The organism is Clostridium sp. YIM B02555, from assembly GCF_022320955.1.
In the GTDB taxonomy this organism is placed as follows: Bacteria; Bacillota; Clostridia; order Clostridiales; family Clostridiaceae; genus Clostridium; species Clostridium saccharoperbutylacetonicum.
In genome coordinates this window covers 346,028-444,258 of record NZ_JAKJJY010000003.1, presented here as the reverse complement: position 1 = coordinate 444,258, position 98,231 = coordinate 346,028, and the positions used below count along the sequence as shown (strand labels likewise).

Sequence of the window (98,231 nt, the reverse complement as noted above, 5' to 3'; positions counted from 1 at the left end):
GAAATGGGTGCAACCTTCCACTTAGAACCTTCCAGCGAAAATTTCACTAGTCCTGTGGAAGATAAATGTATCTTATCTCGGTAATTGTTCCATAAGTCTAATTCTTGCATTGTATATCTATATTAACAATACAACAAATTTTGATGTTTAGTCAAAAAACCACTAATCAAATTTAAACTGATTAGTGGTTATAATCTCTTTTACATTACTTATTATTCACTTAAATCTTCACCATTAGTAGAAATAACTTTCTTGTACCAATAGAAAGAATCTTTACGATAACGATCTAAAGTCTTCATATCAAATTCATCTCTATCTACATAGATAAATCCATAACGCTTAACAACACCTTCATGAGTTGAAACTAAATCAATTGCAGACCAAGGACAATATCCCATCATATCTACTCCATCTGTAATTGATAAACGAAGTTGTTCAATATGCTTTCTTAAATATTCAATACGATATGGATCATGAATTGAACCATCTTCTTCTAATTTATCATAAGCTCCTAAACCATTTTCAGTTACTATTAAAGGTAATCTATATCTTGAATAAATTTCTCTTGCAGTAGCTCTAAAACCTTCAGGATCAATTTCCCATCCAAATTGTGTTGTTTGTAAGTTAGGATTTTTGAAGCTCTTACATACACCTGGTTCATCCATACCTCTTTGTTGATCTTTTTTACCTGCTGCATCTTTTTCCATATTATAACCTTCAACCGTAGCTGTACTGTAATAATTGAATCCAATAAAATCTGGTTTTCCAGACGCAAGAATTTCCATATCACCTTCTTGAATTTCTGGAACAGCATCAATTTCTTCTAAGAATGACCAAACCAAATTATTGTACTTACCATATACAGCCATATCTAAGTATAACCAGTTACGAATTGCATTTAAATTTTGAGCTGCTAAATTATCTTCTGGCTTGCAACTTGCTGGATAAACTAATGCTATATTAGGAGCTGGACCAATTTTAGCATCTGGAATCATTTCGTGACATAAAGCCATAGCCTTTGCTTGAGCAACTAGCATATGGTGATTTTGTTGATATAATTCTTTTCTTATATTTGTACATCCTTCTGGTATCATTGTTGTACCAATAACATCTCCCATTAAAGTCAATACATTTTGCTCATTAATAGTTAGCCAATATTTAACTCTATCTCCAAAGTTTTCATACATTACTTTTGCAAAATTTACAAACCAATCAATTGATTCTCTTTTAGACCAACCTCCACGTTTATCTAAAGCAGCTGGCATATCAAAATGGAACATTGTAACTAATGGAATAATATTGTGTTTTAAACATTCATCTATTAAATTATTATAATATTCTATTCCTTTTGGATTAACTGCTCCAGTTCCTTCTGGAATTAATCTAGACCAAGAGATAGAAAAACGATATACCTTAAAGCCCATTTCTGCCATTAAAGCAACGTCTTCTTTATAACGATGGTATTGATCTGCACAAACATCTAATTCTGAAGTTCCTTCAGGTACCTTTTTTATATCTTGACAAGATGGTCCTTTACCATCAATTAAGTTAGCTCCTTCAACTTGATAAGCTGATGTTGAAGCTCCCCATAAAAAATCCTTTGGAAAATTTTTTAAATTCTTATGTAACATATTAAAAACCTCCATTTATATTTGTTCTTAATTAAAGTAAATTAAGTCATTATTTTTTGATTCTAATTTCGTTTCTCACCCTTAATATACCATAATCGACTTTCTATTTGTGGTCTTTTGAGTATTTTGTGACAGAAGCTTAGTATTTAAAATTTGTTTTTTTATAAAACATCTTGTTTTTTCATTCTATAATTTAAAAATAACTTATTGTGAAATTATAATTACTAATAGTTGTTTTATTAGCTAGAATAAGATATTTTATTAATAAACCTACAATTTAAGTTAAATTAAAAGAATATGAGTTAACCTAGGAGGTATATTTTATGTTATGTGATTATCATCTTCATACTAACTATAGTGATGATTCTTCCTATATTATGGAAGATTTAGTTAACGATTCTATAGACATTGGTTTAAATGAAATATGTATTACTGACCATGTAGATTATGGGGTCAAATCAGACTGGGATAAACCCGAAAAAATTCAATACGATGGAGAACGCCCTATTGCCAATGTTGATTATCCAAAGTTCTATAAAGAAATAAAGTCTCTTCAAGAAAAATATAAAAACCAAATTAATATTAAAATAGGAATGGAGTTTGGTATGCAAAAGCATACAATTGGTAACTTCCAAAAATTGTTTAATCAATATAACTTTGACTTTATAATACTTTCTTGCCATCAAGTTGATGATAAAGAATTCTGGAACCAAGCTTTTCAAAGTGAGAAATCCCAAAAAGAATACAATGAACTTTATTATCAAGAAATATTACGTCTGGTTAAACATTATAAAAATTACAGCGTCTTAGGTCATTTAGATATGATTAAGAGATATGATGAAATCAGTGAATATCCTTTTGAAAAAGTTAAAACTATCATTACAGATATTCTTAAAATTGTCATTTCTGACGGAAAAGGTATTGAAATCAATACTTCATCACACCGTTATGATTTAAATGATCTAACACCATCAAAAGATATTTTAAGATTGTATAAAAACCTTGGTGGAAAAATCTTAACCATTGGTTCTGATACACATAAAAAAGAGCATTTAGGGGCTTATATTGAAGCTACAAAAAGTGAATTAAAAAAATTAGGTTTTAATTCTTATTGCACTTATGAAAATATGATACCAATTTACCACTCATTAGATGATTAGCATATATTGATGAAATTTAATGATTCTAATCATTAGATATTTATATTACATATATCACTAACTGCCAACAAGGATTTATATTTTCAACGTTGGCAGTTATTATATGTATATATGTATATATTTATTCTTTTCTTAAAATATCTAATGTATGTGCACTTGCTCCAATTAAGTCTGGTCTTTCACAAGTAGACAAATGGTAATCCATAAACAGTTTAAATGTTTCTTCATCCATTGAATTTAAAACAGGTCTCATATAATTTGCTGGACCATCTGCTGCAATTAATTTGATCCTATTTAATTTTACTTCTTCATTTAACTTATTTATATCTTCAATTCTCACATATTCATATAAATCTTCTGGTTCAGATATCACATGAAAGTCCTTACTAAGCTTTCCATTATCAATACTTGCGCGAATATTATTTTCTTTAAAGCCATAAGTAATTACGCTATATTCATTCATGCAATAAGCCACTAAAATAATTCCACCAGCCTTAGTTACTCTTTTTGCTTCTTCTAGTGCTTTTACTTTATCTTCGAATTTATATAAATGATACATCGGTCCAAATACCAGAGTCATATCAAAAGAATTATCCGAAAATCTTGATAAATCCAAAGCAGTTCCTTGCATTGCTTTAACTGAACTTCCTTTCGACTTTAAAATACCCAAATTGTGTTTAACAAGTTCAATTGCTGTAACATCATAGCCTTCATTTGCTAATTGAATAGAATATCTACCTGTTCCTGCACCAACATCTAAAATTTTAGCACCAGCATTATTTCCTAAAAATTCATGAATATACTTCATGGATGTTAAAAACTCAACTTGTGCATACTTTCTCGTTAATCTTTTATCCTCACAAAACTTATTGTAATATTTTTCTAATTCATTTGCCATTTCTTCTGTTCCTTATCTATTATAAATTTTAATTTAAAACATATAAAAATATTATTCATATAATTTTCTATTATTGCCTAGCAATTATTATACTATATTATAGTTAAAATTTATACCACTTATCCAATTTCATCACATTCCTAAATACAAAAAAATACGTTGATTCAAGAACCTCAATTCTATCAATCAACGTGTTAATATTTTATACTAAAATTTATGCATATCTTTTCATAGATTCAACTATATAATTTTCAACTTCTTCTTTAGATATATCAAGTGAAATTGAAAGTTCTCCTAACAAGTACTCCTCTGCTACTTTTAAATATTTATTATCAATAGTAGTATTTCTACTTTTTTCCACAGAACTTTTCTTTTTCTTTGAATACAAGGTTTTAACTATCTTAATTAATTCTTTACATTTATATGTATGTATTATCTCTTTGTATTTTTGTTCACGAACCTTATCGTCAGCAAAAGATAAATCTTCTATTAAATTAATATTATTTATTAAATCCTTAGCTTTTTCTTTTGATATTAGTTCCCTCATTATAATCTTATCACTATTAACTGGAATATATACGATACTCTTATTATCATATACCGGCTGCAATTTATAGTATTCACTTGAGTTATTATCTCTTTTTATATCCGGAACTACTATATCAATAACTCTACATACACCATTTCTAGCACACATTATGTATTCATCAACTTTAAACATAATTTTCACTCCTCAACTTATATAATTGGTAGCATTACAATTTATCTTTATTCTTTACAATTAGATACACTTTTTATTCAATTTTCTTGTACTTACTTATCATAACTAAAACTAATATTATAGACTTTATCTACTTATACCATACACATATCATTAATGTTGCAATCTCTAATAAATCATTTCAGTGCGCATTATTAAATATATTTTAACCTCAAATTTTACTATCTCAGCAAATATTTTTCATTTTATATCCATATATGTATATAAATGTATATAATTTTTGAACAAAAATAATTATAGATAAAACATACCTATAAATGTTACCACATACACCTTTTACATATTATTACTTCTGAATCTCAATTTAAGAAATCGCAAAAAATATTATCATTAATTAATAATGAGAACATTGATAATTAGAACATATATAACTTTAAATTTCATAAAAAAAATTAGTAATTCTAAATATTCGTGGAAAAGATGAGTTACGTATGATACTAGACACTATCTTGAAAATTGTTATTTCGAAAAATCTTTCTCGAATAAAATTATCATGATAAGTAACAATTAAGAATAAACAGATATATTTACGATCAATAATAGTTTCTTATGCAACTATTATTGTAGACTACTTCTACATATTTGTCAAGAAACAAGAATTATTTGCTGGTATTTATGGTATTTTCATTGACATTTATAGTTTTTTTTTATAAAATCAATGTTGCATTTGAAACTTTATTAAAGGGAGCTTTTTTATGAATAATTTATCAAAATTTATATCTGTAGCCCATCGTCGTACTCAGATATTTTATAAGGAGAATCTTGAAAAACTTGAATTAAAAAGCGGTCAATTCATATATATAGTTTGTATCTGCGAAACTCCAGGACAGACACAAGATGAATTGTCCAATAAATTAATTATAGATAAAAGTACAGTTACAAAATTTTTAGGCCAACTAGAAGCAGAAGGATATATAACAAAAAAAATAAATTCATTCGACAGGCGTGCATTTAATGTTTTTCCTACAGAAAAAGCTATAAAAATCTATCCTAAGATTATAGAAATCCAAGATAAGTGGCATAATTTTCTGCTCGAAGGCTTTAGTAAAATAGAAAGTGATGTTTTTGAAAAGTTAATGGAACTTGTTATGGAAAACAGTATTACAAACAGTAAATAATATAAATCATCCAACTCTTTAAAAGTTAAAATAGAACGTAAAATTAACTGCTTAATGCCAAGCTAGCATTAAGCAGTCCAAACGTAGTTGGTTTAATTCTAAATAAAATAAACTTTATTATATTGTTGGGAATTTCAAATCTTTATATTTAATAAATTTTTCTTTAACAGTGGCTAAATTTTCTTCTGTATAGAAACCACCTTGTGTATGCATAATTTCTTTTACATGTTCTTGTCTACCTTTAGTATCTGTACGATCACGACTCAATCCATCTTTTTGAATTACAAACTTCCACTTACCTTCTTCTGTCTTTTCTAAATTACCGCCTGCACCACATACTTGGCATTCAACTGGGAACAATAATCCATCCCATTGTGGTTCTCCTAAAATCAACGCATTTGAATGACAATGTGGACACCATCCCATACCTTCATCACCAAGCCATTTTCTTTCTGCTACTGGTGTATTTAATGATTTCATTATATTTTCACCCATCTTATGAGCACGTTCAAGCATATCATCATGTAGTAAACATTGTTTTGGAGCTGGTACTCTTGTTGCTAAATACATATCTACAACATTAAAGTCATTTGTGAAACAAGTAGCTTGCATACTTTCTAAGGCCATTGACTGCCATGAACGAGTAGAACCCCCTACAGCAATTAAGCCAGCGACTCTATCCTTATGTTCTATAGCTCCAATAGATTCTAAAAAGGCTGATTCATATGCTAAATTTCTATGCATAAATTTAGAAAATGTTGCTGTTGGCATTAAATCATATGTTGGTGCTGATGCAATTATTGCATCTACATTTAACATAACCTCCATAATAGCTTCTTTGTCATCTTTTTTACTTAAAGTACATCCAACATTCTTTCCATTAGTCATACCATGTGTACATGCTGTACAACCTGAACATTCTATAATATTATAATCCCTTAAGTTTATCATCTTAACTTCTGCACCTTGTTCCTGACATGCAAGTAACGCTTCTTTAAGTAAAATTTCAGAATTTGAATCCTTTCTTCCTGCAGTAATTCCTAATACAGTAAACGCCATAATTAAATCTCCTTTTGTAACATTAATTTTTTATATTATTTTTCTACAATATTTAATTTATAAATTATTTTTGACTTACAAAACTAATTCATTTGTTATAATATTAACATGATTGAAAATTGACTACATCAGAAAAAAGTCTGAAAAAAGCACTTTAAATTGTATATAGCTTAGACATTTTTCTAATATGATTATAATTTAGGAGATACTTATGAATGAAAAAAATGACTTAACTAAGAAAAAGTTAGATTTATATGATACTTTATTTTCACAAGACACCATAGATGAAATTCTAAATCAAGCCGAAAGCTTTTTGCAAAATCCTATTTTTCTTTTAGATACAAGTTATAGAATTATTACCCGTTCTAAATATGCTGAAGCTGAAAATTCAAGCATTGAAACTCACAATGGAGAAAATTATCTTATATTTGATACAATTAATCTTATGCAAAAATCTAAGTGCATCGATACAATTTATAATACAAGTAACTCTTTCTTTCATTATTCTGAACAAAATTTAATTTTTTGCTCTGTCAAAATCAATAATATAACTATTGGTTATATTGGTGTTTTAGAAAGCATTCGGAAATTGAAAGAGAGTGATTTAGAATATACGGACATACTCTCCAAGGTTCTATCCATACAAATTCAAAAAGAAAATTTATTTATAAGCAACTCTGGCTTAGCGGAAGAATATTATTTAGTAGATTTATTAGAAAATAAAATTGATAACCTTGAATATTTCAAAAAGCGATTGCAATTTAGTAAATTTAATTTAGAAGAAAATTTATTAATGATCTCTATACCTTTCAAACAAAAATATAACGATTTTAGACATAATTTTGGATTACAGCAATTAATTAATCAATTAAAAAATATATTAGGAAATTCTATAGCTGCATATTACAAAGACATGATCATAATTCTAGTAAGTAATTCTAATGAATATGTGATCACTGCTGAAGATAGTCTCCTAGAATTTTTAAAATTAAATAACTTAAACTGTGGAATCAGTTTTGTTTTTAAAAATTTAAAGTTCATTAAAGACTTCTTTTATCAAGCTATATATACTTTGGAATTATCTTCATCCATGAAAAGCAACAAACATATATATTACTTTGATGATTACGTTGAATACTATATGTTTTACATGGCAAGCAATTCTAATAATGGTTTGTATAAGATAAGCTTAGAAAATTTAATCCATCCTTTTCTTCGAAAGCTTATAGATTTTGATAAAGAGAATAAATCAGACTTATATGAAACTCTTAAGACTTATATAGAAAATAATAGAAATGCAAATGAGACTTCTCACAAACTAAATATACATAGAAGTACCTTCTTTTACCGCTTAAATAAAATTCAAAATTTATTTGATATATCTTTTGATAGTACCAATAAATTACTAAAATTAGAACTTTCTTTTAAACTCTTAACATATAATCAATTAATTAATCAACTAATTAATTAATTAAAATTTATTTACAAGTTTTTTATAATTAAAAATCCATACTCATTTTAAATCTATATCTAAGAATGAGTATGGATTAAATTATTGTATCACTAAATTTTTCCTTACTAACGAATAAAATTAGTAAATGTTTTAGCTTCTCTTTCTGGAATCTCAATTCCAGCTTCCTTACCAGCATTAATACATTTTAATAGCCAGGCCATATTTTTTCCTAAAGTTCTCATTGTCTGCATTCCTTCTAAATCTTGTTTAACTTCTTCAGGAGTATTTCCATGAACCATATTCCAATATTGAGATGATACTATAGGCATATTTGAAATGGTAAAATATTTATTTAATTGCTCAAATGCAGCTGTAGAACCACCACGGCGACAGCTTACAATTGCTGCGCCAGGCTTATTTGCAAGAAATTTACCATAAGAATAGAAAAATCTATCTAATACTGAGGTTATTGCTCCAGAGGCAGCAGCATAATGTACAGGTGAACCAAAGATAAATCCATCACATTCTTTGGCTTTTTCTATAATCTCATTTACACAATCATCATTAAATACACACTTATTACTTTCTCTGCATCCACCACAACCTATACAGCCTCTTATTGGTTTATTTCCTACATTAAAAATCTCAGTTTCTATATTTTCCTCTTCTAATTCTTTTACAATTTCACTTAAAGCTGTATAAGTACAACCTTTATCCTTAGGGCTTCCATTAATAAGCAATACTTTCATTAAAAACACCTCTTCTTATTATATATAATTACATAATACCAAAATACCGCAAATTCAATTGAACATGCGGTATCAAGGCCCTTTTATCATCAAATTATGCCATACAATTTTATGTATTTGATTTTAAGTTCTCCATACATTCTTCACAGATAAATACACCTTTATATTGGGTAATGCTTTTCATATTACCGCAAAAAGTACATCCAGGAGCATATTTTCTTAATATTACTGTATTTTCATCTTTAAAAATTTCTAACGAATCTCCTACAGCAATAGAAAGTAATTCTCTTGTTTCTTTTGGAATTACAACTCTTCCAAGTTCATCAACTTTTCTTACAATTCCTGTTGATTTCATATCGTCTTCCCTCCTAATTATATTATATTATTACTATAATATATAAATTAGTATATTAAAAGTATTATTTTTTCAATTTTTGGTAAAACATTCCTTTTTTCAATAAAACTTAATAATTTATTAATAATATTCATCTTAAATTAATTATATTAATTTTAAAAGAATTTTTATTAAGTTCTATAAATAAAACCATACATATAAAATACTTTATAAGTATGGCTTAAACTTTTATAGTGATTTCTATAGTTATTTATCTCTAAATTGTATAGTCTCTAGATTGTTCTAATTTTTCTCCATTAGTACTATGAAATGCAATTCTTCTGTAAATTTCAAACTTAGTCCATTTTCTCAAAAAAGTTCCTGGAGAATTTTCATTACTATTTTTGTATTCTTCTAAGAAACTTGCTACTTCCTCAGTAGAATACGCGTTTACTCCAAAGCCTCTTCCATTAATTATTGGAATTTCCTGATACTCATAAGTATCGATTGATTTAATATCAGTAATTCTTTTATTTCTAACCTCAATTGCAATCCAATCACGAAGAATTAATATATCAAAATTCTCAGGATATTCATAACTATCACCTTTTATAGGAAGTTCATCACCAACAGTATAAATTTTTTCTTCTGCTTTATATTTAAATATAGACGAAGTTTCCGCTTCATAATAAAATTCCTCAAAAAGCTCTCCTCTTGCTTTTAGTTCTTTATATCCAAAAGTAAACTTTTCATTTTTAATCTCATTATTATTAATACCTTCTATAACACCACACGCTGATGTCATATTAGTAATACGATCTATTAAAATAAGCTCTCCTAAAGTTTTATGTGCATCAAATTTATCTACTACAATCTTTTCAGAAAGTAAAATATCACATGCTGCTATTTCGTTTTTAGTTAAAACATTAGTAGGCAAGTGTTCTCCTGTGTTAACATCTATTTTACATTTAACCTCTGTAACAACACCAGTTAACATCTTTGTTCCAACTTTGACAAAATACTCTTTCCCTGCTGTTAATTCTGAATCATCCATCCAAAGAATTTTTGTACTAAAGGATTTACTAGTTCCAATACTTGAGTCTTTTGTAAGCACACATCCTCTAGATACATCTACTTCCTTATTAAGTTGTATTGTAACAGCCTGTCCTTTTCCTGCACTTTGAGAGTCTTTGTTTGTAATATGAATGCTTTTTACTAAGGCCCTCTCATTACTAGGAAGAGTTACAATTTCATCTCCTACAGAAATACTACCAGCTTCAATTTCCCCTTGGAAGCCTCTAAAAGTATGATTAGGTCTACATACTCTTTGGACTGGCATATAGAATCCTTCTTCTGACTTTGTATTGATATCTACATTTTCTAAATATGGTAAAAGGGCATCTCCATCATACCATGGTGTATTTTTTGATTTCTTTGTAACATTATCACCTTCAGTAGCTGATACTGGTATTATATAAACATTCTCTAAAGAAAGTTCTTCTGCTAAACCTTTAATTTGTGCTTCAATTTCTAAGAATCTTTCCTCGCTATATCCTACTAAATCCATTTTGTTTACTGCAAACACAAAGTTTTTTACACCCATTAAAGAACATATTCTTGCATGTCTTCTTGTTTGTACTAATACTCCTTGCTTTGCATCTAACAATATTATAGAAAGTTCTGCAAAAGATGCTCCAACAGCCATGTTTCTAGTATATTCTTCATGTCCTGGAGTATCTGCTACAATAAAGCTTCTATTATCAGTTGTAAAGTAACGATATGCAACATCAATTGTAATTCCCTGCTCACGTTCTGCCATTAAACCATCTAATAATAGAGAATAATCTATTGCTCCACCTCTGCTACCAACCTTACTATCTAATTCTAAAGCTTTTTCCTGATCTGCATATAAAAGCTTTGAATCATATAAAATATGTCCTATAAGAGTAGATTTACCATCATCTACGCTACCACATGTTATAAACTTTAATAAACTCTTCATCTTAGAAATACCCCTCTCTCTTTCTTCTTTCCATACTGCCTGCTGCTTCATTATCGATAACTCTAGTCGTTCTTTCAGATGATACAGCACTAAGGGTTTCTTCAATTATTGCATCTAAAGTAACTGCATCTGATTCAAAACCACCTGTTAATGGATAACAACCAAGGGTTCTAAATCTTATCTTTTTGTGTTCTACCTTTTCGCCTGGTAATAACTTTAATCTATCATCATCAACCATAATGATATTTCCATCACGTTCAATACATGGTCTTTCTTTTGCATAATACAAAGGAACTATATCAATATTTTCACGCTTTATATATTGCCAAATATCGCTTTCAGTCCAGTTTGAAATTGGAAATACTCTCATACTTTCACCTTTATTAATTTTAGTATTATAAAGTTTCCACATTTCTGGTCTCTGATTTTTAGGATCCCAGGCTTGTGCTTCATTTCTAAAAGAGAAAATTCTTTCCTTCGCACGAGATTTTTCTTCATCACGACGGCCACCACCAAAGGCTGCTGTAAAGCCATATTTACTTAAACCTTGTTTTAAAGCCTGTGTTTTCATGATATCAGTATAAGCTGATCCATGGTCAAAAGGATTAATTCCTTGCTTTATACCATCGTCATTTGAATGAACAATCATCTCAATTCCTAATTTTTCTGCTGTCTTATCACGAAATTCAATCATTTCTTTAAACTTCCATGTAGTATCAATATGCATAAAAGGAAATGGTGGCTTTTCAGGATAAAATGCTTTCATTGCAAGGTGTAGCATAACAGAACTATCTTTACCAATAGAATATAACATTACTGGCTTTTCACATTCTGCTGCTACCTCTCTAATAATATAAATTGCTTCTGCTTCTAATTTGTCAAGATGTGATAATTCACTCATTAGTAATCCCCCTGTTTTATTAAAATTTATTATGCTTAATGCTTTAACCTGCATTTTAGGTAAAAAACTCCTAATTGTGCTGCGTACTTTTTTATATATAATATTTCCAATCTCTTTTCCAAAAAGCCCTAGGCTTTTCAACCATACCTATAAACTGCTTCCTAGTATTCGTTGGAGTTTTTCTTATTAACCTCTATTATTTTTTTCTCTCCATGACTCTTTTCAATTATCCAAGACATAATATCCTTATCTTCTTTTACATAAAGCAGACTTCCTTTTCCACCCATGTCAGCACCTAAATAGTACTTTATAGCAAGAGCTTTACATTCTTTTATACAAGATGCACAGCCCCAACAATCTTTAGGGTATTTGATGATTGCTTTATTATCTTCATCCATAGTTATTAAATTTCCTGGACAAACATTTTTGCATTTTGTACAACCTACGCAGAGATTTTTATCAATTTTAATGCTCATATTTATCACCACCATTTATTAAATCTCTAAAGATTATTTTTACTTTTCCATCTTCAAATTTAGAATTAACATACTTTAACCATTTGTCATCATCTTTTTCTGGATAATCTAGGTTTTCTCCAAAGCTATGCCATCTAGTTTCTTTTCTTGCTCTTAAGTGAGCTATAACAGTTTTACAAACTGTTAGTCTCTCTTTTAATTCAAAGACTTTCATCAACTCATACATATCTTCAGCTTTTAAATTTTCACTTAAAGATTCAAGGTTTTCTATTTTTTCTTCAGCTAAGTTTAATTGCGTCTCATTATATTGATAATGACTTCCTATTCCACCAGCATAAGTATCCATTACTTTTTGCATAGCTTCTTCTAAGTCATCAATACCAAATAAATCTTTTTCATTATTTAAGAACTTATTAATATAATTAACTTTATCTTTTATAACTTCTTCTTTAATCTCTTTATTTTCTTTTCCATCTATATAATTTAAAGCTGCTAACGCTGCTATTTCACCTTCAACTAAAGCTCCAGTTACATATTTTTGTGGACATCCTCCTGCTACATCTCCTGCTGCATAAAGACCTTTAATTGTTGTGCTTCTATCAGTATCAACCCAATATCCACTTGCTGTATGACCTCCAACAATATATGGTTCAGTACCTTCTATCTCAACATTATCTTCACTTGGTCCCTTGCCATTTTCAATCCATTTTAAAGTTTGGCTTGGAGACATGTTAAGATATGCCTTCATTAAATCTTCATCTTGTTTCTTTGTTATTCCTTCAGTTTTTAAATAACAAGGCCCTCTTCCTTCTAAAGTCTCTTTAACTGTTCCATATACTCTTTGAGCTGTAGTATTTCCGTATTTATATTGATATTCTTCGCCTAAAGCATTTACCTGTTCTGCTCCAACTCCTTGAGCTAAAGTTCCAGTAGGCGATATAGTATCCTTACACCTTAAAGCTATAAATCTCATTTCAAAAGTTGTCATTTCTGCTCCAGCTTTTATTCCCATAGCAAAACCTGCACCTGTATTAAATGGACTATACCACATTTTATGTCTTGAGAAACCAGGATTATTGGGTTTGTATAATCCAGCTGCTCCTCCTGTTGCACAAATTACTGCCTTTGCTTCTATTACATAAAATATATCTTCATGGACTGATGCAGCATAAGCACCTACTATTTCATTGTCTTCTACTATATACTCAATTGCATTTACTCCATTTAAAACATTAATATTTGAATGTTTTGTAACTTCATTTGCTAATAATGGTTTTATATTCTCACCATTAATTTTTATATTTCTGTTCCCTCTAGCTACATATTCGCCATTTTCATCTTTTAATATTACGAGTCCAAAGTCTTCAAGTCTTTTAGTAACCTTATTTAGATTTTCTGACATTGTTAAAAGCAAGTCTTCTCTAACTATTTCTTCTGCATCTTGTTTTGCATAATCAACATAATCCTGTGGATTTCTTCCCTTTACAATGTACGCATTAAGTGCATTAACACCAGCTGCTAAGCAGCCACTTCGCTTTATGTTAGCCTTGTCCAAAACTATAACGCTCTTATTAGAATTTTCAGCTATGGTAATTGCTCCATAACATCCTGCTGTCCCACCACCAATGATTAAGACATCAGTTTGAAGTTTTTCTATTTTCATGCTTTATCCTCCTTAGGAATTTTAAATAAATACTGACATCTCTTGTGTCTTTATTTTATTTTCAATTACTTTTGCATTTTTATCATTGAAAGCATATACCCTATGAATTAAAACCAAAACTTCTTCTCCAATTTTTAATGGTTCTTCTTCTAAGCTTCTGTATCCGCTTAATAACTGCTCTCCAATTTGAACATCTACTTCAATATTACTTCCTCTAAAGGCTGTTCCTTTTACAATTCCTTTTTCAGCTGCAAGAGGAGTTAATATTTCAGAATCATTTTTAGCCAATTGTATAAACTCAGGTCTAACTATAGCTTTTGTTTCTCTAACATCATCTTCAAAACCTTTTAATTTGGTGTAATCTTCTATAAGATTAGATTCTCCTATAAATTGTGCTACAAATGGTGTTTTAGGATTTTTATAGATTTCAACTGGAGTTCCTTTTTGCTCTATTTTCCCTTTGTTTGTTATTATTATTTCATCTGCTACTTCTACAGCTTCATCTTGATCATGGGTTACAAAGATACTTGTAATTCCAAGCTTGGATATGGTTTCTCTAAGCCAGCTTCGAAGTTCTTTTCTAACCTTTGCATCTATGGCAGCAAAAGGTTCATCTAATAATAATAATTTTGGATTTGGTGCAAGGGCTCGTGCAAAAGCTACACGCTGTCTCTGTCCTCCAGATAATTGGCCAGGATATCTTTTTTCAAGCCCTTTAAGTCCAATAAGTTCTATAAGCTCCATAACTCTTTTCTGTATTTCATCCTTTTTAGCTTTTTGTATTACAAGTCCAAATGCTACATTATCATATACTGTCATATGTCTAAATAAAGCATAACTTTGAAACACAAACCCAATGCCTCTTTTTCCTGGTTCAACATCATTAACTTTTTCCCCATTTATAATAATGTCACCGCTATCTGGAGTTTCAAGGCCAGCAATCATCCTAAGTATTGTAGTTTTTCCACTTCCACTTGGACCTAAAAGCCCTATTAATTTGCCTTGCTCTATTTTAAAGTTAACATTATCAGACGCTTTAAAATCTGCAAATGTTTTATTTACATTTTTCAGCTCAACATACATCCATTAGCCCTCCTTTTTACTTTTCCACTCGACAAAATTTCTTAATATAAGAATAATCACTGCAATAATTACTAAGATAGAAGCTACTGCAAATGCAGCTGCATATTGATAATCATTATATAGAACCTCTACATGCAGTGGCAAAGTATTTGTCCTTCCTGCTATATGCCCTGATACTACTGATACCGCTCCAAATTCTCCCATAGCTCTTGCTGTACAAAGAATTATTCCGTATATAAGTCCCCATTTTATATTAGGTAGAGTTATTTTTCTAAAAATATAAAATCCACTTGCACCCATCATTGCTGCTGCTTCTTCTTCATCAGTTCCTTGAGTATTCATTAGTGGTATTATTTCTCTTGTTACAAATGGAAATGTTACAAACATCGTAGCCAGAACAATTCCATAAGTTGTAAAAATTATTCTTATATCATAATTTTTCAAAAAATCCCCTAATATACTTCCTCTTCCGAAGGTTAATACAAGTAATAATCCAACTACTACTGGAGAAATTGCGAAAGGCAAATCTATAAAGGTTCCAAGTAAATTTTTCCCTTTAAATTTAAACTTAGTCATTACCCATGCTGCACATAAACCAAATAGAGTGTTAAATGCTACAGAAACTATTGTAGCTACAAAAGTAAGCTTTATAGCTTTCAAAGTATAATTATCTGATACTGCTTTAATATAAACCCTCACACCTTCAGACATAGCACCTGAAATTATAGTTATTAGTGGTATTATTAACATTAGGATTAAAAATAAAATACTTATAGTTATCAGCGTGTATTTAATAATATTATTTTCTTTTTGATTTAACCTGCTTTCCATATCATCTCACCCCTTATATCAGCTTAACCTTATTTAATCTCCATTGAATTACGTTAATTGAAAATAATATTAAGAATGATATAAGCAACATTCCTAATGCTATTGCAGTCGCTCCATTATAATCATACTGTTCAAGCTTAGACATAATTAAAAGTGGGGCTATTTCTGTTTTCATAGGCATATTCCCTGCAATAAAAACCACACTTCCATATTCACCAACACCTCTTGCAAAGGCAAGTCCAAATCCAGCTAGCAGCGGTGGAAGAATTTCTGGAAATATTACTTTAAAAAATATGCTTATTTTGCTTGCTCCAAGCATTAGTGCTGCTTCTTCATATTGATTATCCAAATCTTCTAATACAGGCTGAATAGTTCGTACAACAAAAGGAATTCCTGCAAAAATAAGTGCAATTGTAATTCCAAATAATGAAAATGCTGACTTTATTCCTAATGAGTATAAATACTGTCCTATTAGTCCATTTTCAGAATATAAACTTGTAAGAGCTATACCAGCAACTGCCGTCGGTAATGCAAAGGGTAAATCAATTAAACCATCAACAAACCTTTTTAATGGGAAATCATATCTTACTAGAATCCAAGCAAGAATTATTCCAAATACACTATTTGATACTCCCGCAATCAGCGCACACATGAAACTTACCCAATATCCATGCAAAACTCTTTCTTGAAATATAATGTTAAAAAAACTCCCTATTCCAATTCCTGCTCCCTTCATAACTAGTATAGATAAAGGAATTAATACGATAAGCCCCAAATACAAAAGACTAAAACCCATAGTAATTCCAAAGCCAGGAATCACCCTTTTGCTCCTCCCCATTTCAAACACTCCAATCCTAAAAATAATTTCTATTTATTCCTTTTTACTTATTGCACGTTTCTAAGAAAAGTCCGAAGATTTTTCTTCCTAAACTGTGAACTGTAAATTGTAAACTGCCATCAACTCACAACTCATAACTCCTAACTGATTTAAGGTTTGTATATTTGATCAAAAGTCCCCCCATCAGCAAAATGTGTTGTCTGAGCTTTAGCCCATCCTCCAAACTCCTTATCCACTGTAACTAGGTTAATATCTTGAAAGTTACCTTTGTATTCTTCAGCCACTTCCTTATCTCTAGGTCTATAATAATTTTGAGCTGCGATTTCTTGACCTTCTTTACTATACAAGTAATCTAAATAAGCTTTAGCTACCTCACGCGTACCTTTCCTATCAACTACCTCATCAACAATAGCAACTGGTGGTTCAGCTAAAATGCTAAGTGAAGGTGTTATTATTTCAAACTCGTCTTTTCCAAGTTTATTAAGCGCTAAATATGCTTCATTTTCCCAAGCTATAAGTACATCCCCCATTTTTCTCTGCACAAAAGTTGTTGTTGCTGCTCTAGCACCTGAATCCAATACTTTAACATTACTGTATAATTTTGAAACAAAATCCTTTGCTGCTTCTTGATCCCCATTATTTTTGTGAGCTGCATAGGCCCATGCAGCCAAGTAATTCCATCTAGCTCCACCTGAAGTCTTTGGATTTGGTGTGATGACAGAAACATCATTTTTTATTAAATCATCCCAATCTCTTATATTCTTTGGATTTCCCTTTCTTACAAGAAAAACAATTGTAGATGTATATGGCGCACTATTTTCATTAAATTGATTTTGCCAATCTTTCTTTATAAGACCCGTTTTACTAATCTGATCAATATCATTTCCAAGTGCCAGTGTAACAATATCAGCATCTAAACCTTGACTAACTGATCTTGCCTGCGCTCCTGACCCACCATGTGATTGATCTACAGACACATCCTGCCCAGTTTTTTGTTTCCAATATTGTGAAAAACTCGCATTGAATTCAGAATAAAATTCTCTTGTAGGATCATAAGATACATTTAAAAGTTCAACCTTTGATTTCCTGTCAGCTGCATTACTTTTTGTCGATTTGTTTAAACTAACAAAAATACCAACAAATAAAATAATACAAATTACTAATATAGCCCCCTTATTTTTTTTCACAATTCCCTCTCCTTTCAATTGCTATAATTATTCTTATATGTTTAATAGGTTTTGACCGTAAAAAATATAACAGAAAAACTTAATATATAGCTTTTTCTATCAATATTGCACTGACTTCCAAATATAATTTAACTATTTAACTTATAACTATTTTAAAGTTTCTTATTGAAGCATAGATGCTCCTTTTATAGGGGCATAACTACTTTAAGTTCCGTATTGCAGCATAACTGCTCTCTTTATATATGCATAACTGAATTAAATTCCTAGTATTTTTATAAACATTATATGAAAATAACTATAATGTATATCTATGCAATTGTCAATAAATTTGTTCAAAATATATATTCAACTTATCAAATACCAACTAGTTACTTAAATTACAAATAGAAACCTCATGTTTCCATAAAATTAAGCGCATATAATATTTTCAAACTTAAACTATACTTTATATATTCATATTTGCCATTTTTTAAATATTGTTTTAAAATAAATCATGAAAATAATAACAAGGAGCATATTTAAATGATTGATTTACATATTCATACCACTTCATCAGATGGTTCTGATGAACCTAAGAAAATTCTAATTGAAGCACAAAAAGCAGGTTTAAAATATATTTCCATTACCGATCATGATTCAATTGGTGCTTATAGAAAACTTAACGATATTAACATACATGATTATTTCGATGGCGAAATTATACCTGGGTGTGAATTTTCAGTTGTACATAATGGTACACCAATTGAGGTATTGGGATATGGTATAAATTTGGAGAAAATAAATTCTCTTGGCATAGTTTCTGGAAAGAGAAAATACTTATCTTAGAAAAATCATGGAAGTATGCAGGAACCTTGGAATTAAATATAGTGAAAGTTTATCAATTAATGGAAAATATTTCGCAACACAAACAATGCATGCAGATATAAAAAAATATCCTGAAAATGAAAAATTCTTTTCTAAAGAAATATGGGATAAACTTAATGCCTTTTATAGAACTTGTGTAAATAATCCTGATAGCCCATTCTTTCTTGATCAAACTAAAAGTTATCTTACAGTTCCAGATGTGGCTGCTTTAATACATAAGGCTGGAGGTAAAGCTTTCCTTGCTCATTTATATGGATATTACACCAATAACCATGAAGAATTTCTAAATTCAATAGTTTCTTTAAATGCTCTCGATGGAATAGAATGTTACCACTCTCTCCACTCACTTGAAAAAACTAAATTTTTACTTGATTACTGTAGTTCAAATAACCTTTACTCTTCAGGAGGAAGTGATTACCATGGCAAATTAAAGCCTAATGTAAAACTAGGAGAAAGCATTTCTGGAATTAAAATTCCGAGTGATATAATTTCCAGTTGGCTTCCTAACAATTTCTTCAAACTGAGAGCTTAATTTTTTAAAACTTACCATGACAAACTAAATTTCATTATTTTATAATACTTTCATAAATAATTGTCAAAAAATTACGACCACTTATATTAAGATATTAGTATCTACATATAAGTGGTCGTAATCAATTTTCACTTTAGCTTACAGACTTTGATTTATTATTATTTTTCTAATAATTCCTCAATTAATTCTTTAACATTTTCAACACAGCCACCACAGCCAGTGCCAACATTAGTAACTTCTTGTACTTCCTCAAAAGATTTTGCCCCATTTTTTATGGCATCTTTTAAATCTTGTACCGAAACATTCATACATGAACATATTATCTCATGGTTATCCATTTTATTCTCTCCTTAAACTTTGAAATTTTTTAAGAATTTGCAATGTCATAACTGAGACTTTTATAAACCTTGATTTTCAGGCATAAATGTAGCACAATCTGTTTCTTGAGTATCATGTGCATTTTTTGGCTGTACCTCTATTTGTTGTGCAGTACAATGATCTCCTGACATATAATAGTGACATGTGTTAACAACACATTTGATTCCTGTATTAGGTGAACTCATTTTTTCTGGTTTCATAATTTTTTCCTCCTAAAATTATAATTTATTTAACAATAATAGTATTGTTAAAATAGCTTTTATTATACTGGTAACTTTAGGAGTAATTAATTACTTAATTATATTTTTCTTCAAGTGATTCTAATAATTTAATATACTTGTCTTGAACTCCGTTTTTTGACATATCTTCTTCAAAAGCTTCACATTCCATATTAACTTTATTTAAGGTATCACTGCAAAGTTCTCTCTTTGCAAAAGGATATGCAACATTATCTTCTTTATCTATATGTCTATTTAGCAGATTAGCATATCCTATAGCTGAAGCTATTACATCAAGTTTTGCATCAGCATCACCTAGCTTAACCTTTGTAAGTGCCTCTTCAAGCTCTTTGATATGGAATCTACCCAAATCATGTTCTACAAGCATTCCGAATTTTACTAACTTTTCAGCTGGTCCACCAATTTCTTCAACCATTCTATTAAACAGGAGTTTTTCTTCCTTACCATGATGGTGATTATCAGCATAATTTCTTACAAAATCTATTATTCTTTCAAAATCAGCATAATCAATTTCTTTTCCATTCATAATACCAAGACACGCTTTTCTAATTACTAGCAACATTCTCTTTATATTTTTATGCTCTTCAATCATTAAGTTAATTCCATCCATTAAAATCACTCCTATTTACTTATTTTATTTATCCCGCCTTCTGCTCTAGTATATTTATATCCTGTAGCACTTGCACTTAAAAATCCATTAATCCAAGCCTCTCTGAAATCATGATAATTATTTATATCTCCTCCTACTGCATCCCAAAAACGCTTGTGAAGATCCATTGTTGTTTCCCATGTAATTGCTGTTTCGCTATTTTCAATGATATCATTCACCCTATCACAAGGCATCCCTTCAAGCATAAAATCAAATATTAAATTAAATAGTTCTTGAGGAGTAGCTTCATTAATTCCTATTTCTTTCATTGCAGCGATTCCATTCTGAGAGAATATATAAGTAATCTCTTCCTTTGTAACTATATTTTCTTTTAATAACTCAGTTACAACGTATGCCAATCTGCTTTCTACACTTGTAATTCTTTCTTGAAGCCAACCATGAATATTAGTATGCTCAATTTCATCTTCTAATGAACCTGTTATTGGTGCTCCGTATTTTGCATAACTATCATTTATTAATGCTACACTATTATAACCATTCTTATTTGCTAATTCAGCTATATTAACTACTAATGCCTCATGTAATTTTATTTTATCATATAACCAATAATGTATTTTTCCTAAAAATGCGCTCATATTTTTTTCCTCCTAAATCTAAATGGCTTAATGTATTGTAATTAAGTCATTATTCTTTTTTTATTAATTTCTTTAATGTGCAAAACACTATAAATTTATTCATTTGTTTTTGACGATTTTTTGACGAATTCATTTTTTCTCATATATATAATTAGTATTATGCTTCCTGTATGATGTAATAATACTATAATTATCATTTATTTTATGTATCATATGTTACAATCATTAATTTTTACAATATTCTAATATTTTCTCTTCTTCACCTTTAAATATTTCCGCTAACTATAATATTACTTCTTGTTCACCTTCTGGAAGATCTCTTATTGTATTTTTGATTTTATCTATAGTCATATTCTTCATAAAATAAAATTACCACCTTAGTGTTATTGTGGAATATTATATTATATAAAACTAAAATAATCCATAGTATAAATATTGGGAATTTACTAATACTATAATTGCTAATCTTTTATAGCTTGGCAGGTTGCCAAAAGACAGCGAATTAATTAATAATTTACTGTCTTTTGTTCTTTTTTCTAGAATACCTATATAATACTAGTAACCAAACATTATTAGTTCATGTATATACTTAAAGGACTCATATTTTATGTATGATTCCTATTTTTTTATTAATTCATAATTTCAATAACTCTATATACCGAGAACTCTTCTTCTCTACAATATATTTATTAACATAAACGACATTTTCTCCATGTTATTTTAATCCTCTATGTGCATTAACAAAAAAGTTCATGTTACATTTCGTTTTTATGATATATGTCCATTAAAATAAAAGCAACAAGGATTTCAAATACTTGCTGCTTTTATTTTTTCATTCATTGGTATTAAGGAATGTTATTTAATTTTAATGCCATACTAAATATGAAAGGTGGCTTTGAAATGAAAATATTCAAAACTCTATTCTTATTTCTCATTATAATTATAGTGACTATCATGTCACTATCTTATACTAAGATACATGCTAATTCACAGGTTATTCCAAAAAAACAAATTAAAACTGCTGTATTATTATTTACTTTTGATGATCCTTATATTTCTTTAGTTCGTAAAGGACTAGAAGAAATTCAAAATAAAAACACTAGTAGTGTCAATTTTACATTTTATGATGGTAAAAGAAATCAAGAGATACAAAATACTCTTTTAGATTCTGTTCTTCAAAGTGATTATGATCTATTGTTATTAAACTTAGTCAGTTTAGATCAAGGTACAATTGAATCAGTTATCTACAAAGCAAAGCAAAAAAATATTCCAATAATCTTATTTAATACAGTACCATTTGAAATAAGTCCTATTAAATCTTATAATAAAGCTCTAGTCATATCGACTGATGCTATTCAATCAGGTATTTTACAAGGTAATCTTGTTATAAATAAATGGAATTCAAGCAAAAATGATATTGATAGGAATGGAGATAATATATTGCAATATATTATGCTAACTGGTCCAGAGAATATTACAGTGACAATTGCAAGAAGTTTATATTCTATTTCAACCATTAATCAATCTGGAATAAAAACTCAAGAAATTCTATCCAAGACTTGTAATTGGGATGAAAAATGTGCAGAAGATTCCATTAAACTGCTATTTTTAAGCTATGGAAAAAATATAGAAGCGATAATTTCAAATAATGATGCTATGGCCATAGGTGCTATTAATGCATTACAATCATATGGCTACAATAAAGGAGATAACTCAACATATATTCCTGTTTTCGGGATTGACGGAATACCAGAAGCTATAGATTTAATTGATAGAGGAATTATGTCAGGTACTGTATCACAAGATCCAAATCAAACAGCTGAAGCTCTTTATGTTGTAGGAATGAATTTAGCTAATAATTTAAACCCGCTTCAAGGTACAAATTATAAATTTGATGAAACTGGGGTTACAATTAATATGCCTTATCATGAATATATACCACGTAAACAGTAATCAAATATTATATCAATAATAGAGTTATGGCTGACACTTTTATTCAAAATACTTAAAACTAAGTTAATACCACCCGTAACCGGTGGTATTCTAAATACAACAAAAGGCACCACACTTCAATTGATATGTGATGCCTATGTTACTAAAATTACGTATTAAAAAATGCAAATTCATTTTCTTAAATAATCAAGGAGAGACTTTTCAATCCCTCCCCTTTTTCTACTTGTCTACTTTGTTAAGTAAATTATTATACTCATTCAAAGCTTTATCAAGTTCCTGACTTGCTGTGACAACTTCTTGATCTATCAGAGTTGGTTTTTCGTTGATTAAATCTAACAAAGCTTGTCTCATTTCACAAATCTTTTGATTGATTACTTTCACTTTCTCCATTATATCCCTCCTTTCGCTACTTCATCATAGCAAAAAAAGAAATACAGTTTATATTGTAATTATTAACAATTTATTGCATAAAAAAGACACCCATATTTCTATAAATGTCTTAAATATTTTATAAAAGGGTTTGAGAATTTATTAGATGTTACAGTTTTTCTTCTTTTCCCAATTACTATTCTATCTCATTTTAACAATGTGCAAAATCCATTATGTGATACTTTGCATTCCTCCTCTGATTCTCTATTCCATTCATTATTACAGTTATGCATTCACTTATTAATTTATTGCAAAAACATTTATGATCTTCTCCATTATACTCGGCAATACATTCCAATACAAGAACTTCTGTTCGTTTTTTCTTATATTGTTAGTTTAACTTCAAACTTAGTATAGAATTCATATAATGTTATGTACCGCAACGAATAAATTCTATGAATTATAGAAAGTCTATAACTATACCTTTTAATAAAGTTAAAGCTTATGGAGGACTAAAATGAAAATATTTAAAGAAATTTCACTATTTATTGTAACTTTTATATTACTATTGCATAGTATTGAAAATAGTTCATATGCAAGCCCAAACATTCCTACTCAAAAAACAATTAAGGTCGGAGTCTTCTTAGTTGATCTTAGTAATGTATTTAATTCTGATTTAAAAAAGAGCTTAGGAGAACTTCAAAAAGAAAGTGGAGATAAGATCCAATTCACTATTTTTGATGGAAAAGCAAATCAATCTGTTCAAAATGCAGATATTTCTAAAGAACTTAACTCAGGTTTTGATGTTTTTGTGGTAGCTCCTATCAGTTCCAATGAATACGAAGTCAGAGATGCTCTTAATAAAATAATTACAACGAAACACCCATTAATTTTATTTTTCCCTACTACATCTTCATTAACAAACATTGTTAAATCTTATCCTGCATCTGTTATTATAGTTGGTGACACTGAACAAGGTGGAAATTTAGAAGGTGAACTCCTAGCTGATGAATGGAAGTCTCATAAGAACACTTTAGATAAAAATAAAGATAATACAATTCAATATATCATGTTAAAAGGTCCATCCAACAATCTCTTAACACTTGACAGAAGTAAATATCCTATTAGTGCACTTAATAATGCTGGAATAAAAACTGAGGAGCTTTTCTCAACTTTTTGTAATTGGCAAAGAGATTGTGCAAAGACAGCAATTGAGTCAGAGTTCTTGACTTTTAATGGTAAAATCGAGGCAATAATTTCTAATAATGATAATATGGCCATAGGTGCAATTGAAGCACTTCAAAAGTATGGATTCAACAAAGGTGCCAGTTCAAAATATATTCCTGTTGTTGGGCTTGGTGGTGCACCTGAAGCCAAGAAATTAATTGATCAAGGTTTTATGACAGGTACTGTTGTTCAAGACTCTAAACTTCATGCAAAGGCAATTTATGATGTAGCAATAAATCTAGCATCTGGAAGAAGTCCTATTGATGACACTGATTATAAATTCGACGAAACAGGCATTACAATTAAAATACCTTATTATAATTATGCTAAATAATTGTAATATTTAAAAATATTATTTTTCATAAGTTCATACTTTAATGAACTTATTTTTTATTTTATTCTACGCACAATTCACATAAAGTGTACTTTGTATATATTTCTTTATTTTCAAATAATAAAAATATGTTTTTGTTATATTTTAAAATCTTAGATGTTGAAAGGCGAATAATGAAATACTAAAGAAAGCTACTGAAAAAATAAAAGTTCTATTATTTTAGAATATTATTAAAAATTTTTTATATGAAAATTAACCTTTATATTCATGATATGGTAATCTAACTGCTACATCAGTATCATCAAATGAATATGGTATCCCATCAAGTGGTTTTTTCTCCAAAACAAGATTCATTCCCATTTTATATATTACTTCAGCCATAATATGCGGATCCTGAATAACAGAACCTGTCATGATTTTTTCCTGAATTAACTTTCTGGCTTCTGGCGTAGCATCAACTCCTACTACTGGAATAGTAATCGTTTTATCGCCTTTATTATATCCATTTTTCTGTAAGGTTTCGATAGCACCTATTGCCATTTCATCATTATTTGAAATTACTGCTTCTATTCTATTTCCAAATAGTAAATATATTTCTTCCATGGCCCTTCTTGCATTTTCTCTATTCCAATCACATACCTTAATAGCAAGTTCCTGAATTTCGATTCCAGCACTTTTAATTGTAGAAACAGAATATCTTGTTCTTTCAATTGCCTCAATATTACCTTCTTCCCCCATCAACATTACATATTGAAGCACATTATCACCATTTCTATCCATATTCTTATTTGAATTCCATTCATCTATTATAATTTTTCCTTGCATTTTCCCAGCTTCAGCTGCATTTGTTCCTACAAAATACGCTTTGCTATATGATTTAATTGCATTTATATCGACTGGCTCTCTATTAAATAAAATAACAGGTAAATTCTTAGCCTTAATTTTATTAATAGCCTCCATTGTTGTATTAGTATCTACTAAATTTAAAAATATGAGATCAGCATTTCCCCCTTTAAGTACTATGTCAAGTTCATCATCCTGTTCTTTCTGATTATTTTTTCCATCATAAAATGAAAACTCAACTTGTCCTTGATTATTTTTTTGTATTTCTTCAAAATTTTCACGAACTAAAGAAATATATGTGTCCTTGAAATTATATAAAAATACCGCTATTTTAACTGGTTTTTCTCTAAATAAAACTCCTTCTGCCTTTACTTTAATATTAATAAATCCTACTATCATGGAAATAATGAAAAATACAATTGTAAAGATTGATAATAATCTTTTTGATATCTTCAATAAAAATCCCTACTTTCATATAACATAATAGTAGTATTATCATAAGATAATAGAAATATTTATTTGATTTGATATAAAAATTTTTTTAATTTCTCTTTAATTTTAAAATCAGCAAAACTTGCTTTGATAGCATTTAAATAAATATGTTTATAATCTTCACTGCTAATATTAAATTCCTTTGATATTATCTCAAATTCTTTTTTCATGTTAGTATTAGAAACGCTTCTGTTATCTGTGTTTACTGTTACCTTAATTCCATCTTTATGGAAATTATATATTGGATGCTCACTAAAGTTTTTAACTGCTTTGGTTTGTACATTACTTGTTGGACACATTTCTAATACAATATTTTTATCCTTTACTATTTTATAAGCTTCCATATGATCTTTTATAAAGACGCCGTGTCCTATTCTTTCTGCTCCCAATAGTTCTACTGCATCTAATACATTTTTACCTATTCCAGTTTCACCTGCATGGATTGTAACTTTATATCCGTACTTTCGTGCTAAACTTATAGGCTCAATAAATTTTTCACAAAAACCCTCTTCTTCATTTGCACATAGATCTACAGCTACTACACCTTTGCCTAAAAACTTTTTTCCCTTTTCAATTACTTCCCTTGCAATATCGTCTGACATATTTCTCATACAAGACAATATTAAGTTTCCATTTATCTCATATTTTTCTTCTGCCTCATGAATTCCTTCTAAAACACTTTGAATTATCTCTTCAATTTCCAACCCATTCACTGTATGAAGAACTGGTGCAAACCTAACTTCCATGTATTTTACATTTTCCTTTGCTGCATCTTCAAAAAGTTCAAAAGTCACCCTTCTTAAACTTTCCTTTGATTGCATTACCATATTAGGAATCATAAAAGCCTTCAAATATTCATTAAGAGATGGACATTCAAGAGGAACAATTACTAGCTTCTTAATTTCATTTATATAAAAAGATGGAATATCAATGTTTTCTTCCTTCGCTATAGCTATTATTGTTTCTGGTCTAAGACTACCATCTAGATGACAATGTAAATCAATTTTTGGTAAATCAAAAAATTTCATAGTATTCTCCTTTTTGTATATTTATTTATAAAAAAAATTCCTAATCACAAAGAAGACATACCATAATAGATATATCTTCTTCGTAATTAGGAATTATTGGTTCCTAGTAGAGACCTCCAAACCATATTATTGGAGTTATACGAAGCTACAATTAATTTTAATTATTAATTTATAAAATTGTACTAAACTTTTCTTTTAAAGTCAATGTAAATATTTATGGCAATTTGTTACCTGCTGAAAGATAAATTTCATACCATTCTTTCCTAGATAAGGTGACATTAGTAGCTGTACAAATATCTTTTAATCTACTTTTATTTGTAGACCCAATTATTGGTTGAATTTTAGCTGGGTGCCTTAGAATCCATGCAATTGCTAGAGCAGAATTTGATATATTCTTTTCTTTAGCAATTCTATCAAGTACCTTATTTAATTCTGGAAATTTATCATTATTTAAAAAGGTACCTTGAAAAAAGCCATATTGGAATGGCGACCAAGCTTGAATAGTTATATCTTTTAAGCGACAATATTCTAAAATACTACCATCTCTATCAATTGCTCTCTCACCTTGAGTATTTACATTTAGTCCAGAATCAATCATTCCAGTATTAGTAATACTAAGCTGCATTTGATTAGCTATAATCTTATGACTAGTATATTTCTGTAATAATTCTATTTGCATTGGATTATGATTACTTACACCAAAATTTTTAACCTTTCCACTACTATGTAATTTATTGAAAGCATAAGCAACTTCTTCAGGTTCCATAAGGGTATCTGGTCTGTGAAGCAGCAACATATCAACATAATCTGTATTTAAACGTTTTAAACTATCATCAACAGAAGTAAGAATATGTTCTGCTGAATAATCATAATATCCTTTTCTTATACTGCATTTTGTTTGAATTTTAATTTTATCCCTTAACTCAGGAGTCATTATTTTTCCAAAGAGTTCTTCACTTCTTCCACCGCCATAAATATCTGCATGATCAAATAAGTCAATTCCACTTTCAATTGCAGTTTCTACTAATTCTTTAACTTCATCTATTGATAGATTAGCAATTCTCATACACCCTAAAACTAATTCAGATGTCCTTAACCCACTTTTTCCTAAATCGAGTTGTTTCATATTTCTTCCTCCAATGTTTTATTTGCTTTTATTCTAACATGTTTTAATTAAAAATTATATATTTAACTTTTAGGTAAAAATATTGTTATTCTAGTTCCAATACCTTTCCTGCTTAATACAGAAAAATATCCTTTATGCCCATCTATGATCCATTTAGCTATAGACAAGCCTAATCCAGTTCCACCATTCTTTCTAACTCTTGCAGTATCTGCTCTAAAAAATCTCTCAAATATATGTGGAATATCTTCTTCACCCATTCCTATACCATTATCCTGAACAGAAATGAAAGGCTCTCTTTTATCATTTTTTCCAATTTTTAATGTTATAACTTCATTTTCTTCAGTATACTTAGCTGCATTTTCAATTAATATTCTTACTGCCTGCTTAAGTAAACCAACGTCTCCATATACTATAATTTTCTCTGAATTATCACATTTATATATATGCTTTTCATCTATCATTTTCGATTCTTCTAATACTTCATTAATCATATCATTTAGTAAAAATTCTTTATAGTCGATCTGCGTAGTACCATTAATACCTCTAGCTAAAAATAGTAGCTGTTCAACTAAATTCTTCATATTTTCAGCTTCACTTTTTATAGCAGCAATAGATTCATTTAATACACTTTCATCATTTTTTCCCCAACGATCCAACATATTCGCATAACCTTGAATTACTGAAATTGGCGTCCTAAGTTCATGAGATGCATCAGAAACAAACCTTGCCTGCTGTCTATAAGAATCTCTCATTCTTTCTAAAAGATTATTTATTGCCTCTTCCAACCCATTAAGCTCACTATCTCCAGTATAAATTCTTTCATTTGAAGTTACTGAACTAATTTTAGAAATAGCTTCTTCAAGATTTTGAAACTTCTCTTCATCAAAATTCATATTACTAAGTCTACTTGCAGTTTTAGCCATTTCATCAAGAGGCTTTAGAGTCTTTCTTATTTTTATTGTTCCAAATACAATTTCTTTTAATACAAATAGTCCTTCAATAATCCCTATAGCAGCAATTACTCTTTGAACCATATATAAAAAACTACCTGCATCTTTAACCATAACTTTGCCATTATCCCAAATCACAGTATAATTTGAATTTTCTAAAGGAAAAAAGTTAAATATTCTTCGAGCATTCATTATAAAGTTTCCATAATAATTAATTTCGTTATCTATGCACCAATAAACGATAAGAAATACTATTAAAAGTATATCTATCCATAAAAATTTAGCAAATAATTTTCTTACAAAAATAGAATTAAGTTTTATTGCAATAGATGTTACATTTTTTGTTTTATTTTCCTTATTCATCTTTTATAACATATCCTACTCCACGTATTGTTGAAATTATCTTTATTTTAAAGATGTCATCTATTTTAGTCCTTAAATATCTTATATAAACATCTATTACATTTGTTTCTCCAATAAAATCATAGCCACAGACTTTTTCCATTAGTATATCTCTACTTAGTACTATATTCTTATTTTCCAATAAAATTTTTAATAACATAAATTCTCTGTTTGTTAATTCTATTTCCGTATTATCATACATAACCTTATGCCTTATCTTATCAAGAGATAATAATCCACAGCTTATTATCTCTGAATCTCTTTTTTCACTTCCCCTTCGCCTCTTTAAGGCTGATCTTATTCTAGCCAATAACTCTTCTATTGCAAAAGGTTTTGTTACATAATCATCTGCACCTGCATCAAGTCCTGAAACCTTATCCATAACAGCATCTCTAGCCGTTAACATTATTACAGGCAAATCTGAAACTTTTCTTATTCTACGTAATACTTCCAAACCATTTATTTCTGGAATCATTATATCTAAAAGCATTAAATCGACTTGCCCATTTTCTGCAATTTCAAGACCAGTTCTTCCATTATCTGCTTTTAATATTTCATAGCCTTCATGTACTAGCTCTAATTCTACAAATCTTGCCAGCTTTTCATCATCTTCAACAATTAAAATCTTAACCATCTTAATATCCTTTCTTAAATTTATCTTTTACCCTTTTCACATTTAATGATATAGTTTTAAGAACTCGATTAATTTTATTGATTTCTATTCTTTGTCCTGAAAGTGAAAAATCTATATCAAAGAAAAGACCTAATATATATAAAGGAATAAAAATCCAAAAAGCAAATATTACTAATACAAGAATTACTGTAATAGGAATTCTAAGAAAAGTTTTATTCTCTTTTCCTATTTCAAGAAAAATATTATTGCAAATATCAATTAACTTGCATACTTTTAGAAAAAAGCCTTCAAAATTATGTTCCCTATTTTCCCGATTTTGTTTGTTTTCTTGCTGCTGTATATTAATTATTTCGTTACTATTATAATTTCTATTATTTTCATTGGTATAAAATATATTACTAGAAGGTCTTTGAATCTTACCCTTCTCTTCTAAATATATAACTGCATCCAAAATATCCCAATCAGATCTTTCGAGGGCAATTTTTGCATCTTCATAACTTATATTAGCTTCTTTCATTAATCTTTCTATAAGCTTATGCTCTTCCATATGTCTTCCTCCATATCTATCTTATAAATTATACCATCTTTCTCAAGCTTTTAATATAAATAAGAGGTTTCGAATAATCTCAAAACCTCTATTGGTTGAACACTTAATTCTATCCCTTATAACTTTCTTTAAAATCACTTTTTACATTATCAGCTGATTCAGACGCTTTGTATAAAACTTCATTAACTTTATCACTACAAATGTCTGAACCTGTTAAAGAATATTTATATCCTGTAAATAAACCAATTACTAATAATATTGCAACTGGCCAAAATGCAACTATCAATAATAGTGCCGATATAGTTAAAGATATCTTTATAGGTTTTTTATTTTCTTTTTTGATTTCAAAGTAGTTGTCATTACCTTTACTTATTACTTTACCTATAAACTTAAAGATTCTGCCAAAGATTTCACCAATACCTCCACTTTTCATCTTTTCCTTTTCCTCACTTTCTTTTTTATTTTCATTTTCTACTGTTATTATAGTATTTGTAGCATCATTTTCAATTTTGCCGTTTCTTTCTAAATAAATTATAGAATCTAGAAGATCCCAATCACATTGTATTAAAACTTTTTCTGCCTCTTCATAACTTATTTTAGCCTTTTCCATCAAAATTTTAATCATTTCATTTCTTTCCATATTAATCAACCTCCATATTTTTTGTTTATCTTGCTTATATAATACTTAGTAAAAATTAATCTAAAATATAAGAAAGATTAAAATTAGATTAAAATCTTATTATTTTATAATGCGTATTTTTTAAGAAATTTTTTATTTAACAAAACAAAAATCCTAATCACAATTAGTAATTAGGATTTTGCTATCATATTTTTTCTACTTTTTCTTAACTGGTATCCAAATTTCACTTTTATAATCAAACGAATTTGAGTTCCCTTTGGAATACCACTCAATATTCATTCCAGCTGCAATTTCATAATCAGGATTACCCGGAAGCCATTCTTTAAAGATTTGAGTATTTACAGATTGTAGTGCTCCTGGCATAGGGCCAGCACATTTGAACTTTGCCCATTCAAGTGTAGGAATTTCATATACTTTCATTTCTTCAGGTACATTAATTCCATTGTACTTTCCTGCAATCATATAATGAAATCCATTTTGCTTATCATCATCTTCAATGCAGATTCCAAACTCCCCAATAGAACATTCTTCAATTGCTTTTTGTTTATCTTCACTATCTTTTCCGTTTATACAACTATCACAAAACTCACTCCAAAACTTTGGAATTTCTTGATAGGCTGCCTCATATGAGAAGTCCCTCTCATATCCTATCACTTTCATTTTATTCATCTTTTCCACTACATAATCCATATCATTTCCTCCTTTAATTGATACATTAATTTTAAGAGGTAAAAATGTCCGTATTTTTTTTGCATCTCCTTTTATTTGTTTTGGAGATACCCCATGGAACCTGGAGAATGCTTTTGTAAAACTTTCTGGAGTGTCGTAACCATACTTATATGCAAGTTCTATAATTTTTTCTTTATCTGCTAGAACATCTAATGCTGCCATATAAAGTCTTCGACATCTAATATACTCACCTATTGAGTATCCTGTCATAATCTTAAACCCTTTCTGTAAATAAAATGGCGACATATATACAGAATCAGCTACTTCATCTGCATTAATATTTTCCAACAAATGTTTTTCCATATACTTAATTGCAACTTTTAGTGCTCCAATCCATTCCATTAATTTCACCTCTCAATAATATTCTATATCTATGAAATTATTTAATCCTGTCATTTTCAGTTTTTTATTGTCTGTGTTAATTTCATAGTAATTATAAAATACTATAAAGAAATATAATTATTTAAGACCACTATTTCCAGCGCTCAAGAGTCGGAAATAAAGTTGTCATTTCTTTTCTTGCTTTCTCTTCCCCAATTTCCCTGCCTAAAATAGGAATAAGTAACTCGATCATTTCTTCCATCGATATATTACGATGGATAAACTCCCCATTTCTATAACAATTTGTACAATAGATACTTTTAGTTCCATCTTGTTCTATTCCTATAAAATGTTTATGCTCTTCATTAAACGGTAATCCACAACTTTGACACATTGTTACTTCGTGCATTTTTATCATTCCTTTCATTCGCTTAGAATGCTTAATATATAACAACTTATTTATTCTTAATCTTACTTAATTATAACATAATCATAAATATCACAAGTTCCTATTTTAAAATCAATCTAATTGAATCTATTATTTAAAAATTTTCTTAATAAGATTTAATTGCCTCTCAGTAAAAGCTGGATACTGAACCGAATTACTTATACCAGAAGGCTTTTTTAATATTCCTTTTCTGTGTGAAAATGTTAGGAAACTATCCTTCCCATGATAAGAACCAATTCCTGAGTTACCAACACCCCCAAATGGAAGATATGGGTTTGCAACATGAGAGATTGTATCATTTATAGATACATTTCCAGCACTTATCTCTCTTATAACTTTACTTTCATCTACTTTATTTTTAGTAAACAAATAAAGTGCCAAGGGTTTAGGCAACTTTCTAATTTCCTTTATAACTAAATCTAAATCTCTAAATGTCATAATTGGTAGCACAGGCCCAAATATTTCTTCCTCCATAGTCGCTGCTTGCCATGAAAATATTTCTATTAATGTTGGTTCGATGTACTTTTGTTCTTCTAGACAATTTCCTCCAAATACGATTCCCTCTTTATCTCTCTCAATCATTGCTTTAATCCGTTTAAAATGTTTTTCATTAATAATTCTTCCAAAGGATTCGCTCTTTTCAATATTCTCTCCAAAATATTTATTAAGAGCCTTCTTCATTTCTTTAATAAGTTCATCTTTTACCTTTTCATGTACTAATACATAATCTGGTGCCACACAGGTTTGGCCTGCATTAATTGTCTTTCCCCAGATAATTCTTTTTGCAGCCTGTTCTATATTTGCACTTTCAGTTACAATAACTGGGCTTTTCCCTCCTAGTTCTAAAGTAACTGGGATTAAACTTTTCGCGGCTGCCTCCATAACTATTTTTCCCACAGCAGTGCTTCCTGTAAAAAAGATGTAATCAAATTTTCCATTTATTAATGATATATTTGTTTCTATTGCTCCTTCCACACATACTATATAATTTTTGCAGAATGTCTCATCAAAAAGTTTTTTGACAACCATTGAAACATTAGGTGCCATTTCAGACGCTTTTATAATTGCTGTATTACCAGCAGCTATTGCACCTACTAATGGTTCAATAAGTAATTGAAACGGATAATTATATGGTCCTATTATAAGTACTATTCCATATGGCTCATTGACAATATAGCTCTTTGCAGGCATTAAGTAAATTGGAGTCTTTCTTTTTTCTGGCTTAGACCATTTCTTCAAATTTTTTATTGCAAATTCTATACTGTGATAACAAAATCCAATTTCAGTCATATAGGCTTCATTTTTATGCTTACCGAGATCTTTATAAAGTGCTTTTGAAATTTCAGCTTCATATTTTTTTATTCCAGCTTTTAAAAGCTTTAATTGCTCAATTCTGAATTTAATATCCTTTGTAATATGTGTATCAAAATATTTCTTTTGTATTTCAATAAGCATTTCCACATCTTTTTGACTTATTTCCCTGCTACTCATAAGATTTCTCCTTTCATCTCTTTATAATTTATTAATTATAATTAATTAATAAACATACTCTAAATTATAAAACTATTACCTATAATTTATTCACTAATTAATTCTATTTTTGAAAATAATATCATATTAATAAAAATTATGTAACCACATAAGACAATTTGTATTACGATTATGTTTGAAAACAATTACATATATATATTACAATATATTTACAGATAAAGTAAAAATGAATAGGAAGAGGTGTTATTATGACTAATTATAATTTATTTAGACTAAGAAATAAAATCTCATTAAGAAAGTTCTTGCTAAATCTTTTGTTATTTAGCTTATGCCCAACCAATAAATTTATAGTTTCTTTATCTCAAAATTTGGACAAGTATATTGTTGCTTATCAAAATGAATTGCTTTTATACTATTATTCAACAGTAATTAATGAAGTACCACCTAATCATATTTCACTTATAAATTATTAGCTAGAATTTTTGCAATTAAAAATAGGCATTTGGATTTATTTTCTTAATAATCCATAATACCTATTTCTATTACAATATTAAGCTATTTTTTCAAGAAATCCTTAATTATATAATTCTTCCACTCACTTGTTCTACACTAAAACTTTTATCACTTAAAAACTTCAAATATTTTTCCATTTCTCCAGGTACTGCTCTTTTCATTCTATGCATACTTTCATAAGCATCATATATAAATAGAATATTTAAATTTATATTTTTTATGTATTCATTAATTTTATTATTTAAATCAAAATAGTTTTTCTGTGTTGTGGAATTTCTTATATATAAAGGATCAACTATCCAACTGATCCCATTATATTTCTTATCATCATGGTAAAAAAAATCTCTTACTTCTTTTTCTAGGTTAACATACTTTAAATCTTGATTTTCTAATGTTACCTCTTGTAATGATTTAAATTTCACATTATCAATGTCAACCCTATTAATTAATAATACTTCTATTAATCTCTCATATACATTTTGTTCAGTACATATGTATATAATCTTTTTATTTCTTATTCCATCCATTATATACAAATATAAATTAATAAACAAATGATTATTCCCATAATAATATAAATTTTCATTTGAAACTATTCCCTTAAAATAAGGCTTGTCTTCTTCACAATATACACAATTATAAACCAAATCATCAAGAAATTCGCTTAATGAAATAACCTCATCATTTAATAAGTTATAATTTTTTTTGACCATTATACTATCTAATCGTTCCTTACATTCATCTAAATGGCAATTTAAACCACATCTTTTACATAAAACTCTCATATACTTCCCCCATCTATATTTACAATTCCCTATAAATACATCATTAAATAACATTCCCTTTCCTTAAATTCCCTAATTTATTTTTACTATTCCCATCTATTTCTCAACAAATAACTATTCAAAAAGATAACTTATAAATATTATAATAAGTTATCTTTTCATGAAAGAATAACTATCTAGAGAATTATGACAACCCTCTTTTGAATACATTTACAATTTTAAAATTATATTATACACTCATTAGATATTTTCCCAAATCCATATCTAATTCTTTAATATGCTTTTTCCACCAACCACACATGCTTTGTTGTAAATTAATAGCAAGCATAGCAGATACCCCTTGTTCTTCTAACTTCATTCTTAAATCCTTTAGTGCCATTTTAAATTCTTCATGTTCTTTATGTTGAATTTCAAATTTCGGATAATTATTTTTCCTTTGAAGTTCTTCTTCATCTGAAAAATGTCTATTAACATATTCTTCTAAAAAATTCAACGTCCCCATAACCTCATTTTTCCCTTTACCTTCTTTCATTGCATCCATTAGGCTGTTGATCCTGTTGAATAATTCCTTGTGTTGATTATCAATTTTATCGACACCAACTGCTAATTTACTGTCCCATAACATTTGCATAAAATCACACCTCTCATAGTATTTTTTACCCACCTTAATTTTACTATTTTTTATCATAATTCTCACTTATTTTCATTTTACTCATTACTGCTTTTTTTTCTCCATTCCAATATTTTATTATTATTTTCAACATTTTACGATATCGATTGTTGAGTTTTTTTGTAAAGTTTAGTAATAATATAAATTATGAAATGTTTTGCCAAAATATTTGTTGTATTTTATAATTAATTTAACCCTAATTTTTAATTCTGTAATTTTTTTAATGACTTATTCCCCCGAGTAAGTCATTCTTTTTGTCTAAAAAACAATATTTTTCTCTACAATCTTTTTATATTGATAAAAATAATTATTTAGAACATATCAACTTTGGCTGAAATCCACTGATTAATGCTTAGTTATAATCATAATAAAATTATATACAAAATAGTCTCCCATATTTAAATAATATCTATAGAAAGTCGAATTCACTAAAAGCTTTTATAAATTCCTTAATTCCATAATTTTCAAACTCCACTTCTATCATCATTTCATCTTCTTTTAAAACTTTTCCTGTTCCATATTTTTTGTGAGTCACCTGTTTAGATGACGCATCTCTTACTATTTCATTAACCACAGATTCATTTTTATCAACTTTAGTATCTAAAAATTTCCCTTCACTACCTTCATCATTTAAAGATACCTCTTTATATACTTCAACATCCATTAATAGATCTTCATTTTCCGAAATAAGTATATTTTCTTTTTGCTGGTTTTCACTAAATACTGTTTCTATCTTTTGTTCTTTTAAAATTGTTGCTTCTTCTTTATTTTCTTTACTCACTTTACTTTTCTCAATTATAGTATCATCAATCTTCTTTGTATTTCGTGCCTCTTGAATCTGTTTCTTAAGTTCTTGTAAATTTACACTTTCATTTTTAATTTCATCATTTTCTATAAGCTTTTCTGGAATCATACGAATATATCTACTTTCTCCAGGTGCTACTTTTTTGTAATCTGGATTTGTATAATAAGAAAGTTCTAGATAATCTTTTGCTCTTGTAATCCCAACAAAAAACAATCTCATTTCCTCTTCTTCCTCAAAATCTCTAGTCTGTAGTGGAATTAGTCCATAATTTACCCCTGTAATAAACACATAAGAAAATTCTAACCCCTTCGAAGCATGTAGCGTCATTAATTTAACCGAATCTGCTTCATTATTTATATCCTTTTTTAAGATATTCACGCCATATAATGCAGAAGAATTTATAAAATCTTTAAGACCAGATATAAATGGCATATGTTTTTCCTTAACATACTCTATAATAATATTTATAAGTGTGCAAATTGATTCTTTATCTTCAGTATAAGTAGATGATGTTGGTTTTATATATTTATCAAATTCAAAATAATTATAAAGCTGTTCTGAATCTTTAGGTTCAGAACAGGTATTAATGAATTCATGCATTTTAAAAAGTAACTCTGACCTTATTGTATTCTGTTCTTTAACTATTATCTTAGCAGTTTTTTCTGTCATTCTTTCACCATACTCTTTATCACTAAGAACATAAACTCCTGATGTAAAATCATTATTATTTACACAAAATCTAAATAATTTAATCACCCAATTTAAGACTGGAATATCTCGTATAGTTTTCTTTAAAGATACTTCATATGGAATATCATTTTTAAAAAATACATCTTCGAAAGCTTGCGATTGTTCCTGTAATCTATAAAAAACTGCTATTTCCTTATATGAAACACCTGATTTATGTATCTCCTTGATTTTATCCGCAAGATAACAGGCTTCATTAAAGGAATTGTATTGCTTTTTCACTTTTATCTTATTTCCAGCTTCTCTGGCTCCTATTAATTCATTTCCACTTTGCTGAAAATATCTTGCTGCACTTAAAATAAAACTGTTGGAGCGATAATTTATTGGAAGTGATAACTCTTTTGCATTATATTTATGCTTTAAAGTGTAAACCACATTTAAGGAGCTCCCTCTCCAAGTATAAATAACTTGATTTGGATCACCTACTGCAAATAATTTTGTATTTTCACCTTTTAGTTTATCTATAAAATCAAGCTGGATTTTATCACTATCTTGCACTTCATCTATTATAATCCACTTTGATGAAAGCTTATTATCTTCTAATAAAGTAGTGGCATTTTTCAATATATCTAAAAAGGACATCTTGTTTTGTTTTATCTTTTCTTCTTTTAATAAGTTGGCCAACTTAAATATATCATCATCATCATAAGGCGAAATCTTTTCTTCTTCCTCTTCAATAGACATAGCCTTTTCTAATCGCTTTTTTAATCTATTTTTATATTTAATTTTAAGCTTTTCTTCCTGTATTATCTGCAGAGCAATATCTAACTCTTCCTCAGGCTCTATTACTAGAAAATCCTTTGTATATCCCATTTCTTCAATTGAAAATTTATTTTTAAGCAAATTAAGAGCAACACTATGAAAAGTTCCAAATCCCTCTAACTCTTCAGGCTTTATAGTACTATCAGAAACCAGTAACCTTTCTCTAATTTCATTTGCTGCTTTATTAGTAAAAGTTAGCACTATCATATCTTTGTAACTAATATTTTTTGCATAGTGAAGGTATATAATCTTTGAAATTAAGACTGTTGTTTTTCCACTTCCAACATTAGCATTTACAACACATGCATCACTTTCATCAAGGACTGCTTCTCTTTGGTATTCATTTAATCTTTCTAAATCTTTTTCATAATGCATGATGCCCTCCTATTCCACAAGATCTTTATATCTTCTTTGTAATTTATTTTTCACATTGTTTCTGTCTTCTTCTATTTTTTCAATTCTTACTCGCAGCTCAATTCCTACTGGAGCATAGGTATTAAAGGAAATAATGTTTATTATGCTCTTTTTATTACTTTCTTCCATTACCCATTCTTTATAAAAAGTATTATTCAAAACTAGGATTAAAGTACGATTTTCTATTTCAACCTCTGGAATTGTGCTCAAGAATTTTCCAAAGCTATCTCCATTTTCTTTAATATATTCACAGAATTCTTTCCATTTTTCTTGTAACTCTACAAATTTAAATGGCTTTCTAATGAAAGTTGATGGTGCATATTCTATTAACTTAATATCTTTAGGTGCTTCTATTTCTTCTAATAAATTCTTTAATCCCCATAGAACCATAGCCTTATTTAACTGATAATCCCCAATACAAGCAGCGCAGCCATTATCACATTTGCAGCCACTGACCATTTTAATTGCTTCTTTAATAATATCTGCAATTAAGTCGAATACTTTTTCTGCATATCCAAGACCACCTACATATTTATCATAAACAAACATGTATACTTCTCCATCATAATTTTCACGTATTTCTACTGCATTATTAGACATTGTAACTCCAATATCCTCTTGCTCTGTCATAGTAGCCATCATTGCTGCATTTTTTATAGCAAAACACACACCTTCAAAATGATTATTTCTTATAATCATTCCATTTTGACTTTCTTGAAGCAATCTTCTATATACATTGACAACATTGTCAGGAATTTTTATCCAGGTGCTTTCTGTATCAAAATCCTTTGATAAAGGTTTATCTAACTGCTCAAAACCTAAATTTTGATGATTATGAAATTGAAGCTTTTTATACATATAAACTATATCATCAACATTTACATCTCCAAAGGTAACTTTAGTTCTCTCATAATCTACATCCTTGCTGCCTTGAATTATTCTGATATTTGTAATACCTCCTGGCATAGTATAATAATTGCCATTAAAAGGAATTGCAAAAGCAGTTCTACTTTCTAAATCAAGTTTTACCACCTGATATTGAACACTATCATGCATGTAGATTGCGCCATTATGAACTTCGCGGAAGGCCTGCATTTCATCCATTTCAGTAATTTCTTTATTATTTTCTTTATTGATAAGTTTATATCTTTTTTTATCTATATTCCTTAAACTAAAATCTCCTGCTGGAAATGAGTTTCCACACCACGCAAACTTCCCACTTTGATTAGCTAATTCACTTGCTCTAATTAAAACAGGAATCGTCTCCCCAAGGTCAGGAAAGACAGATATATCATCTAAGGTCAGTGGTATTTCAGCAGCTGCAGCACGTATATGAGCAAGCTCTATTAATAAGTTATTCTTATCAATAACTGCATTTTCACTTCCACCTTCAAAGATCCAGTCAGGATTTATTGCTATATATTGATCAAAAGGGAGATTATCAAAAATCATATAATTTGTACTTTCCATTCCACTTCTACCAGCTCTTCCGCTTTGCTGCCAAAAGGATGCCCTAGTTCCTGGATATCCAACAATAACTGTAGTGTCAATCTTTCCTATATCTATTCCAAGCTCTAAGGCATTTGTTGATACAAGGCCTCTTAAAACTCCTGTAATCATTTTATTTTCAATTTCTTTACGTTCTAGTGGAGTATAGCCTCCCCTATATCCAGATATTTTATCTTTTAAAGATCCACCAAAAAATACTTCTGTTTCTAGCTTATCTCTTGCTTCCTTTAAGATTACTTCCACATTCCTTCTTGATTTAGCAAAGGCAATAAAACTATTATCATTTTCTACTAAATCAGGTATTAACTCAGCAGCAACTGAAGTTGATTGCAACTGACCATAATATTTTTTATCATTGCCCATAATCTTAGGTGGTTGGACAAGTTTGAAATTTTTCTTTGGAGCTGGAGAGCCATCTTTATGAATCTCAATAAATTTCTGTCCACAGATTTCTTCTGCAAGTTCAACTGGATTTGCTATTGTTGCCGAACTACATAAATACTTCGGTACTGAATTATAATACCTGCATACTCTTCCAAGTCTTCTAAATACATTAGCAAGATGTGATCCAAAGGCTCCTCTATACGTGTGCAGTTCATCAATCACTACATATTTTAAGTTAGAAAATATAAAATCAAAACCAAATTTACTATGATTCGGTAAAAATGCAGCATTAATCATTTCTGGATTAGTTAAAATTATATTTGCATTTTTTCTAATTCTGCTTCGTTCATTTACAGGCGTATCTCCATCGTAGACTCCTGCCGAAATTCTATTAGCTCCGAAATATTCTAAGTATGGCAGTATTGCACGGTATTGATCACTTGCAAGTGCTTTTGTAGGATATATAAAAATTGCTCTTGCTAGAGGATTTGATAAAATTTCTTGAATAACTGGCAGCAAAAAACTTAGAGTCTTTCCACTAGCTGTAGATGTAGTTATTACAATATTATTCCCCTCGTCTGCTTTTTCAAACATTTCAGCTTGGTGACAATATAACTTTTCAATGCCTTTTTGAGAAAGGTAAGTGCATAATTCTTGTGATAAGTTACTTGGGTAATTCACATAAATTGCTTCTCTTTTAGGAATTGTTTTATTGTATATTATTAACTCATTTATATTCATAAGTATGGCTCCTATTCTACTAAATTACTTAATATTATATAATAAAGTATAACTAATTACAGCTTAGTTTGATATGTAAACTAAGCTGTGCAAAAACTATTTCAATTTTTTTCCAATAAAATCTACTGCAATAGCTACAGCTTTATCCATATTATGCGAAAAGCTATGATCTTCTCCTTCAAGCAAATGTAATTCACTATCTGAATATACTTCGTGGTATTTTTTAGATGCATTACAACTAACCACACCATCTTCTGTTCCATGGATAAGACTTACAGGCCCATCATACTGCGATGATACTTCATATATTGGAAGATGTTGTGCTATTCTAAAGTATAGACTTCCTAAGCGTTTATTATCAAATTCAACATATTCTGGGATATGCTTAGTATTATATTCTACACCCATTAGCGTTCCTTTTATTGCATCATCCTTTAAAGTTGCAGCTGGTGCCATTTGCACAAGACAAATAATATCATTTGGATAATACCCTGCTGTCATACCAGCTACTACACCTCCCTGAGAATGTCCAAGTATACTAATACTTTCTGCAAAATCAAGCTTCTTTGCATAGCGTAAAATTTCCCTAGCATCCTCAACTTCACTCATAACTGTCATATCCTCAAATAATCCATCGCTTTCCCCATGTCCATTGAAATCAAATCTTAAAGATGCAATACCATTTTTAAGTAATTCATCTGATATCTTAACAAGAAGAGGACACTGATAATCCGATGTAAAACCATGCATAATAATAACTAGTGGACATTTTTCTCCATCTTTAAGTTCTGGTTTTTCGATTATTCCTGCTAGATTTAATCCAGCTCTTTTAACTTTAATATACTCTGTCATACAATCACTCCTAAAAAAATCTACTCCATAGTACTCTTTATTATTAAAATAATTATTAACTTTATACAATAGATAAATATTTTTTTAACTTTATAATCAATTTATCTATATTTTACTCTAAACTTTATAGTATGACAAAATTACTAAATTATAAATAAATGTCTAACTTAAAAATATTAACCTAAAAAATATATGACTTATAACTAACTATATTTTTCAGTATATAACTAGAAACTCGAATCAAAATATAAATATTTAATAATATTTTAATACAAATGTATTGAAAATAGTTTGATATAGTACTATAATAATCGAAATATAGTACTATATCAAACTATTTTTTGAAATATGGAGGTAAAAATGAATATTATAAAAGGAGCTTCTGTTTTATTATCCGCATCAATAGATGCATCACTGGATAGGATTTTATCAAAAAAACATCGTGAATCAAATGTTGATACTTTAACCGCTGCACAATCACGACTCTTGTTTTTACTTTGGCAAAAAGATCAAATATCTATAAAAGATATTACAAGAATTACTCATCTTCAAAAATCAACTTTAACAAGTACACTTTCTAAACTTGAAAAAGCTGGTCATATTAAATTAATTCCATGTGAAACTGATAAACGTAAAACTATTGTTAAGGTTGTAAATCGAGATGAATTCCTTGTAAATTTAAACAAGAGTATTATAGATGAAGCTGGTGAAATATTTTATAATGGCTTTACTGATGATGAAGTAGTCTTGTATGAAAGTTTCCTAAAAAGAACTTTAGATAACTTGATCAAATTTCAATCTGAAGAAAAATAAGTTATAACAATATTGTTTAAAGTATCAAAACCATGACTATTTATAAATATTAGGAGGAAAAATATGAATAAAAAAATTAAAATTATATCACTTACACTTTTACTAACAGCAACTTTTGCACTACCTTTATCTGGTTGCGCACAAAAAACAACTGCTGCAACGACTGCAACATCTTCATCTACAGATCAAACAAGCATGGCACCTACATATAAAGACGTTGTTTTTGCTTCTGTTAATAATGATAATGGAGATAAAAAAGATTTAAAAATGAACATCTTTAAACCACAAGGTAAAACTGAAGCAACTCCTGTACTTGTATACATTCATGGCGGTGGTTGGGCTATGGGTGATTATCAAGGTGATGATGCACCTAAAGATTCAAATGTTCCAAAAGCCCCTGCACAAAATCAAGCAGGTCAACCTACTAGCCAAATGTCTGGTGATAATACATCTTCATACAAAATTTTTAAAAGTATATTAAATAATGGAATTGCTTTTGTGTCTATAGATTATCGTTTAAATTCAGAAGCCGCTTTTCCAGCACAAATCTATGATGTTAAAGGTGCTATAAGATATATACGTGCACATGCAAAAGAATATGGTCTTGATCCAGATAAAATTGCAATATGCGGTACTTCTGCTGGTGCACATTTAGCTGCTGAGCTTGCTACTACTGGTGATATAAAAGAACTTGAAGGAGATGAGGGTGGTAACCTTGATTATTCAAGTAAAGTAATGGCTTGTGTTGATTTTTATGGTCCAACTGATTTATTAACAATGTCAACTGAAATGGATCCATCACTTCAATCTCATGTAGATGCTGTAGCAACACATGATTCTACAGATGCAAACGAATCTAAACTACTTGGATTTACTCAAAAAGGACAAGGTGTAGGTGTTCTTAGAGAAATCAGAGATAAAAATGAAACTAATTCTCCTTATTGGGATAAAGTTAAGTTAGCTGAACTTGCTAGTCCTGTAAATAATGTAACTTCAGATGACCCACCAATGTTCATAGCACATGGAGGACATGATACTTTAGTACCAATTCAACAAAGTTTAAGACTTAGAGATGCGCTTATTAAAGCTGTTATTGAAAATATTTTTATGTCTAACTCTAAAGCTCCACATGGATATCAAGGCGAAGATGTAAACAAAGCTGCTTTAACTTGGGTAACAAATAAATTACTTGTTAAATAATACTTACTAATTATATTTAATATAAATGGAAATAAGTGATATGTTAAATAATATCCACATACATTTGTTTAAAATGATATTTACATAAATAACTTATAATATTTTTATTAAATTCCTAAAATAAAAACTGGCTACAAATGCTATTCTAAAATATCTGTAGCTAGTTCTCTTATTTACTTAATTGAGGATTTTAAATAATAATTTGAATCAATAACATTAATCTTCAATATATAGTGTAGTTAATCAAATTATATCTGCTGTATATTGATAAAAATTAGTAAGTAACTTAATTATGAAATTTTCTCAATTAAGTAAGCAAATATTAATATAGAACATTTAAGTAACTTTTCTTTTTTGTATTTTTAATTGTAATCCAACATTAAAAACTAAAGCAACAATTAACAAAACTAGTGCGACTAACATTATATTATGTAATCCACCATACATAATCTGTTTCATAAGTGGTAATAAATTTTTTGGTAAATCCCCTGAGGTTTGTGAATCACTTAATTTATTCAGCATTTCAATAGTAACTTCTCCATGAGTTTCGGCAACACCTTTATTTAAAGCATTATTTAATATTACTCCATATATTGAAGACATAAATGTTTGACTCAAAATACGCAATAAATATGCAAAAGATGTTGCAATTGGAATATCTCGTTTTTCTGCATCCTGCTGTACACTTATTTGTAAAATGTTAAAGCTCAAACCTAAACCAAAGCCTTCAAAGGCTCCTGCTATTAATAACCCCCACATCGGTATTGTTATTCCAGCCAATACCATGATGCCAAATGAAATTATAAAAGCTAATGTTCCTAAAGCAACAGTGCGATATTTTCCTAATGCTGGCTGTATAGCTGGTCCAATTACTGACCCTCCAAAATTCGTAATAGAACCTGGAATCTGAGTCACTCCTCCAATCAAAGCACTTACTCCTAGTAATCCTTGTGCCCACATTGGTATGTATATATTAAAAGCAACAAAAGCTCCCCATAAAAGAGCAAACAACATGAAATCAACTACTAATGGACCATTTTTAAAAAGTCTATTAGGAATTATAGGATCAGCTGCCTTTTCTTCAACTTTAAATAATATTATTAATAAAATTAGACCTACAATAAGTATGATACTAACAAAACTTATGGATGCTGTCTCTATCATTTGAATTCCTGTTAAAAGTGTAACTAAACTTATTACCATAATTCCAGCACCTAAATAATCAATTTTTTCACCTTTAGAAATTCTTTTACTCTCTTTAAAGAAAAACTGAACACTCACTATAGAGATTAATGCAATTGGTACATTAATATAAAATACCCAATGCCAGCTGAAAGTATCAACTATCCACCCACCAATTAACGGACCAATAATAGCAGCTGCACTAAAACTTGCTGTAGCATATCCAATAACCTTTGCCCTCTTTCTTAAGTCTGTATATAAATCTGCATAAATGATAAATGGAATGGTATTCATTCCACCTGCTCCTATTCCCATTATAGTTCTTGCAATCAGGAAAAAGATAATATCACTTGATAATGCTTGAAATATTGAACCAATTGCAAACAATAAGGTGGCTATTTGATAAGTTTTTCTATTTCCAATCCTTTCTCCTAATTTACTCCAAAGAGGAGTTACTACGGCCATTCCCAATAAAAAGACCGCTACTATCCATCCCATGTATTGAATTCCATGTAAATCACTTATAATTGCAGGTAATGCCGTGTTTACAATTGTTCCATCTAAGCCAGCCATAGCATTTGATAGCAATAATGCTAGTGTTACAATGAAAATTCCCTTCTTATTCATATTTTAAAATTTCCTCCTAAACTATACTTTAATTATTAATAAATCTACATATCTATCCTATCACTTTGAGTTAACTGCAAATTAATACAATTTTCTTCTTTAGCTGTAAAAATATAAACCTCCAACACTTTTTGCATACAAACAAAGTGTACAGAGGTTTTAATTTATAACTTAGCTATGCATGATATTAATAATCTAATTTTCTGGTTTCATTAGTATACTGTCTTTAGCAACTTCACCATTTTCATATCTCTCTATTTTATAATCTAAACGCTCTAAGGTTTTTTTCATATCTTCAATCTTTTGTACTAATTGAGCACGTTGATCTTTTAATATTTCTTTTCTTGCATCAATTGTTTCATTTCCTTGTTGAAATAAAGTAACATATTCAATCAAAACTTCAATTGGGAGGCCAGCATTCCTCATACATTTTATAAATTCTACCCATCTCAAATCTTCCTCATTATAGTCTCTAATTCCACTTTTATTACGATTAACTTCTGGAATTAACCCTATACGTTCATAATAACGAAGGGTATCTTGAGTAAGTTCAAATTTTCTACTTACTTCAGCTATTGTCATGGAAATCACCTCCTTTTTTGATATTATAACATCTATAGTTCACTCCAAGTCAATAGTCAAAGTCTACTTAGTCTACTTATTTGTAATAATAATGTTTCTATATTATCAAAAGTCCACTCTCCATTTCCTCCCATTATTTTAGCTAATAACTCACTAATTCCCATAAAATCTTGATGAATAATTTCACTTTGAACCTCGTTACCATTTACATTTCCAAAAGCGATTCCAGCATAATTACTTGCTAAAAGAAATTCATCTAGTAAAGTATTAGTAGTATTTTCTCCATCAGCTATAATCTTTTTATATCCATTCAATATTATTTCAATAGCTGTCCTTGAAAACATCTTAGTGTATGTTGTAGCTTTATGTGATAAATGAGCATCTATAGCATTAGTAAGGGCTTTTTTCGAACTAGCAATAAAGGCTTCAAAAGGAAGGCTTTTCAACACTTCTGGAATTATAATAACACTATCTGCATATAATTCATCTGATTTTAAAACTGCTTTAAGATTTTGCGCCTTCAATTCTAAGCTCGAAACATTAGTAGCTTCACTTCCGCTGCCACAGGTTGTTGGAACTAATATGAGTTCTTTTTCCTTTATAATTTCTAATTTACGAAAATATAAATCCTGTACTGGTGAAATGTGCTTTAAAGCAAATAACTTCCCGATATCTAAAATGGATCCACCTCCAATAGCTATCACTCGTTCATAAGCTATTCGCTTTATATGTTCATACATTCCTTCAACAATTTCATCCGATGCATTTCCATTCCCATAATTTTCTTTAAGCAAAACCGCTGCTTCCTTTATATTTGATTTTAAATAAATATCATAAATCCTCTTATGTGTAATTACTAAATCACCTTTTCCAATTCGAAATTCTCTACAAAAGCTTTCACAATTCTCATATTTATATATTACAGGAAATAATATAAATTGTTTCATATACATAACTCCTTCACATGGAAGAAAAGATGCTATATAAAAAATATATAACATCTCTCACCTAAAATTTATTCATATAAAAGAAAGAAATAACTCACTGAAAAGGGGAATTTTCAATTTGATGACTTATAACTTTCAAATAATATGCTTTATAAGTTAAATTCCTTTTTAGTATCTTCTAAAGCAGCATCCATTCTTTCTATAACCTTGTCCATATCTTCCTTTGTTATTACAGCCGCAGGCTCAAAGCGAATGCATTTTGCATTTACTAAAGTTCCAGCTGTCATAACGCCTCTCTTAAACATACCTTTTGCAACGTCATATCCAACTTCACTTTCACAAAATTCTACTGCTAGCATTAATCCCGTTCCTCTAACTTCATTAATTACTTCAGGATATTTCTTCCATAATCTTTCTAACCCTGCTTTTAAATATGCTCCTTTTTCTTTACATTGTCCTGGAACATCATTTTCCAACATATATTTTATAGTTGCAAGAGCAGCAGAACAGCATACAGGATTTCCTCCAAAGGTTGGAGAACCTAGCAGCCATGGATTATCAATTAATTCTTGTGTCCACATTTTTGGCCTGCAGATAATTCCTGTGATTGGCATAATCCCACCACCAAAAGCTTTACCAAAGGTCATAATATCAGGTACTACTCCTTCTGCTTCACATCTCCACATTGTCCCTGTTCTACCCATACCAGTTTGAATTTCATCAAAGATTAATGCTACCCCGTATTCATCACATATTTTTCTAACTTCTTTTAAATAGCCTTCAGGAGGAATAATTATTCCTGCCTCGCCTTGTATAGGCTCAACTATTACTGCCGCAACTTTTTCTCCTACTGCTACAAGATTTCTTATTACCTTTCTCATATCTTCAGCATTACCATATTCAACGTGTTGAACTTGTTGTACCATTGGTGTATAAGGGACTCTATAAGTACTCTTTCCCCCCATAGAAACAGCTCCCATAGATTTTCCATGAAAGGCTCCTACAGTTGAAACATACCATCTTCCACCAGTTGCAATTCTTGAAAGCTTTAACGCCATCTCTACTGCTTCTGCACCTCCATTTGTAAAGAAACAGTATTCTAAATCTCCAGGTGTAATATCTGCAACAGCTTTTGCAAGATACCCTCTTAAAGGATCTAATAATTCTTGTGAATGTAATGCTTGGTGATCAAGTTGAGCCTTTACTACGTCAAGAATTTCATCATTTCTATGTCCGCAGGTGTAAATTCCAAATCCACCAAGACAATCTATAAACTCTTCTCCATATAATCCCGTACAATACGCTCCTTTATCAGTCCACTCAACAACTGCTGCATTTGTTGATACAGATTTTCTATATTTCAGCCAGCCCGGACTTACATAATTATCAAAATAATTAACCGTGTCCTTTGTTATTTTTTCTTTTTCCTCATTTGTTAGTTCATCACTCTTAATATATCCTATTACCTTCTTTAAATCTTCAATAATTTGAGCTTTTTGTTCCATAATAAGTACTTCCTTTCTAAAATTAAAATGGCGTATTATGTTAGTGTTAAAACATTAATACGCCTTTGTATTTCCTATATTTCTCTTATTGATATTATTATAAAATAAGGTTACTACTTATTACAATTATACTAAGGTATTGTTGTTGAATTATTTTAAGAGTACTTATACTCCTTTATAAGTAGATTTTTTCTTAGTTAGTATATGCTGCTCTCAATATTTAAGCATTTTTACTAATATGTACAATAAATACCTAGTGTGATAAACTATTTTTAATAATTTCATAATTACAGTGAGGTATTACTATGCAAAATAACGAATTTCTCTTAGTAAATAATATAATATATCAAATATATAGTATCCCAGATTTTGATACTATGAAGATTACATTTTTAAATTTACTTAAGATGCTAATTCCAAATACTGCTTCAAGTATTTTAATGGCTGATCATACCGATTCAAAAAATCTGCTTTGTGAGCCAATTTGTGTACCTGAAGTTTATTCAGAAACTGAAAAACATTATCTTTTAAATGAAGATGAAGACTATACTCGCTGGGTAATGCTAAGTGGACAATGCTTACTTATTCGTGAAAGTGATTTAATGCCAGATGAAGAAAGAATAAAAACTGCACTCTATAAAAAATGTTATGAACCTTTTGGACTTCACTATTCAATACAACTTAATTTAGTCTATAATGATTTGTTTTTAGGCGTACTAACAATTTATCGTTCAAAGGAAGAAGGAGATTTTACTTCTGACGAAATGTTTCTTGTTAAAGCTTTTAGTGATCATTTAAATCTTCGCTTTTATGAGTTCTACACAAAAGATGATAAAAACTCTTCTAGTACCTCATATTCAATAACTCATCTTGCTTCAAAATATAATTTAACAAATCGTGAAGAGGAAGTTTTGCAGCTTATCTTTGAAGATATGGACAGTGATCAAATTGCAGACAAACTTTTTATTAGCAGCTACACCTTAAAGAAACACCTTCAGAATTTATATAAGAAATTCAATGTGTCTAGTAAGAGAAATTTACTTGAATTCAGAAATAAGCAATAGTATATATTTCCCAAGTATCAATTAGCCTCTGGTTTTATTAAAAGTTTTAATTGGTTCTGTACAAGTAATTTAATTCATTAAAAAGTTTTCACTTCAACTTGTTTTGGATGTTGTAAATATTAGAAATATCTTTAACTAAAAATAACACTGTTTATTTACCATCACTTTCAATCAACTTTTTGATTTTTTTATCATATATTGAAAGATAAACCTTGATGGGGGTACAATATGGCATTAATTTTATCTGCATTATTATATAGTCTATCATCAAATTTGGATAATTTAGTTATAGGTATCGCATATGGAATTAAAAAAATAAATATAGGCATAATTGCAAATCTTGTAATCGCTACTATAACATCTATGGGAACTTTTTTGTCTATGTCACTTGGAATTTATATATCAAGTTTTTTCCCAATATCAATAACTAATTCTTTTGGTGCAATAATTATTATCCTATTAGGTATGTACTTTTTGTTCCAAAGCATTTTAAATATTATAAATAATAACAAAGCAAATGATATTGCATTAAAAAATGCTAAAGATATGGCTGAGTATGCTATAAAATCTGATTTAGATAATTCTGGTGATTTGAATATAAAAGAAGCATCCTTTGTAGGACTTGGATTAATGTTTAATAACTTAGGTACTGGCTTAGCCGCCAGTATAACAGGGGTAAACATTAATATAACAGTAATTTCTACATTCATATTTAGTATTCTTATAATTATACTTGGAAAATCCATAGGAAATAATATATTAGGAACATTTTGTGGCAGATACGCTCCATTATTTTCAGGAATATTGCTTATAATTCTTGGTATAATTGAATTTTTTAATTAAAAATTATATTATTATCTTCTAAAAAATGCAGCCAAATTTATGGCTGCATCTTAAATTTTTATAATTCAATATTTTTTTTTACGTTAATATTACTTCACAAAATATATTTGACCTAATTTTAATAATCAAAAAAAATTTATACAAAAATAAATGCCAATATCCAGTTTGTTTATTTTAATTTAAACACTTGCTTAATTACTTTGCTGAATTTAATGCATTTTCAATAGCTTTTAAAATCACCTTACTGCTATTCGTTGCTCCTGAGACTGTATCTACCTGCAAACTCTGAGCCTTCACAACATTTTGCAAAATAACCTCTGCAGGTTTACCTCTTTCATTCTTATGATTTAATAAAGTTATATTAGTAATTTTTTTGTCTTTAACTACAACTGAAACTTCCGCCCCAACATACTCAGTATTAAAAGAACCTGTGTACTTTCCATCATGAATATTTGATAAATCTATAGTGTCAATCTTTAAATTACTAATAATTTTTTGATATTGTTGTATAGATATTAAATACTTTAATCCCCAAATACCTAAAACTACAATAACAGCACAAATAACAATCACTACTATCTTCTTTATACTTATCAAGTATAGTCACCTCCACATTATAGAAATTTAACCATATGAAAGAATTAACAAAGAACTTTTATTTTGTTATTTTCTTTCATATGATTTACAGTATAATTAGCCCAAATCGTAATAATTACCTATCTTATGTCTTTAGCCAAATTAATACTAATCAGTTTTCTTTCAACCTCAGTAAGTACATTAATTTTTTCAAGCTTTAATAAACCTTTTTTACTTAATGTTGTTGATGACTTTAATTCTTTAAAATCTGGCTCTTTTAAAACAGAAACCTTATATTCTTCATTTTCAAAAGGATAAGTAGATAATTTAACTTTCTTCTCGTTACTAGCAAAGAACTTATTAGGATTAAACCTTACACCAAGAATATATAGCTTAGCAAATGCTTTTATAACACCTTCAATCGGATTACTATCAAAAGCCATTTCAACTAAATTAAATAATTTATCATCATAAATTTCCTTAGTCTTAATCTTGTGAAGGCTATCTGGATATATAACAACTTGATTCTTATTTACAAATCCCTTTAAGCTTTGAATATTTGCTTCAATATTTTTGAAAATATCCTCTTCACTTTCTATAATCCCTGCTGGTGTTAATATAGGGCAATTGACATATACTTCACTTTGACTAACTTTATAACTGTTATCACTTTCTATTATTGTTGTATCAAGAACATTTGCTATACCTTGTTTTAGACTTATCATACCTGCTAACACAGCTGCTGCTATAATTCCTGTTCCTTCTGCAATTATTCCATATAGCTTCACTTCAAACTTACTCAGCATAACACCTAGTGCATATTGCACTACAAATATTTCCACACGTTCGATTTCTTCACTGCTTAAATCCTTAAGTTGTTTACAGCTATCCATACATTCATTGTATGCATCAGCAAATATTACAATATGTGAGAATAAATCCTCTTTATAATTTTTAATATTCTTGATGCTATCATCTAAAACAAGATACGCTTCTGTTTGACGATTTGGATTAGATCTACCTTTGTAAATATCCTCAGTGTCAATATCCTTTTCTATGTTAGCAAGTACCTCTAATAAATGTTTCTTAGATTTTATCACTACTGCATTTTTAGTACTTAGCTCTTTTTGATTGTTATTCATAGTATAGCAAATCGATGAAACAGTTAAGTTTTCTTGCTTTTCAATATCTTTCTTTAAATTAGCAGCTATTTTTCGTACAACATTTTGATTTCTACCAGTTAACTGTAATAAGTATGGGAATTTTTCTTCATCCCTTTCACGATTACTTACTTTTGGAGCTTCTTCTAAAATCACATGAACATTGGTTCCACCAAAGCCAAAACCATTTACTCCTGCCCTTAATGGATCTTTTCCATTACTTCTCCATTCCTTAGGCTTTTCACTAGCAACATAAAATGGTGAATTTGGAAAATCAATATTTGCATTAGTTGTTGATTTGTCATAATTTATAGTGTGTGGTATTTTATTATTTTTAAATGCTAAAAGAACTTTAATCAAACTTGTTACTCCTGAGGCTGACAACATATGTCCTATTGAAGACTTAACTGATCCAATAGCACAAAACTCTTTTTTTGCTGTAAAGGAGCGGAAGGCTTGGCTCATACCTTCTACTTCAATTGGATCTCCAAGTGGCGTTCCAGTACCATGAGTTTCAACATAAGATATAGTTTCAGGATTAACCTTTGCTTTTAAATAAGCTTTTCTTATTGCTTCTGCCTGTCCTTGAGGTCTTGGCGCTGTTATACCTTGAGAATGTCCATCATTGTTAATAGCAGAGCCTTTAATTACAGCCATTATATTATCTCCATCACTAATAGCCTCCTCAAGAGGTTTTAATAATATTGCGCTTGCACCTTCTGAAAGTACCATACCATCTGCCCTGTTATCAAATGGATAACAAGTTCCTGTTTTAGAAAGCGCTTGAACTCTGCTTAAGCCTACAAAATTTGTTGGAGTAATATTCAAATTTACACCTCCAACTATTGCCATCTTACTTTCTCCTGTTCTAATGCTTTCACAAGCAAAATGTAATGCAGAAAGTGACGATGAACATGCAGAATTAAAGGTCAAGCTCGGTCCAGTGAGATTTAAGCAATGACTTACCCTTGCTGCAACTTCATTTAAGCTATTCCCAGCAACTGCATCAGATACCATCTTTGCTGGCTGCAATACATTAAAGATATTATTCATTATTTCACGTTTTTGCTCTTCACTCATATTATTAAACACCTGATTTTGCAATAGACTGTTTTTTAATTCCATGTAAGTTCTGTAATTCGCAAAATGCTCTGCATAATTATTTTGTTCACAACCAACAAATACACCTATATTATTCGAGTTGTATCTTCCTCCATAACCTGCCTGCTGTAGTGCTTCCCATGCAATCTCTAAGAAAATTCTCTGTTGAGGGTCAGTTACAGAGGCTTCACTAGGAGACATTCCAAAGAATAATGGATCAAAATTATATGGATTTTCTATAAAGCCTCCATATTTACAATACGAAGTATGATCAGCGTTTTGATCTGTACTAAAGCTGTTCTTTCCACCCCATCTTTCTTCTGGAATTTCTTTTATTACACATTTACCTTGCTCTAAGATTTTCCAATATTCATCTAATGAATTTGCTCCAGGTATTCTAAGACTTGCTCCAATTATTGCAATATCTTTAACTTTTTTATCCTTAGCATTATCTTCATTGATGGTTTCTAGTTTATCTGCTGCCGCTTCATCAAAATCTTGAGTATAAACTTTCTCAATATATTCTGCCAAGGTTTCTGGTGTTTGGTATTCAAATATCAAGGTAGGATATAATTCCATTCCAAGTTTGTTTCCTAACGTCTCCATAACTTTTATAGCACCAAGAGAATCTAAACCTAATTCAAGGAAATTTTGACCAATATCCAAATGATCCTTTTCAATGTGTAATTGCTCAGCAATAACACTATACACAACCTCCTTAACATTATTTACTTTTTTAAAATTAAATTTCACAGCCTTTGTTTTAGAAGCTTCTTTTTGATTAGAATTTTCAATCTTATCTATTATATGAACCACGCTTTGATTTCCATCTGACAAAACTCTCATAAAGGCTTCAACAGCTTTTTTGGGTGCAAGAGGATTTAATCCTTGTGCTTTTAAAGCTAAATCAGCACCTTCTCCTAAGTCAGCTCCCATTCCAATGCTTGCCCACAATGAATAGTTTATTGCAATGGATTTTCCTGGTGCATCCTGACCTGCTCTATAAAAACTATAAGCAGATAGGAAGGAATTTGCCGCAGAATAATCTCCAAGCCCTGCTGACCAAATCTTTCTTGAGCAAGATACTGATGAAATCATAACAAAAAATTTTAAAGGTTCTTTCCTTGTAACTAAATCAGTTATTACAGCCCCTTGAAGCTTAGGTTCAATAACGTCGTTCACTACTTGAATTTCTTTATTTAGAAGCTTATAACTAGATGAATCAACTGTTCCTGCTGCATGAATCACTCCATGAATAGAACCATATCTATTATTTATTCTAATCATTAAAGCTTTCATATCATCCATTTTAGTTACATCTACAACTTCATAAGAAACACTTGCTCCAAATTCTTCAAGTTCCAAAATCAACTCAATCTTTTTAGAAATTTTAGTATTATTAGCAATTTCCTTATTCCATTCTTCTCGTAACGGCAATTCCTTGCGTCCTGTTAAAACTAGGTTTACTTTAGCTTTCTTTACAATTGCTTTAGCTATCGCACCCCCTACTGCGCTTAACCCTCCTGTAATCAGGTATGTTTCACCGTCTTTAAATTTAATTTCCGAAGTCTCATTTAATTCTATAACATTTATTAAATCTCTAATATATCTTACTCCATCTCTGATGACAACAATACCTTCGCTATTTGTTTCACTCATTATTTCATTAAACAAAACTTTAGCTATTTCTCTATTAGATTCAAACTCATTTTTATCTAGATCAACACAATGTGCATTTATAAAACTATTTTCTTGATCTAAAGCAAGAGTCAAGGTTATAGCAATAGATTGGTGCGGAGCTGAAATTTTATGCTTTTCATCTATAGGAACACCTAAATTTGTTGCTAATAATAACTTAATACCTTCTACATTTAATTTCGACAAAGCTTTTCCTATATATAAAACACTATAAAGATTTCCATTTATTACGCTTTCATTGAATACAGCTTCCAAGTTAGAAATCTCCTGTTTTAAGTTCCAAAGATGTATTACTGTAGCTATTGACCCTGGAATAGCATTAAAAACTTCAACATACTCGCTTTCTATTAATGGATTAACTACAAATTTTCTATCGCCATCATATGAATATGTTTCACCTGCTCTAATAGAATAAACTTTGTTTTTATCTGGATCAAGGAGTTTTTCAACTTCTTCATTAATACCGCTTCCATCATCAAATATCACTACATTCCCTGCTTGCAATGAACTAAATGCTTCTTGAAATCCAGGCGCCCACTTCCAATTATAGAACCATTCATTTGGAACTTTTATACTTTCTCTTCCGAAATCAGGTTTATATGTCTTTCTTTCAAATGGATATATAGGTAATTTAACTCTCTCATAGTAGATACCACTTTCAAAATTTTCAAAACTTATATCAATTCCTAAATTAAAAAGTGAAGATATTGTTTTTAAAATTATCTCTAAAGAATCTCCTTTACGATCTGATGATGATAAAATTGTTTTATTACCAACATTTTGTATCCCTCCTGCCATTCTTGCCAGCACCTTATCAGGCCCACACTCAATAAAAATATCCACTGAATTGCCTGCTAAACACTTAATACTTTGCTCAAATTTTACAGATGAAAGGATATGTTCTACCCAATATTCTGTATCAAAAGGTTTATCCATTATTTGTCCAGTTACATTTGATGCTATGGGGATATTAGGAGTCTTAAAGTTCACCTTGTTAAGAACTTCTCTAAATGCATCCAGCATTGGATTCATAAGCGGTGAATGGAAAGCTTGAGAAACCTTAAGTTTTTTCGTCCCTACTCCTTCTTTTAATAATATTGTACAAAATCTATCCACATCTTTTGTTTCTCCAGATACAACCTGATGAGTTACATTATATGCAGCTATCCATACATTTCCATCGAAATTTTTAAGTAATTGCTCAAGTTTATCTCCTGATGTAAATACTGCACACATACTGCCTTCAGATTGTAATTCACCCATAAGCTTTCCTCTGACAGTTATTATTTCAGCAGCTTCTCGTAAATTTATTACACCCGAAAGACAAGCTGCTGCCCATTCTCCAACGCTATGTCCAAGCATATAAGCAGGGTTAATGCCTAAATCTAAAAGAAGTTTTCCAAATGCATAATCCATAGTAAATACTACAGGTTGAGTTATATTAGTCTGTTCAAGAATTTTTTCATCTGCGTCAGCGCCATAAATTAAATCGGTTATTTTTTGGTTCAGATGAGGATAAAATGCTTCTGTACATTCATCAACATATTCTCTAAAAATAGGTAGCTTTTCATATAACTTTCTTCCCATACCAACATATTGAGAACCTTGTCCAGTAAACATAAATGCGATTTTGTGCTGACCATCACAATTTATATTATCTATTTGAAGATTTTCTAGTTTGTTTATTAAATCCTCAATTGACTCTGCTATAATACTTGAGCGGTATTTAAACAGTGTTTTGCATGTGTTTTCTGTATAGCATATATCACCTAGATTCATTTCCTTGTTTGCTTTTAAATATTCTACAAAATTGTTAATCTTCAATTGAAGAGATCTTTTCGAATTTGCCGATAATGCTAGAATATGCTTATCACGCTCATACTCTCTTGCAGTTTCCTCCTTACCAATTTCTTGAGCTTCTTCAATAACCATATGACAATTAGTACCACCGAAACCAAAGGAATTTACTGCTGCTCTTCTTACTTCTCCTTCTTGAACCTTCCAATCTTTAGCTTCAAGCATAGTATAGAATGGAGTTTTGTCAAATTTAATTGAAGGATTAAGCTCGCTTAAGTTTACATTAGGAGGCATTATTTTATTATTCATAGCTAAAACTACTTTAATAAAACTAGCTATTCCAGCACCATTTAAAAGATGACCAATATTTGCTTTAATTGATCCTATAGCTATAGAATTGTTTTTAGGCTTCCATCTATTAAAGGCACTTGTTAAAGCTCTTACTTCACTCGGATCTCCAATTTTTGTACCAGTACCATGAGCTTCTACATATTGTATTTCATTTGGATCAATATCATTATTTAAATACAAGGCTTCAATTACTTCACGCTGACCATTTGGATTAGGTGCCATAACCCCTATTGAATGTCCATCATTATTTATAGAGCTAGCTTTTATTACAGCTAAGACTTTGTCCTTATCCTTTAAAGCTTTTTTAAGAGGTTTTAATAAAACTAAGCCTGCACCTTCTCCTGGAACAAGTCCATCAGCCTTTGCATCAAAAACTCTTGATTCCCCACTTGTAGATAGTGCTCCAGCATTACTAAGATAAATATATGGAGTTGGTGTAAGTAATAAATTTACTCCTCCTGCTATAGCTAATTCACATTCACCTTTTTTAAGTGCTTCACAAGCTAAATGTATAGTTACTAAGGAAGAAGAACATGCTGTATCTACTGTTATACTAGGCCCCTTTAAATCAAACTCTTGAGAAGCTCTTGCAGCAATCATGTTTATAATATTGTCTACAAGTAGATTAGGATGAAATTCAGTTACTCCTAATTTATTTTTCCATTCATTAAGTATTGATCCTTGTTCTTCTTCTGTAAGTGAACTGAAGCTTTCAAAATTCTTAAGATTTGTCATATTCAAAGTATTTAAATGATACTCTTGATATGTATTGGTACCAGCACCAATATACAATGCTAAACGCTTTCCACTTACAGTTTTTCTAGAATATCCTGCTCTTTCTAATATCTCATATACTAATTCTAATATAATTCTTTGCTGAGGATCCATAACTGCTGCTTCCTCATCAGAAATATTAAACAATTTGGCATCAAAATCAAAGGCGTCATTTATAAAGGCACCTGTTCTACAATTTGTCTTTGTAAAATCATTAGTTTTGCTATAATATTGATTTATGTCCCATCTATCTTCTGGCACTTCATCAATACTGCATTTACCAGCTACAATATTATTCCAAAATTCTTCTGGATTTGATGCTTCTGGAAAACGGCAAGACATTTCTATTACTGCTATATCGTCTTCTTCATTAATTCCATTAGAAGTTTTTTTGATAATATTAACTCCTGATATATCACCTTTCGATAATCTTATCAGATATTCATCCATTTCTTTTATTGTCTTACAATTAATAAGTATATCGTGACCTAACTCTAAATTGAATTCATCTTCAAGCATACCTAAAATCTGAACTGCTTTTATAGAAGTTCCACCTAAGGTTAAGAAGGATTGATTATATCCAATACTCTCAGCTGGCATTTCTAATACTGTTGCCCATATTTCTCTTATTTTATCTGCATTGTTATTTAATATTAAAGATTCTATCACAGTACTTACTTCTGATTTTGCTTCTACTTTATTTTCTTCTATATCTATTAATAATTCATTTGCTGTAAAGGTTGTATCTTCATATTCCTTATCAAGTAAAGCTTGTATCATCATGAAACGCCTTACTTTACCACTAGTAGTTTTAGGAATAGCTTTGACTAGAACCACACAATCAACCATTATACCAAAGGCTTCATTTACTTTTCTTAACATATTTCCATAAAATTCTTTAATATTCTCTTGTTTTACGCGTAGAGCTGAAAAAATAGCTGTTTTTTCTCTTCCTTCTTTTTCATCATGCCAACCGCCTATTACAACTTTTCCCGGCTCTACTCCATCCATTTCTTCTAATTTAAACTCTATATCATATGCAAATAAATTTTGTCCATTCACAAAAATTATATCTTTAATACGTCCTGTTACACATAGCTTTCCATCAATCATAAAACCAGTGTCTCCAGTTTTAAGCCATCCATCTTGAAAGGATTTTTCAGTTGCTTCAGGATTATTAATGTATCCAGAAGTAACATTATCACCTTTTATTTGTATTTCTCCTAACAGCTTTTCTGGAACTACCTCTCCATCATCATTTACGATACGAATCTGCATACCAGAAATAGCATATCCCTCATCAGCAACCTGCAATGCATCTTTATTATCTTCAGTAACTTCTTCTGCTAAAGACTTGCTTATAAGGCTATTTCTACTAATAAAACGACTTTCTGGTTTAGTCCCTACCCTTGGGAATGCAACTGCTAAACATGCTTCTGCCATACCATACACCATATACATGCTTGTTTCTGGCAGCTTGCATACAGATAGCTTTTCCATGAATTCTCTAACTAATGGTACTGAAATAGGTTCTGCTCCATTAAAAATCAATCTTAAACTGCTTAAATCCCAACTTTCAAGATGTTTATCGGTAATTTTTTTGAGCAGCAACCTATATCCAAAGTTAGGACTAGATGTTAGATTGATTTTGTATTTTGAAACTAAATCCATCCAAAGTGTTGGTCTTTTTACAAATTTCATTGGGCTCATATTTACCTGTAACATACCTAGTGTAACCATCGTCAAATGAAATCCTATCAATCCCATATCATGATAATACGGCATCCATGAAAGAACTTTATCCTCAGAAGTCAGCTGAGCACTTTCGATTATTCCCGTTATATTAGTTAAAAGGTTTTTATGTGTTAAAACTACTCCCTTGGGTGTATTTGTACTTCCTGAACTGAATTGTATAAAGGCAGGCTTATCAGTTGAAGTCAAATTAATGTGACCTTTTTCTGTACTTTGTCTTAAAACTGATATATCAAACATATCAATTTGTTGACACTCAGGATAAATATCATTATTTTTCATATTAGTTATCATTGAAGCATCGCAAAGCATTATAGGCTTTTCTAGTGTATTCCATACATTTATAAGCTTTTCCAATGAAGCATTTTTGCCTTTAAATGCTGAAGGTGGAGAGATCGGAACTGGTACAAAACCACCTAGTACACATGCCCAAAAAGCTACGACAAAATCAATATTATCTTGGAATGACATCATTACAAAATCATCTTGTTTTAAATTATCTTTTTGAAGTGACCCTAAGCAATACATAGCTTTTTCAAGAATTTCTTCATAAGTTAATAAAATTTCTGAATTGTCATTTTGAATAAATATTATACCTTTATCTCTTGAATTTTTAGCTGAATCTATTAATAAGTTAGCTATATTCTGTTTACTTGTATATTTATCTGATATATCTTTTCCACAAGAAATCGACATTTTCACATTATTTATATCGCTCATCTTTACATCTCCCATACTATAAAAATAATCTGCTATTTTAAGAAAAGCCCACGGCTTTCCCTCCTAAACTCATAACTAATTTAACTCAAAATCTCTGTCTTATCTTTAATTCTTTTAATAAATGTTATAAAAATAAAAATACTAAAAAGAAGTAAGCAAACAGTAAAAATATGATCATCTCCTAATAAGCTCATAGCTATTGAAGATATAAGTGGTCCAATAGTTGATCCCACACCATAAAAAGAAGTGAATAACGAGGTTCCAAGAGCTATTTCTTCCTTATTAAGCTTTTGTATTGAAACTGCTAAAGCCACTGGATATAATGGTCCAATAATAAAACCTGATAGAAATGAGAATATTAATCTTAATGTAAAATTACTAAAGATTGAAATTCCTAAAATTGTAAATATAGATGTAAAAATGCTAAGCAATAAAACTCTTTCGCGTCCAAGTTTATCCGAAAGATATGTTATAGGTATAGTTCCTAGAATACTCCCTACAACAAATACTCCCAAGGCATATCCAGTATCTTGTAAACCATAACCTTGATATATAAGAAAAACAGGATAAAGAGTTGTAAGAGTGGTTTCTGTAACTCCATACAAAAATGCCCCTTGAAGTCCTACAGATATTTTTCTATGCATATTACCTTTCAGCATCACTGGAAATAACAATTTTTCTTTAAAGCTAAAATTAACAACCATTGGGCATAATAAAAGTGCAACCATTGCAATCATAAATGGAATCCAAGGTTTAGTTTCATAAAGCACAGGACCTGCTACAGAACTAAATACAAAACCTATAGCAAAGTTAAGTGAATAAACTCCACTTATTACTCCCCTTATTTCTTCTTTTATTAACTCCTGAAGTATAGTTTGAATTCCAACCATATTTAATCCTATTCCAAACCCTATAATCAGCATCAATAAAAGTAAAATAAATAAATTAGACTCCAGTGGAAAAATGATAGTTGCTACAGCTGCAATTATTCCACCTATAAATATAGTCTCCTTAATACCTTTGTTTCTTAACTTCCTATTAATAAACATTGATCCCATTGACATAGCCAAGAAAAAAGAAGACGAAATTATACCTATCCATAAGCTTCCCACATTATTTTCCTTTAAATGGGTGGAGGCAAGGGGATTAATAATCCCCATTGCAACACCAATAAGTAAACCTATCATATAAATAATCCATTTATTATCTAAAAACACTAACTGTATTTTGTCTTTAAAATGCATTTTTGCAAAATCTCCTTTATTTTCTATTAACTATTGCTCTGATAGCCTGCATCTGCTTAGCTCCAAACCAATACATGTCTTGCTTACCATATATTTTAATTGCTTCACCAGTTATATAATCAGATTTATCCGAAGCTAAGAATATAGCTAAATCAGCTACCTTTTCTGTTGGCATAGCACTATTTCTTAAACCACCTGGAGTCATATCTGTCTCTACAAAAGATGGACAAATTGCGTTTACCTGAATATTGTTTAGCTTTAACTCTTCTGCTAAGGATTTTGTAAGTCCTAGTACGGCATGTTTTGAAGCTGAATATGCACTCATTAAAGGATATCCAATAAAGGAAGAATCAGAACCTAAATTAATAATTTTTCCTGACTTTTGCTTAGATAAATAAGGAACTATTAATTTGCACATATTATAAGTACCAAACAAATTCACCTCAACTATCTTTTTCCATTCCTCCATATTAGTATCAGTAAAACCTTCTAGTTTTGTTATTCCTGCATTATTTACAAGAACATCTATTTTACCAAATTCTGAAATAACTTTATTTACAGCTTTCTCAACTGAATTATAATCACTTATATCAGCTGCTATAGAAATAGCCCTTCCTCCAAATTTTTCAATTTCTGATTGAGTTTCCTTAAGCTGGCTGATTGTTCTAGATATAATAACAACTTGAGCATCTTCTTTTGCCATCTCAATTGCTATAGTTCTTCCAATACCTCTTCCTCCTCCAGTTATTATTACCACCTTTCCTGAAAGAGTACCTTGTTTTTTACTTTTTGATCTAAAGGAAATAGGCTTTAACGTTTTTTCTTCCATTGAATTTTTTTCATCTTGTATATAATTAATCATTTCCTTAACAGTGTTAATATACGCTTCTCCAAGCTGTCTTATAGTTGACTCTTCATACATATTTTTAGAGTATTCTATTTCTAAAAGTAATTCCCCATTTACAATAGAGAAGAAGAGTTCAATTGATGAAATTCTCTTTTGCTTAGGATGTGAATACCTTCTGTCACTTCCCTCTTTTGAAAACTCAAATACATCATAATTTGTAATATCTCTATTTCCTAAATAGTTAGCTCTTATAGATGTTAAGTTCAAATCTGGATACATATATGAAGGTAATTCATCTGAAACCAAATCATAACTTATTCCCTTTAGCGGAACCTGATTCATTCCATTTTCAATCTTTTTAACTGTTTCTGACCATTCTTCGTTATATTCCACCTTGATTCCAACTGGATAATTTATGGCAAAATTCCCTACTGTTTCAAAGAAAGTTTCATTTCCTAACTCCCTACCATTCATCCTGTGACTTACAACAACCCATGATTTGTTATATTTTTTCTGTAACATTTTATAAAGTGGAGCAAGTAATATGTTATATAAACTTGTTCTAAAAAACTTTTTCGCTGTGGTTTGTAACTTTATGGTCTCAGCTTTGTCTAAAGTAAATATTTCTGACTTAGCTGATACTTCAGTGTTTTCACCTAAATTAAAATCTTCCGAAATCTTGAAAGCTGACAATTCTGAAGGAAATTGCTCTTTGTAATATCTTACAAATTCTACTGCTTTATTCTCTTTTTCTTTATTTACCTTTACAACAAAGTCCTTATATGATTTCTGCTCTTCTAGTTTGACCTCATTAGCTCCAGAAATAAGCTGTCCATAAACTGCCCATATTCTCTTAAACAATAATTGATTTCCTATAAGATCAGACATAAGATGATGACCTATTACAGAAATATCATAAGCCGAATCACTTAACTTAATTATTACAACCTTCCAAAGCGGCCACTTATCAACTTCTAATTCTCCAATAATCTCATTAATTAAATTATTAACAGCTTCATCTCTTTCCTTATCATCCATATGAGAACCATCATAATAATCTGCTTCTACTTCTTGATTTTCTAGTAAAAATCTCTGCATCCACTTGCCAGCTTCTTTTACCAACACACATCTTAATGCATCATAATTATTAGTTACAATGGTTAAAGCTTTATTAAACATTTCAAAGTCTAATGGCTGCTTATATAAAAATCTTGTATATCCAGTCCATTGATATGGATAATCAAAATAATTTATCAAAAACTTTTGTGCAGGTGATAAAGGAACTTCATTCATCACTACTTCTTGTGTTTCAGGTTCTTTGGCTTCCAATTCTATACTACTAGCTCCAGTAGTGCTTTTATCATACATTTGATTTAATGCTTTTCTATCTAATTTTCCATTTGGTGTCTTAGGTAAAATTGCTAGCCATTCAAAACGATGAGGAATCATATAATAAGTCAGCTTCTTTGATATAAATTCTTTTAATTCATTGTCATCGACCTTATTTCCAGAAACCCATGCTATTAATTGCTTCTGTCCATCAATATAATCAACTGCTATTACAGCCGCTTCATTTATAGAAGGATGGGCTCCTAGCACTGCTTCAATTTCTCCAAGTTCTACCCTAAATCCCCTTATTTTAACTTGATTATCAATTCTTCCAAGATAATCAAAACTTCCATCTGATAACTTTGTAGTTAAATCTCCTGTCTTATATAAATATTCTCCAGGGATTTCCTTGAATGGATTAGGTTTAAAGGCTTCCTCTGTTTTTTCTTTATTATTTTTATAACCTTTGGCAAGTTGAATACCACCAATCCAAAGCTCTCCAATTTCTCCATCTGGTACTTCCTTCATGTTTTCATCTAAGGCTTTAATAAACACATTTGTAATTGGTTTTCCTATTGGAATGGTATTTTCCCCTTTGTCCCCAGGTCTTCTATCAATAATATGACAAGTAACATCAATTGATGCTTCTGTTGGCCCATATAGATTTGCAAGTCCTGTAGCCAATCCATGCTTATCTATCCATTTTTGAATTGTTGGCATAGGAAGAGCTTCTCCGCTAAAAATAAGCCATCTTAAATCCTTAAACTCATAGTCATCATCCTCTAAGGAATTTACAAATTCACCAAATAAAGATGGAACAAAATGCATTATATTTATTTTAGTCTCTATAAGCCACTTTGCTAAGCCCCATGGATTTTTTACAATTTCTTTTCTGACTGGACAAACTACTCCTCCATACATTAAAGGCCAGAAAAGTTCCCAAACAGAAATATCAAAACAACAAGAAGTTTTTTGAGCAACACGCTCTCCTTCTTTAAGTTTAAATGTATCTTGATGCCATATTAATCTATTCATATAGCCTCTATGTGCAAGCATAACCCCTTTAGGATTTCCTGTTGAGCCAGAAGTATATAAAATTGTCATTAAATCATCTGGAGAATTTATATATTTAGGGCTAGCCTCAGAAAATTGCAGCCACATCTCTTTTGGGACTTGATTATAATTGCCCATTAAATCCATAACCTTGCCATAATCTAAATATACAAGGGTATTGATTGGTGAATCTTTTTCTATAAGTTCACTCAAGGTTTCTTTTAAGTCATGTTCCGTAAGCAAGATTTCTATACCAGCACTTTTCATTATGTATTGAATACGATCTGTTGGATAAGCTGGATCTACTGGTACATAAGCTGCTCCTGCCTTCATTATCCCTATCATACCAATTAACATCATTGGTCCTGGAAATACCATTATTCCAACAAGTGAATTTCTTTTAATGCCGTTATTCATCAAATAATTAGCAATTTTATTAGATTCTTCATCTAATTCTCTATAAGTAATTTTCTCATCTTTATATAATATAGCTATTGCATCAGGTGTCAATTTACATTGCTTCACAATTTTCATATATGGAATTTCTTCATTATCTGTAATCTCTGCTACTGGTTCAACCTTACTCTCATGACTAATAATATTTTTTTGAATTATTAAAGCCATTTCATTTAAAGTTCTACATTTAAATAGAGCCTCTCTATCAATTCCTTTATGTAGCTTAGATACTTTTGTAATTATGCGGATCACCTGCAATGAATCAACACCAAATTCCGCGCCTAAATCTTTATGAATATCTTCTTTAGAAATTGACCTTAAACAAACCTCTTCTGATATCTTCATAAGTTCATCAATTAGCACGTTATTTTCCGAAATTTCTCTATTTAAACTTTCTGCTTTATCTTCTAGCTGTGAATTGGCCATATCATTAAGATTATTTATGAGTTTTTCAATTAATAACTTGATATTATCTCCATCAAAACATACACTATCATAGTTTGATGTAATCATAATTTGATCTTTAAATATCTCTACAAGATTATCTATAGCCCCAGCATTAGTTGACGTATATGCTTCATAATCAACTATCTTTAAAGAACCATAACTTTCTTGAAGCTCTGTATTACCAACAAAAGAAAGATATAAATTAGATTTTAAACTTGAACGTATTATTGCAGCTGTCATTTTGGACATTTCTCCATCTTCAAGCATATCTTGTTCTCTAGTTACTTTAGCTGTACTGTTTATTTGAGCTCTATCTATTCCTTCATATATTTTTTCTCTAATTTCGTTATCTATTTTCTCAACTACTGTCTTCCATTCCTCTTTTGTAGCATCTAAATTAAAATTTAATGCCATATTTTGTGCAAAGCATCCTATAATTCCTGTAGCATCAATGTTAGGGTAAACTTTACCACTAGTTGGTAAATTTATAATAACTTCATTGTTTTCTTTGTCCATATCATTTATTGCTTTTAAATAAGCAGCCACCATAAGTGTAAATAATGAAACTCTCCAAGCCTTAGATTTTTCTAATAAGCGCTTAGTTATATCTTTATTTACCCAATATTTTTGAGTTTTCACAGTAGCAAATTCATTTTTCACTTTTTCCTTATTAAAAGGATTAAATCTATATTTTGTTTTTCCATAAGCTTGTATGTATTTTTCTAAGTTTTTATTTTCTTCTAGACTATTCCAGTTATTTATTTCTGAAACTACTTTATTGTAATTCTCCACTGATGTTCCATGTGATAAATTTGAACTTTTACCACTTATTTTTGAAGAATATATCTCAATAATTTCTCTCATTATTTGTTGATTTCCAAGACCATCAGAGACCAAATGATTGTTTGCAAATATTAACTCGAATTTATTATTATCTGTTTCAACTACTAAGAACTTGTGAAGTGGAAATTTAAATATATCAAATGGTTTATTAATAATATCTTCAATAATTTCCTTTATTTTTTGAGTTTGTTCACCTACAGGTAACCTTCTTACATCTTCTACTTGAATTTTAGGTAATCTTAGATCACTTTGAATTTCTAGTTTGTAATCTTTGAAACTCTTTACCCCTGCTTCCTTTGTAAAACTACCACTTAAACTTGGATGTCTTTTAACTAATTCAAGCCAACTATCCTGTAGAAGCTCTAAATTCAATTCACCTTCAATTTTTACTCCAGAACAAATAGTTAAAGTGCCAACTGACCAATACGATGCTAAGAATGGATATTGAGCATTTAAAATTTCCAATCCTTTTGATTGACTTTCCTTTGATGATTTTTCACCAAAAAATTCTTCGAACATAGAAATAATTTCATCTACTGTCTGCAAAGACATTAAGTAAGTCATAGGATATGTATCAGTAAAATTATTCAATTCCTCATCTGGTATTAGCTTAATTAGCTGATTCATTAAGTTAACCATTTTAATTGAATCGATTCCCAAATCACTTTCAAGAAACATTTCCAAGTCAAGGTCTACAATTTTGTGACCAGTTACATTTGATATAATTTCAAATACTTGTGATTTAATATCTATTTCAATTATTTTATCAGTATTTTCATTATGCATTTCCTCTTCTGTCCCAAAAAACGCCTCAAACATTGAAGCAATTTCTTCTATTGTTTGCAATGACATTAAGTGTGTCATAGGATAAACAGTTATGAAATTATCCAATTCTTCCGTTGGAATTAATTTCATTAACTGATTCATCAAATTAACCATTTTTATAGAATCAATTCCTAAATCACTTTCAAGAAACATTTCTGAATCAAGATCCTCAACTTTATGACCTGTCACATTAGATATAAGTTCGTAAACTTGTGCCTCAATATCCATTGACTTAATTTTATTAACATCCATTTCTATGTCCCCCTTTTATTATTTTATGTAATATGCTTTGTGATAATATATATTTTGGAATTATCACTGAATGGTGATTTCCTTCTGAAATCCTTATGTCTTAAATGATTATTTTTACAACATATATAGTATAAGTTTAATTTAAATTTTATTTTATTTTTTTACATTTATTCAATTATAATCCATTAAATAATTAAACTAAGCTCAGCCCTTTATTATTTATTCTAGCTTAATAAAAGTTTCCCATTTGCCTGAACTTTTTATATCTATCTTCTAATAAAAGGTTAACCTCTCTATTCTTTAATTCTTCAAATGCATTTTCAATTATTTCTTTAATATTTTTTGCTGTTTTACTAGGAGTTTTATGTGCTCCACCTCTAGGTTCTCTAATAATGTCATCAATTATATTAAAATCTTTTAAATCTTTAGCTGTTATCTTCATAACAGCTGCTGCTTCTTTTGCTCTACTTGAATCTTTCCATAATATTGACGCAAAACCTTCTGGGGAAAGAATTGAATATATAGAATGTTCCAACATAAAAATCTTATCAGCAACTGCAAGTGCTAAAGCTCCACCACTTCCGCCTTCGCCTGTTAAAATAGATATTATAGGTGTTTTTAGTCTGCTAAGTTCAAAAAGATTATTTGCAATAGCTTGTCCTTGGCCTCTTTCTTCAGCACCAATTCCTGGAAAAGCTCCTGGAGTATCTATAAAACATATTACAGGTCTTTTAAACTTTTCAGCCTGCTTCATAAGTCTTAATGCTTTCCTATATCCTTCAGGATTTGGCATTCCAAAATTTCTTTCTATATTTTCAACTGTGTTAGATCCCTTTGTAATTGCTATTACTGTAACACTTATGTCATTAAGTGATGCAATACCTCCAATTATAGCTTTATCATCTCCATAAGTTCTATCACCATGAAACTCAATAAAGTCTTTAAATATTGTTTCAATATAATATTTTCCAGTTGGTCTATCTTTATGTCTTGCTATTTCAACACTTTCCCATGGTGTTACATTTATCTTTATCAAATCCTTATTCATAGTTTTTCACCTCATGTAAAACAAGAATTTTATGTATTAATCCCCTCATATTTCTTCTCGGTACAATTCCATCTATAAAGCCTTTTTTAATTAAAAATTCTGCTTTTTGAAAATCATCTGGAAGACTTTCTTTAATTGTATTTTCAATTACTCTTCTTCCTGCAAAGCCAACAAGTGCATTCGGTTCACTTAGGATAATATCTCCCTCCATAGCAAAGCTTGCTGTCACCCCCCCAGTTGTCGGATCTGTAAGTATGGTTATATATAAAAGTCCAGCTTCATCATGCTTTGCAATAGCTGCACTTATCTTTGCCATTTGCATTAATGAAAAGATACCTTCCTGCATTCTAGCTCCACCTGAGGTTGTAAAAATTATTAATGGCAGTTTATTTTCTGTCGCATATTCTACAAGTCTTGTAATCTTTTCTCCAACTACCGTTCCCATACTTCCCATCATAAAGAAACTATCCATAACTGCACCTGCTACTTCAATTCCATATACTTTTCCAATTCCAGTAACAACAGCTTCTGTACTATTTGTTTTTCCACCCTTTAGTTTTTCTTCATAATCTTTAAAGTTTAACGGATTTGTAGTTCTTAAGTTTTTAAATAATTCTCTAAAAGTATGTTTATCAAAAAATATTTTTATTCTATCTTCAGAATTTAATCTAAAATGATAATCACAATTAGGACAAACATATTTAGACTTTTCTAAATCTTCAATATAAAGCATAGAATTACACTTATCACATTTTTTCCACATTCCCGATGGAATATTAGGCTTATTATCGGAATGGTTCTTTTTTACTATTAAATGTTTAACTACACCATATTTCTTCTTTTTGAATAAGTCCTTAAGCATTCTTATTCACCATCTTTTCTGCTAAAAATGAAGTATCGTAATCCCCTTCTAGAAATTCTTTTGTTTCAAGTATAGATAACTGAAAATCAATATTAGTCTTAACTCCACCAACTGCAAATTCTATCAAAGCTCTATTCATTTTCACAATTGCTTCATTCCTATGATTTCCGAAAGTAATAAGCTTAGCTACCATTGAATCATAACAGTGTGGTATTTTATACCCACAATATATTGCTGAATCAACCCTTACCCCCATCCCCCCTGGAATGCAAAGTTCTTCTATTTTTCCTGGACAAGGTCTAAAGTCATGTTCTGGATCTTCTGCATTGACTCTGCATTCTATTGCATGCCCTTTTATTTTTATATCATCTTGAGTAAATTCAAGTTTTTCTCCTGCTGCTATCTTTAGTTGTTGCTTAACTAAATCAATACCTGTAATCATTTCTGTAATTGGATGTTCTACTTGTATTCTTGTGTTCATTTCCATAAAATAAAAATTATTATCTTTATCAAATAAGAATTCTATAGTTCCTGCATTTTTATAATCTACTGCAAGAGCTGCCTTTTTTGCAATTTCACCCATCTTTTCTCTTAATTCTGGCGTAAGTACATTAGATGGAGCTTCTTCTAAAACCTTTTGGTTTTTTCTTTGCATAGAACATTCTCTTTCACATAAATGAATTACATTTCCATGTTCATCTGCTAATATTTGAAATTCAATATGCTTTGGTTTTTGAACAAATTTTTCTATATATAAAGAATCATCTCCAAAACAAGCCTTTGCTTCTGCTTTAGCAGTTTTAAAGCCTAATAAAAATTCTTCATCATTATGAGCAATTCTTATTCCTTTTCCACCACCACCAGCTGATGCTTTTATCATTATTGGATATCCAATTTCTTTTGCTATTTCTAAGGCATGATTTTCATCTCTTATTTCGCCCTCATATCCAGGAACGACAGGAACTCCTGATATTTTCATTATCTTTCTAGCTTCTGCTTTGTTTCCCATCATTTCTATTGTTTCATAATCAGGCCCAATAAATTTTATGTTACATTGTTTACACATCTTTGCAAATTTTGGATTCTCAGATAAAAATCCAAAGCCTGGATGTATAGCATCAGCTCCTGTTAAAACACATGCACTTAAAATATTTGTTATATTTAAATAGCTATCTTTAGGCATTGCAGAACCAATACACACAGCTTCATCAGCTAATTGAGTATGTAGAGCTTCTTTATCTGCTTCTGAATAAACTGCAACTGTACTTATTCCCATTTCTCTGCAAGCTCTAATTATTCTAACTGCAATTTCGCCTCTATTGGCAATTAGTACCTTCTTTAACATTGCTCTCACCTATCCTACTTCAATGCAAAATACTATCTTTCAATTGATTAATATTAAGCATATCTTATTCCCCCTTGACTTTAAAAAGCGGTTGCCCATATTCTACCATTTGGTTATTTTTAGCTAAACATTCAATAACTACACCATTAACATCACTTTCTATTTCATTCATAAGTTTCATAGCTTCAATAATACAAATAATCTTTCCTTTATTTATTGTGTCACCTTCTGTTACAAATGCTTCGCTTTCTGGAGAAGCTGAAGAATAAAAGGTTCCAACCATAGGTGAAGTTATAACCTTTAAATTTTTATCTTCTATCATAGTTTCCTTTTCAGACTTTTCTAATTCATTCACTTCAACTATCTGAGTTTCAACTTTTTCTTTTTCAATTGTTTCTTTAATTACTGGCATGTCAGCAATACTATTACAACTCTCAAATTTAGTAGAATTATTGGAAATACTTCTATTTAATGATTTATCCATTCTTATATGTTCATTTCCATTTTTAATCTCAAAAAAAGCCAAGCTTGAAGCATCTACCAATTTAATTAACTGTTCAACCTTCTCAAAATCCATAAAAACCTCCAAATTAATCAGTTATGAGTTAGGAGTTAAGAGTTTTGAGTAATTTTAGATATATTCTTAACTTTTATCCTAACTTCTTACTTCGTATCTAGTGTTATTTCCATTTTTTTAATAATAATGTTGCATTATGACCGCCAAAGCCTAAGGAATTAGTCATTGCATATTCCAAATCTTGCTTTCTTCCTTTGTTAGGCACATAATCTAAATCTAACTCTTCATCTTTTGTTTTATATCCAATTGTTGGTGGTATAAAACCATCTTGAAGTGCTTTTGCACATATTATTGTTTCAATTGCACCTGCTGCTCCTAAAAGATGTCCTGTCATAGATTTTGTTGAAGATACTGGTATTTTATAAGCGCCTTGTCCAAAAGTTTTTTTAATAGCTATGGTTTCAAATTTATCATTTAGTTCTGTTGAAGTACCATGAGCATTTATATATGAAACTTCTTCTAATTTTATTCCAGCCTCTTCTATAGCACACTTCATGGCTCTGGAAGCACCATTTCCTTCTGTGTCTGGGCAAGTAATATGATATGCATCACAAGTTGAACCATAACCTACAATTTCAGCAATAATATTAGCCCCTCTCATTATTGCATGTTCTAAGGCTTCAAGGATTACGACTCCAGCTCCTTCTCCCATTACAAATCCACTTCTATTTTTATCAAAAGGAATAGATGCGTTTGCTGGATCATTACTAGTATTCAAGGCTCTCATGCTATTAAATCCAGAAATGCCAAGTCTGGTTATTGCCGCTTCAGTACCACCTGAAAGCATTATATCTGCATAGCCATGCTTTATTGATCTAAATGCATCTCCAATATTATTTGTTCCAGTTGCACATGCAGTTACAGCTGATGTACATGGTCCTTTTAAACCATATTTTATAGCTACATTTCCTGCTCCTAAGTTTATTATTGACATTGGTATAAAAAATGGAGTTAATTTGTTTGTTGCACTCGTATAAAGCTGAGTGACTCCTTGTTCAGTAGTTTCATAACCTCCAACACCAGACCCTAACATCACTCCAAATCTCTCTTTATTTATTTTATTTAAATCTATCCCAAAGTCTTTTATAGCTTCGTCAGATGCGGCTAAAGCAAACTGAACAAACCTATCTAACCTTTTTACTTCCTTTTTTCCAAATATAATTTCAGGGTTAAAATTCTTTACTTCTCCCGCAATTTTTACATCCATCAATTCTTTATCTATTGCAGTAATGAAATCTATCCCCAACATTCCTTCTTTTGTACTATTCCAAAAGGTATCAACATTATTACCAATTGGAGTTAAAGCACCCATTCCAGTAATAACAACTCTTCTTTTCATATTTAAAGTTTTCCTCCATTATATTGACACTTCGACATCAACTTATACTACTATATTCCTGCCCTTATCTATATCCAAATTGCGTGAACAAAACTTTTGCTTCATCAAATAGTTCTATAATCATTTCTTTACAAGTTTGTTCTCTATTAATAAGCCCAGCTATTTGACCAGACATAAGTGATCCATTATCAATATCTCCATCAACAACAGCTTTTTTCAGCGCGCCCACACCAAGTTTTTCCAATTCTTCAATTGATGCTCCTTCTTTCTCTAACTTAAGAAAATTCCTTGTAAGCTTATTTCTAAGAACTCTAACAGGATGACCAGTTGGCCTTCCTGTTACTTCTGTGTCTATATCCTTAGCACTTAATACTTTGTTCTTGTAATTTTGATGTATTGTGCATTCTTTGGCTACTAAAAATCTTGTTCCAACTTGAATTGCTTCTGCTCCAAGCATAAATGAAGCTGCAACCCCTCTACCATCTCCTATACCACCTGCTGCTATAACAGGTATATTAACAGAATCAACAACTTGAGGAACTAGGGCCATGGTTGTTAATTGACCTACATGCCCTCCTGATTCAGTTCCTTCAGCTATAATTGCATTAGCTCCCGCTTTTTCCATTCTCTTAGCTAGTGCTACTGAAGCAACTACTGGTATAACCTTTATGCCATGAGCTTTCCACTTCTCCATATACTTCCCTGGGCTTCCAGCTCCAGTTGTTACTACTGGCACTTTTTCTTCACAAACTAGATCTGCTATTTCATCGGCATTTTCTGTCATTAGCATTATGTTTACGCCAAAAGGTTTATTTGTTAGTTTCTTAGTTTTTTGTATTTGTTCTCTTACCCATTCAGTTGGTGCTGCTCCTGTTATTATTCCTAATCCTCCTGCTTCACTTACTGCTGAAACTAAAGAAGCATCTGCAATTCTCGCCATAGCCCCCTGAAATATAGGATATTCAATTTCTAATAGGTCGCAAACTCTATTGTTTTCCATTATAAACCCTCCTAAAACTATGTAAATTTTATTAGTATGATCGCCATCCGAACTACAGACAAAATTGAATCTAGTATTATTTACTTTTTTCTACATACTCTATAACATCTTTGATTGTTTTCAATCCTTCCACATCTTCTATTTGAATTTCATACTTTTCTTCAAGATCAGTTATTATTTGAAATAAGTCTAATGAATCAGCACCTAATTCTTCAAAAGTTGTTTCTAAGCTCACCTCTTTCTCTTCAATCCCTAATTGTTCACAAATCATTCCCCTAATTTCTTCAAATAACATAGTCAATTCCTCCATTTTTTTAATTTAATAATTCAACTCTATTTATGAAATAATATAAATAGAAATAAACCTATAATTTAACATGAAATTTATACAAATTTTAAAAATTTATGTTTTAATTGGATTATATAATAACAAAAAACATAATGCAACAAATATTTATTATTTTTGTTGCATTATGTTTTTTTAGCATAATATATTTTTTGAAAATAAAAGTTTTTTTAATTTCTTGTTAATTAGTGTTATAATCATTTATAATAACTAGTACAAAATTCAAATTAAGGTGGTTAAAATGAAATTCTTAACTAATGGTCAAAAACTTAAATCAACAAGAAAGTATTTAAAGATGAGGCAAGAAGATTTAACTGATGATAACATTACTAGAGGACTAATTAGTATGATTGAGATAGGGAAAAGAGATTTGAACAGCAAAGTTGCTTCAACTCTAGTTGAAAAATTTAAAAAAAGAGCTGAGGAACTTGATATTTCCTTAGACATAAGCTCTGAATTCTTACTACGATCTCCAGCAGAAGATGCTGAATTATATTGTTTTAAAAAAATTGAAGAAATTAATAATGTTACAGAAATAAATCAACTTCTAGAAATAGCTGATAAATTTAATTTAACAAGTATAAAAGCTATTTGTAATGAGAAATCAGGAGATTATTATTATAGTGAAAAAGATTACTATAATGCTTTTTTTTATTATAATTGTTCAATAGACATTTTAAAAAATATAAATCAAAATGAAAAAATAGCTCATCTATATTTAAAAGTTGGACTTTGCAATGCTATGTTATTAAGTTATGCACAAGCATTATCATTTTTTCATTTATCAAACGAATATGCAAAAATGTATAAGGATAAAACAATAGAAAAAAGATCGTTATACAACGGCTCAAAATGCTATATGGAATTAAAAAAAACTGAAGAAGCTTTAAAATATATTAATCTTTACCTGACTTTAATTAACAAGGAAAATGAATTTATTGACTATGTTAACGCTATCATCCTTAAAGCGAATTGCTATGAGGCTATGTTTAATTATGATATTGCAATAACTACATATCAGTCCTTATTAAATGAAATTACATCTGATATTCCTCCACTAGGATACATTTATAACAATCTAGGATTAGCGTATTTAAACAAGGATGATCTTACTAATAGTCTAAAATATTTTAATATGGCCGAAGAATTTAAATTAAAAACTAATACGACAAATTTATCTCATACAATCATTGAAAAATCAGGAGTTTTTATTAAGCAAGGTCTTTTAAATGATGCAATAGAATTAATAGAATCGGGACTAAGGCTAGCTGAAATTTATATTGATTATGAATATATATTAAAAGGAATTTCTGAACTTGCACGTATATATGAAATTCTTCATAGCACTTCAAAATTAAAAGAACTGTACTTTAATCTTATTAAGATCCTTAACAAACTTAATAAACATAAAGAATTAACTATAATTTATAATAAGCTATCCATTATATATTTGGAAGAAAATAACATTGATGAAGCCAAAAAATATATATTAATGACATTAGAATTAAATAAAAATACGCCACTTACAAACTATATTTCATAATAATTTAGATTTTAAATGTTAAATTTTAGTTAATGCCACAAAATTTAAATTATAATTGTTGCATTTTAAAAATATTTTGTAGTATAATGCAATTGAGGTGATAATATGAAAAAGAAATTAATAAAAGGCGTATCTCTATTTTTATCTTGCTTTGCGCTAACTCTAGTCTTAAATGCTACTACTGCAAAAACTAATAATTCAAACCCAGCAAAGGTGCATTTAGACGAAAGTGCTCCATGGGGCTAAAATTATTTAAATTTGTTAATACATATTCAAATAATTTTCAAGTCAATTATAACTAAGGATTTATGCCAATATACTTGACATAAATCCTTAGTTCATTTTTACATTTCTGTTATTTGGAAGGATTTAAGTTAATAATGAAAATATATGCATTAAAAATAAATCAAACCATTCCACAACCATTATTTAATAATTTATTATCTTTTTTATCTGAAGAAAAACAAGAAAAAATTAATAAATTCATAAAAACAGAAGATGCTGACAGGTCATTAATTGGAGATATCTTAATTATGGAAGCTCTACTTTGTGATTTTCAAATTCGAAATATAAAATTTAACTACAATGCATATGGTAAACCTTATTTAATAAATGGTCCTCATATCTTTTTTAATATTTCACATTCTGGCGACTGGGTTGTATGTGCTATTAATGATTGCGAAATAGGTATTGATATAGAGAAGGTTGATAGATTTGATTTAGATATTGCAAAACATTTTTTTTCAGAAAAAGAGTATTTTGACCTTATTAAAACTGCTCCTCTAAAAAGAATAGAGCATTTTTATGATTTATGGACCTTAAAAGAAAGCTATATTAAAGCCTATGGTATGGGGTTAAATCTAGATTTGCGTTCCTTTTCAATTGAAATTAATAAAAATAAATTTATACTTCAGACAAAAAATGATTTTACAAATTGCTTCTTTAAACAATTTGATATTGATAAAAATTACAAACTTTCTGTTTGTACAATAAAGGATTCCTTTCCAAGAGAAATTATATTAAAAAACTTATACTCTTTAAATCTACTTGAACAAATAAAAACTTAAAATAAGTATTAGATTGTACTTAATATCTGAACATTTAGTAATAGTGAAAGGAAAAATATAACTATGAAAGAAATCAAACTTTTTTGTTTCCCTTATGCTGGCGGTTCCTCAGTTATATATGAAAAATGGAGAAAATTTTTATATCCTTCAATTAAATTAATTCCTATAGAATATGCTGGTAGAGGAAATCGATTTAACAAACCTTTATTAGAAAACATAAATGATATTTTAGAAGATATATTTCTTATTATAGAAAAAAGTTTAGATAAAGGAGATGAATATTCATTATTTGGACATAGTATGGGAGCTCTTATTGCTTATGAACTTAGCTATAAATTAATATCTGAAAATTTCAATTCACCTACACATGTTTTCTTTTCAGGCAAACTAGCACCTCATATAGAAAATAGCTTTAACCCAATCAATAATTTAAACGATCTTGAATTTAAGCAAAAAATAGTACAATTAGGAGGAACTCCAATAGAAGCTCTAAAAAATGAAGAATGGTCAAAACTTTTCCTTCCAATATTAAAAACAGATTTCAAAGCTGTAGAGAATTATATTTATTGTAAAAAAGACAAACTTTTACCTTGCAATTTTTCTATTTTATATGGTCAAGATGATTTTTTAACAGCTAATAAAATTGAAGAATGGACATATCATACAAAAAAACAATGTACTTTTTTAAAATTTTCTGGAGGACATTTTTTCTTAAAAGACCACACTTCAGATATTACAACTTTAATTAACAATACTCTTTCTTTTAAATATTAACTATTATTTATATATTCACTTTTAAAAAAACTATTTTAAAAGCAACATAAAATGCTATAAACAAAGGAACCCACAAAAGTGAGTTCCATCATCATTTATATCTCTATACTTATTATTAATGTGACTATACTTGAAATGTACTTATACATTTCTTTAGCTCAGCAGCCAATACACTTAATTTTTCAACTTCATTTACAATATTTTCACTATAAGTTGCCTGTTCTTCTGTAGACGCAGTTACTTCCTGTGTACTTGCTGCTGTTTCTTCTGAAACAGCTAAAATTCTTTCCATATCTTGCTGAATATTTTCACCTGCATCTTTCACTCCATCCGTAAAATTAGAAACCTCCCTAATCTCTTTTGCTATTAGGTTAACATTTTTCAAAATATCATTAAATATTATTGAAGTATTTTCTACTGATTGATTTTGGCTATTAATAATTTCAGTTGCATTTTTAACACTATCAACTGCGGTATTCGTTGTATTTTGAATATCTTTTATAATCGCTTGAATTTTTCCAATTGATGCTTGAGATTCTTCTGCAAGTTTCCTAACTTGATCTGCTACAACTGCAAAACCTTTTCCCTGCTCTCCTGCTCTTGCAGCTTCAATAGCCGCATTTAATGCCAATAAATTTGTTTGCTCTGCAACACTTTCAATTACTTGTATAATTTGTCCAATTTGAACAGTCTTATCATTTAATACAAAAACTACTTTAGCTACTTCCTCAACTGCATTGGTGCTATCCTTCATCTTCAAATTTTGTGTCTCAACAATTCCGCTTCCAGTCTTAACTAAATCTTCTGCTTTAACTGATGATTCAAAAGAATTTTTACTGCTTTCTGCAATTTCATCAATAGATTCAACAATTTTGTTAATTGCACCTAATGTATTTTGAACGCTTCTTGCTTGTTCATCTCCTCCCATTGCTAATTGTGTTGTTGTCTCAGCAATTTGGCCAGCGACCATTTCAGCTTGCTTCGACGAATCCAATACATCTTTAGATGAAACTGTTACATTATCTGCTGCTAAAGATATTTGCTTAACTAATATTATTAAATTTTCTCTCATATCTATAAATGCTTTCGATAATTCACCAATTTCTCCACCAATATTTGTATGAAAATCATACTTTAAATTCCCTTGAGATAATTGTTTTGCTGCTTGCGTCAATATTAGCAATGGTTTAACCATACTTTTAGATAAGATAATTCCAACTATAATTGTAATTGCTAAAATAACTACTCCTATACCTATCATTTTAATTTTAATATTATTAATTGTAGAAAATGCATCATCTTGAGTTTGTCTTACTACAACTGCCCACCCAGTAATTGGAACAGCAGTATAACTTCCGAATACTTTTTCACCTCCATATTCATAAGAAATTGCTCCGGCTTCACCACTTAAAGCTCTCTTTACAACTTCCATATCCGAAACATTAGTTCTCTCTTCTTTCATTTTTTGATCGGGATGTACTAATATTTGACCTTGTTTATCAGTTACAAACGCGTATCCAGTTTCTCCAATTTTAATTTTGTTTCTCATTTCATCTATTACAGCTAAATCTAAAGTCCCACCTAAAACACCTTGAAGCTGGTTATTTTCATTAAATATTGGTACAGCTATAACTGCTGCAGGTTTTCCTGTTGTTTTCGAAATTATAACATCACTAACTACTGTTTTTTTACTTGATAATGCTGTTTTTATGTAATCTCTATCTGACAAATCATCAAATTGAGTTTTTCCATCTGATCTTGCTATTTGCTTCCCTGAAGCATTAGTTACAAAGATAAGTACAAAATCTGAATGTTTTTTATTTATTTGAGCAAGAAGTTTTGTTTGCTCTTCATTATTGTATAATTTTATGTCATTTGTTACTGCTGCAGATTCCAAGACTGAAGTATGTTCATTTAAAAACGCGTCAATTTTCTCACTTAATCCTGCTGATAATTCTTTTGTTGTATATGTTAGATTATTAGTGATAATAGAAACTTGTGAATTTGTTGAAATTATTCCTATTGTCACTGTAGATACAACAACAAGTACTATAAGTAATGAAATTATTTTTGTTCCTAATTTTAATTCCTTTATCAAAAAATTCATCTCCCCGTATTTTTAATTTCTGTAAAATCATATTTAATAAAAATAATAGGCCTAATATGTTATTGGCCTAACTGCAGTTAATGCAAACACAGGAATAAGTAAAATTGTAATCAATTTATACCCTAATTTAGTATTATTTAATAATTTAACCACTTTTCTCACCTCTCATAAATAAATAATTTTAATTTTAAAAATTTTCAGACACTTAAAAACAAAAAAATATATTTATATATAAAATATATCATAAAAATACCCATATTAGAATACAGCCTATGTATATTATAGTTATTTTTTGTATTTTTTGAACTCTTGATGCAAAATGTGCAATAATTAGTAAATATTTGATCTAATACTTTTTACCAAAGAAGAAACCGCAAATTTGCGGTTTTTCTTTCTAAATCACAAGAATTATTCCAATAATTGAGAACAAACCTATAGTTTATTTATAACTTTATCAATAAATATCCTAACTAATTTAGGATCAAAATGACTTCCAGAGTTTTGTAATAATTCTGCAATTGCCTCTTCTTTTTTTAATTTTTCTCTGTATTTTCTACTGTTTACTTCTGTTTCATAAGCATCTGCTATGCTTAAGATTCTTGCCATTAATGGTATTTCCTCACTTTTAAGACCTTTAGGATAACCAGTACCATCATATCTTTCATGGTGTGCAAGAACACTTTCAGCTAAAAATGCTATATCACTTGAAGAAGAAACTATATGATATCCTATTTGTGGATGCTTCTTCATTTCTTCCCATTCTGCTTCATTTAACTTTCCAGGTTTATTTAAAATATCCTTTGAAATAGCTACCTTTCCTATATCATGAATTTCCCCTAAAATTTCAAGTTCTGAAATTTTTTCTTTTGTCATTCCAATAGCTTCCCCTATTAACCTACAAATTTTTCTTGTATTCTTTGAATGTAATCCATCCTCTTCACTTTTTTCATGTAAGGTATTAATTATTAACTTAAGAGTCCTGCTCTTTGTACTTTTACTTTCAAGCATTTTTACTTTATACATCATTTCCTCAGCATTAGTAACTATCTTCATTATGTCTTCATCTTTGTCTTTTTTTGTATCATAGCCTAAAGAAATTGATATATTTAGTAATTCTATATTTTCCTTTAGACATTCTTCCTTTATTCTCTCACTTATTTGGGCAACATCTTCATATGAAGTTTTAGGTAGTAGAATAATAAATTCATCGCCACCCCATCTAACTAAAAGGTCACTTTTCCTACAAATTCTTTTCATAATATCAGCTGCTGATTTAAGTAATCTATCTCCCATAAGATGTCCAAACGCATCATTTGTAAGTTTTAAACCATTTACATCTCCCATTATAATAGATAATGGATAATTATCCATTTTATCTATATTCTCTATTTGATTATTGAAAAAGGTTCTATTATAAGCTCCAGTTAAACTATCATGATAAGTTACATAATCAAGTTCTTTATCTTTGCTAATTTTTTCAGTTATGTCTTTAAAACTAATTACAATTCCATATATATCCCCATTACTATCTTTCACTGGAGATATACTATATTCTATTGGAACTTCTCTTCCTGTTTTTGATTTAATAATATTCTTTCTTTCCTTTAATACTCCACCTTTATTTATAAAATCAAAAATGTCTTTTCCAGTACCATCACATATTCCTATAATCTCAAATATATTTCCATCAGCCAATTCATTTTCCTTAAAACCTGTAATCAACTCCGCTGTCTCATTAATAATCTTAATTCTTCCAGACAAATCAGTTGCAATTATTCCTTCAGTAATTGATACAAGTATACTTTTAAAAACTTCTCTTTCCCTTATTTGATTAGCTACATCAATATAATAAGCAATAAAATAGTATTTCTTTGGTGAATATGCTTGTACTTTATACCATTTTTTCATTTTTTTAGAATACTGCTCAAATTCATCTTCTAAATTGTTTATAGCAACATTCCCATATCTTTTTATTAACTCTAAATCACTATTATCCATACAAGGAGATAATTCCGTTATTTTTTTACCAATAATATCTTTTTTCTCTAAACCAATAAACTTTTCAAAGGCTTCATTAACCTCTATGTATTCATAATCAATCGGAACACCTTTGGCATCTAAAATTATTTTATGTAATGCATATCCAAAAGATAACTTTTTTAATATTTTCTTATGTTCTATACCCTCAATCATATTTGTTCATCCTTTCACTTTTTACATTTGTTTTTAGGCTATAATTTTATAATATTTAGATGCTTTTCTTATGTGCCACCAATACCTACTTAAATAAACTATTATTTTGTCTAATGAATGATTATTTTAGAAATATTTTCACTGGCAGCAATTTAACGGATTTTCTAGTAATATATAGGTTTTAAAGATAATTTTTATAATAATAAGATTATATCTTAATGCGACATAATATTCTATATTTTTTATTATTATTAACAATACTTAACTTAATTTAATAAATTAAAAAGATGCCATAGCAACAGCATCTTTCCATTTTCATATTTACTAGGTATATTTTAATGTTCATACCATCCAATAGGTCCTGGTGTTAAATTAATATTAATTTGTTTGATTTCTTGATATTCCTCTAAACCATGCACACCTAATTCTCTTCCATATCCACTCATTTTATAACCACCCCAAGGCGCTTCATTAAATGTTGGATTATAGCAGTTTATCCATGTGATACCAGCTCGAATTTCTTTTATCACCTTTAAGGCTCTAGTTCCATCTGATGTAAATACAGCTCCAGCTAAACCATAAACTGTATCATTTGCTAAAGCTATAGCTTCTTCTTCTGTCTTAAAGGTTTGTATTGTTACTACTGGGCCAAAAATTTCTTCTTTAACAATAGTCATTTCCGGTGTGCAGTTATCAAATATAGTTGGTCTAACATAATATCCTTCTGCACATTCTCCTTCTGTATAGCTTTCTCCACCACAAACTAAAGTTGCGCCTTCTTTTTTTCCTATTTCAATATATTTCAATACAGTTTCCATATGTTCTTTCGAAACCAATGGCCCCATATCAGGATTATTTACAGGATTTCCAATTGTCATTGCATTTGCTTTTTCTGCAAGACGAGCTACGAACTTATCTTTTATTGAATCCTCAATAATTATACGTGAGCCTGCTGAACAAACTTCTCCTTGATTAAAGAAAATACCAACCATTGCCCATTCTACCGCTCCTTCAAAATCAGCATCAGCAAAGATAATATTAGGTGATTTACCTCCTAGCTCTAAACCAACTTTTTTAAGATTTCCAACTGCTGCTCTTGCTATTCCTTGCCCAACCTCTGTGCTGCCTGTGAAAGTAACCATATCAACCTCTTTACTTTCAGCTATTTCTTGACCTACAGTTCCACCTGATCCTAAAACTAAATTTACACACCCCTTTGGAAGTTCAACTTCATCAAAGATTTCAAATAAAGCAATAGTTGATAATGGTGTATTTGAACTTGGCTTAAATACAACACTATTCCCTGCAGCAATTGCTGGTGCCAATTTCCAAACTGCCATTAAAAATGGATAATTCCAAGGAGTTATTTGACCACATACGCCAACTGGTTCATGAATTGTATAAGAATGCATTTCGCCAAAGCCATCATTAACATCATAAACTCCACCATAAGGTTTTGTAATTAATCCTGCATAATACCTAAAACAATGAATTCCATCATCTATATCCCCCTCAGCTTCGCGAAGCGGTTTCCCATTATCTATAGTATCTAGCATTGCAAATTTGTCTCTTTTTTCTGCAATCTTATCTGCAATTTTAAGTAAAATATCAGCTCGTGACTGAGCATTCATTCTTCTCCATTCGCCTTTTCCATAAAAAGCTTCCTTTGCAGCAGCAATTGCTAATTTTGTATCTTCAGTGCCACCTTCAGTCGTAAGAGCAATAATTTGTCCATTTGCTGGATTTATTACCTCTCTTGTTTTCTTTGAAATAGCTTCTACCCATTCTCCATTAATATACATCTTTTTAATTTCCATAATACACCTCACTTATTCAGTTTACAGTTTACAGTTAACAGTTGATTTTAGACAGTTTAATTTTTCAATTTACAGTTTACAGTTGTAGGAAACTAGTTCTCAATTTAAGGCTTATAGTTATTTGGACCAGGTCCATAGTTCACATTTGGACTTTAGGATTTTTCCTGGATTTACTTCTAGAACTTCTTTTCCTTTTACTATCATGACTCCATTGACAAATACATATTCTATTCCTTCTGGTCTTGTGTCTGTTGCTCCAAAGCAGGGGTAATCTGCTTTGTCTGCTATAACTTTAGGATCGAATACTAAAATATCTGCATCTGCACCAATATCAATAATTCCCTTATTTATTAATCCTAGGCGCTTTGCAGGCATATAAGTACATTTACTGATAGCTTCAATCAAACTAATTCTATTTTGTTCTCTTACCATAGTTCTAAAAAACTTAGGATATGTTCCTGCATCTTGTGGATGTCCTGGAATCCCTTTGTCATACATTGTCCCTGCATCAGTAGACACCATCATATATGGTTTTTCTAATATCTCAAAGACTTCAGATTCCATACCTACCATACCTATTCCAGTATCCTCAGGAAAATCTTTTCTAAGCTCTTCATACATTTCTCTCGTTAACCTCTGACCTCTATATTTTCCAGTTCCAGCAATTAAACTATTATAATCACAGCCCCATTTTTCAATACACCCTTCGTCAAAAACTGCACTTCCAATTGCAGTTGCAAACCCACTATATAAACCACTATCCACGGATATATCTAAACCCTCTCTTAACCCTTCTTCTATCATATGAAGAGCTTCTGTTGCCATCCCCATTCCAAATTGATAAACTAAATGTGAAATATTCACTACTGCTCCTGTCTTCCTTGAAATATCAATGGTTTCTCTTAATGAAGAAAGACCTCCATAACAATCAGCTCTTGTATGAATAGATATTAACTTTCCATATTTTGCTGCAACTTTTGCTAATTCTAAAACTTCTACCATAGAACTTCCTGGTACATATTCAAGACCAAAGGATAAACCACTAGCTCCCAAATTAAAAGCTTCTTCTAAAAGTTCTTTCATTTTCTCAATTTCTTTTCCATTTGCAGCTTTATATCTATCTCTAACCCCAACCTTCTCTCTCAAAGCAGTATGTCCTATTTGCTCTATTTGATTTATCAAAAAACTCTCATTTTCCTTAAAGAATTCTTTAAAGTTATTTGGCGACATTCCACAATTCCCATTGTATACAGTTGTAACGCCCATAGCTGCCAAGACCTTTGCACAATCTAAATTACCTTCAACATGAGCATGAATATCTATAATTCCAGGACATACTATTTTCCCTTCCACCTCTAATTCCATATTACCCACAATATTTTCTCTTGTTATTACACTTATTTTTCCATCCAATATCCCAATGTTTCCAACAGTACTTCTTAACCCCTTCGTATCTATTATTGTCCCATTTTTTATAACAACATCATATATCATATTTATCACGTCCTTATGCTTTAACAGCCTTTAATTTCTTAACTTGGAAGGAAGTATTAATTATGATAATTACAATAGTAACTAGCATTATTACTGTAGATAAAGCATTTACTTCTGGTGTTACTCCAGTCTTTACCATAGAGAAAATTTTAAGTGGTAAAGTGGTACTTCCTGGTCCTGTTGTAAAGAAACTGATGACAACATCATCAATAGATAATGAAAATGCAAGCATTGCACCAGATAAAACGCCTGGCATTATAAGTGGCAAAGTTACTTTCCAAAAAGTCACAATTCTATTTGCACCTAAATCCATGGCTGCTTCTTCTAAATACTTATCAAAGCCTGCAAGTCTTGCTCTAACTGTAATTACAACAAAAGGGATACTGAAGGTAATATGAGATATAGTCAAACTTAATAACCCTAATGGAACACTTAATACTGAATATATTGATAGTAAAGCAACTCCTAATACTACTTCTGGAATTACAATAGGAATATATAATAATTTATCTATTATCCCTCTTCCTTTGAACTTATATTTACTTAATCCAATAGCACCAATTGTTCCAATAATTGTTGAAAAAACAGTACTTAAAATACCAACAATCAAGGTATTCATGAGTGCATCCATAAGCGTTCTGTTTTTAAAGAAACTTCCATACCACTGAAGGGTAAAGCTTTCGAAAACAATATTTAACTTTGAAGTATTGAATGAAAAAATAATTACATACAGAATAGGAAGATATAGAAACAAGAAAACAAGATAAATATATAAATTTTTTAAAACCTTAGTTATATTTCTTTTTTGAGTTTTTGTCATTTATATCCCCCCTAAATCATCCATACTTCCACCTGATTTTTGATATAACCATACTAAAATCAAGGTAATTACTATTAAGAAAATTGAAATTGCTGAACCTAATGGCCAATTTCTTGCTGTTATAAATTGATTTCTTATAATGTTACCTATAACCTGAGTCTTACTTCCCCCAAGTATATCAGTAACAAAGAAATATCCTAAAGCTGGTATAAACACCAAAATGCTTCCTGCAAATATTCCTGGCATAGTAAGTGGCAATGTTACCTTTAGAAATGCCTTTGCTGGTTTTGCTCCTAAATCACTGCAAGCTTCAAGTAAAGATTTATCAAGCTTTTCAATGGAACTGTATAATGGTAAAATCATAAAAGGTAATAACATATATACAAGCCCTATCATAACCCCTGTAGTGTTATAAACTAATTCCAATGGCTGTTGAATTAAACCTAACTTTATTAGTAAGGAATTTAATATCCCATCTTTTCTTAATATATTAATCCACCCAAATAGTCTTATTAAAGAACTAACTAAAAATGGAACTATAACCATTGCCATAAATACAGTCTTTTTTATGGTTGTTTTCTGAGCTATAAAATAGGTAAATGGATAAGCTATTAATATGCATACTATAGTTGTAAACAGTGAAATAAATATCGATTCTCCAAATATCTTCAAATATAATGGATCAAATACTTGTTTAAAGTTTTCTAAAGTGAAACCAAGTTTTACTCCCCCACTTGGATCTTTATACATAAAGGCCATGATAAATACATATAAAAATGGAATTGCAACTAGCAAAATCATCCAAGTAGAGACTGGTCCAACTGTTGTAATAAGAGGTAAATTTATTTTTCCTTTTTTATTCATTTAAATCCCCCCTAATGCTTTATTTGATTTTCTGCTGTAAATACTGGATTATCAACAATATTGAAGATTTCCTGACTTTGTGATTTAATAACCACAGCATCTTCTTTTTCCCAATAAACGCAGATTTCTGAACCAACTGGCAGCAATTCTACTTTTGGAGTAGTGTTCATTTTAACTTCCATGCCAGTTGGAAGCAGAATAATTGTCTTATTTACATTACCAATATATATGTGTTCTTTAACCTTTCCAAAAAGACTAAAGCCTTCTACTGGTTCTTTTGATAATTTTATATTTTCTGGTCTAACTAAAACATAAATTATTTCATTATTGCCTATTTGTGAATCTACTGCTAATACACTTCCATTTTCTAATTTAATATCTAATACTTCGTTATTTATTTTATTGGCAACCCCATAAAAAATATTTGATTCCCCTATAAAATCAGCAACAAATTTAGATTTCGGTGTTTCATATATTTCCTTTGGAGTACCTATCTGCTCTAAATTTCCTTCATACATTATTGCAATTCTATCACTCATAGTAAGAGCTTCTTCTTGATCATGAGTTACATAAATAAAAGTAATTCCTAATTTTTTTTGAAGTCTTTTTAATTCAAATTGCATTTGCTTTCTAAGCTTTAAATCTAAGGCTCCTAAAGGTTCATCTAATAATAAAACCTTAGGATTGTTTATAAGCGCTCTGCCTATGGCAACTCTTTGCTTTTGACCTCCAGATAATTGATCAGGCTTTCTATTTTCAAAACCAACTAATTGTACCAACTCAAGAATTTCAGTAACGCGTTTTTTAATTTCTGCCTTATTCACCTTTTTTACGGTTAAACCAAAAGCTAAATTATCATAAATAGTCATATGAGGAAATAGGGCATAATTTTGAAAAACCGTATTTACTTCTCTAGCATAAGGTTCGGTATTTTGAATTTCTTCTCCTTCAATATAAATATTTCCACTAGTAGGTGTTTCAAATCCAGCTATCATCCTTAAGGTTGTGGTTTTACCACAACCAGAAGGACCTAGCATTGTTAAAAATTCACCTTTTTTTATATCAAGAATTAAATCTTTAACTACATGATTTTCTCCATATTGTTTGTTTACATTGTCTATTTTTACGATAACCTCAGACATTTCATCCCCTCCAACGCGAGTTATTTTTATCCTTTAAACTTAGTCCATAAGTCAACTATCTTTGAAACATTATCTCCAATATCAACTAAACCTTGACTCTTTTTCATTTCTGCTTCTGGAATATTCTCAATTGTGTTATTTTTAAATTTATCTCCTAAAACCTCTCTAGCTGCTTTATTAGGATTTACGTAAGGGAAAGTTTTAGAAATAGTTGCACTAACATCTTTATCTAAAATATAATTCATGAACAAATCTACATTTTCAGGATTTTTAGCTCCATTTGTCTTCATCATCATGTCAAAAGTAAAATAAATACCTTCCTCTGGATATACTACTTTTATTGCAGGATTTTGTTCTGCTGCTAAAGCACATTCACCACCATAAACAAGCCCCAAGGAACATTCACCATTTAATAATAAAGTTTTTGGACTATCTCCATTAAAGGCATGAATATTTGGTTTTAATTGTGTCAAAAAAGTTTCAGCTTTCTTTAAGCCCTCATCACTTGTATCGTTGATTTTATAACCACTTGCCATTAAACCTATACCGATAATTGGTCTAGCATCTTCCACAACCACCATTGTGTCTTTATATTTTGGATTTAATAAATCCTTATAGGACTTTATATTATCTTTTATTTTATCAGTATTAACAGCAATCAAAATGCTTGTACCTAAATAAGGAATGCTATATTCAGCTTTAGGATCATTTGCTTCTTTTAAATATTGCTCATCAAGATTTTTGTAATTTTCAATTTTACTTGTATCAACCTTTTGAATTAGTTCTTGATCTTTTAAAGTTTTTATATCTTGTGCTGGTCCGATTATCATATCGTAAGTACCTTTAGCACCTGATTTCATCTTAGCTAGCATTTCATCTGGATCTGTAAAAGTTGTCAAATTAACTGTAACTCCATATTTATCTTCAAAGCCTTGTACAACTTCATCTGGCAAATATTCTGACCAACATATGACATTTAATTCCTTACTACTTGGAGCTGCACTACTAGAATCCCCACTAGCAGCTGGCTTGGAGCTTGATCCACACCCTGCTAAACTTGCTGTAATTATAGTCCCCATCATTACAACTGCCATAAACTTTTTTAATGTTCTTTTAATCATATAACTCACTCCTCTTATCAAATATTACTTATAGCTTATAAAATTTTCGTAATTGGTTATCTTTCTATTCTCTTTATTTCATTTTCACAACCTTAATTTCAAAAGGATCAAAAAGGCGCATAAAGATAAATTAATCTTCATGCGCCTTTGCATATATATAATTATAAAGCCTTTTCTCCTCTTTCACCTGTTCTGATACGAACAGCTTGTTCAATATTTCTTACAAATATTTTACCATCCCCAACATGTCCAGTTCCAACTTTGTCTATGACAGCTAAAAATATATCCTCTAAAACACTATCTTCTACAACTGCTTCAACCTTAATTTTAGGTAATAAATTAATATTTGTTTTAAGTCCTTTAATTTCATTTACGCCTTCAACAGAACCTCTTTGAGTTCCACACCCCATTGCAGTTGAAATTGTCATACCTCCACAGTGGTATTCATCTAAAATACTTTTTACAATTTCTAATTTTTCTGGTCTTATAATTAGTACAATTTCTTTCACGTAATATCCCTCCCCAATAATTTAATTATATGAAAATATGTTACACTCAGCCCTGATAACTACTTCTTGTGAATAATATACTATCAAAAACTATTTATAACAATTGTCCAAAAACACCATTTTAATTATACTTTTTAAGATACACCTACTCATAAAGTAGTACTTTATTCTTTTTCCTTAACCATTTTAAATAACTGAACTCTATTTTTTATGTTCAGTTTTCTATAAATATTCAGTACATGCTTTTTTAAAGTATTTGGTGTAATACATAATTTGTTACTGATTTCATTGCTGTCAGTTCCATTCATAAGTTCTTGCAATACAGCTTCTTCTCGCTTTGTTAAATTATAAGTCCTAGCACATTCAGAAACTGATATTTTTTCACTTCCAGCAGTATTTTTATTTAAATCCTGAAATAATCTAAATGCTAGATGTTCCTTTATCATATCTAGTATAAAAGAATCTTCGTAAGTATAATCTTCTTTTCCTTTTAACCTAAAAAAACAAACCACTCCAACAAATTGACCTTTATGAGCTAATATCATATTTAAAGTGTGATGCCAATTATTAGGCTCAAAATATTTCTTATAATACTCTGATTGAACTCTTTTTTCTTCTGAAATTATATCACTTTCCCTATATACCTTACTTTTTCCTCCAAACATTAACCCTCTACTATAATCTATACCATCATACTTATCCATATAATTTTCATCAGCTTTAGGTGTATAATTATAAAAAACAGGATTAATTAAGGTATGACTATTTAATTCTTCTGCAATATAAAAGTCAGCACTATCAAAATTTAAAATCAAAGCCATTTGAGTAAGGAAGTTTTTTCTCATGGTCACTGAATCCTCTATAGAATTAATTTGATAAACAATATTATTAATAACCATCCAATCATTAGTTTCTAAGTTACGCATATATAAAACTTCCTTCCTTTATTTAATAAAAAAAGACACATGATCTCTAAGCCTAGAGAATACATATGCCTCATTGCATTCTTATTTTTATATTAAATACATTTTACTCTCTCATGGTATTTATTTCAATATTATTATTTGACTATTTTTAATACCAAATCTACTACTTTAGTAGTAGGAAATTTCAATTTTCAGGGAATAATTTATCCTTGTAATAAGATTCCGCTTGATATATTGCTCCTAATGGATTATGTGCTAAAACTCTATCTTTTACAGCAAAAATAGTTATTGGAGCTTTCGAATATTTTATAAATAGCGAATCATGTCCTACACATAATCCTAAAAGGATATTTAAATCTGTTTTTGCTTTATTTAATAATTCAGCTTGTCCAATTGGATTGCACATTGGCACATTTGACTTTATATCAATAAATTCTTTTGAGATACTTCCATTCTTGCAGATGATAGAATTTACAGTAAATCCATTATATTTAAGGATCTTACTTAACATTTTAGCTTCATTAGCTAATCCTATACAAAACGCTATACCTATATTTTTATATTCGCATCTATTTGCAAAATCCATTATCTCTTCTAACCTTGTCTTTTCACAATATCCTTTACTTACAACTAATGCTGATGCTTTCGCAATTCTATAGTTTTCTTCCTCTTTATATATTTCTTTCATATCTTCTATATTTTCATCAAGACTTGGACAATTTTTTGGAGCTTTATCTAATTCTCCTTTGTTACATGCATGAATAGAACATAAGGCACAGTTATGCATATAAAAACCTTCTTTCAAAATTTTATTATTATTTGGCTGTTAGATATTTAATTACCGCTTTGCTATTTACTCTTAAATACTCAGGAAATTCATTCATCCTTTTTGATTTAAGCGCAAAATAACCTTCTTCTTCTAAATTTTCATTAATAAGTGTATTATCAAATCCTAATTTCATTATTAATCTTTTATAAAAGCTACTTTGATTATCAATATCTTCTGAGGCCAAATGGAAAATTCCAATCAATCTATTTTCTATAATATAACTTAATTGCTTTGCAATCATTTCATCTGAATTAACATTAAGAAAAAGTTTTGGAAATACAGTTATAGCTTCATTATTATTAATTGTATTTAATAGTTCTGTAAGCCTTGGAGAATCTTTTCCCCAAACTTGAGGAATTCTTAATATACATGAATTTTCTTTCAATATCTCAATAATGCTTTTTTCACATGCAATTTTAAATCTTCCATAATCGGTTCTTGAATTAGGTGCATCGTCTTCATAATGTGGCTTGCTATAATCATTATCAAATACATTTGTCGTAGAGAAGAAATACAATTTACCGTTATTTTCTTTCAAATACTTGGCAACTTTTGTATGCAAAATCAACTGTTTGTCAAAATCTCCTCTTAAACAAGATATAACAATCTTAGGCTCTATATTTTTTAAAATACAGTTAATATTCTCAACATCTTCTAAATCTAGCTTAAAACATAACTCTTTATTTATTGAAGGCAGATGTCCATAATAGGTTGTATAAATCTCATACTTCTCATATTTATCCATTTCCTTTATTATAGCTGTTCCTAGAAGTCCACTTCCTCCAAGTACCAAAACTTTATTCATATAATTTATCTCCCTTATATTATTAAAATAAACTCAACATTACTTCATTACTTATCTTAATAGTATTCGCTTATAATTTTAAGTGCAATTTCTTTTGCCATTTGCCCTGAAATATCCTTACCCTTACCATCACTCAAATGAACTGCAAAAGAATATTTTTCACTTCCATTCTCTAACCAACCAACAAACCAAGCATTATTCTTAAATCCTGTCCCTGTCTTACCATATATAGAAATATTGCCTTTTCTCTCCACTAACATTATTTCTTTTAGAGTTTCAATGTTTTTACGAGAGAAATCAGTTTTACCCTCAAAAATGATTGATAGAACATTTACTTGTTCCTTTGGTGAAATTTTCAAAGAAGATTCTAACCAAAAACCATTTAATTCACGTAGCAAATTAATGTTTCCGCCTTTCCACTCTCTTATATCACAATTCCCATAGTGAATCTCATTAAGTTCTGCCTGCATACTATCTTGACCAACTTTATCAATAACAGATCTAAAATACCAAACACATGATGTTTGAAATGCCTCTTTTAAAGTTAAATCTTTATTCCATGCTTCTAAGGGGTATTTAGTCCCATTATATTTCATTTTTGTATCAGCCGAAGTTAATATTCCATTCTTTAAGCCTATTAATGTTGAAATTATCTTAAATGAAGAGCAAGGTGATACCTCTATTTCACAGGCTTCTTTATTATAAAATTGATATTCTTTTTTATCGTTATTATAAAATACTGCACAGCCTCCAATACCATTAAATGCTTTACTATAATCAACAATTTTTGTTGTAGCATTCTCACTAGTAATTGAAGTTGCAAAACTACCATTATCACCTGATTTGTTATTCAATTTTACCTTTTGATTATTACATCCCATTAGCTGCATAAATATCATACAAATCAATAAACTATTATAAAAATATTTCTTTTTCATATACGCCTCAACTAATTAAATTTTATATAAATTAATTTGTATTATCTTTTTTATTTTCCCAAAACAACTAAATCATTGATTGAATTAAAGCCATTCTTTATATAAAAATCATAGGACGGATACCCTTTTTCTGTATTCAAAATTATGCTATTTACTCCTTTTAATTCATTCATTTTTTCTATTTCTTTTAAAAACTCACTTCCAATGCAATTCCCTTGCATCGAGTAACTTACACAAAATTCATCTATATAGTACTCCATTCCTTCAATCCAAGGTTTTTTCATTCCAATACTTAATGCTGTAATCTTCTCATCTATAATTGCAACATATCCTAAAAAGTAATTGTTTTTTATATGATTATTAAAAAAATTTAAAACTTGCACCCTTGATTCAAATACGTCATTCCATGGTTCTCTTGAAAATGTGTCAATATACAAATCAACGCATTCATCAATCATATATTCTTCTAATTTTTTTACTATCATTTGTTCCATCGCTCCTTACAAACATCTGTATCTTTTTACTTTATTTTCTATTATAACACATATCAATAATATGCTAGTCTCTTTTCCTCTTTATATTTAAATTGAAAAAATATATAATAATATTAGCTTGTACTAGTTAAATAATGATAATTTTAAAAAATAGGAGAAATTATGAATATTATTAATCATTTTAAGACTATAACGTATCATAAACTATTAGTTATGAAATATTGTTTTAAGGTAGGTTTATATAAACAAGGGTTACTTCATGATCTTTCTAAATATTCATTTATAGAATTTTCAGCTGGGATAAAATATTATCGTGGATATGTTAGTCCTAATGGAGTCCAAAAAACTGTTGAAGGTTATTCTTCTGCATGGTTACATCATAAGGGACGAAATAGACACCATTTTGAATATTGGATAGATTATGGTTCAAATGAAGCTGATGGCTTAATGGGAATGAAAATGCCTACTAAATATGTAGTAGAAATGTTTATAGATAGAGTATGTGCTTCAAAAAATTATTTAAAAGATAAATATTCAGATAATAGCCCATTAGATTATTATGAAAATAGGAAACACTACTACGTTTTACATAATGATGTCCGCATACTTTTAGAGACTTTGCTTAATAAGCTTGCAAAGGAAGGTGAGAATAAAACTTTTGCTTACATAAAAAACAATATTCTAAAAAATACAAAATCATAGATTTTGTATTTTTTATTAAAATTCTTTTTACATAAATAATTCGTGCTTGAAACTAATTGAATGACCTATACTACTATTGCTTGTAGTATATCTATATCCTCTAGATACCTTAAAATATGTATCTCCATTTCATTTTTTATTTTTACATTTAATGAATTTTTATCATCTTTAATAAATATTACTCCTTTTTCATGTATTTTTTTAATTTGACTTCTTGATACTCCAAGTCTATCACTTAAAAGCTTATCCAATCTCAATTCTATTGGATATTTACAAATAATTTGAATAATTAACTCATTTTTATTTACACTATATTCTTTCAATTCTTTTTGAATAACTTCATATCCAATATCGTCTAAGACAATTTCAGCCTTATTTTTATTATATATACTTAGATTAAAAGCATATTCTCTAGCTAATGTCTTTTCATTAGAAAGAAAGTTTTCATATTCTTCATTCTCAATATCACTTGGTTTTGTTCTTTCATATATAGTCATATTAAAAGTGGATTTACATTTTTCACATTGAAAAATTAACCAAATATCAATATTATTTTTATTTGCATTTACTCTGAATTTTTCACTATTAATATAATGTGTTTTTTCATTACACTTAGGACAATTTCTTTTAACTAATGGTAAATCTTTAGGCATTAATTCCCACTCATATTTTTTTAAATAGCTCATTTTGCTCCTCCTATTTCTGGTTTAGGATTTGCAAAGGCTATTTCATCACATTGTTATAATAATGCAATAGCCTCTGCTATGCATTAAAAATATCTACTGTCATAAATCATTACCTCCAATATTTTTTAAATTAATATGTTATCAGTCTAACATTTTATGGTATTAAGCTAAAGCTAATGTTTGATACAGACCAAATCTTTATCCTAATATTATGCTAATTAATTTCTCTTTATGACTCAGCTAAAAACATTATTTTTACTCATTTAATATAAATAATTTTATCTCTAAAAATCGTAATACATTTAATTCGAATTTTGTATTTTTTTGAGTTATATTTATATTTTTTGTTGCATTTTAACTTTTTATATCTTAAGTGGTTAATTTTTCTTCCGATAAATAAATTGGAAATAATTCCGAGGTAAATATAGTAACAAATTCGTACTATCTTTTATCTATCAAGAAAGGAGTGAAATAAAATGAAAATATGTAACAATTTAATATTTAGAAATTCTGTACTTCCATCAGTACAAGCTTCAAATATTAATCTTAAGAATTCATCCAAGGTAAATAAAAGTTCCCATCATATGAAAACAAGTATTGATTTTTCTCCAGACAAGAAAAATCGCCTAAAGAATGAAGAGTTATTCAGAAAAATTGATAATGCTCTTGAGGCAAAGTCAATTGTGCAAAAATCTGATGATACTGCAACAAAAATTATTGATGACTTGAAAAAAATAAAAAAACTAATAAACAAAATACCTGCAGATGCAAATGTTAGAGACTATATGGATAAAGATACATTATCCAAACTCGCTGATCATATCGATAAACTTTCTGATACAAATCAATCTGAAATAGCAAATATAGTTAAAAATAATAAATCTGCCGCCGTAACCAGCAATACAAATATAACTGATAATATCATCAAAATGAAGTATAACTTAGAAGGCGAAGGTGCTGACACTGTTGTAAAATCAGTATCATCTCCAAATAATTCCGTTATAGCACCAAATGTTGCTTTTAGTGGCAGCAGTGGCATACAATCAAGTGAAGCAGCTACTTACACCATAAGAGGTAATACAGGTACTGTATCTGTTGGTGGGACTTTAGTTATTAATGGTGAAGAAATTGAAATTACAGATAACTTCCCTATGACAAAATTAGCAGACTATATTAATACCAATAAAGAAAAATTTGGTGTTACTGCTGAATTGCAAGATTCTGCTGGTGTTAAGGATACAAATTTAAAGCTTACAGCTTTAGGTCAACCAGGCGAATTTAGTAAGTTAACTGTAGAATATAAAAACGGAATACACCCTGAAGGGCCTCAAGCTGGTAAATTAGAAGATGCTATAGTTTATGGTAAAACTATAATGACTAGTGGAGTAACAGAATTAGCAAAACCAGCAACTTACACTTTAAGAGGAAATACTGGTACTGTTTCCGTTGGCGGAACTTTAGTTATTAATGATCAAGAAATTAAGATTTTTGATAACTATTCTATGTCAAAGTTAGCAGACTACATTAATACCAACAAAGAAAAATTTGGTGTTACCGCTGAATTACAAGATTCTGCTGGTATTAAAGGTACAAATATAAAACTTACTGCTTTAGGAGATGCTGGTCCAAATAGCACATTAAGTATAAAATTTAAAGATGGACTAAATCCTGAAGGACCTCAAGCCGGCAAGTTACATGATATGATTCTCCATGGAAGTGACTTATCTATAGTCTCAGGGGGAGGCTTTATGATAGAC

At 29.6% G+C, this 98,231-nt stretch carries 82 protein-coding genes and 1 riboswitch (1 of these 83 cut by a window edge); of the genes, 18 read left to right on the top strand and 64 right to left on the bottom strand.

All coding sequences use genetic code 11. The features are described 5' to 3' along the window. Positions 1–212 precede the first annotated feature (212 nt). A complete protein-coding gene (locus L3B98_RS07595; protein ID WP_238916163.1) occupies positions 213–1,631 on the bottom strand; it encodes a glycoside hydrolase family 1 protein in 1,419 nt (472 codons plus the stop codon). Positions 1,632–1,954: 323 nt separating this feature from the next. Here L3B98_RS07595 and L3B98_RS07590 point away from each other — a divergent pair, with 323 nt between their 5' ends. Continuing rightward, positions 1,955–2,791 carry a histidinol-phosphatase HisJ family protein gene (locus L3B98_RS07590; protein WP_238916162.1) on the top strand — a complete coding sequence of 279 codons (837 nt, stop codon included), beginning with the start codon at positions 1,955–1,957 and terminating at the stop codon, positions 2,789–2,791. Positions 2,792–2,912: 121 nt separating this feature from the next. Here L3B98_RS07590 and L3B98_RS07585 read toward each other — a convergent pair whose 3' ends face one another. After that, positions 2,913–3,689, bottom strand: a complete 777-nt coding sequence (locus L3B98_RS07585) for a class I SAM-dependent methyltransferase (protein ID WP_238916161.1) — start codon at positions 3,687–3,689, stop codon at positions 2,913–2,915. A 214-nt stretch (positions 3,690–3,903) separates the two neighbouring features. Next, complete coding sequence (locus L3B98_RS07580) at positions 3,904–4,410, bottom strand: CarD family transcriptional regulator (protein WP_238916160.1); 507 nt, start codon at positions 4,408–4,410, stop codon at positions 3,904–3,906. A 755-nt stretch (positions 4,411–5,165) separates the two neighbouring features. On the opposite strand from L3B98_RS07580, the gene L3B98_RS07575 reads away from it, so the two are divergent. Next, positions 5,166–5,588 (top strand): MarR family winged helix-turn-helix transcriptional regulator, encoded by a 423-nt coding sequence (locus L3B98_RS07575; protein WP_238916159.1) that lies wholly within the window; start codon positions 5,166–5,168, stop codon positions 5,586–5,588. 117 nt (positions 5,589–5,705) lie between these two features. On the opposite strand, the gene L3B98_RS07570 is transcribed toward L3B98_RS07575, so the two are convergent. After that, positions 5,706–6,647 carry a flavodoxin family protein gene (locus L3B98_RS07570; RefSeq protein ID WP_238916158.1) on the bottom strand — a complete coding sequence of 314 codons (942 nt, stop codon included), beginning with the start codon at positions 6,645–6,647 and terminating at the stop codon, positions 5,706–5,708. Positions 6,648–6,858: 211 nt separating this feature from the next. Between L3B98_RS07570 and L3B98_RS07565 the strand changes: the two genes are divergently transcribed. Next, a complete protein-coding gene (locus L3B98_RS07565) occupies positions 6,859–8,118 on the top strand; it encodes a helix-turn-helix domain-containing protein (RefSeq protein WP_238916157.1) in 1,260 nt (419 codons plus the stop codon). Positions 8,119–8,225: 107 nt separating this feature from the next. Here the strand turns inward: L3B98_RS07565 and L3B98_RS07560 are convergent, their stop codons facing one another. From L3B98_RS07560 to L3B98_RS07515, 10 genes are all read right to left on the bottom strand, one after another. After that, the gene (locus L3B98_RS07560) at positions 8,226–8,849 is read right to left on the bottom strand and encodes a flavodoxin family protein (RefSeq protein ID WP_015393059.1); all 624 of its coding nucleotides are present in this window, start codon (positions 8,847–8,849) and stop codon (positions 8,226–8,228) included. Positions 8,850–8,958: 109 nt separating this feature from the next. Then, positions 8,959–9,204 (bottom strand): AbrB/MazE/SpoVT family DNA-binding domain-containing protein, encoded by a 246-nt coding sequence (locus L3B98_RS07555; RefSeq protein ID WP_015393058.1) that lies wholly within the window; start codon positions 9,202–9,204, stop codon positions 8,959–8,961. Between the two features lie 256 nt (positions 9,205–9,460). Beyond that, entirely contained in the window at positions 9,461–11,185 is a 1,725-nt protein-coding gene (locus L3B98_RS07550) for a GTP-binding protein (protein ID WP_238916156.1), read from the bottom strand. Between the two features lies 1 nt (position 11,186). Continuing rightward, complete coding sequence (gene cysD, locus L3B98_RS07545; protein WP_238916155.1) at positions 11,187–12,086, bottom strand: sulfate adenylyltransferase subunit CysD; 900 nt, start codon at positions 12,084–12,086, stop codon at positions 11,187–11,189. Between the two features lie 161 nt (positions 12,087–12,247). Continuing rightward, positions 12,248–12,562 carry a ferredoxin family protein gene (locus L3B98_RS07540; protein ID WP_015393055.1) on the bottom strand — a complete coding sequence of 105 codons (315 nt, stop codon included), beginning with the start codon at positions 12,560–12,562 and terminating at the stop codon, positions 12,248–12,250. Further along, on the bottom strand, positions 12,552–14,225 hold the full coding sequence (locus L3B98_RS07535) for an adenylyl-sulfate reductase subunit alpha (protein WP_238916154.1): 1,674 nt from the start codon (positions 14,223–14,225) through the stop codon (positions 12,552–12,554). Before L3B98_RS07535 ends, L3B98_RS07540 begins: the two co-directional genes overlap by 11 nt. A gap of 21 nt (positions 14,226–14,246) precedes the next feature. Then, the gene (locus tag L3B98_RS07530) at positions 14,247–15,308 is read right to left on the bottom strand and encodes an ABC transporter ATP-binding protein (RefSeq protein WP_015393053.1); all 1,062 of its coding nucleotides are present in this window, start codon (positions 15,306–15,308) and stop codon (positions 14,247–14,249) included. 3 nt (positions 15,309–15,311) lie between these two features. After that, on the bottom strand, positions 15,312–16,139 hold the full coding sequence (gene cysW / locus L3B98_RS07525) for a sulfate ABC transporter permease subunit CysW (RefSeq protein ID WP_015393052.1): 828 nt from the start codon (positions 16,137–16,139) through the stop codon (positions 15,312–15,314). Positions 16,140–16,152: 13 nt separating this feature from the next. Then, positions 16,153–16,977, bottom strand: a complete 825-nt coding sequence (gene cysT / locus L3B98_RS07520; protein ID WP_238916153.1) for a sulfate ABC transporter permease subunit CysT — start codon at positions 16,975–16,977, stop codon at positions 16,153–16,155. Positions 16,978–17,126: 149 nt separating this feature from the next. After that, positions 17,127–18,164: a sulfate ABC transporter substrate-binding protein gene (locus tag L3B98_RS07515; RefSeq protein ID WP_343073647.1), complete on the bottom strand. Its 1,038-nt coding sequence runs from the start codon at positions 18,162–18,164 to the stop codon at positions 17,127–17,129. Between the two features lie 522 nt (positions 18,165–18,686). On the opposite strand from L3B98_RS07515, the gene L3B98_RS07510 reads away from it, so the two are divergent. After that, positions 18,687–18,989, top strand: coding sequence for a PHP domain-containing protein (locus L3B98_RS07510; protein WP_238916152.1), 303 nt, complete (start codon positions 18,687–18,689; stop codon positions 18,987–18,989). Between the two features lie 7 nt (positions 18,990–18,996). Beyond that, positions 18,997–19,560 carry a hypothetical protein gene (locus tag L3B98_RS07505; RefSeq protein WP_238916151.1) on the top strand — a complete coding sequence of 188 codons (564 nt, stop codon included), beginning with the start codon at positions 18,997–18,999 and terminating at the stop codon, positions 19,558–19,560. 158 nt (positions 19,561–19,718) lie between these two features. On the opposite strand, the gene L3B98_RS07500 is transcribed toward L3B98_RS07505, so the two are convergent. The 4 genes from L3B98_RS07500 to L3B98_RS07485 all read right to left on the bottom strand — a co-directional run bounded on the left by L3B98_RS07500 (position 19,719) and on the right by L3B98_RS07485 (position 21,422). Further along, entirely contained in the window at positions 19,719–19,898 is a 180-nt protein-coding gene (locus tag L3B98_RS07500; protein ID WP_238916150.1) for a (2Fe-2S)-binding protein, read from the bottom strand. 60 nt (positions 19,899–19,958) lie between these two features. Beyond that, positions 19,959–20,138, bottom strand: a complete 180-nt coding sequence (locus L3B98_RS07495; RefSeq protein ID WP_015393047.1) for a DUF1540 domain-containing protein — start codon at positions 20,136–20,138, stop codon at positions 19,959–19,961. A gap of 94 nt (positions 20,139–20,232) precedes the next feature. Beyond that, a complete protein-coding gene (locus L3B98_RS07490; protein ID WP_015393046.1) occupies positions 20,233–20,787 on the bottom strand; it encodes a hemerythrin domain-containing protein in 555 nt (184 codons plus the stop codon). A gap of 11 nt (positions 20,788–20,798) precedes the next feature. Then, positions 20,799–21,422, bottom strand: coding sequence for a hypothetical protein (locus tag L3B98_RS07485; protein WP_238916149.1), 624 nt, complete (start codon positions 21,420–21,422; stop codon positions 20,799–20,801). 900 nt (positions 21,423–22,322) lie between these two features. Between L3B98_RS07485 and L3B98_RS07480 the strand changes: the two genes are divergently transcribed. After that, a complete protein-coding gene (locus L3B98_RS07480; protein ID WP_077363111.1) occupies positions 22,323–23,375 on the top strand; it encodes a galactose ABC transporter substrate-binding protein in 1,053 nt (350 codons plus the stop codon). 219 nt (positions 23,376–23,594) lie between these two features. Here L3B98_RS07480 and L3B98_RS07475 read toward each other — a convergent pair whose 3' ends face one another. Further along, positions 23,595–23,765, bottom strand: coding sequence for an aspartyl-phosphate phosphatase Spo0E family protein (locus tag L3B98_RS07475; RefSeq protein WP_015393043.1), 171 nt, complete (start codon positions 23,763–23,765; stop codon positions 23,595–23,597). Positions 23,766–24,261: 496 nt separating this feature from the next. On the opposite strand from L3B98_RS07475, the gene L3B98_RS07470 reads away from it, so the two are divergent. Further along, positions 24,262–25,305, top strand: a complete 1,044-nt coding sequence (locus L3B98_RS07470) for a galactose ABC transporter substrate-binding protein (RefSeq protein WP_238916148.1) — start codon at positions 24,262–24,264, stop codon at positions 25,303–25,305. 252 nt (positions 25,306–25,557) lie between these two features. Here L3B98_RS07470 and L3B98_RS07465 read toward each other — a convergent pair whose 3' ends face one another. The 10 genes from L3B98_RS07465 to L3B98_RS07420 form a co-directional block, all read right to left on the bottom strand. Further along, positions 25,558–26,604, bottom strand: coding sequence for a galactose ABC transporter substrate-binding protein (locus L3B98_RS07465; protein ID WP_238916147.1), 1,047 nt, complete (start codon positions 26,602–26,604; stop codon positions 25,558–25,560). 59 nt (positions 26,605–26,663) lie between these two features. Further along, a complete protein-coding gene (gene add, locus L3B98_RS07460; protein WP_238916146.1) occupies positions 26,664–27,668 on the bottom strand; it encodes an adenosine deaminase in 1,005 nt (334 codons plus the stop codon). A 63-nt stretch (positions 27,669–27,731) separates the two neighbouring features. Further along, a riboswitch (purine riboswitch) is annotated at positions 27,732–27,831 on the bottom strand. A gap of 51 nt (positions 27,832–27,882) precedes the next feature. Then, on the bottom strand, positions 27,883–28,794 hold the full coding sequence (locus L3B98_RS07455) for an aldo/keto reductase (RefSeq protein ID WP_238916145.1): 912 nt from the start codon (positions 28,792–28,794) through the stop codon (positions 27,883–27,885). Positions 28,795–28,856: 62 nt separating this feature from the next. Then, positions 28,857–30,107 (bottom strand): HAMP domain-containing sensor histidine kinase, encoded by a 1,251-nt coding sequence (locus L3B98_RS07450; RefSeq protein WP_238916144.1) that lies wholly within the window; start codon positions 30,105–30,107, stop codon positions 28,857–28,859. Continuing rightward, positions 30,100–30,780 carry a response regulator transcription factor gene (locus L3B98_RS07445; RefSeq protein ID WP_238916143.1) on the bottom strand — a complete coding sequence of 227 codons (681 nt, stop codon included), beginning with the start codon at positions 30,778–30,780 and terminating at the stop codon, positions 30,100–30,102. Before L3B98_RS07445 ends, L3B98_RS07450 begins: the two co-directional genes overlap by 8 nt. A gap of 1 nt (position 30,781) precedes the next feature. Beyond that, positions 30,782–31,327, bottom strand: coding sequence for a ubiquitin (locus L3B98_RS07440; protein WP_238916142.1), 546 nt, complete (start codon positions 31,325–31,327; stop codon positions 30,782–30,784). A gap of 109 nt (positions 31,328–31,436) precedes the next feature. Next, positions 31,437–31,967: a DUF4342 domain-containing protein gene (locus tag L3B98_RS07435; protein ID WP_238916141.1), complete on the bottom strand. Its 531-nt coding sequence runs from the start codon at positions 31,965–31,967 to the stop codon at positions 31,437–31,439. A gap of 195 nt (positions 31,968–32,162) precedes the next feature. Beyond that, the gene (locus L3B98_RS07430) at positions 32,163–33,038 is read right to left on the bottom strand and encodes an AraC family transcriptional regulator (RefSeq protein WP_238916140.1); all 876 of its coding nucleotides are present in this window, start codon (positions 33,036–33,038) and stop codon (positions 32,163–32,165) included. A 130-nt stretch (positions 33,039–33,168) separates the two neighbouring features. Further along, a complete protein-coding gene (locus L3B98_RS07425; RefSeq protein ID WP_015393033.1) occupies positions 33,169–33,426 on the bottom strand; it encodes a zinc ribbon domain-containing protein in 258 nt (85 codons plus the stop codon). Positions 33,427–33,555: 129 nt separating this feature from the next. Continuing rightward, complete coding sequence (locus tag L3B98_RS07420; RefSeq protein ID WP_238916139.1) at positions 33,556–34,956, bottom strand: aldehyde dehydrogenase; 1,401 nt, start codon at positions 34,954–34,956, stop codon at positions 33,556–33,558. A 248-nt stretch (positions 34,957–35,204) separates the two neighbouring features. On the opposite strand from L3B98_RS07420, the gene L3B98_RS07415 reads away from it, so the two are divergent. After that, the gene (locus tag L3B98_RS07415) at positions 35,205–35,429 is read left to right on the top strand and encodes a hypothetical protein (protein ID WP_077363087.1); all 225 of its coding nucleotides are present in this window, start codon (positions 35,205–35,207) and stop codon (positions 35,427–35,429) included. A 105-nt stretch (positions 35,430–35,534) separates the two neighbouring features. On the opposite strand, the gene L3B98_RS07410 is transcribed toward L3B98_RS07415, so the two are convergent. The 5 genes from L3B98_RS07410 to L3B98_RS07390 all read right to left on the bottom strand — a co-directional run bounded on the left by L3B98_RS07410 (position 35,535) and on the right by L3B98_RS07390 (position 43,138). Further along, positions 35,535–36,254 carry an MEDS domain-containing protein gene (locus L3B98_RS07410; protein WP_238916138.1) on the bottom strand — a complete coding sequence of 240 codons (720 nt, stop codon included), beginning with the start codon at positions 36,252–36,254 and terminating at the stop codon, positions 35,535–35,537. 229 nt (positions 36,255–36,483) lie between these two features. Beyond that, on the bottom strand, positions 36,484–36,885 hold the full coding sequence (locus L3B98_RS07405; protein WP_077366776.1) for a bacteriohemerythrin: 402 nt from the start codon (positions 36,883–36,885) through the stop codon (positions 36,484–36,486). A gap of 448 nt (positions 36,886–37,333) precedes the next feature. After that, the gene (locus L3B98_RS07400; protein WP_238916137.1) at positions 37,334–39,613 is read right to left on the bottom strand and encodes an ATP-dependent helicase; all 2,280 of its coding nucleotides are present in this window, start codon (positions 39,611–39,613) and stop codon (positions 37,334–37,336) included. A gap of 9 nt (positions 39,614–39,622) precedes the next feature. Continuing rightward, complete coding sequence (locus tag L3B98_RS07395) at positions 39,623–42,286, bottom strand: DEAD/DEAH box helicase (protein WP_238916136.1); 2,664 nt, start codon at positions 42,284–42,286, stop codon at positions 39,623–39,625. A gap of 96 nt (positions 42,287–42,382) precedes the next feature. After that, positions 42,383–43,138: an alpha/beta fold hydrolase gene (locus tag L3B98_RS07390; protein WP_238916135.1), complete on the bottom strand. Its 756-nt coding sequence runs from the start codon at positions 43,136–43,138 to the stop codon at positions 42,383–42,385. Positions 43,139–43,486: 348 nt separating this feature from the next. On the opposite strand from L3B98_RS07390, the gene L3B98_RS07385 reads away from it, so the two are divergent. Both L3B98_RS07385 and L3B98_RS07380 read left to right on the top strand, forming a co-directional pair. After that, the gene (locus L3B98_RS07385) at positions 43,487–43,951 is read left to right on the top strand and encodes a MarR family transcriptional regulator (protein ID WP_238916134.1); all 465 of its coding nucleotides are present in this window, start codon (positions 43,487–43,489) and stop codon (positions 43,949–43,951) included. A 63-nt stretch (positions 43,952–44,014) separates the two neighbouring features. After that, positions 44,015–45,151 carry an alpha/beta hydrolase gene (locus tag L3B98_RS07380; protein ID WP_238916133.1) on the top strand — a complete coding sequence of 379 codons (1,137 nt, stop codon included), beginning with the start codon at positions 44,015–44,017 and terminating at the stop codon, positions 45,149–45,151. A 336-nt stretch (positions 45,152–45,487) separates the two neighbouring features. On the opposite strand, the gene L3B98_RS07375 is transcribed toward L3B98_RS07380, so the two are convergent. From L3B98_RS07375 to L3B98_RS07360, 4 genes are all read right to left on the bottom strand, one after another. After that, positions 45,488–46,960 (bottom strand): MFS transporter, encoded by a 1,473-nt coding sequence (locus L3B98_RS07375; protein ID WP_238916132.1) that lies wholly within the window; start codon positions 46,958–46,960, stop codon positions 45,488–45,490. Between the two features lie 195 nt (positions 46,961–47,155). Beyond that, positions 47,156–47,542, bottom strand: a complete 387-nt coding sequence (locus L3B98_RS07370) for a MerR family transcriptional regulator (RefSeq protein ID WP_015393022.1) — start codon at positions 47,540–47,542, stop codon at positions 47,156–47,158. Positions 47,543–47,598: 56 nt separating this feature from the next. Next, positions 47,599–48,489: an iron-containing alcohol dehydrogenase gene (locus tag L3B98_RS07365; RefSeq protein ID WP_238916131.1), complete on the bottom strand. Its 891-nt coding sequence runs from the start codon at positions 48,487–48,489 to the stop codon at positions 47,599–47,601. Positions 48,490–48,638: 149 nt separating this feature from the next. Then, positions 48,639–49,994 carry a putrescine aminotransferase gene (locus tag L3B98_RS07360; RefSeq protein ID WP_238916130.1) on the bottom strand — a complete coding sequence of 452 codons (1,356 nt, stop codon included), beginning with the start codon at positions 49,992–49,994 and terminating at the stop codon, positions 48,639–48,641. A gap of 305 nt (positions 49,995–50,299) precedes the next feature. Between L3B98_RS07360 and L3B98_RS07355 the strand changes: the two genes are divergently transcribed. Both L3B98_RS07355 and L3B98_RS07350 read left to right on the top strand, forming a co-directional pair. Then, positions 50,300–51,058, top strand: a complete 759-nt coding sequence (locus tag L3B98_RS07355; protein WP_077363067.1) for a LuxR C-terminal-related transcriptional regulator — start codon at positions 50,300–50,302, stop codon at positions 51,056–51,058. Positions 51,059–51,286: 228 nt separating this feature from the next. Beyond that, complete coding sequence (locus L3B98_RS07350; RefSeq protein ID WP_238916129.1) at positions 51,287–51,901, top strand: sporulation membrane protein YtaF; 615 nt, start codon at positions 51,287–51,289, stop codon at positions 51,899–51,901. Positions 51,902–52,096: 195 nt separating this feature from the next. Here L3B98_RS07350 and L3B98_RS07345 read toward each other — a convergent pair whose 3' ends face one another. The 11 genes from L3B98_RS07345 to L3B98_RS07295 all read right to left on the bottom strand — a co-directional run bounded on the left by L3B98_RS07345 (position 52,097) and on the right by L3B98_RS07295 (position 75,592). Continuing rightward, positions 52,097–52,498, bottom strand: coding sequence for an FMN-binding protein (locus tag L3B98_RS07345; protein ID WP_015393017.1), 402 nt, complete (start codon positions 52,496–52,498; stop codon positions 52,097–52,099). A 119-nt stretch (positions 52,499–52,617) separates the two neighbouring features. Further along, the gene (locus L3B98_RS07340; RefSeq protein ID WP_238916128.1) at positions 52,618–61,830 is read right to left on the bottom strand and encodes a type I polyketide synthase; all 9,213 of its coding nucleotides are present in this window, start codon (positions 61,828–61,830) and stop codon (positions 52,618–52,620) included. Positions 61,831–61,910: 80 nt separating this feature from the next. Next, entirely contained in the window at positions 61,911–63,074 is a 1,164-nt protein-coding gene (locus L3B98_RS07335; RefSeq protein WP_238916127.1) for an MFS transporter, read from the bottom strand. A gap of 16 nt (positions 63,075–63,090) precedes the next feature. Then, positions 63,091–69,126, bottom strand: a complete 6,036-nt coding sequence (locus L3B98_RS07330) for a non-ribosomal peptide synthetase (protein ID WP_238916126.1) — start codon at positions 69,124–69,126, stop codon at positions 63,091–63,093. A 229-nt stretch (positions 69,127–69,355) separates the two neighbouring features. Further along, positions 69,356–70,174 carry an acetyl-CoA carboxylase carboxyltransferase subunit alpha gene (locus L3B98_RS07325; protein ID WP_238916125.1) on the bottom strand — a complete coding sequence of 273 codons (819 nt, stop codon included), beginning with the start codon at positions 70,172–70,174 and terminating at the stop codon, positions 69,356–69,358. Further along, positions 70,167–71,036 (bottom strand): acetyl-CoA carboxylase, carboxyltransferase subunit beta, encoded by an 870-nt coding sequence (accD, locus tag L3B98_RS07320; protein ID WP_238916124.1) that lies wholly within the window; start codon positions 71,034–71,036, stop codon positions 70,167–70,169. Before accD ends, L3B98_RS07325 begins: the two co-directional genes overlap by 8 nt. Beyond that, positions 71,029–72,381: an acetyl-CoA carboxylase biotin carboxylase subunit gene (locus tag L3B98_RS07315; RefSeq protein WP_238916123.1), complete on the bottom strand. Its 1,353-nt coding sequence runs from the start codon at positions 72,379–72,381 to the stop codon at positions 71,029–71,031. The genes accD and L3B98_RS07315 overlap by 8 nt, the downstream gene beginning before the upstream one ends. Positions 72,382–72,445: 64 nt before the next feature. Beyond that, positions 72,446–72,958: an acetyl-CoA carboxylase biotin carboxyl carrier protein gene (gene accB, locus L3B98_RS07310; RefSeq protein ID WP_238916122.1), complete on the bottom strand. Its 513-nt coding sequence runs from the start codon at positions 72,956–72,958 to the stop codon at positions 72,446–72,448. A 103-nt stretch (positions 72,959–73,061) separates the two neighbouring features. Next, entirely contained in the window at positions 73,062–74,297 is a 1,236-nt protein-coding gene (fabF, locus tag L3B98_RS07305) for a beta-ketoacyl-ACP synthase II (RefSeq protein WP_238916121.1), read from the bottom strand. 64 nt (positions 74,298–74,361) lie between these two features. Beyond that, positions 74,362–75,297 (bottom strand): enoyl-[acyl-carrier-protein] reductase FabK, encoded by a 936-nt coding sequence (fabK, locus tag L3B98_RS07300; protein WP_238916120.1) that lies wholly within the window; start codon positions 75,295–75,297, stop codon positions 74,362–74,364. Between the two features lie 76 nt (positions 75,298–75,373). Beyond that, positions 75,374–75,592 (bottom strand): acyl carrier protein, encoded by a 219-nt coding sequence (locus L3B98_RS07295; RefSeq protein WP_238916119.1) that lies wholly within the window; start codon positions 75,590–75,592, stop codon positions 75,374–75,376. Positions 75,593–75,884: 292 nt separating this feature from the next. Between L3B98_RS07295 and L3B98_RS07290 the strand changes: the two genes are divergently transcribed. The 4 genes from L3B98_RS07290 (at position 75,885) to L3B98_RS07275 (ending at position 79,027) form a co-directional block, all read left to right on the top strand. Next, on the top strand, positions 75,885–77,186 hold the full coding sequence (locus L3B98_RS07290; RefSeq protein ID WP_015393006.1) for a helix-turn-helix transcriptional regulator: 1,302 nt from the start codon (positions 75,885–75,887) through the stop codon (positions 77,184–77,186). A gap of 105 nt (positions 77,187–77,291) precedes the next feature. Beyond that, complete coding sequence (locus L3B98_RS07285) at positions 77,292–77,432, top strand: hypothetical protein (protein WP_015393005.1); 141 nt, start codon at positions 77,292–77,294, stop codon at positions 77,430–77,432. Between the two features lie 134 nt (positions 77,433–77,566). Beyond that, a complete protein-coding gene (locus L3B98_RS07280; RefSeq protein WP_238916118.1) occupies positions 77,567–78,253 on the top strand; it encodes a 4'-phosphopantetheinyl transferase superfamily protein in 687 nt (228 codons plus the stop codon). 63 nt (positions 78,254–78,316) lie between these two features. Further along, positions 78,317–79,027 carry a thioesterase domain-containing protein gene (locus tag L3B98_RS07275; RefSeq protein WP_238916117.1) on the top strand — a complete coding sequence of 237 codons (711 nt, stop codon included), beginning with the start codon at positions 78,317–78,319 and terminating at the stop codon, positions 79,025–79,027. A gap of 124 nt (positions 79,028–79,151) precedes the next feature. Here L3B98_RS07275 and L3B98_RS07270 read toward each other — a convergent pair whose 3' ends face one another. The 14 genes from L3B98_RS07270 to L3B98_RS07205 form a co-directional block, all read right to left on the bottom strand. Next, positions 79,152–81,134 carry a methyl-accepting chemotaxis protein gene (locus L3B98_RS07270; RefSeq protein WP_238916116.1) on the bottom strand — a complete coding sequence of 661 codons (1,983 nt, stop codon included), beginning with the start codon at positions 81,132–81,134 and terminating at the stop codon, positions 79,152–79,154. Between the two features lie 432 nt (positions 81,135–81,566). Then, on the bottom strand, positions 81,567–83,327 hold the full coding sequence (locus tag L3B98_RS07265; protein WP_238916115.1) for a diguanylate cyclase: 1,761 nt from the start codon (positions 83,325–83,327) through the stop codon (positions 81,567–81,569). Between the two features lie 335 nt (positions 83,328–83,662). Beyond that, entirely contained in the window at positions 83,663–85,144 is a 1,482-nt protein-coding gene (locus L3B98_RS07260) for an aldehyde dehydrogenase family protein (RefSeq protein WP_238916114.1), read from the bottom strand. 117 nt (positions 85,145–85,261) lie between these two features. Next, positions 85,262–86,638, bottom strand: coding sequence for an amidohydrolase family protein (locus L3B98_RS07255; protein ID WP_238916113.1), 1,377 nt, complete (start codon positions 86,636–86,638; stop codon positions 85,262–85,264). Between the two features lie 13 nt (positions 86,639–86,651). Then, positions 86,652–87,458: an ABC transporter permease gene (locus tag L3B98_RS07250; protein WP_238916112.1), complete on the bottom strand. Its 807-nt coding sequence runs from the start codon at positions 87,456–87,458 to the stop codon at positions 86,652–86,654. Beyond that, positions 87,459–88,322 carry an ABC transporter permease gene (locus L3B98_RS07245; protein ID WP_238916111.1) on the bottom strand — a complete coding sequence of 288 codons (864 nt, stop codon included), beginning with the start codon at positions 88,320–88,322 and terminating at the stop codon, positions 87,459–87,461. 11 nt (positions 88,323–88,333) lie between these two features. Continuing rightward, a complete protein-coding gene (locus L3B98_RS07240) occupies positions 88,334–89,464 on the bottom strand; it encodes an ABC transporter ATP-binding protein (RefSeq protein ID WP_238916110.1) in 1,131 nt (376 codons plus the stop codon). A 26-nt stretch (positions 89,465–89,490) separates the two neighbouring features. Next, positions 89,491–90,585 carry a spermidine/putrescine ABC transporter substrate-binding protein gene (locus L3B98_RS07235; RefSeq protein WP_238916109.1) on the bottom strand — a complete coding sequence of 365 codons (1,095 nt, stop codon included), beginning with the start codon at positions 90,583–90,585 and terminating at the stop codon, positions 89,491–89,493. Between the two features lie 161 nt (positions 90,586–90,746). Further along, positions 90,747–91,094 (bottom strand): P-II family nitrogen regulator, encoded by a 348-nt coding sequence (locus L3B98_RS07230; RefSeq protein ID WP_015392974.1) that lies wholly within the window; start codon positions 91,092–91,094, stop codon positions 90,747–90,749. Between the two features lie 164 nt (positions 91,095–91,258). Continuing rightward, a complete protein-coding gene (locus tag L3B98_RS07225; RefSeq protein ID WP_077363029.1) occupies positions 91,259–92,020 on the bottom strand; it encodes a helix-turn-helix transcriptional regulator in 762 nt (253 codons plus the stop codon). A gap of 184 nt (positions 92,021–92,204) precedes the next feature. Beyond that, positions 92,205–92,807 carry a DUF1847 domain-containing protein gene (locus L3B98_RS07220; protein WP_238916108.1) on the bottom strand — a complete coding sequence of 201 codons (603 nt, stop codon included), beginning with the start codon at positions 92,805–92,807 and terminating at the stop codon, positions 92,205–92,207. 28 nt (positions 92,808–92,835) lie between these two features. Beyond that, positions 92,836–93,654 carry a sugar nucleotide-binding protein gene (locus tag L3B98_RS07215; RefSeq protein ID WP_238916107.1) on the bottom strand — a complete coding sequence of 273 codons (819 nt, stop codon included), beginning with the start codon at positions 93,652–93,654 and terminating at the stop codon, positions 92,836–92,838. A gap of 56 nt (positions 93,655–93,710) precedes the next feature. After that, positions 93,711–94,592 carry a penicillin-binding transpeptidase domain-containing protein gene (locus tag L3B98_RS07210; RefSeq protein WP_238916106.1) on the bottom strand — a complete coding sequence of 294 codons (882 nt, stop codon included), beginning with the start codon at positions 94,590–94,592 and terminating at the stop codon, positions 93,711–93,713. Positions 94,593–94,642: 50 nt separating this feature from the next. Beyond that, positions 94,643–95,086, bottom strand: a complete 444-nt coding sequence (locus L3B98_RS07205; protein ID WP_238916105.1) for a GNAT family N-acetyltransferase — start codon at positions 95,084–95,086, stop codon at positions 94,643–94,645. A 162-nt stretch (positions 95,087–95,248) separates the two neighbouring features. On the opposite strand from L3B98_RS07205, the gene L3B98_RS07200 reads away from it, so the two are divergent. Continuing rightward, complete coding sequence (locus L3B98_RS07200; RefSeq protein WP_077363023.1) at positions 95,249–95,788, top strand: DUF5662 family protein; 540 nt, start codon at positions 95,249–95,251, stop codon at positions 95,786–95,788. Between the two features lie 65 nt (positions 95,789–95,853). On the opposite strand, the gene L3B98_RS07195 is transcribed toward L3B98_RS07200, so the two are convergent. After that, positions 95,854–96,474: a DUF1062 domain-containing protein gene (locus L3B98_RS07195; protein ID WP_238916104.1), complete on the bottom strand. Its 621-nt coding sequence runs from the start codon at positions 96,472–96,474 to the stop codon at positions 95,854–95,856. A 476-nt stretch (positions 96,475–96,950) separates the two neighbouring features. Here L3B98_RS07195 and L3B98_RS07190 point away from each other — a divergent pair, with 476 nt between their 5' ends. Next, positions 96,951–98,231 carry the 5' portion of a hypothetical protein gene (locus L3B98_RS07190; protein WP_238916103.1) on the top strand. 549 nt of this gene lie beyond the right edge of the window, so 1,281 of the gene's 1,830 nt are visible here — the first part of the coding sequence; the start codon lies at positions 96,951–96,953; its stop codon lies beyond the right edge, outside the window.

Bases quoted from the DNA above. Each gene is read 5' to 3' on its own strand.
- L3B98_RS07555 (WP_015393058.1), bottom strand. From the start codon at position 9,204: ATGAAATCAACAGGAATTGTAAGAAAAGTTGATGAACTTGGAAGAGTT.
- L3B98_RS07435 (WP_238916141.1), bottom strand. From the start codon at position 31,967: ATGGAAAGAAATGAAATGATTAAAATTTTGATGGAAAAGGCTAAAATA.
- L3B98_RS07235 (WP_238916109.1), bottom strand. From the start codon at position 90,585: ATGATTAAAAGAACATTAAAAAAGTTTATGGCAGTTGTAATGATGGGG.
- L3B98_RS07255 (WP_238916113.1), bottom strand. From the start codon at position 86,638: ATGATATATGATGTTGTTATAAAAAATGGGACAATAATAGATACGAAG.
- L3B98_RS07335 (WP_238916127.1), bottom strand. From the start codon at position 63,074: ATGCATTTTAAAGACAAAATACAGTTAGTGTTTTTAGATAATAAATGG.
- L3B98_RS07580 (WP_238916160.1), bottom strand. From the start codon at position 4,410: ATGTTTAAAGTTGATGAATACATAATGTGTGCTAGAAATGGTGTATGT.
- L3B98_RS07430 (WP_238916140.1), bottom strand. From the start codon at position 33,038: ATGGAATGGATTGGAGCACTAAAAGTTGCAATTAAGTATATGGAAAAA.
- L3B98_RS07420 (WP_238916139.1), bottom strand. From the start codon at position 34,956: ATGAGTAGCAGGGAAATAAGTCAAAAAGATGTGGAAATGCTTATTGAA.
- L3B98_RS07280 (WP_238916118.1), top strand. From the start codon at position 77,567: ATGAAAATATATGCATTAAAAATAAATCAAACCATTCCACAACCATTA.
- L3B98_RS07355 (WP_077363067.1), top strand. From the start codon at position 50,300: ATGCAAAATAACGAATTTCTCTTAGTAAATAATATAATATATCAAATA.
- L3B98_RS07200 (WP_077363023.1), top strand. From the start codon at position 95,249: ATGAATATTATTAATCATTTTAAGACTATAACGTATCATAAACTATTA.
- L3B98_RS07225 (WP_077363029.1), bottom strand. From the start codon at position 92,020: ATGCGTAACTTAGAAACTAATGATTGGATGGTTATTAATAATATTGTT.
- L3B98_RS07550 (WP_238916156.1), bottom strand. From the start codon at position 11,185: ATGAAGAGTTTATTAAAGTTTATAACATGTGGTAGCGTAGATGATGGT.
- L3B98_RS07325 (WP_238916125.1), bottom strand. From the start codon at position 70,174: ATGAATAAGGATTTGATAAAGATAAATGTAACACCATGGGAAAGTGTT.
- L3B98_RS07375 (WP_238916132.1), bottom strand. From the start codon at position 46,960: ATGAATAAGAAGGGAATTTTCATTGTAACACTAGCATTATTGCTATCA.
- L3B98_RS07535 (WP_238916154.1), bottom strand. From the start codon at position 14,225: ATGAAAATAGAAAAACTTCAAACTGATGTCTTAATCATTGGTGGTGGG.
- L3B98_RS07490 (WP_015393046.1), bottom strand. From the start codon at position 20,787: ATGGATGGAATTAACTTAATGATTGAAGAGCATAAAAATATAAAGAGA.
- cysD (WP_238916155.1), bottom strand. From the start codon at position 12,086: ATGAGTGAATTATCACATCTTGACAAATTAGAAGCAGAAGCAATTTAT.
- L3B98_RS07480 (WP_077363111.1), top strand. From the start codon at position 22,323: ATGAAAATATTCAAAACTCTATTCTTATTTCTCATTATAATTATAGTG.
- accB (WP_238916122.1), bottom strand. From the start codon at position 72,958: ATGGATTTTGAGAAGGTTGAACAGTTAATTAAATTGGTAGATGCTTCA.
- L3B98_RS07595 (WP_238916163.1), bottom strand. From the start codon at position 1,631: ATGTTACATAAGAATTTAAAAAATTTTCCAAAGGATTTTTTATGGGGA.
- L3B98_RS07195 (WP_238916104.1), bottom strand. From the start codon at position 96,474: ATGAGCTATTTAAAAAAATATGAGTGGGAATTAATGCCTAAAGATTTA.
- L3B98_RS07380 (WP_238916133.1), top strand. From the start codon at position 44,015: ATGAATAAAAAAATTAAAATTATATCACTTACACTTTTACTAACAGCA.
- L3B98_RS07350 (WP_238916129.1), top strand. From the start codon at position 51,287: ATGGCATTAATTTTATCTGCATTATTATATAGTCTATCATCAAATTTG.
- L3B98_RS07540 (WP_015393055.1), bottom strand. From the start codon at position 12,562: ATGAGCATTAAAATTGATAAAAATCTCTGCGTAGGTTGTACAAAATGC.
- L3B98_RS07585 (WP_238916161.1), bottom strand. From the start codon at position 3,689: ATGGCAAATGAATTAGAAAAATATTACAATAAGTTTTGTGAGGATAAA.
- L3B98_RS07240 (WP_238916110.1), bottom strand. From the start codon at position 89,464: ATGTCTGAGGTTATCGTAAAAATAGACAATGTAAACAAACAATATGGA.
- cysW (WP_015393052.1), bottom strand. From the start codon at position 16,139: ATGGAAAGCAGGTTAAATCAAAAAGAAAATAATATTATTAAATACACG.
- L3B98_RS07245 (WP_238916111.1), bottom strand. From the start codon at position 88,322: ATGAATAAAAAAGGAAAAATAAATTTACCTCTTATTACAACAGTTGGA.
- L3B98_RS07260 (WP_238916114.1), bottom strand. From the start codon at position 85,144: ATGGAAATTAAAAAGATGTATATTAATGGAGAATGGGTAGAAGCTATT.
- fabK (WP_238916120.1), bottom strand. From the start codon at position 75,297: ATGGAAAACAATAGAGTTTGCGACCTATTAGAAATTGAATATCCTATA.
- L3B98_RS07485 (WP_238916149.1), bottom strand. From the start codon at position 21,422: ATGAGCGCATTTTTAGGAAAAATACATTATTGGTTATATGATAAAATA.
- L3B98_RS07575 (WP_238916159.1), top strand. From the start codon at position 5,166: ATGAATAATTTATCAAAATTTATATCTGTAGCCCATCGTCGTACTCAG.
- L3B98_RS07450 (WP_238916144.1), bottom strand. From the start codon at position 30,107: ATGAATAAGGAAAATAAAACAAAAAATGTAACATCTATTGCAATAAAA.
- L3B98_RS07405 (WP_077366776.1), bottom strand. From the start codon at position 36,885: ATGCAAATGTTATGGGACAGTAAATTAGCAGTTGGTGTCGATAAAATT.
- L3B98_RS07340 (WP_238916128.1), bottom strand. From the start codon at position 61,830: ATGAGCGATATAAATAATGTGAAAATGTCGATTTCTTGTGGAAAAGAT.
- L3B98_RS07500 (WP_238916150.1), bottom strand. From the start codon at position 19,898: ATGGATAACCATGAGATAATATGTTCATGTATGAATGTTTCGGTACAA.
- L3B98_RS07475 (WP_015393043.1), bottom strand. From the start codon at position 23,765: ATGGAGAAAGTGAAAGTAATCAATCAAAAGATTTGTGAAATGAGACAA.
- add (WP_238916146.1), bottom strand. From the start codon at position 27,668: ATGAAATTTTTTGATTTACCAAAAATTGATTTACATTGTCATCTAGAT.
- L3B98_RS07205 (WP_238916105.1), bottom strand. From the start codon at position 95,086: ATGGAACAAATGATAGTAAAAAAATTAGAAGAATATATGATTGATGAA.
- L3B98_RS07530 (WP_015393053.1), bottom strand. From the start codon at position 15,308: ATGTATGTTGAGCTGAAAAATGTAAATAAAACATTTGCAGATTTTAAA.
- L3B98_RS07470 (WP_238916148.1), top strand. From the start codon at position 24,262: ATGAAAATATTTAAAGAAATTTCACTATTTATTGTAACTTTTATATTA.
- L3B98_RS07415 (WP_077363087.1), top strand. From the start codon at position 35,205: ATGACTAATTATAATTTATTTAGACTAAGAAATAAAATCTCATTAAGA.
- L3B98_RS07210 (WP_238916106.1), bottom strand. From the start codon at position 94,592: ATGAAAAAGAAATATTTTTATAATAGTTTATTGATTTGTATGATATTT.
- L3B98_RS07370 (WP_015393022.1), bottom strand. From the start codon at position 47,542: ATGACAATAGCTGAAGTAAGTAGAAAATTTGAACTTACTCAAGATACC.
- L3B98_RS07360 (WP_238916130.1), bottom strand. From the start codon at position 49,994: ATGGAACAAAAAGCTCAAATTATTGAAGATTTAAAGAAGGTAATAGGA.
- L3B98_RS07215 (WP_238916107.1), bottom strand. From the start codon at position 93,654: ATGAATAAAGTTTTGGTACTTGGAGGAAGTGGACTTCTAGGAACAGCT.
- cysT (WP_238916153.1), bottom strand. From the start codon at position 16,977: ATGGGGAGGAGCAAAAGGGTGATTCCTGGCTTTGGAATTACTATGGGT.
- L3B98_RS07330 (WP_238916126.1), bottom strand. From the start codon at position 69,126: ATGGATGTTAATAAAATTAAGTCAATGGATATTGAGGCACAAGTTTAC.
- L3B98_RS07285 (WP_015393005.1), top strand. From the start codon at position 77,292: ATGAAAAAGAAATTAATAAAAGGCGTATCTCTATTTTTATCTTGCTTT.
- L3B98_RS07410 (WP_238916138.1), bottom strand. From the start codon at position 36,254: ATGAGAGTTTTATGTAAAAGATGTGGTTTAAATTGCCATTTAGATGAA.
- L3B98_RS07445 (WP_238916143.1), bottom strand. From the start codon at position 30,780: ATGGTTAAGATTTTAATTGTTGAAGATGATGAAAAGCTGGCAAGATTT.
- L3B98_RS07560 (WP_015393059.1), bottom strand. From the start codon at position 8,849: ATGAAAGTATTGCTTATTAATGGAAGCCCTAAGGATAAAGGTTGTACT.
- L3B98_RS07400 (WP_238916137.1), bottom strand. From the start codon at position 39,613: ATGCATTATGAAAAAGATTTAGAAAGATTAAATGAATACCAAAGAGAA.
- L3B98_RS07425 (WP_015393033.1), bottom strand. From the start codon at position 33,426: ATGCACGAAGTAACAATGTGTCAAAGTTGTGGATTACCGTTTAATGAA.
- L3B98_RS07315 (WP_238916123.1), bottom strand. From the start codon at position 72,381: ATGTTAAAGAAGGTACTAATTGCCAATAGAGGCGAAATTGCAGTTAGA.
- fabF (WP_238916121.1), bottom strand. From the start codon at position 74,297: ATGAAAAGAAGAGTTGTTATTACTGGAATGGGTGCTTTAACTCCAATT.
- L3B98_RS07440 (WP_238916142.1), bottom strand. From the start codon at position 31,327: ATGGAAGAGCATAAGCTTATAGAAAGATTAATGAAAGAAGCTAATATA.
- accD (WP_238916124.1), bottom strand. From the start codon at position 71,036: ATGCTTAAGGACTTATTCAAAAAGAAGAAATATGGTGTAGTTAAACAT.
- L3B98_RS07250 (WP_238916112.1), bottom strand. From the start codon at position 87,458: ATGACAAAAACTCAAAAAAGAAATATAACTAAGGTTTTAAAAAATTTA.
- L3B98_RS07570 (WP_238916158.1), bottom strand. From the start codon at position 6,647: ATGGCGTTTACTGTATTAGGAATTACTGCAGGAAGAAAGGATTCAAAT.
- L3B98_RS07510 (WP_238916152.1), top strand. From the start codon at position 18,687: ATGATTGATTTACATATTCATACCACTTCATCAGATGGTTCTGATGAA.
- L3B98_RS07505 (WP_238916151.1), top strand. From the start codon at position 18,997: ATGGAAGTATGCAGGAACCTTGGAATTAAATATAGTGAAAGTTTATCA.
- L3B98_RS07390 (WP_238916135.1), bottom strand. From the start codon at position 43,138: ATGACAGAGTATATTAAAGTTAAAAGAGCTGGATTAAATCTAGCAGGA.
- L3B98_RS07275 (WP_238916117.1), top strand. From the start codon at position 78,317: ATGAAAGAAATCAAACTTTTTTGTTTCCCTTATGCTGGCGGTTCCTCA.
- L3B98_RS07565 (WP_238916157.1), top strand. From the start codon at position 6,859: ATGAATGAAAAAAATGACTTAACTAAGAAAAAGTTAGATTTATATGAT.
- L3B98_RS07290 (WP_015393006.1), top strand. From the start codon at position 75,885: ATGAAATTCTTAACTAATGGTCAAAAACTTAAATCAACAAGAAAGTAT.
- L3B98_RS07270 (WP_238916116.1), bottom strand. From the start codon at position 81,134: ATGAATTTTTTGATAAAGGAATTAAAATTAGGAACAAAAATAATTTCA.
- L3B98_RS07395 (WP_238916136.1), bottom strand. From the start codon at position 42,286: ATGAATATAAATGAGTTAATAATATACAATAAAACAATTCCTAAAAGA.
- L3B98_RS07495 (WP_015393047.1), bottom strand. From the start codon at position 20,138: ATGAAACCAGAAAAAATGAGTTCACCTAATACAGGAATCAAATGTGTT.
- L3B98_RS07385 (WP_238916134.1), top strand. From the start codon at position 43,487: ATGGAGGTAAAAATGAATATTATAAAAGGAGCTTCTGTTTTATTATCC.
- L3B98_RS07365 (WP_238916131.1), bottom strand. From the start codon at position 48,489: ATGAAACAATTTATATTATTTCCTGTAATATATAAATATGAGAATTGT.
- L3B98_RS07455 (WP_238916145.1), bottom strand. From the start codon at position 28,794: ATGAAACAACTCGATTTAGGAAAAAGTGGGTTAAGGACATCTGAATTA.
- L3B98_RS07590 (WP_238916162.1), top strand. From the start codon at position 1,955: ATGTTATGTGATTATCATCTTCATACTAACTATAGTGATGATTCTTCC.
- L3B98_RS07220 (WP_238916108.1), bottom strand. From the start codon at position 92,807: ATGCATAACTGTGCCTTATGTTCTATTCATGCATGTAACAAAGGAGAA.
- L3B98_RS07265 (WP_238916115.1), bottom strand. From the start codon at position 83,327: ATGATTGAGGGTATAGAACATAAGAAAATATTAAAAAAGTTATCTTTT.
- L3B98_RS07295 (WP_238916119.1), bottom strand. From the start codon at position 75,592: ATGTTATTTGAAGAAATTAGGGGAATGATTTGTGAACAATTAGGGATT.